This is a genomic window from Pseudoalteromonas sp. APC 3893 (assembly GCF_030408095.1).
GTDB lineage: Bacteria > Pseudomonadota > Gammaproteobacteria > Enterobacterales > Alteromonadaceae > Pseudoalteromonas.
On record NZ_JASDCD010000006.1, the window covers coordinates 57,672 to 173,014 of the forward strand.

Here is a 115,343-nt window from a genome sequence, read left to right on the forward strand (position 1 = left end):
TTTGTTGATCATATTGAACTGCTACGCAGTGCAACGGGTTGCATCAATGCAAGTAAGCGAGCTGAAGATGCTTGGCTTGCACAAAGTAAAGCATTAGCTTGCACCAATAAAGCTGCGGCAAAATCGACATTTTATGCCGCTGTAGCAGGTGCTTTACCATGCCTAGGGATACTGATTTATATGTTGGCAGCAGGCGTTTACTCAGGGGAATATGTTTTTGTAGTCACGTTATTGGCATTACGTGCAACCTTTCCAATGGAGGCGCTAGCTTTAGCCGCTTTAAGTGTAAATGAGCATACCTCAGCAATAAAAAGTTACTTTAATGTGCTAGAAGCTCCCCAATTGCAAGAGCCAATAAATAAGCAGCCTAAACAACTCCATAATTACAATATGAGAATTGACAAACTAACTTATCAACCTGCACTTAGTTGTTTTTCAGCGGAAATTGAATCAGGTACAAGGGTATTGATCCGCGGAGAGAGCGGTGTAGGTAAAAGCACCTTACTTCATCTTTTAATGGGCTTTGATGTACCTCAAAGTGGTAGTGTTCAAATCGGTAGCACATCATTATCATCAATCACCAGCACTCAGCGTGAAACATTGTTTGCTTATGTGCCGCAGTCGCCAGTTATATTTAATGGCACTATTGCGAGCAATATTCGTATGAGTAACCCATCCGCAAGCGATGAAGAAGTAGAAGATATCGCTCAAAAAATGATGTTAACAAACGTAATATCTCAGTCTCCACTGGGTATTAATCAGCCTGTGGTCGATGGTGGCGGGCAGTTATCAGGGGGTGAGAAACAACGAATAGGCCTAGCACAAGCAATATTAAAAAAAGCGCCTATTCTCATCTTAGACGAAGCAACCGCAGCGTTAGACACCAAAACAGAAGCTATTATTGCCAAGGAACTAATGCAATTAGACTGCACAATAATTGTTGTTTCTCATCGTAACCCAGCGATATGGCAAGCGCACAAAACCATAACGCTGGCTAATTGAAAGTATACAAACAGCAATTTAATCGCTCGGCAGCGTTATTCACCGAGCGATTAAAAAGCGTAAAGCACTTCCAAATGGCAACTGCAACTCTGTAAGTATATTTAAAAACGGTAAGTTGCAGTAATACTCCCGTTAGTTGGCGCAGCATAAAAGCCAACATATCGTAAGCCTGTCATATACTTTTCATCCGTGATGTTGTCAATATTCGCTTGAATGGAAAGGTTATTTGATACATCCCAACGAGCAAATGCACTAACGAGCATATAAGCGTCTTGCTTTACTACACCTGTTGAATCTGCGGTTTTTGATTGCCATCTACCGCCCAAACCTACAATAAGCTCAGGTACGGCAGGTAATGTATAATCTAACGAGAATTTAACTGCATTTTTTGGCTCCCATGCGCTTGCATTGTCGCCAGCATCATCTTCTATATCCATATATGTATAGGCAAAAGTTGCGTTAACGTTTTCCGTCAGTTGACCAAGAACTTCTAACTCAAAGCCACTTGACTTCATAGAAGTACCTTCATAATAAGTTTTACCGTCGTCATTTGTCCCGGCTCTTACGGCAATATTACTTTGCTCTGCACTAAAAAGAGCAACACTAGTCAACAAGGTATCATCTAACCATTGAGTCTTTAGGCCAATTTCATAGTTAACCCCTTTACTAGGGTCTAAATATTGGTAATCTTTGTCATATCTGTCTTGTGGTTCATAGATATCAGAATAACTAACATATACATTGGTATCTTCAGTTATTGAATAAGTTGTCGCAAGGTAAGGGCTGATCTCATTTTCTTCATTGAGAACATAACCACCCGAATTGTAACCTTCTCGGGTGTAGTCGATAGCATTGAACCCTGCAATAACGAATAAATCATCATTAAGGTTTAATTTAGTTGAACCAAAAATACGAGTTAAGGTTATGTCTAAGCTTGCTGTTTCAATTTGCTCTTCCCATATTGGCTCAGGCGTTAAATCGAGCGGATAAGGAAAAACAGGCTTAATACCATAAGCAGGTGTGGTGGCTGTATCGTAAGGGTTTTTAAAACTAACATCGGTACTTTTTGATATGCTTGTGCCAAACATTAACTCATGCGTTTGGTTAAATAGTTGGTATTGACCTTTAGCGGTTAAATCAAATAAATCAGCAGTAAAGTCACCCGCATATTTACCCAAAGAAGTTCTTGTTACTTGGTTCGTTTCTCTATTTTCTAAGCCTGCGGCAAGAAATAACTTACTTTGATCGTTTGATTCTTGTCTGTTGTAGGTTGTTTTTATTTCCCAATCATTATCGAAGATATAAGAATATTCAACAAACGCGCTTATATTTTCGGTATCCCACATAGTCCAATCTTGAGTTGGGCTTACACTAACATCAAAATCAGCTTGAGTACCATCGGTATAAGCTAAAGGTAAACCGCCCCACATATTACCATCCGTATTTGCATCTTGGTATGAAGCGCCAAAGGTTACAGTTGAATTATCTGTAACCTGGCCATCAACAATTACAGACAAATACGCATGATCATCCTCTAAACCATCAAGGTATGATTCAGCATCCTCCATTACAGCAACAACACGTGCAGCCCAACTGCCACTTTCAGTAAGTAGTACAGAATAATCAGCTTGTAAGCGTTTCTGATCATAAGACCCAAGTGTCAGAGCGACTTCTCCTTCATTTTCATTGGTAGGTCGTTTACGAACATAGTTAATAGTCCCCCCAGCATTACCTATACCGGTAAGTTGACCATTTGCACCACGAATAATTTCGACTTCTTCATACCCGTAGCTTTCCATTACTCCAACAACAATACCCCAACTATTAGGTAAACCAATACCGTCAAGTTGAGTGCTTTTAATATCAAAACCACGAGAGGTGTAACGCGTTCGGTTAGTTTCATTTTGCTGAACTGTTATACCTGTTGCCATTTGCATAACATCGTTAATGCTATTAGCGGCAAAGTTCTTAATTTGCTCAGAATCGATAACACTTATTGATTGTGGCGTTTCGTTCAGCTCCATTGTTAGTCCAGTTGCCCCTTTACTAACACGGTCTTGACGTACCCCTACAATTGAAATGATTTCTATTTGATCATTATTTTTTTCAATGCTTGTAACTTGTGATGATTCTTGCCCATAAGCAGGAAACCCCATTGCTAATACTAACGACGAAAGTGCAAAACAGCGCTTAAGTTTCATGATTACCCTTAATGAATATTTTTACGAATTAAAATAATTTGCGAGATTATACAGGTGGAAAGCACTAGTGCAAACGATAATCATTATCCGTTATGGTTTGTGTGCTTCTTATTACTTTAGGGGGTAACCAACCGGAGAAATTCCATGCGTTTAATTAAATTAAAAGAAGTAATCGAAAAAACATCACTTGGTCGTTCAAGTATTTATAAGTTTATTTCTGAAGGCACATTTCCAAAGCAAGTATCATTAGGTGCCAAATCGGTAGCTTGGCTTGAATCAGAGGTGGATGATTGGATAATGGAGAGAGTTGGGGAAAGGGAAGTGTAAAGACAATAAAACTATTTATAAAGTGAAGCAGCAGATTGATTATATAGAATTTGTGGTAGTATTATTTGGATGAAAAGTAAGTCAGATAAAGCTCGTATTGGCTTTATCTGACTTACTAAAATATGCGGTTTAATATTAAATAACGTACTTTACGGGAATAAAGAAATGACAAGTAACCAACAACGTGCTGAGCTTCAACGACAAATATGGGCTATTGCTAACGATGTGCGAGGTTCAGTAGATGGTTGGGACTTCAAGCAGTACGTTTTGGGTACGTTGTTCTATCGCTTTATCAGTGAGAACTTTGTTGATTACATCACAGGCGGTGATGAAAGTGTTAATTATGCTGCCATGGACGATGATGATGAAAACATTCTAGCTGCAAAAGATGATGCAGTCCGTACGAAAGGTTACTTTATCCTTCCAAGCCAGTTGTTTAGCAATGTGGCGGCTAATGCACATAAGAACGAAAATTTAAATACGGATTTGGCGGCTATTTTTGTTGCAATCGAAAACTCAGCCAATGGCTATGATTCAGAAAAAGACATCAAGGGCTTGTTTGCTGATTTTGATACCACCAGTAATCGTCTGGGTAATACGGTAGAGGCAAAAAACAAACGCCTTGCTGCGGTATTAAAAGGCGTAGCTGGACTTAACATCACTCAATTTGAAGATAACGAAAACGACCTGTTTGGTGATGCTTACGAGTTCCTTATTTCAAACTATGCCGCCAATGCGGGTAAATCGGGTGGCGAATTTTTCACCCCCCAACACGTTTCAAAATTGATCGCGCAACTCGCCATGCATGGCCAAACCAGTGTGAATAAAATCTATGATCCTGCGGTGGGTTCGGGCTCGTTGCTGCTACAAGCCAAAAAGCATTTTGATGCACATATCATTGAAGATGGTTTCTTTGGTCAAGAGCTCAACCACACTACCTACAACTTGGCGCGTATGAATATGTTTTTGCACAACATTAACTACGACAAGTTCAATATTCAGTTGGGTGATACATTAACCGAGCCGCACTTTTTAGATGACAAGCCGTTTGATGCGATTGTCTCTAACCCACCTTATTCGGTAAAATGGATTGGTAGCGACGACCCAACCTTAATCAACGATGACCGCTTTGCGCCCGCTGGCGTATTAGCGCCTAAATCAAAAGCCGACTTTGCCTTTGTGCTGCATGCACTAAGTTACCTATCAAGCAAAGGTCGTGCAGCCATTGTATGCTTCCCCGGTATTTTTTACCGTGGTGGCGCAGAACAAAAAATTCGTAAGTTTTTGGTTGATAACAACTATATTGAAACCGTGATTTCACTAGCACCTAACCTGTTCTTTGGCACCACCATTGCGGTAAATATTTTAGTGCTGTCTAAGCACAAAACAGACACCACCACCCAGTTTATCGATGCTAGCGGTGAGGCTTATTTTAAAAAAGAAACCAATACCAACGTCCTGACGGACAACGACGACGAAAAAAATCCGGGTCATATTCAGCAAATCATGAAGGTGTTTGCCAGCAAAGAGGACGTGGATCACTTTGCCAAATCCGTTGATTTGGATGTTATCGCAGGCAACAGCTACAACCTTTCGGTAAGCAGTTATGTCGAGGCCAAAGACAACCGCGAGCTAGTGAATATTACAGAGCTTAATGCCGAACTTAAAACTACCGTCGCTAAAATTGATGCGCTTCGCAGTGATATTGACACCATTGTGGCGGAAATTGAAGGTGAGGAGCTTGACGCATGAGCCATTTGAGCTACATGGAGAGGCTGTTGGATGGGGTTCAAGTTGAGTGGAAAGCTCTAGAAAAAGTCGCTGATATTTACGACTCTCTTCATAAAACACCGCAGTATACTGAAACTGGGTTAAATATGATCAGAGTTACAGATATTAAAGGTGGGTATGTTAATTTAGAGCAAACTTTAAAAGTTAATGACGAAGTATTTGCTGATTTCACGAAAAAGTACTTACCTGTTAAGGATGATTTAGTAATGTCTAGAGTAGGTTCTTATGGAAACGTAGGAATTATTCCCGCTGATAACATAGCCTGTATGGGGCAAAATACGGTAGTTATTCACCCTTTAGTAAACAGTAAATTTATATTCTATATCTTAGGCTCTAATATTGGGCAAAACTTTATCGAGCGCAATGTTGGAGGAGGAAATCAAAAGACTCTTAGTTTAAAGTCAATTAAAGCAATTCCTATCCCCATTCCAAGCCCTGATAACCCAGAAAAATCGCTGGCAATACAAGCTGAAATAGTGCGTATTTTGGACGCATTTACCGCCATGACCGCCGAGTTGACCGCCGAGCTGACCGCCGAACTTAACATGCGCAAGAAACAATACAACTACTACCGCGATCAGTTATTAAGTTTTGAAGATGGCGAAGTTGAGTGGAGGGCTTTGAGTGCAATGGCCGAGTATTCAAAGGCTCGTATTAGTTACACAGAACTAGATGACAGCAATTACGTTGGTGTTGAAAGCTTACTTCAGAATCGAGCTGGTAAAATAGACTCTACTCGAACCCCAGATAGTGGAAATCTTACACAATACACTCCTGATGATATCTTAATAGGGAATATACGTCCTTATTTGAAGAAGATATGGCATGCAGATCGAGTTGGCGGCACGAATGGTGATGTTCTTGTGGTTCACCCTACTGATATAGCTATAAATCCACGATATTTGTATCAAGTTTTAGCTGAGGACAAGTTTTTTGAATACAACATGCGACATGCAAAAGGCGCAAAAATGCCACGAGGAAATAAGCCAAAAATCATGGAGTATTTGGTTCCTATTCCATTTGCTAGCAATAGAGAGAAATCTCTTTCGGAACAAGAACGCATCGTTACTATTCTCGACAAATTTGACACTCTAACGAGCTCCATCACCGAAGGTCTTCCTCGTGAAATCGAGTTACGCAAAAAGCAATACGAGTATTATCGTGACCTATTGTTGAGCTTCCCTAAAGCTAATTCAGATGAGGCGGCTAAATGAGTAAAACGCTAACGGAAATAGCAGAGTTGTTGCAAGCGTCAGATAAAAAGGTGCAGTTAATCTATGCCTTTAATGGCACAGGTAAAACGCGTTTATCGCGTGAATTTAAAGAGATCATCGCGCCTAAAGAAGATGGGCAAGATGAGCTTGCTGAGGCAGAGCAAGCGGCACTTTCACGCCACAAGATTTTATATTACAACGCGTTTACCGAAGACTTGTTTTTCTGGGATAACGATTTAGATGCTGATGCGGAGCCGAGGCTAAAAATCCAACCTAATTCGTTTACCAATTGGATTTTAAAAGAGGTTAAGGAGCAAGGGCAAGACCAAAATATTATTGATAATTTTCAGCGCTATACCAACGATAAGCTCACACCTCAATTTAACCAAGAATATGCTCGCACCAATATCGATGGCACAGCTGTTGTGGTTCAGGCATTTTCCGAGATCACTTTTTCTTTAAAACGCGGAGATGATGATAATTCGCCGAACCTAAAAATCTCCAAAGGCGAAGAAAGTAATTTTATTTGGAGTATCTTTTATACCTTACTCGACCAAGTTATCGATGTGCTTTCTGTGCCTGAGCTAGATAATCGCGATACCGACCAATTTAACCAATTAGAATATATCTATATTGACGACCCTGTAAGTTCATTAGATGAAAATCATTTGATTGAGCTTGCTGTCGATTTAGCACAATTAATTAAACGTACACCAGAACATACGGTAAAATTTATTATTTCAACTCACAATCCATTGTTCTTTAATGTTTTATACAATGAGCTCAATGCCAACTCGTGCTATTTACTAGAGAAATTTGAAGATGGCAGCTTTGACCTTAAAGCTAAAAAAGGCGGTGCTAACTCGAGTTTTTCCTATCACTTATATTTAAAACAATTAATCGAGCAAGCGATAGCAAATAACGAAGTTCAACGTTTTCATTTTAATTTGTTACGTAATTTATATGAGAAAGCGGCGTCTTTTTTGGGCTATCAAAATTGGACGGATTTATTACCCGAAGATAAAGCCTTATACGCAAAACGTGTCATGCATTTTTATAGTCACCGCTCTTTATCAAGCGAAGAAGTTGCTGAGCCAACTGGACCCGAGAAGCAAATTGTTGAGTTTTTACTTAAACATCTATTAAACAACTACGGTTTCAAACTGCAAGGAGCACAAAATGAGTAAATCGAACAAAACACACCCTGCCACCATTCGCTCCTCTGCTGCTGAGTATCTTACCTTTATTGCAGCCACTGGCGAAGGCGGTGTTGAGGCGGTTTATGCCGATGAAGATATCTGGCTAAGCCAGAAAATGATGGGTGTATTATACGACGTAGAAACCCATACCATTAACTATCACCTTAAAAAAATATTTGCCGACAGTGAGTTAGATGAAAGTTCAGTTGTTCGAGATTTTCGAATCACTGCTAACGATGGTAAAAACTACAACACTAAGCATTATAAACTGGCGGCAATCATTGCAGTGGGCTACAAAGTAAATTCTGAGCGTGCTGTGCAATTTCGTAAATGGGCAACAGGTATTATTAACGAATACACCATCAAAGGCTTTGCCATGGACGATGAACGCCTAAAAAATGATGGTACGATATTAGGCAAAAAATATTTCGAAGAGCAGCTAGAACGCATTCGAGAAATTCGTCTTAGCGAGCGTAAATTTTATCAAAAAATCACTGATATTTACGCGACTGCGGTTGATTATGATGTGACAGGGCAAGTAACAAAACGTTTCTTTGCAACGGTACAAAATAAGTTGCATTGGGCGATTCACGGTCAAACCGCGGCTGAAATCGTTTATAGCCGTGCTGATGCTGAAAAAGATAATATGGGGCTAACTTCGTGGAAAGCCGCACCTCAAGGTAAAATTCAAAAATTTGATGTCAGTATTGCCAAGAACTACTTAACTGATAATGAGATGGCACAGCTACAACGACTGGTAAGTGCCTATCTTGATTTAGCTGAAGATATGGCATTAAGACAAATCCCAATGACAATGGCGGATTGGGAGCTAAGACTTAATCGCTTCATCGAAGCAACCGATCGTGAAGTGTTACAAGATGCAGGAAAAGTCACAGCGACTATTGCAAAAGCACGCGCTGAAAGCGAATTTGAAAAATACCGTATTATACAAGACAAATTGTACGAATCAGACTTTGATCGAGAAGTAAAAAAACTGCTTAGTAAGGGTAGCAAGAAGAAGGATGTAGAATAATGATCACTGATAAAAGCGTCGCGGAATTAAATAATTTTATCGTACTTGATAGATACATTAAGCAAGACCAAATTGCAGAAGGTTATCAGAGCGAAAGCGATTTAGAGCGAGAGCTTATTCAGGACTTGCTAAATCAGGGATACGAATACTTACCAGCTGTTACTCAAGCAGGCACTATGTTAGATAATGCTCGCTTACAGCTACAAGTGCTTAATAAAGTTGTATTTACCGATACTGAGTGGCAGCGCTTCCAAGAGCAGTACCTAAATACGGCTAGTGATAACAGTATTGATAAAACCCGTAAGGTGCACAGCGATTACATTTACGACTTTGTATTTGATGATGGACACATAGAAAATATTTACCTGTTTGACAAAAAAACCATTGCTCGTAACAAAGTACAAGTCATTAAACAGTTTGAACAAACGGGCAGTCATGCTAACCGATACGATGTAACTATTTTGGTCAATGGTTTGCCGTTAGTGCAAATAGAGCTTAAAAAACGCGGTGTGGCTATTCGTGAAGCATTTAACCAAATCCACCGTTATAGTAAAGAGAGTTTTAACGCAGAAAGTTCGTTGTATAAGTTTTTACAGCTATTTGTAATATCCAATGGTACTGACACTCGATATTTTGCTAACACCACTAAGCGGGATAAAAACAGTTTTGACTTTACGATGCATTGGGCTAAGTCTGATAATTCGCTGATCAAAGATTTAAAAGATTTTACCGCGACTTTTTTAAATGCAGAAACACTCCTGAAAGTGATTTTGCGTTACTCGGTATTTGATGTAAGCGATACCTTATTGGTGATGCGTCCTTATCAAATTGCAGCAACAGAACGCATTTTATGGAAGATTAACAGTGCCTTTAATAGTAAAAGCTGGAGTAACACCGAAAGCGGTGGTTATATTTGGCATACTACAGGCTCGGGCAAAACACTGACTAGCTTTAAAGCAGCTCGGTTAGCAACTGATTTAGATTTTGTTGATAAGGTATTTTTTGTAGTCGATAGAAAAGATCTCGACTATCAAACTATGAAAGAATATCAGCGTTTTTCACCAGATAGCGTAAATGGCTCAGACAGTACAGCAGGCCTTAAAAACAACCTTGATAAAGATGATAACAAGATCGTTGTAACAACTATTCAAAAGCTGAATAACTTGATTAAAAATGAAAGCGACTTGCCAATATATAACAAGCAAGTGGTATTTATCTTTGATGAGTGTCATCGTAGTCAATTTGGTGAAGCACAGAAAAACTTAAAGAAGAAGTTTAAAAAGTATTATCAATTTGGCTTTACGGGCACGCCTATTTTTCCTGAAAATGCACTGGGTGCAGAAACAACGGGCAGTGTATTTGGCCAACAACTTCATACTTATGTGATTACCGATGCTATTCGCGATGAAAAAGTACTTAAATTTAAAGTAGATTATAACGATGTACGCCCGCAATTTAAGAGTATTGAAACTGAGCAAGATGAGCAAAAGTTAAGTGCGGCTGAGAACAACAAAGCCTTTTTGCACCCAGCACGCATAAGTGAAATTTCACAGTATGTCTTGAATCATTACAACCAGAAAACCCATAGGGCTTATTCTGGCGCTAAAGGCTTTAATGCAATGTTTGCAGTAAGTAGTGTTGACGCCGCAAAAGCCTACTATGAAACATTTAAAGCGCTACAAAGTGAACATGCTAGCTCAACAAGCAAGTCACTTAGAATTGCGACTATTTTTTCGTTTGCGGCTAATGAAGAGCAAGATGCGATTGGTGATATTAAAGATGAAAGCTTTGAAGTAACGGCAATGAATAGCAGTGCTAAAGAGTTTTTGAATGATGCTATTACCGATTATAACGCCATGTTTAAATCGAATTACGGTGTAGATAGTAACGGTTTTCAAAACTATTACCGTGACCTAGCTCAGCGAGTAAAAAATCAAGAGATAGACTTACTTATTGTCGTTGGCATGTTTTTAACGGGCTTTGATGCACCTTCGCTAAATACTCTGTTTGTAGATAAAAGCTTGCGCTATCACGGTTTAATGCAGGCATTTTCTCGTACTAACCGCATTTATGATGCAACCAAAACCTTCGGTAATATTGTTACTTTCCGTGATTTAGAAAAGTCGACCATTGATGCCATTACTTTGTTTGGGGATAAAAATACTAAAAATGTAGTGCTCGAAAAAAGCTACAAAGAGTATATGGAAGGCTTTAAAGACCTCATAACTGAACAGGAAAGGCGTGGCTTTATTGGTATTGTTAAAGAATTAAAAGACCGTTTTCCCGATCCGCAAAATATTGACACAGAGCAAGATAAAAAAGCGTTTGCTAAGCTATTTGGTGAGTACCTAAGAGCTGAAAATATTTTACAAAACTATGATGAATTTGCGGGGTTAAAAGCATTACAAAGCGTAGATACCAGTGACGAACAAGCTGTTAATGAGTTTAAAGCAAAGTACTACCTAAGCGATGACGACATAGCAAAAATGCAAGCGATTGATATGCCAAGTGAACGTTTAGTTCAGGATTATCGTTCAACTTATAATGATACCCGTGATTGGTTAAGGCGTGAAAAAAAGAGTAACGACAAGGGCAAATCAGCTCTCGATTGGGACGATATAGTCTTTGAAGTTGATTTGCTAAAGTCGCAAGAAATTAATCTGGACTATATTCTTGAGCTGCTTTTTGAACACAATAAAAAGAACAAAAACAAAGCAGGGTTAATCGAAGAGGTTCGTCGGTTGATTCGAGGCAGCCTAGGTAACCGCGCTAAAGAAAGCCTAGTTGTTGATTTTATTAATCAAACTAACCTTGATGAAATAAGCGATAAAGCCAGCATTATTGATGCATTTTATAAATTTGCCCAAGAACAGTTAAAGCATGAAGCCAATGCTATTATTGCATCTGAAAAGCTAAATGAGGATGCAGCTAAGCGCTACATAGCTTCATCATTAAAGCGTGAGTACGCATCTGAAAATGGTACAGCCCTTAGTGAAGCGTTACCTAAATTAAGCCCACTCAACCCGCTTTACCGCACACAAAAGCAAACAGTATTTCAGCGAATCGCAGCATTTGTTGAGAAGTTTAAAGGTGTAGGGGGACAGGTTTAGGGGGCGTAAGTATTTACAAACTGAGCAGCATAAACCTGAGGTCGTAGGTAAGCCGTAAATCAGTTGCCTTACCAGCACTGGGAAACGGCTTAGGGGAGTTAGATTAGCATGCTGTAGATTCACTTATACAGGACTCTTTAAATGAACTACCATTATGGCCCTTATGCTGTGGTGTTAGTTTATGGTACATGCCGTACAAAAAGGTTACGTAAGCTTATCAATAAGCTTTATAGCAATAGAGCCTAACTCTTGAACATTATCAGCCAGCTTTTTCACTTTAATATTATCGTTCTCTGCGCTCTTAATTATTGTCATCAACTTAGAGAGCTTTTTGACATCCGCCTCATCTGGCAGCATCTCAGAAATTTCTTCATCTGTGAGCCTAGTCACTGATGATATCTTTGAATATAATTTTTTATTTGTGCTATCAGTGCCGGCTTGTATTGCCACGTCAATATTTTTTTCGAGTTCTTCCCAGTTAATACTCATGCATGCCTCCTTAATTCAGCTTATCTTTAAGCTCACTGAGCTTCTGTTTGTACTTAGTAAGTTCTGATGAATAATCATCGGCCTTCTCAAGATTAGATAGTGCTCCTGAAACAATGGCGTCAGCCCTTTGTATGGTAGAAGCAATTGCTTCTTCATCTATGCCAGTCATAGCTAAATACCTATTCTGCGACTCTACAACTTCCGCGGCCGATGTGAGAAAACTAGTTAGGCTGTTGTTAATTGCCTTTGCCTGAGTGTATTCCCTCCTGATTTTTGTTTCCATGGCGGCTTCCAACTCATTTAATGGCTCCTGCATATCGGATCTCGCTTTATCCATTTTCTTTAATAGTTTTGGCCCCAGCATTATCACAAATCTGAGTTGGTCTGCTTTATCTCCCCCATTTATAATCTGATTCCAAGCATTTTGAAAGTTAGGTTCGGAAAAGACTTCTTTAGCAAACATGGGTAACCAATCAGTCTCTATAAAGCGATTTACTTCTTGGCGTTTTAAATCGAAAAACTTATTCAATAACGCAATATTTGCTTTCTCGAGTCTGCCTAAGTGCTTTCCTAGTTCAACTGATAACTCAGGTGCTTCAGCTGGAATAGAAACGCAGGCGCTAACGTTTATAGTAAGCGTAGCAGCCAATAGCGCTTGCAATACCTTCTTTTTAATCATCTTGCTATTCCTTTAAATCCCACTTTGCTACAGCTGCAAGGTAATCATCCATGGAATGATCCTCAATAGAATCAAGGCCTTTCTCTTTTACTGCAGAAACAGCGCCATCAAAATAGTCTATGAATTTAAACCAGAAACCAGGTTCTTGATGGATCTCTACTTCTTGACTGATATAAAAATATTGCCCAACATGGCTGTAACCCATAACTCTAGCAGGAACTCTAGTTACAATATCGTTATTGTTATGAAATCTGAAAAAACGCTCTTTGCATTCTACGTTGAATAATCTTGCAGTGCTTTTGTCCATAGCTCTGGGTTGACCGAAAGTATCGCAACTGGTGAAAGGTATATCTCTGTGGTTCAGTATGGCGGCTGCAATAGTCGCCATTGCACCACCCAAACTGTGCCCTGTTAAAAATAGCGGCTTATGGTTACCAACTTCTCTTGATTTGAGTTGATATTGGCCAAAAAGTATTTCCCATATATCTTGAACAGAATTCCAGAACCCTCTATGAAATTCGCCAAACAATTGCTTTACAGCAATAGCATTTATATTATCTACCCAATCAGCTGACTCATCTGTCCCCCTAAAACAGAGACAGAAATAGTCTCTATGTTCTACCATCATACCTTGAGCGCTATCTTTACTGGCTACCACTACGTTAAGAAAGTTGCTGTCTTCACTTTGTAGCTCTTCAAGTATAGCTTCCTTATTAGGTAGTCTCGCTGCTGTTTGATCATGCGTGTATACAATTTTTGCTAATCTAGCCATCCAATATGCATTACCTTGGTCTAGCTTCGTTTTGTAAGGGTTCACTTTATTTTCCATTGTGCTCATCTCTTTCTTGTTTCTTTTTTATTGGGAAGTTACTTGACTTAATTAAGCAAGTATCAATGTTTTTGTTGTGTCCGCCTTCAGTATCTATACCTGTTGACATGCAGGGGATGAGATTTCGGATGTCAATATTGTTGCTATTATTGGTTTTTGTAGTGCCTAAAGCGTTAACAAAGGCGGTTGAAGGTTGGAATGCTGGTATTGTTACAGTTTTATACTCGTTTATATGGATAGCAGCAGTTGTGACCATGAGCGCGCCGATCAGCATGACACCGACTCCCAATGAGCCACTTTTTATATCAATACTTGTTGCGTCAGGAAGGCTACCTGACACGGATATAGATCCTTGATTAATGCCTAGTATGATAAATAACACCCCAAAGCTGAGTACTGCAAAACCTATATGAATTGCTACAGTTTTCATAATTTGTTTGGTTTTGGTTGGCAGCTGATGCAAACATATATGATGCTAAGGCATACTGATTTTGCTCTTCAATTTCTGCTTTAATTCGAATGTAGGCATTAACTAAATCTTGATGATCCTGTTTGGAGTTAATGCTGTTCTCTAACTGCGATAGGTTTGTCATAACATTGAAAGTTATGATGCCTGGAATAATCAGCCCAAATAGGATGGCAGAAAATATTTTTGTTGTTCTGAGTGCCCAGTGTGATTGGGGTAATATATGGGTTTCCGAAGTGCCATCATATTGTTCATCAAATCCATCTGGCATGACTTTCATCCGTGAATGTTACATTGTCTAAAGCATAGTAGACTTTTTTAGTTTTTCCTTTTTTCAAGTTGAAATTTTCAAGACTAAAATTATTAACAATGAAAATTCAACAAAGATATAGTAAAAAAATTGTTCTTTTTTACTACAAAAGCATGAGGAGGATTGCTTATGTAATTATTAAAACTAGCATATTACCTATACGCGGATCTGCACCTCTTTAGGACGTAACTTAGTTGCTTATACCCCGAAATGAAAAATTTAAGAAGTGAGGCTAGAAAACGTTACTGACCCTATAATCTTAAGATTATTGAAAGCTTGCCGAATAATTGCCACTTGATACTATGATTCATCATTTTAAACTGCTACCAAATAAGTTGTTTTTTTAACTCTTTAGTCTATTTATAAAGCTGGGTTTATTGATTCACAAATAAACATAGTTTCTAAAATTGCTGTGTGGCAACGTTTTCAAGCTTATTAATAGGTATGTATTTTTAATAGTGTGATCTTTTCTTTTTTCTGGCAGGTTTTTTTAGACCTAGGTAGCTGAAAAAGTTGGGTTAGTAGCTCACCTTCTTCCATATCTATTAATATATTGGCATCACTAATTAGTAGCTGCTGCATTAAGCACCTCTAACTTTCGTTCTTTGTGAAAGCTTGAAAGTGATACCCCTAATAGCTCAGCTGCTTTAGATATACCAATGTAGTCTTCACTTAGGGCACGATATACTAGCTGCTTATAGAGGTAAGTAACTTCATGTGGATAAGGTTTTCCAGGTTCCTGAGTGCGCCATCCTTGCTTGCCAAACCAAATGAACATATTCTTTTGGGTTTGATATGAAATTACACCAGACTGTGAAGCACGAAACAAAGAGGCAAGCATGCTTATGCCGTACTCATGTTTAAGCATGTATAGTTCCTGTGCTTCTAATTGAGTTCGGCTTTTACCTAAGTGTTGTATTAAGCTAGTACTTGGTAATAAAAAAGCTCCTGCAAAGTGATTACATGCCTTTTCTTCATCTAGCTCTTCAGACAGTCGGCTGTGCAATACTAAGTGACCCAATTCATGAGCGAGTGTAAACCGTTGACGATCACCACTTTGTGCCGTAGAGATAACAACAACAGGTAGCCCATTAATGTTACCCGCGAGACCATCAAACTTTTTACTGGTTTCTACATCAGTGCAAATTATCATTACACCTTTCGATTCCAGCGTATCAATCATGTCATGAATAGGATTTAAGCCTAAACCCCATTCATTGCGCATTGTGGTGGCTACACCTTCTAGCTGCTCATATGAATCAATCACATCAGGTAATGTACTTGGTAGTGAAAATGGCGTGATAGGTTTAATAGAATCTGGATAAAAGTTTAAAAGCTCTTGCCAGCGCTCAGCCTGATCTAACACATCACCATTTATACGATCTAAAATCTTCTGTGGCGTGCTTGCACGCTTACGATATTCCACACCTTCTAATTTTATTTTTATAGGTCGGAAAAAGTATTCAGAGCGCACTTCAAGTGCGCTTGCAAGCTTTAATAAATTAGAAGAAGACGGCATAGCAGTACCATGCTCATATTTTTTTATAGCATTGGCGGATACACCAACTGCGGTAGCTAGTGCTTGCATTGATAGGCCGGAGGCTTTTCGGGCACGAGTAAATCGTTCAGCAAACATGTAATATATACCTCGTGGTTTATAAAATTAATCTATTTGTCGCAAATATAAACCATTGGTGTATTTTTGTCCATAAACATAAATTGTACTTATGTAGCTGAGATATACGACTGGTTTTATTTATACGAGAAGTTTAAAGGGATTATGTAGTAAACTAGGAGTCATTAGTTGAGGTGATAAATCGAAATTATTCACCCAGTACCCCGCATAGCACTTAATTAAGTAAAGCATGGTGTTATGGGTTGAAATAAAAGGTTTATAAATCAAATGAGTAGAGCAGGAATTCAGTGGTTCCCTGGGCATATGAACAAAGCCCGTAATGAAATTAAAGAAATAATGCCACAAATGGATGTGATCATTGAAGTGCTTGATGCGCGCATTCCTTACAGTAGTGAAAACCCGATGGTGACGAGTTTGCGTGAAGGTAAGCCGGTGATCAAAATTTTGAATAAGGCCGATTTAGCCGATCCTAAAATGACCCAAGCGTGGAAAGATTGCTTTGAGCAAGAAAGTGCTGTTAAAGCCATTGCGTTTGGTAATGATAAAGCGGGGCAGGTTCATAGTATTAACGAACTATGTAGAAAGCTGGTACCGCATAAGGTTGGCGCTGATAAGCAAATTAAAGCCATGATCATGGGCATCCCGAATGTGGGCAAGTCTACGCTGATTAATACCTTAGCAGGTCGTATAGTCGCAAAAACGGGTAACGAGCCTGCGGTAACGAAAGCGCAGCAACGTATTAAACTTGAAGATGGCATTATGCTTTACGATACGCCAGGTATGTTATGGCCAAAAGTTGAAAACGAAAACTCAGGTTATCGCCTTGGTGCTACCGGGGCTATTCGTGATACGGCGCTCGATTATGAAGAAGTGGCCAGTTACACCGCTGAATACTTATTACACGCCTATCCTGAGCTTTTAAAGGCGCGTTATAAAATTGATGAGTTACCGCAAAGCGACTGGGAATTTGTTGAGATGGCGGGCAAAAAGCGCGGCTGTATTCGCGGTGGCAATCAAATAGATACTTATAAAATGTCAGAAATTCTCATCAATGAATTACGCGATGGCATAATTGGTCGAATTACCATGGAAACGCCAGCCATGCGTGAAGAAGAAGAGCTGATGGTAGCTGAGCTGCGTGCGGCTGCAGAAGCTAAAAAAGCAGCTAAAGAAGAAGAGAAAAAACAACGCAGAGCGCGAGCGCGTAAAAATCGTCGTTAATTTTTGCAGTTATGTGAATATACTCACTAAATTACAAACATAAAAAAAGCCCGTAAGGGCTTTTTTAGTTTCATATCAACCGTCACCGATATGAGCAATGTAGCAAGTAAAATAGTAGGGCGGTTACCCGTTATCAACACAAGGGGCGTTGCAATTAATAAACAGGTAACCATAGCTTTAACGTGGGCTACACGTCGTTTCAGGGTCGAGAAACAAATTCAGTTTTTCCGTACAAGTCGTAATGCTTTATCGTCTTGTTGATATTGATTATCAGTTAGATCTGCTAGAGTGTCAACACCTATTTGAAAATAATTCTCATTAAGTTTTATTTGTTGTTTTTCTTTATTTTATTTAGGCATTTATAGAGAAAGCAAATGTCTAACACGAATTTTAGGCATAAAAAAAGCCCGTAAGGGCTTTTTAGTTTCATATCTACCGTCACCAATATGAGCAATGTAGCAAGTAAAATAGTAGGGCGGTTACCCGTTATCAATATCAAGGGGCGTTGCGATTAATAACAGGTAACCATAGCTTTAACGTGGGCTACACGTTGTTTCAGGACCTTGAAACAAATTCAGTTTATTCCGTACAAGTCGTAATGCTTTATCGTCTTGTTGATATTGATTATCAGTTAGATTAGTTGGGGTGTCAACATCTATTTGAAAATAATTCTCATTAAGTTTTATTCGTTGTTTTTCTTTATTTTATTTAGTCAGTTACGGAAAAATAAATGTTTAACATGAATTTTAGGCATAAAAAAAGCCCGTAAGGGCTTTTTAGTTTCATATCTACCGTCACCGATATGAGCAATGTAGCAAGTAGGGTGGTTACCTGTTATCAACATCAAGGGGCGTTGCGATTAATAACAGGTAACCTTAGCGGTTTACGTGCGCCACACGTGTTTCAGGGTCGAGAAACAAATTTAATTCTGTTCTGACAAGCCGTTATGTTTATCGTCTTGTTGATAGTGATTATCAGTTAGATTTGATGAGGTGTCAACACCTATTTGAAAATAGTTCTCATTTATTCTTTAGCTCAAATAAAGCTGTTTTCACAACAGTTACTTAGAACTAAAGTTAGTGCTGATTTTTGTTATGAAAACACCTATGCTGATTAAATAATAATTAAAAAGTCTGTGATTATGTTTTCTATATGGTCAATAAGCTTGCTTGCTGTGGTGTACTTGGGAATTTTATTTGCTGTTGCTGGCTGGGCTGATAGACGAAAAGTATTACCCTTTAAAGGCTTAACTTATGGCTTATCGTTAGGTGTTTATTGTACCTCGTGGGCATTTTTTGGTACCACAGCGCAAGCGGCAAACAATGGCTGGTGGTTAGCGCCAACCTATGCCGGTACTATTTTATTGTTTCTTTTTGGCTGGCAAATTTATTGCCGTATTGCGCATATCTGTCGTCAGCAGAAATTGACCTCAATGGCTGATTTTATTGCTACCCGCTATGGTCAATCGTCTAGCTTATCTGGCTTGATCTCACTGATTTCAGTTATTGCGATTGTGCCTTATATTTCCTTGCAACTTAGTGCGACCGCGCAAAGCATTAACTTACTAACGGCACAGGCTGCATCACAAAGCCATCAAGTTTGGGCTGATAGTACTTTTTATATCACCTTGTTATTAGCACTATTTGCTATTTTATTTGGCGCTAGGCGATTAAGGCCAAGTGAGCATAATCCTGGGCTTATCGCCAGTATTGCATTTGAGTCTGTGGTTAAATTAATTGCCTTTATTGTGGTTGGTTTATACGTGTGCTTTGTGCTTTTTGATAGCCCGAGTGTATTGTTTGCAAAAGCTGCTGAACTTAATATAGATAAACAAGTAGCAGCAACCCAAAGCCCAACCTATGTGTATGTTGCGCATACAATATTGGGTATTTTGGCTACCCTCTGCTTGCCGCGACAATTTCATATGAGTTTTATTGAAAATAATAATGACAAAGAGCTGGCGACGGCACGTTGGTTATTTCCACTTTATTTATTACTTATTAATCTATTTATTTTGCCGATTGCTTATGCTGGCTTGATTTACTTTCAACATAGTGATGTTGGTTACGATACTTTTGTACTAGCCCTTCCTATGGCTTCAGAGAGCCCGCTTGTTGCTTTGCTTGCTTTTTTAGGCGGTTTTTCTGCTGCAACCAGTATGGTGATTGTTTCGGCAATTGTACTCTCAGTGATGATCACCAATGATTTTATTAATCAATTTATTCTCCGTCGTTCACAGCTGACTTCTGGTAGCCGCGGGTTAGATAAAAACAATTTACTCCATGCCCGAAAAGTGGTTATTGTGCTAATTTTGCTGCTTAGTTATTTTACTCATCGGGTGTTAGGTGAAACGAATACACTGGCAAATGTAGGCTTAATGTCGTTTACGCTGGTGGCACAGTTTGCTCCTGCAATGATCATCGGGTTATGGTGGCGACAAGCCTCATGTAAAGGTGCACAGCTGGGGATTTTGAGTGGCTTTGTTATTTGGGGCTATACCTTATTGTTACCTAATCTAGCCAGTGGTTTAGGCGGTGATAACAACTGGCTAGTACAGGGTCCTTGGCAGGTTGCTTGGTTGGCACCAACGGATCTATTTTCGCTTGGACTTGAGAGTATTAGCCAAGCGTTAATTTTGTCATTAGGTGCCAATTGCTTAGTTTATTTTTTAGTGCCGTTGTTTAGCCAAGCCACTTTAGCTGAACGTTTACAAAGTAATAAATTTATTACTCAAGTTACTGACTCACGAGTAAATACAGCGCTGCAACCACTTAGCTACCACGACTTAGGCGCGTTACTGCAACGTTTTGCTGAGAAAGATGCCAGTCAAACCTTAGTGAGTGACTATTTTCCTGCGGATAAAAGTAAGTGGAAGCACCCAGCCAATGTTGAACTTGAGCTATTAATTGAGCGAGAGATGTCGGCAGTGATAGGTGGCGCATCTGCGCGGCTAATTTTAGACGTGGCTAAGAATGAGCAGCGTCAACCGCTTGAGCAAGTGGCTGAGTTTGTTGATGAAGCAACACAAGTATTAAAGTTTAATCGTGATTTATTACAGTCGACCATAGAAAACATACAGCAAGGTATTAGTGTGGTCGACAGTGAGTTGCGCTTGGTGGCGTGGAACCAAGGCTATAAACAGATGTTTGCCTACCCTGATGACGCGCTTTATATTGGTCGGCCAGTGGCTGATATTATTCGCTTTAATGCTGAGCGAGGCTTATTTAGTAGTGACAACATTAATAATGAAGTGGAGAAGCGGCTAGCATATTTAAAACAAGGGAGCGCTTATAAATACCAGCGTTCTCATAATGATGGTCGAGTGTTTGAAATGCAAGGGAACCCTTTGCCGGGTGGAGGCTTTGCAACCACGTATACAGATATTACTGAGTTTGTTAAGCAGCAAAAAGCACTCACCGAGGCCAATGTTAGCCTTGAAGAAAAAGTAGCAGCACGGACCACTGCGTTAACGCAAGCAAATCATGAACTATCACAAGCCAAGCAAGTCGCAGAGCAAGCGACTGTGAGTAAAACACGCTTTTTTGCCGCTGCGAGTCACGATTTATTGCAACCATTCAATGCTGCTAGTTTATTTTGCTCACTTATGAATGAAAAAGCACATAATACTGAGCTCAAAGAATTGGCTCTTAATATTAAAAATTCACTGGGAAGTGCCGAGGAGCTGCTATCGAGTATTTTAGAATTAACCAAGTTAGATTCAGGTGCATTTAAAGTGCAAACGAGTGAGTTTTTGGCAAGCAGCCTCGTTGAGCCACTACGTAATGACTATGCAGCTCTTGCTAAAGATAAAGGGTTGAGCTTTATTATTGAAACCTGTGACGTTCGTTTAACAACAGATAAAGCTTTGCTACGTCGAGTGCTTCGTAATCTACTGAGTAATGCAATTCGTTATACTGACCAAGGTGAAGTACGGTTGAAAATGCAACATCATGATGAGCATGTTTCTTTCATTGTTGAAGATACGGGTATTGGCATTGCAACGGCTGATCAGCAAACTATTTATCAAGAGTTTAAACAACTAGGCGCTAAGCATAACGCTGAAGGGTTAGGTTTGGGTTTAGCCATTACTAAGCGTATTTGTGATTTACTTAATATCCCCTTAGTTATGGGTTCAGAGCTGGGCAAAGGCACGCAATTTACGCTAACGCTGCCTTGTAAAAAAAATCATACTCATAATGGTGTTCATCATATCGAACAAAGCCAAGAAACAGAGTTAGGTCGGTTACGAATTTGGTTAGTTGATAACGACAGCAATGTCCTTGAAGCACTTAAACAATTACTTGAAAATTGGGGCTGTGAAATAGCCACTGCAACTAACTTAGTAGAGCTTGAGCAATTAAAATCAGCTCACGCTTTACCACAATTACTGATCGTTGATTATCAACTAGACGACGGTGTGACTGGGCTTGACGTTATTGATCAGGCAGGCCTTGATACTCTGCCTGCCATAGTTAACACTGCCAATCATGATGAAGGTATTCGTGAGCGGGTGCTTGATGCAGGCTACCCGCTTTTATATAAACCACTCAAAGCGCCTGCATTAAAACGAATGATAAAACGGTTAACGTGATTGCAAGGACACGAATACTTGGGTTCCCAATTTATTTGCGCGTGCGTTAACACTTAGCTCACCGCCTTGGTTGCGTATTAATTCGCGGCTGATCACCAAACCAATGCCTGCGCCTTGTGCTTTGGTTGAGTAAAATGGCACAAAGAGGTTATCGGAGTTGGCAATGCCCGTGCCGCTGTCAGTCAGTTCGATCACAACGCCATCATTTTCCTGTTGCCAGTTAAGTGTGGGGGGCGTGTTACCGCCCGCTTCAAAGGCATTTTTTATCAGGTTGATAAGTGCTTGTTCAAGCTGACCTAAATCGGCGGTAAAATTAACTGGCTGAGATGAGTGAATTACGAGCTCAGGGAATATTGCCTGTAGCCGTAAGTTCACTTGCTCGCTATTGATTTGCTGTTTATTTGGCCTAGGGAGTTTTGCAAACGCACTGTAGCTATTTACAAAATCTAATAAATGTTGGGCGCGCTTTTCAATCACTTGCAGCATATCCTGAGCAAGGTCTGGGCTTGGGGTTATTTGCCCTTGCTGTTTCATGGTTTGTAAAGATTGGCTCATGGAGTAAATGGGCGTTAAGGAGTTACGTACTTCATGGTTGAGCACGCGAATTAAGCGCTGCCAAATGTCTTGTTCGTTTGCGCGTAGCTGCTGCTCAATAGAAAATAGCGTAAGCAGCTCGTAATTTCGTCCTGTGCGCCAAAATGTTTGTGCTGATACGATAAAGCGGCGTTTAAAACGAGACTCTTTCTCTATTTGCCAACTACCGTCGTTATAAATTAACCCTAAATCGGCGCTACTTAATCCTTCAACATTGGATGTTGTTAAGCTGTTTAAAAATACTTTATTGGTAAAGTAAACTTGCCCGTGAGGGTCTAAAATAACAATGGGTAAATCAAGCATGCTGGCAAACTCAAACACGAACTCTTCGGTTTGCATATAGTGGCGTTTACTTTGCGCTATCTTGTCACTGAGCTTGGTAAAGTCATTTTTAAGGTTGGCGACTCGCCCGCTTTGGTACTGCGCTAAATGCCAACTATTACTCTCGTTGTTAGCCAGTGCATCAAGCTGTGAGCCAAAGCGTTCGATAACATCAAGGGTCAGCTTGTAGCTTTTGACTACTGCAAACAGGCTGACTGCAGCGACGGGGAGTATTATACTAATGCTTGCAAACCAATCGAGCTCCCACGTTATTACAAGCAAAATACACAGCATTAATACAATAAACATCACTAAGGCGGCATAACGCATTAGGCGCTGTTCGAGCGAGTGAGTGCGGGCCATTAAAAGTCTGCTTCTTTTAAATCAAGCTGGTGTTTATCGATTCGTCTGTAAATTGCTGACTTACTCAAGCCTAAAAACTCACCTGCGGCCACAACATTACCATTAAATTGCGCCAATGCTTTTTGAATCATCTGTTTTTCAAGTTCTTCTAGAGGCAGCAGGGGTAATGATTCACTCGTTGCGGTGTTGCTTGCATCACTACTGGGTTGTTCAAGAATTAAATCACTGGCGTCAATATTGTCGTTATCGCTCATGATTACGGCACGTTCAATACAATGGCTAAGTTCTCGGACATTGCCCGGCCACGTGTAGTTCGTGAGAGCCTTGGTCGCAGAGGCTGACAGTGACATGCCTTCACGCTGGTATTTTTTACTGTGTGTTGCAAGCAAGTGATGGGCTAATTCTATAATGTCTTCAGGGCGCTCACGTAGTGGCGGAATATGCAGTTCAATGGTGTTGAGCCTGAACAGTAAATCGCGGCGGAATTCCCCCGCTTCAATGGCTTTAGCAAGCTCTGCGTTAGTGGCAGCAATAATCCGTACGTCCGCTGTTTGGGTCTGGCTTGAGCCTAATACTTCAAACTCTTGGCTCTCTAGTACGCGCAGCATTTTACTTTGTAGCTCAAGGGGGAGTGTGGCTATTTCATCTAAAAATAAGGTGCCGCCATTGGCTATTTCAAAGCGGCCGAGACGGTCTTCTTTGGCGTCGGTAAAGGCGCCTTTTTTGTGACCAAATAATTCGCTTTCAAATAAAGAGGGCGCAATAGCACCAATATTTACGCTCACATAGCGCTGCTCGCAGCGATTAGAGTGTTGGTGAATATAGTTTGCTAGCAGGCTCTTACCGGTGCCATTTTCTCCGGTAATTAAAATACTGGCATCGGTTTTTGCGGCGCGCTTAGCGCGTGTCAGTAATTGTTGCATCACGTCTGAATTAGCAATGTAATCAGTACTTTTTGGTAAGTTTAGCGCCTTTAAACAGGCATTATCATGATTGCTTTTTTTCAGCGTTAGTTGCTGTTGTACAACGCTAGTTAAACGCAGGTTATTCCAAGGTTTTTCAACAAAGTCAACAGCGCCTAATTGCATGGCTTTGACCGCGACATCGACACTTGCCCATGCGGTCATTACGATAACAGGAATGGTTGAACTAATAGACTGCAGTTGCTTTAAAAATCGCAGCCCTTCATCACCGGAAGTGGTATCGAGCTTAAAGTTCATATCGAGCAAAATAAGGCTAATTGTATTGCTGTTTATAATATCAATAGCTTGCTCAGGGCCTTGTGCTTCAATACATTGCAAGCCAAGTTGGTTTAAAGCGACGATGGCGGCCATGCGAACATCGGCTTGGTCGTCGATTACTAAAATTGGGTCCATTTTATATGTATGATCCTGTCGTGGTGGCCCTGTTTGGGCCACCCTTATCATTATTATTCGTTACGAAGTGCAGCCATCGGTTTGGCTTTAATTAATAGCAATAGTGGCCTAAAGCAGGCGAACATTGCAATAATCAAAGTGATAAACCATGCCATTAATTGCAAGCGCACGTCTAAAATTAACCAAGATACAAGCTGTTCTTGCAGGCTATGGTAGCCGGCTATCATTACACTCAGCGCTAAAATAAAACCGATTAACACAGGGAGTACGGCTTCTTTGCTCATAAGTTTAAATAAGCGTGCTTTTTTAGCCCCTAGCGCCATACGAATACCAAATTCATACCGACGTAGGCCTAAGTTGTAGCTAAGTACTCCAAATATACCTATTGCAGCGAGTAATAGAGTAAAAAGCGCCAACGTACAACACAATACTAATGTAAGGTGGCTCATATACAGCAAACCATCGTACTCTTGCTGTAAGTCTCTAAATTGCCATAAGGTTAGGTGACTATTGGCTTTTCTTAATAAATTCAAAACTTGCTTGCTAGTAAGCTCAACACTGGGTTCTGTTTCAATAACAAACATATAACTCCAAGGTTGTGCTGGCCACCACATGTGCCGACCAAATGATTCATCATAATATTTAGGGTGGTTAAAATCTTCAGTTATGCCGACAATCTCAAACATTTTATCTTCAAGGCCTTTGTAGCTTTTACCGATAATGTCTGTGTATTCTTGATCAGGTAATAACCATTTAGCCACACTAATAGATACCAAAAGTTCATTTGTTTCCCCTCGCATAGCTTGTTCGCTAAAAGTACGCCCTGCGAGTATTTTTGTGTGCACTAAATCAAAGTAATCAGGCCCGACCCATTGGCTGGGGAAGAAGATGGAGCTTTTACCTTCAACGTCGGTCAGGGTGTTGGCATTTTGCCTTGCGGATACTGGGCTTTGCCCAAGTGCGACATCTTTAATGCCTTCACTGTTTTGCAATACTTTTTGATACTGCTTAATTTGCTCGTAGCGCTCGGCTAGTGTTGCGTCGTTATTAACTTGAAATAACTGTGCAAAATACAGGTTTTCAGTATCGCTGCCTAAAGGGCGGTTGATGGTCTCTAAGGATTTACTCACTACCATGACCGAGAAGCTAACCAGTAAAGCGGCTACAAACATTTGCACGCCAATTAATAAACGAACAGTACGCCCTGATACTTGCGAAACACCGCCTTTACCGCTGTTCTGCATTTGCTGGTTGAGGGTTTTATAATTAATTAAATACGCTGTGATGATTGAGAAAATGTACGCTAAAGCAATACACATCACTATGGCGATAAGTACCAAGTTGATATCTACAGCTAGGCTATTCACTAATGGTAAGCGGCCTTCAGCAAGCACTTTAAATAGCCTAATTCCCCAGACTGACAAAAACAGCGCAATACTGACCGAAATACTCATCAATATAAGCGACTGTAGTAAAATGCTGTTAAATAATTTTTTACGTTTTGCGCCCAGCACAGCTTGTAAAGCTAAGGTTTTATGTTGCGCTAACGCTCGAGAAAAGAATAAGGTACTGACGTTTAGTACAGCAATGACGAGTAGCCCTAACGCACCAGCGAGCATCATTAAGCTTAAATCATCGTTGTTACCTAGTTCTACTTCACGGTAAGGCGTGACAACGGGGTTCACATCTGTAATACCACCATTGTTCAGCCACTCAGATTTTATGGTATCAATTTGGGCTTTTAAGTCGGTTTTTACTTGCGAAGTAGTGACTCCAGGCTTTAATACTGCTATTAACTTGAGATTTCTAAAGGTGTTAGTCCATGGGCTTTGCCAGTCATCGTTATGAAAAAATCGACGATCGGCACTGCTTGGATACCAAACATCAACAGAGCCCGCTTTAATCATGTAGGGTGGGCTGAAATTAGCCGCTACGACACCGGTTATAATATGCCCATCACCTTCAATTTCACTGGCTGTTTTTAAGGGTTTACCAATTACATTCGGGTCACTATTAAAATGCTCTTTCCAGAACTTCTCTGAAATGACTACACTATTATCAACTTCCTCTAAGGTTTCGCCCTTTTTAAAGCCACGTCCAAGTAAAAAAGGAGTATGAAGGAGTTCAAAGTATTCACCACCTACATACAGCACATCTTTTTTTGGTTGACCGTCTAAGTTTAAAAAAATATTTTCAGCGGCATTCATCATAAATGCCTGCTCAAAACTTTGATTGTTCTTAATCCAGTGCACCATGGATTGATAACTTTGAAAGCCAACCGCATCATAATCATCATAAGTGAGGCTTTGCTCAACCACCACCATGCGGTTCTCATCAAATACATCGAGCGGTTTTAAAAAGTAACTATTCACTAAACTCAATACAACAAATAATGCCGCTAAAGTCAGTGCGAGTGTTGAAACAACGGCGGTGACAAATCCTGGTGCATTCATCAGTGATGCCCATGCTAAGCGCAGTTGGCTACGTGTTTTAGTTAAACGGCTCATATTAAACGACCTCAGCACCGTCTGTTGTTAAGTTGGCTGTTGGTGCCGCTTGGTTTTTGCTCGCGTGCGAGTAAGAGACAATTTCGCCATCGAGTAGTTTTAGCTGAGTTTTTGCCCGCCCGGCATAACGTAAATCATGGGTTACCATGCAAATGGTGGTGCCTTTTTGATTAAGTGCATCGAGTAGGTCCATCACTGCATCGCCGTTTTTAGAGTCAAGGTTACCCGTTGGCTCATCGACCAATAAAATGCTGGGGTTTCCGGCAAGTGCACGAGCAATAGCAATACGCTGTTGTTGGCCACCAGAGAGCTGGTTGGGCTTATGTTGTACGCGGTGGCCCATTTCAACTTCATCAAGGGCATGTTTTACTGCACTGTTAATATCTGCTTGGCTCATCGCAGGCTCGCGATAAGTAAGCGGCAGGGCGACGTTATCAAATACTGATAGCTCATCGATTAAATTAAATGACTGAAAAATAAAGCCAATGTGTAAATTACGTAGCTCGGCTTGTTGGTCCATATCAAGGGTTTTGGTATCGACATTTTTAATGGCATATTGACCACCTGTTGGGCTATCAAGTAAACCTAATAGCGACAGCAAGGTCGATTTTCCGCAGCCCGATGGGCCGCTAATACAAATATAATCACCTTCATTAATAGTCAGGTCGATATTTTTTAAGGCATAGGTTTCAACATTTTGGCTGCGATAAACCTTGGCGATATTTTTTAATGAGATAAGTGTATTGGTGTTCATAAACTTTCCTGTTCTATTTTTATAGTTGCCAAATGCTGCCATTTAGAAAGGTCTGAAATGATCAGCTGTTCGCCCACCTTAGCGCCATCTAGAAGTTGAATTTTATTATCACTGAGTGTACCAAATTCAATATTTATCGGGGCAGCTAAATGAGTGTTGGGGTTAAGTTTAAAAAGCATCGCTTTTGAATGAGCTTTTGCTTTTTGCGGTAATTTAATGGTCAGTGCATTCGCTATTACATTGCTTATAACATGGCCTTCAATGCTTAGGTCGGGGCGTGCATTGGCAGGTAATTCACCAATAAGGTCGAGCTCAATCATTACCCGACCATCACTCACGATGGGATCAATTCGGGTCACTTTAGCTGTCACTTCGCCCCGCTTTGAGTTGCTAAAGGTATTTACGCGGGCTGGCATATTGAGTGCGATTTTTTCAGCGTCACTTTGTTTAATACTGAGCTCTGCTTTGAGTGCGCAATCAGAACCCACCACAGCTAAACGAGTGCCTGGTGTGAGGTTTTGACCTAGTTCTACGTTGAGCTCTTGCAGCATGCCATCAATGCCCGCTGTAATTTGTAGGTCGTCAAAAGCTTGTTGTTGTACTTTGTAGTTTAATTCAAATTGGCGTAACAGCTCTTGTTGCACCTTACTACGCTGTAGGTGCATTTGCGCTAATTGCGCAAGGCGTTTTTGTTCAATCTCAACGCGCTGCTTAAGTTGTTTTACGCTCAGTAAGCTGCGTTTGTAATCAAGACTTGAAACAATGCCTTGTTCGATTAATTGACTCTCGGCTTCGCTTCTTAGCTGGGCGCTTTCAAGCTCACTCTGTAAAAGAGTTAGGTTAGCTTCGCGCTCCAATAACTGACTCTTTTGGTTAATTTTTTGTTCGCTAAAGCTGGCTTGTTGCCGTGCAAGCTCCAGTCTTGCGACCGATAAACGCTGGGCTTGCAGTGGATTAACAAGGCTTAAAATAACCGTGTCTTTGCTAACACGTGTACCTGGATACACATGAATAGCCTCGACCATAGCGACATCGGTATTGGTTAAGTAGCGCTGATATTTTGATTTTAATCGACCAAAGCCTTTAACTTTTACAACAAAATCAGCTTGTGTCACGCTGGCAATCTGTAATTGGCTGGCAGAAATTGTTGTAGGGGCAAGCCAAGATTGCACCAGCCATATAAAAATTATGATGCTAACAATTAAGGCTGCAGCAATGAGCTTTTTACGCTGATTTGGTTTTTTACTCGTCTTTAAAGTGCTATCTAAATCCATTGGCTGTGTTTCATTATATTTTAATTAATAAACACGGTAGCGAGGAATATGCCAAAGTTTAAACGGCTGATTTTATTTTATTTTTGTTTTTTTTCTGAAGAGGGTTTTCCCGTAAATGGGATTGTTAAGTTGAAACTGGGATAGCTGTTTGCTGGTTTGCTAGCCTTCTACTGCTTTGCCTATTTGAGATAGCTGGTTAAATAAAATGCCAGCTTGGGTGCGGTTATACACGTTGAGTTTGCGCAAAATAGCGGATACATGTTGTTTGATAGTGGTTTCTTGAATCGACATTTCAAATGCGATTTGTTTATTCAACAGGCCATCAGCAATCATGGCTAAAACACGGTATTGTTGCGGGGTGAGTTTTTCAAGGTTGCGGGCAAAACTGCTTTGTTCATCATTGACGACTACATCGGTTAAATCAATGTCGAGTGGCAGCCAGGTATCACCGTTAAGAACATGGCTAATGGCTTCGCTTATGACATCCAAGGATGATGATTTTGGGATATATCCCGCGGCACCTAAGCTCATGGCTTGTTTGATTATAGTGGGGGTTTCGTTGGCTGATACCATAATAACAACTATATCAGGGTGGCGGTTTCGCAGTTGCGACAGTGCTTGTAAGCCATTGGCACCGGGAATGGTTAAATCTAAAAAAATGAGTTCAGTTTCCGGGTGATTTTTGAGTAAAGTGAATAAACCATCGATATCGCTGGTTTCTTTTATATGTTCTTCAGGCACACAGGTTGCAGCCGCTTGGCGCAATGCGCTTCTAAATAGTGGGTGATCATCGGCAATTATTGTGTTCACAGCGAAAGACATTCCTAATACTCCAACACGTTATGTTATAAGTGATTTTTTATATTGAAACAAGGTTTACCTGCTAGGGAAATATCAGGCAAACCTTTAAACACCAGCTTAGAAACGATAGCCCACAGTGAGTGACACTGTGCGAGGGTCGCCGTAATAGCTGATTAAGGTGTTATCACCACCAAGGCCTGGCGTATATTTACTGGTATCGCTAGGATCACTTGGATCAGGGGCAACAAATTGATAGCCGCCGATCATATACTCCTCATCAGTGAGGTTTTTACCGTATAATCCGGCACTCCAATGGCCGTCAGTGCTGTACCATGTGATACCTATATTCAGTAACCCATAGGCATCTTGCGTGAGCAGGCTATCTTCTTCAAAGAGTGCGTAATCACCTCGGTAATAGTAGTTACCGTTCATAACAAAGTCGCCCATGTCGGTATACATACGGTACGTTGCCCCTAAATTAAAGGTGAGATCTGGCGTGTTGGATACACTAAAACGATCTGATTTATCGAAGGTTTCGCCAGTTTCAGGGTTTGTATCAATGACGTTATCAAAACTACTGTCGATATAACCAATTGATGCATCGAAGCTCAGTGCTTCTGTAGCAACATAGCTTAGCTCTATCTCTATTCCATCTGAGGTCGATTCACCAATGTTACCTAAGCGCTGATTTAAATCGGCGGCGTTGTCACCTGGTAGTACAGAGATGTATTGGCGGTCTTGGTGATCAAGTGTGAAAAGCGTCACATTGGCGCGTAGGTTATTGTTCCATTCGCTTTTCATACCCAGTTCAAATGAGTCTACTATTTCAGGTTTTGCAGCAGGTTCAGCGGTGGTTGCACGCGGGTTGAAGGTGCCTGATTTAAAACCTTGTGCGTAACTTGCAAAGAACATAATGTCCTTGCTGTATTGATACTCAACCCCAGCGCGTGGTGTAAAACGTGACCAGTCTTCGCTGTCATCCAGTACTGTGGGTACTAATTGACCTTCAGGGCGAACATAGCCCGGTACCCAACCTGATTCAGGGTAAACGGTATCAAATATAAGGCCGTTATTGACTTGGGCTTCTTTACTGTCTTGGGTATAGCGCGCACCTAAAGTCATCGACCACTTATCATCAAAATCATAACTCCCTTGAATGTAGGCTGCTTTACTAGTGGAGTTGCTGCACCCACTTACTTCGCGGGTAAGACCTGGTGCTGCTAAGCTTTTACCGAGTTCTTCTAAGATAGCTTCAAACTGACCACACGATTCACCATCGTAATAATACAACCCTGATACGAACTTATAGTTATCCCCTTGATGGTTAAGCTGTAATTCGTGTGTAGTTTGCTCATCATCATAAATAGCGGGTACGTCAAAAATACGGATAGAGGTATTATCAAAATCAATATTTGTTGGCGAGTAGCTTTCACGGCTTGAACCAATGTACTTTAAGCTGGTGTTGTTACTCATATCCCAGCGCGCGGTTAAGCTATAGCCTTCAAGCTCGACTTTGTTCCATGTTGGCAAGCTGGTATAAGAGTCGTATACGCTATCAGGGACGGGGGCATCGGTTAGTAAGCTGGGTAATAAGCGATAACCGCCTTTGGCGTTTGACTCATCTTCAGTTTTGTCCCACGCGAGTTTAAAAAATAAATCGTCAGTGGGTGTATATTCTAACGTTACGCGTGCGGCGGTAACGTTTTTGTTGTAGTTTTCACGGTCTTGATTATCAAGTGCAGACGTTAAAAACTCACCAAAACCGTCACGGTTTAAGGTAGCAAAACCAAAGCCAACATAGAGTTTTTCATCTATCAGTGGCAGTTGCCCGGTTATTTTTAAGTCTTTTTGGTTGTAGCTTCCTACAGTGCCTTGCACATTGAGTGTAGCATCACCACTCATCTCTTTGGTCACGTACTTAATTGCCCCACCAATGGTATTTTTACCATATAGCGTGCCTTGTGGCCCGCGCAGTACTTCAATTTGTTGTACGTCCAGTAAATCCAGTACCGCACCTTGCGGGCGCGCTAAATAAACGTCATCGATATAAATACCAACGCCAGGCTCGTAACCCCAAAGCGGGTCTTGTTGACCGACCCCTCGAATGAATGCCGTAATGGTTGAATTGGTACCGCGGCTTGCTTGCAACGTGGTATTTGGTGAAAACTGTTGTACCTCAGTCATAACGCTAATGCCGTTTTCGGCCAACTCTTGTGCCCCGATAGAGGTCACTGCCACAGGGACTTCTTGTAAGTTCTCTACGGTTTTACGCGCGGTTACTTCAATACGTTCTAATTCACCTTTGGCTTGAGTGGTTTGCTCGGCGGCAATGTTGTTGCCACTAAATAGCGCCAGTGAAACGGCGAGGGTAACCGGTGTGATTTTTTGATTGAGCTTAATCATGGTGTGTTCCTGTTTTTGTTGTCTTTGTTGATTGTTTCATTGCTCATGTCACCTGCATCTAATGTAGAAGATAGTTACAAAAAAGGAATTAGTACCATAGTGCTATACGCTCTCAATGCCTTGACTTAACTGGCTTTTAAGCCAAATTTAAATGGTGTAGTACCTTAGTGCTATGTCATTTTTACTGTTTTAACGTAAGACTAAATTCAATTACTGCGATGTCACCTCATCTGTGTAATAACAATAATTATAGGAATGTTTATGCTGAGCATGATAGGGCTGTTAGGCGGTTTAATACTGCTGATTATATTAACGTTGCGTGGCGTTAACTTGTTTATTGCTGCGCCAATTTGCGCACTGCTAGTGGCATTAAGTAGTGGGATGGCTATATTTCCAGTCTCGGCAGAGAGTAATTTTATCTCTGCTTATATGGACGGTTTTGCTGGGTTTTTAAGTGCATGGTTTTTTATGTTCTTACTCGGATCGCTATTCGGTAAATTTATGGAAGACACCGGTGCGGCAGATAGCGTAGCAAGCTATATTGTTGGCAAGCTAGGCATGAAACATGCGGTGCTCGCAGTGGTCATTGCCTGTGCCGTACTGACTTACGGTGGCGTTAGCGTGTTTATTGTGGCGTTTTCGGTTTATCCGATGGCGCTTAGTTTATTTAAAGATGCCGATTTACCTCGGCGTTTTATTCCTGCGACCTTGGCATTTGGCTCGGTGACATTCACTATGACTTCGGCGGGCTCACCTGAGATTCAGAACTGGATACCGGTTAAGCATCTAGGGACATCACCTTATGCAGCATGGGAAGTCAGCCTAGTAGTGGCTATTTTTATGGCGATTGTGGGTTACGTTTGGCTTAACAAAATGATTAAAAAGGCCGTTTCAAATGGGGAGCGATTTGCTGCCCGTGATGATGATCCGGTGATCTTAGAACGTGAACGACCGCATCCTATTACGGGGGTTATCCCGCTTATAGTGGTGTTACTTTTATCATTTATGTTGCACGATATTTTACAGCAAACGGCTTTGATAGTGGCGCTACTCGGTGGGGTATTAAGCATTGTAATCATCAACTTTAAATACTTTCATAACATGTCTAATGCCATCAATGTGGGCACCACCGGCGCTTTGGTCGCCATTGGCAATACAGCCGCCGTGGTGGGGTTTGGTGCAGTGGCTAAAGTGTCGCCGGCGTTTATTGCGGCTGTTGATCTAATGACTCAGGTACCAGGTAATGAATTAGTCGGCGCAGCGGTGGCGGTGAGCGTTATTGCAGGCTTAACGGGCTCTGCATCGGGTGGCCAAGCCATTGCGCTACCGCTTGTTGCCCCAGGTTATTTGGATATGGGTGTCAACCCTGAACAATTGCACCGTGTCGTGGCGATTAGCTCCGGCGCACTGGATAGTTTACCCCACAATGGATATGTCGTTACCACCATACGGGCTATCTGTAATGAAACGCACCAACGGGCTTATTGGCCACTGGCAGCATTAACTGTGGTTATCCCGCTTATTGGTGTCGCGTTGGCATTAGGTCTATTTATAACTTTTTAAGGAAGGGCAATGAAAACAACATTCATAATCATCGGATTGCTTTTATTTTATAGTAGCGCCGTATTTAGTGCAGACAAAGCTGCGTCCATGCTGGTGGAGAAACAACATTTTACCAGCAAAGATTTTACCACTGTGTCTGGTAAGACTTTACCGCAGGTTGATATTGGTTGGGAAAGCTACGGCACGCTGAATAAAGCCAAAGATAATGTGATTTTAATCACTCATTATTTTTCTGGCACGTCTCATGCGGCGGGTAAATACAACGCTGATGACGCTTTGCCTGGGTATTGGGATGCAATTATAGGCCCTGGCAAAGCCATTGATACTAATAAATACTTTGTGATTAGCTCTGACACTTTAGTAAATGCAAACTGGCATGATCCGAACGTAATTACAACGGGCCCTGCTTCAATCAATCCTGCTACTAAAAAACCTTACGGGCTCGACTTTCCTGTAGTGACAATTACTGACTTTGTAAATGTGCAAAAACGGTTGCTCGATAGCTTAGGCATCAAAAAGTTACACGCAGTGATGGGCGCATCAATGGGGTCATTCCAGGCGCTTGAGTGGGCGGTGCGTTACCCCGATCAGGTTGAGCGACTTATTCATGTGATCGGTGCTGCAACTATGGATGCGTGGACGGTAGCGGCCCTTGAAAAATGGGCATTACCCATTCGGTTAGATAAAAATTGGCAGCAAGGTAATTATTACAACAAAGAGCGCCCGCTAGATGGTTTGGCGGCAACCATGCTGAACATTACGCAAGATGCCATGCATCCGATTATTTATAACGCCAGCTTCCCGAACTTTAATGTGCTTGATCAAGGAGCGTTGAATGATATTCGCACCTTGCCTCAGCTTAGCCAAACATTAGCAACACGGGCTATGGCACGCGCGAAAACCCAAGATGCTAATCACGTGTTGTATTTAGTGCGTGCATCACAGCTTTTTACCGCGGGTATGCAAGGTGACTTAACCAATGCACTGAAAAACGTGAAAGCAAAAACCTTATTGCTGCCTGCAACAAACGATTTATTACTTCGTCCTGAAAACATGCGCACAGTATATAGCGCGATGAAAACAGCTGGAAAAGAGGTTGAAATTTCAGAGATTGAAGGCGGTTGGGGACATTTAGATGGTATTTTTTCTATCTCACCAAAGGCTGAGCTTATCAGTGACTTTTTAAAGGAGCAACCGCATGAGTAAAACGGTATTAATTACTGGGGCTGCCAGTGGTATTGGTTTTTATATTGCTGAGCAACTAGCCAAGGCTGGTCATTACATTATCGTCACTGATTTACATCAACACAGCGCCGAACAAGCTGCAGCTAAAATCATTGAGCAAGATGGGAATGCACAAGGCTTTGCACTGAATGTGGCTGATAGTGATGCAATTGAAATATTTTTTAATGAGTTTAAACGGCCGATTGATGTATTGATTAATAATGCCGGTATTCAGCATGTAGCCAAGCTTGAGGATTTCCCGGCTGATAAATGGCAGCTTTTACAACAAGTGATGTTAGTTGGGCCAGCGATGATGACCAAAGCGGTGTTACCGCGTATGCGAGAGCAAAATTTTGGCCGTATTATTAATATTGGCTCTATCCATGCGATGGTCGCGTCTAAATATAAGTCAGCTTATATTGCTGCCAAGCATGGCTTAATTGGCTTTGCTAAAACCATGGCGCTGGAAACAGGGGATGCCAATATTACCATTAATACGGTATGCCCTGCGTACGTAAAAACGCCGTTAGTTGAACAACAAATTGCATCACAAGCTAAAGAGCATGGCCTATCAGAGCAGCAAGTCATCGATACTATTATGCTTGCACCCATGCCTAAAAAAGCCTTTATTGGTTTGGATGAAATACATCATACCGTCGCGTTTTTAATGGCAGATGCGGCACGTAATATTACCGCACAAGCAATAGCGATAGATGGCGGTTGGACAGCACAATAGGGGGTATTATGGCAGGTTTTGATAAAGTAGTAGCTAGTTACGATGAGGCCATGGCGGGTCTTACAGATGGCATGACGGTGATTGCTGGTGGCTTTGGTTTATGTGGGATTCCTGAAGGGCTTATTGCACAAATTAAGCGCCAGTGCACGCGAGATTTAACCGTCGTATCAAATAACTGTGGGGTTGATGGCTTTGGCCTCGGAGTACTGCTAGAAGATAAACAAATTAGCAAAATGGTCGCCTCTTATGTGGGTGAAAACGCGTTATTTGAGCAGCAATTATTAAGTGGTGAGCTCGAAGTAGAGCTAACTCCACAAGGCACCTTAGCCGAAAAAATGCGTGCCGGTGGGGCGGGTATACCTGCCTTTTATACCGCAACTGGAGTGGGTACCCCTGTGGCTAATGGCAAAGAAACCCGAAACATTAATGGCCGTGATTATTTACTAGAGCCGAGTATTACTGGAGATTTTGCCATTGTTAAAGCGTGGAAGGCTGACCGCTACGGTAATTGCATTTACCGCCATACGGCGATGAACTTTAACCCCATGGCCGCCACCGCAGGGAAAATTACCGTACTGGAAGTTGAAGAAATCGTAGAATCTGGAGAGCTTGAACCCAGTCAAATCCATACCCCAGGTATCTATATCGATAGAGTAATAAAAGGTGAGTTTGAAAAGCGCATCGAAAAAGTCACTACGCAAGCGGCAAAGCTTTAAGGAGTAAATAATGGCGTTAACACGAGAGCAAATAGCAAAACGCGTAGCGATGGAGTTACAAGATGGCTACTACGTTAATTTAGGAATTGGAATACCTACACTAGTGGCGAATTATGTCTCTGAGGACATTGAGGTAATGCTGCAATCGGAAAATGGCTTGCTAGGTATGGGGCCATATCCAAGTGAAGCGCAAGTCGATGCAGATATGATCAACGCCGGAAAAGAAACCGTCACAGCGGCTAAAGGTGCTGCCATTTTTAACTCTGCAGAGAGTTTTGCCATGATCCGCGGTGGTCATGTGGACTTAACTGTATTAGGTGCGTTTGAAGTCGATCAAAACGGCAATATTGCCAGCTGGATGATCCCTAATAAGCTAGTCAAAGGCATGGGCGGTGCAATGGATTTAGTCGCAGGGGCTAAAAATATTATTTGCACCATGACCCATGCAAACAAACATGGAGAATCTAAATTGCTGCGAGAATGCAGCCTACCACTGACTGGTGTAGCGTGTATTAATAAAGTGATCACCGATTTGGCTCTGCTAGAAATTAGAGATGGTGCATTTCACCTTTTAGAGTGCGCACCGGGTGTGTCAATTGAAGAAATAAAAGCTAAAACGGCAGGTAAGCTTGTTGTTAGCGAGCGTGTAAAAATCATGAATGTTGATTAATAATATAGGGCACTTACCGAAATTACCTTCTATGTAAAAAGTACTGCTGCATGTTTTATATATGTATAAAACATGCTCCTTTATCGCTTTGAACCCACTTGTATAACCAAATAACAAATCAACCACTTACCATTAAACTCTGCGCGTTAATTTATTGTGCTCATAAAGCTCATGCACTTTATGATTTTAATCGTTTTTAGATCGATCAATGCAGCTTAACTTCTAAACATTTCGTTAATTTCACGTTAACACTATGCTCGAAGACAGATGGCAGTGTGCAGTCGCTCATCTAACGACAACAAAATCATACACAGGTGTGGAGAAAATAATGAAAGCAAGTAACACACAACTGGCTTTGGCCATTGCAGCCGCTTTAGCAAGTACTTCAGCATTAGCCGCCAACGATACTGAAAAATTACAACAGCAACTGGATGAGCTACAAAAAGAAGTTGATTCAATGAAAGGTAATAAAGCTTTTAACCTTGAATTTGGTGGCCGCTTACAAGTGGACTATAACCATTTTGACGGTGCCTATAATGCAGGTCCTAACCGCTCAGGTGAGGCGGCAAGTGATTTATTTGTACGCCGTGCTCGCTTGTATGTTGAAAGTGAGCATAGTGACTGGGATAACAAGTTACTACTCGATTTTGCCGAAAATACGGGTGAAATTGTGATGGCACGTTTACGCTACAGTGGTTTTGGCAATGGTTTAAAAGTACAGATGGGTAAGCTGCGTGAAGACATTTCTTTAAACGCATTAACCAGCTCTAAGCATATTGCCACGATTGAGCGTAGCTCGCTTGCAGATAACGTATCGCCTTACTTTCAGTGGGGTACATCGGTATACCAATATTTTAAAGACACAGGCTTTCGTTATGCCGTTGGTGTTTATAAAAATGAAGCGTTTGGAGCCAATGGCCATAATGACGATGATGGTTCGCTCGCTCTATCACTGACAGGGCGTTTAACATGGCAACAAGATTTAGATGACGGTGTATTGCATCTAGGTAGTTGGTACTCAAAACGTGATATGGGTGGCCGGGTTTTAACCGGTGCACTTGCGCGTGGTGAAGTACGTAGTACGAACACGCGATTACTTAATTATGCTGCAGGCGGAGAGTTAGTTCGTTTAAATAGCTTTGAACAAGTAGGCCTTGAAGCGGCATATCAAAACAAAGGCTTCAGTGTCGAAGCTGAGTATGCAACCCGAGAAATCGACACGTTAGAAAATAGTTCTGCATTAAATGGGGAACGTTTTGATGCCTATGCCGTAACTGCAAGCTACTTTTTAGATGGTTCACAAAAGAAATACTCAAAAGGCAGCGCGGTGTTTTCTCAACCTAAAGGGGTGAAAAATGCCTGGGAGCTGGTTGCTCGCTTTAGTGGCGCAGATGCAACGTCTGAATCACAAGGTACTGAAGTAACTACCTATACTGCGGGTGCTAACTATTACTACTCTTCACAAATTAAGTTTATGGCTAATCTTGTTTACTCTGAAGTTGAAGGCCCTGGTGCTGATGACTTAGTAGGTAATGAAGATGATGGCTTAGGCTTAGCTGCGCGTATTCAGTACTTATTTTAAGGGGCATAAAACATGAAGTTACTTACAAAAACGTTTAAATCATTTAAAACTACAGTGCTGGCAGCTTCGCTGGTACTAAGCAGCCCATTTGCGATGGCAGATATTCACTTTTTAGTGCCAGGTGGCCCTGGGGGCGGTTGGGACACGACGGCACGTGGTGTTGGCGAAGGCTTGGTCAAAGCTGGCATTGAAGATAATGCGTCTTTTCAAAATATGTCAGGTGGCGGCGGTGGTCGTGCGATAGCTTATTTGATTGAGTCAGGCACTAAAAAAGGCGATATCCTTATGGTTAACTCAACACCCATCGTGTTGCGCGCATTATCAGGGAAAATTCCTTACAGTTATCGAGATTTAACACCAGTTGCCAGCATGATCGCCGATTATGGTGCGTTTGTTGTGCGAAACGACTCACCTTACAAAACGTGGCAGGATGTGATTGCTGCAATGAAAAAAGACCCAGGCTCGGTAAAAGTTGCGGGTGGTTCGGCTCGTGGCAGTATGGATCATTTAGTTGCAGCTCAAGCGGTTAAGTCAGCAGGCCTTGACGGGCGACGTTTACGCTATATTCCTTACGATGCAGGTGGCAAAGCCAAAGCGGGGCTATTATCAGGCGAAGTTAACTTGCTCTCTACAGGCTTGAGTGAGGCACTAGAAGTGGCTAATGGTGGTCAAGCTCGTATTTTGGCAGTGACTTCAGGGAAAACGCTCCCTGATTATCCACAAATCCCAACACTTAAGTCATTGGGCTACGACATGGAATTTGTTAACTGGCGTGGCTTTTTTGCAGCCCCTAATTTACCCGCAGAGAAACTAGCGCAGTACACCGAAAAATTACGCAAGCTACAAACTACCCCTGAATGGGAAGCCGTACGAGCTCGTAATGGGTGGTTAAACCTGTTTCAAGAGAAAGATCAATTTATAAAGTCACTTGAGCAGCAAGAAGCACAGCTTAAAGTCGTTATGGAAGAACTCGGCTTTATTCGTACATTACGTTAATCGGGGCTAATGATGTTAAACCGTGAATTACTAGGGCCAAGTTTATTCTTGGCGCTATTTACCTTATACGCCATTGTTGCATGGCAAATTCCACTTCTTCCTTTTGAAGAATATGAGACGGTGACCTCGGCAACGTTGCCCAAGGTTTACGCTGCTTTTGGCATTGTCGTCTGCCTGCTATCGATTGGGGCGACTTTATTAAAACCTAAAGAGCAAACCGCTGAGTTAGCACAGCGCTTAGAGAAGGATGATGTGCTTCGCACTTTCGCCTTGCTAGTGCTGATGGTTTTATATAGTGCGGCATTAGAGCCAATTGGTTTCTTAATTTCTACGAGTGCTTTTTTATTAGTTGGTTTTTTTGTGATGGGTGAACGACGTAAAAAGATTTTATTGTTTGCATCTATTCCTGTTGCCGTGGTTTTTTGGTTTTTAATGACCCAAGTGCTCGGTATTTATTTGGTTCCTGGTGATCTGTGGAGTTAAGTTATGTTTGATGGAATTATGCTAGGTTTGTCGACCGTGCTCGACTGGAATAATTTGTTGTACGTTATTGTCGGTTGCTTTGTTGGTACCTTTATCGGCATGCTACCAGGCCTTGGTCCTATTACTGCTATCGCGTTAATGATCCCAATTACTTATAGTATCGGCGCCGACTCAGGCATGATCTTAATGGCTGGGGTTTACTACGGTGCTATTTTTGGTGGCTCAACATCATCAATATTAATCAATGCACCAGGTGTTGCAGGCACGGTAGCCTCCTCTTTTGATGGCTACCCATTAGCTAAGCAAGGGCATGCTGGTAAAGCATTGGCTATCGCTGCTTATTCTTCCTTTATAGGTGGCACAATAGGCGCAATTTTACTCATGGTTGCAGCGCCGCTGTTAGCAAAAGTATCGTTAAGCTTTCAGTCACCGGATTACGTTGTATTGATGTTTTTAGGTTTGACTGCGATTGCTGCATTTTCTAATAAAGGGCAATTTTTAAAAGCCATGATGATGACTGTATTTGGTTTAATGCTTGCAACAGTGGGTATTGATCCATCGTCTGGCACAGAGCGTTTTACCTTTGGTCAAGCAGATTTACTCGATGGTATTAGCTTTTTATTAGTCGCAATGGCAACGTTTGCACTCGCTGAGGCATTGATTAATGTTGTTCGCCCTGAGAAAAAAGAAGTGAAAAGTATTAATGACTCTGACACTCCGCAAATTGGTTCAACCAAATTAAGTAAAGAAGAAATTAAAGAGATGGCACCAACTGTTGGCCGATCTTCTCTCCTTGGTTTTATTGTTGGTGTACTCCCTGGCGCTGGGGCGACAATTGCGAGCTTTATGGCGTATGCAACCGAGCGAAACTTAGCCCCAAAAGCATTAAAAGATAAATTTGGCAAAGGTTCATTGCGTGGTTTAGCTGCGCCAGAGTCAGCTAACAATGCAGCTTGCACAGGCTCTTTTGTGCCATTATTAACATTAGGTATTCCAGGTTCTGGTACTACTGCTATTATGTTGGGTGCATTAATTGCTTATGGCATTCAGCCTGGCCCAATGTTGATGGAAGAAAACCCAAGCGTATTTTGGGCTGTGATTGTTAGTATGTATTTTGGTAACATTGTGCTGCTTATCTTGAACTTGCCACTGATCCCTTACTTTGCAAAAGTATTGGCGATGCCTAAATCAGTGCTTACTATCATGATCTTATTCTTTAGTTTAATTGGGGTTTATTTAGTCTCATTTAATACGTTTGATTTATTTATGATGGTTGGTTTTGCGCTGGTGGCTTTGGTGTTAAGGATTCTCGCTTTCCCAATGGCTCCTTTACTACTAGGCTTTATTTTAGGTGATATGATTGAACGCAACTTCCGTCGTTCGATGATGCTATCAGATGGTTCGCTAAGCTTTTTATGGGAGCGCCCACTGACATTGAGTATTTTTGTTATCTCAATCTTAGTATTATTATTCCCGTTAAAAGACTTTATAACGCAGCGCCGTGCTGATAAAGCTGAGCTTAAAGCGAAAATGCCTAATAATTAAGGTTAAGTATGAAGTACACCAAAAAGCAAAATCCATTGCAAAGCATGGTTAAGACACCTAAGCGCTTAGAAACGCGATTAATAATTTGGGTGACAGGATTATGCGTACTACAAGCAATATTATTTGGCGGTTTGGTGTATCAAATTACAGCGCAAAGCTTGCACAATCACATTGGCGATAAAGCATTAGCTGTTGCTACTAGTATTGCATCCAGTAAAGATGTGGCTCTGGCTTTACAAGAACCTAGCAATTTAGTAGCAATCAATCAAAAAATAGAAAATCTGCGTCAGCTTACTGACGCAGATTTTATTGTTATTGGTGATAAAAATGCCCATCGAATTGCGCACCCAGATCGTAATAAACTCGGCCAACCTATGGTCGGTGGTGATAGCCAAGCTGCGTTGCGCGGAGAGCGCTATATATCTTTAGCGCAGGGTAGTTTGGGAGAGTCGATTCGAGGAAAAGTACCTGTATACGATGAACAACAAAATATTATTGGTTTAGTCTCGGTTGGCTTTTTAGTTCAGTCAGTGGAGCCTTTGATTCAGGCGCGTATTGTTGAAATAGTCGCTTGGGGCCTGCTATTAGTTGTACTGAGTATTTTAGCCGCCGTGTTTATTGGCCAACGTGTTCGTAATGCTATTTTTGGTTTGCAGCCTGATGAAATCGCAAGGCTATTTTCAGAGCAAGACGCAATTTTAAACACTATGCGCAGTGGTGTTATAGCTCTTGATCCTGATGGCCGAGTGCGTAAATTAACGCAGCGCGCGTGCGAAATTTTAGATAAACCGACAGCTTACACTGAGCAAGATTTATTGCTCAGTGATTTACTGCCAGAACATGCTGACTTTTTATTACGTAATCAACGCCGTAAAATGGTTGGCTTTGAGCTGTTTGCGGCTGATAAACGGCTTGTTTTATCTCGTTTTTCATTGCAAGTACAAGGTCAAAATAATGGTATTTTATTGACTTTGCGCCCTGCTGATGAGCTTGAATATATGAGCCAACAGCTCACTAAAGTTCAAGCGTTTGCTGAATTATTACGCGTGCAAACTCATGATTATTCAAATAAACTTAATTTAATTGGTGCTTTGATCCAAATGGGTGAAACCGATAAAGCAATTGAATTAATAGGTCAAGAAAGCCAAGGCTCACAAGCGCAAATACATCATTTGCTGGAGCGTATTCAAGATCCTGTACTAGCAGGACTATTGGTTGGCAAATATCATAAAGCGCGAGAACTAAATGTAATTCTTGAGCTGAACCCAGATAGCTTACTGAGTGAAATTACCCATAAAGACATGATTGAACGAGTAGTGTCAATTTTAGGTAACTTGATTGATAATGCGATTGATGCGGCAATTAGGGCTGCAGAGCTACGTAAACCCCATGTGCGCGTTACGGTTGATGAAACAAGTAAAACGTTATTATTTGATGTTGAAGACAGCGGTATGGGTTTAGGTAGTGATCATGAAGTGATATTTACTCCGCAATATAGCTCAAAATCCGGGGCTGAACATGGCGTAGGTTTGTACTTAGTTAAAACCAATTTAGATTCATGCGGTGGTAGTTTAGAAATTGGTGAATCAGACCTAAAAGGCGCTCGACTAAGCGTTTATATTCCAAAATGAAAAATATAAGAGTGATAGTAAAATGACATATTCAGTGATCATTATTGAAGATGAAATCGAAGTTGCGCAATTATTGGCACAATACTTACTGTTACCTAATGGTGGAGCGGGAAACCAAGTGGCGAGGCAGGGGTTACGTCAAGGGCAGTATCAAGTTGTTGGTATTGCAGCGAACCTTGCTACTGCGGATGCACTGTTAAAGGCGATAGAGCCTGATTTAATATTATTAGATATTCACTTACCGGATGGTAATGGTTTAGATTTATTAACAGAATTACGTGCACGGGCAATTAAAAGTGATGTGATGTTACTGACCGCTGCAAAAGAAGTCGAAACTCTTGAAAAGGCAATTCAACTAGGTGCATGTGATTTTTTAGTGAAACCGTTAATGTTAAATCGCTTGGATCAAGCTCTAGCGCGCTTCGAAGCACGTCATCAATGTTTGTCAGATGCTAACGAGGTAACGCAGTCTATGGTCGATACGTTATTTGGCTCAAACGAGCAAAGTAAAGCACCCGCTCGGTTACCCAAAGGGGTTGATCAACTCACATTACGAAAAATTATAGATGCTTTCAATGCGAACAAAAAAACACCTTTCACAGCTCAGCAAATGGGTGATCTAGTGGGAGTGAGTCGTTCTACAGCAAGGCGTTATCTGGAATATTTACTTGAAGCTGAACAAGTGAGTGCCGACCAAAGCTATGGTAGCATTGGCCGACCAGAGCGCTGTTATAAAATGGATTAGTGTTTTGGCAGTGCACTCAAATCAATATCAGGTTCAGCGGTTGTCATGCGCTCAAACTGGCTTTGCAATTTGGTAGGACCAGTGAAGAATCCAGTATTACGTAAGTAAAATTGCCCATTGTGAGTGCCGCCTTGGTAATCCATTCTAGATTGTTTAGCGGCAGTTGCATCATAGGTAAAACGTGCTTTAGTAAGTGCATGCCATTTTCCTTCAGTATCTCTGAGCCACTGATTACCGTATAACGCTTTACGCTCGAATTGCCCCGCATCTGGGATAAAATTTTCTAAAAAACTATGTGGCCTTGCTATATATGTATTGGTATTAGGGCGCCTGAAAGCAGCGATGAAGAGCCACTTTTCAGTGATAGGATCATAAAAATATGCGCTATAGTCGGTTTTATTATTAAGGCTTTCAGTTGGGTTCACTTTCAATAAAAAGCGATACGTTTGGTCAGCTTGCCATGGAAAGATCAAATAACTTTGTCCACCCGAGCCTTCATTACCAAATTTACCAGTGTAAACATTTTTACCCTTTGCTAGCAGTTGAATACGCATATTATTTGGTATCGCAGTTGGATCATCCGTTTGAAATGGACTCCAAACTGAAAACAAAACTCTGCGCTCGGTTTCAGAGTTAACCTGTATACCAAAGTAACCCTCAGCAAAACCATTGGCCATAAAATAGGCTCCTTGAGGATCATACCCTTGTGGTACCGTGAGTTCTGAGTAAAACCATTGATAGCTTTTTGAAGTATCGTTTATTGGGTAGTTTAAATGTACAGATGGACCGCGACGTCCCCAATAAATATCATCCTTTACATATAAAGGTGCTGGCGACTCTTTATCTAGCGTGATAATTAGCCCTTGAATATCAGCAAAGGTGTCTGCTGTTTTAGCTATACCCCTAAGTTGCAATTGTTGGTATCCGATTTGTTCTGGCATAAACTCACCAAGGTCGATATCTTTAAAATGTTGATTAGTTAGCGTAATTAACTGACTCTGTTGATTGAAATCGACTTTCAGCTGGCTTTGTTCACCTGTAACTTTTACGCGCAACTTTAAATTAAAGGTGGCTTTTGTTGACAGGTAAAAGTAGTGATTGACGGGTATTGTTGAGTCTTGCCAGTGCGTGATCCCCGCATCACTAATCAGTTTTTTATTTACTGAGATACTATGGCTAGTAGCACTATTACCGTAACTAGGAATAAAGTAATCTGTGGTTTGGTTTGCCACTGCAAATGAAGTCCATAATAATGAACCAATAAATAGTAATACTCTCATAGCGAGCTCCATAAAAAGCGCCGACAAACGGCGCTAATATAAGTGGGTATAAGCTTAAAATGATGCTGAAAAACCAAGGCTTACTGAGCGTCCATAACGTGCTAAACGACGGATCTGTTCTTCGTTTTTCACATATGACCATTGTCTTTCATTAGTTAAATTAGTGACGCTTAAATCTAAACGTATTTTTTCGCTAATATTGTAGCTGGCACTAAAATCATATTGACCATAGTCAGCTGCCCATTCAGGGCCACCCCAAGCATCAGGGTAAACTAAATAATCGTCGCGCCAGTTATAAGCAATACGTGTTTGAAATGCTTCTTTTTCATAGTAAACAACAGCATTATATGAGTGCTCAGACATACCAACAAACGGTAGATCGTTTAGTTCTTCATCATCATAACTACTGTCTGTGAATGTGTAGTTTATTTGTACTCCTAAACCATCAAATGGTGCAGGTAAAATGTCGTCAAATGATTGTTGATAGGCGGTTTCAAAGCCTAAAATAGTCGCGCCTTTTTCTGATGTCGGTGATATTTTAGTAAAAACAGGACCATCTACTTCAACACCATCTTTAAAGTAATTACCTACCTGCGCAGTGCCTATACGGCCGCGAGCGATTACTGATTCTATGTCTTTATAATACGCTGCAAATGTTAGTGCGCCATAATCAGAGAAATACCATTCAATGGTGCTGTCTATTTGGTTGGCTCTCAGTGGCTTTATACCTGGATTTGAGGCATGGTATTCAGCATTATTAAAATCTAAGTAACTATAAGGTGAGAGATAGTCTAAATTTGGTCGCGTGATCACTTTTGCGGCACTAAAGCGATAAAGTAAATCATCACGTAAATTCAATTTAAAATTTAAACTTGGTAGCACATCGGTGTAGCTTTCTTCTGTGGTAGAGCGAGTGTAGTAATCTTCAATTTCGCCATCAACACGATAGCTCAATGCGCCATCTTTTTCAGTTACATTGTAGCGAACGTTCTCAACATCAAAAGTATAGCCATCTGAAGAAACATCAGTTTGTATAACCCTTACGCCCATGTTAAGTGCAAATGGTAATTTGCCTAAGTCACCTTGCAGATTTGTTTCGATAAAAGCTGCTAAAGTTTGCTCTGTTAAGGCAAACGAATCATTTGGGCTACTCTTAGCGGTGATTTTATCTTGTGCAGCTTGTGGATTAATTGATTCATAAAAAGCATAAAGTTTGTCGTAATCAAAACTTGCCCATGGATCAGGGTGTTTACCAGGTTCACCATCTAAAAAGTTATCAAAGTTTGCAGGCACTAATACATCGGCAGGTAAGCGAAATAAATCCAAGCCACCCAGTTCCTCAACGCTAGAGTCATCAAAACTAGGGTATTCTGAGTTTTTAAAATACGCACCACCGTTACTAAACATTGAAGCATTTTTAGACTTATAAACACTGCGCTCTTTTGTTTGTTTGCCATAATGCACACCAAATTGTATATCTTTGACTAATTCAAAAGTTGGGATATACGTTGCTGCAAGTCGAACTTCTTCAATCTTATCTTTTACATCAGTGCCATAATTATAGCTGTAATGTGCCCCAAAGGGCTGCTCGGCGCTTAAAGCTGGTGTCATGGTGACATCTGGCAGCATGTTGTTACCTGTTTGGTCAATCGTGATTCCATCGACAAAGCCGCGAGCTACAATAAAGCGGTTATTACCATTGCTTACATTCTTAGCTTGTGACTGTGAGATATCTAGATCAACTGTTAAGTTATCAGTGGCATACCAAACTGTATTGAAGCCCCACTGCCATGTATCGGTATTACGCGGTACGGAAACATTTAGTAGCTCCGCCATAGCGCCATCGACTAACTCGACATAATTTGCATTGCCGTCTTCATTGAACTTCACTTCCCCAATTGCTGGGATCCCAGGTGTATGTGATTCATCAAAAGTTACGAATGAAATTTGGTATTGCTCGCCATTGGTCTCGTACTGTGAATACATGCTATCAAAGTTGACGTCTACACTGTCTGAAGGGCGCCATTGCAAGGCTAAGCTTGCACCAAGTCGTTCGCGAGTATCTTGCCAGTTTGAATAGCGGACGTAGCCAGGAATAACCGATGGGTGCGATTGCTCGTTATCTTCAAGTTTGCCGTTACCATTACTATCAATGGGAATACGTACATCCACATTCTCGTCAGGATCATAGAAACCTTCACCTTCATACGAATCGGCACGCTGTGTTCGTTCAGAATAAACGGCAGTAAATAGCGCGCCAAAAGTGTCATCAAAAAATGTGTCGCTAATTAAAAAAGATGCTTGCGGGTTGGTGTCCCCAGTACGTTCTTCGTAAATTCCTTTTGCGCTGCCAGATAAGGTAAAGCCATCTAAATCTAGGGGCTTACGGGTTTTAATATTGATAACTGAACCAATCCCGCCTTCTTGCGTTTTACTTTGTGGAGATTTATATACTTCAAGTGATTGCACTATTTCTGGGGCAATCAAATCAAAGTTAAAGTTACGACTAGAGTGCTCAGAAGCCATGCGCCGGCCATTGACTGTGGTTACATTGTAGTCTCCGCCTAAACCCCGAACCGTAACGTTTTGCCCTTCGCCACCGTTACGCGTAATGGCAATGCCGGTCATTCGTTGCAGTGCTTCTGCAATATTTTGATCGGGAAACTTACCAATATCTTCTGCAACGATAGCATCCATAACCCCAACAGCTTGTTGTTTTAAATACAGGGATTCCTTAATACTCGAGCGAACACCTCTAACTTCAATTACTTCTACTTGCTCGGTTTCGGCTTCTTTTTCCTTTTCTTTATCTTCTTCAACAGCCAATGTTGAACCACTGAAAATGGCACTCATGGATAAAAAAAGGGTGGGCAGTTTTAGTTGTGTTTTCATAATAGTTACCTGTATTTTACTTGTTGATGGTTGTTTTTATTAATTTATTTAGAGCTAAGGGCATTAGCTTGGTTACCCACTAATACCCTTGAGGGTTAATTACGAAATAATGCCAAGTGGTTTGGCTTGTTGCCAAAGTCCACGAGTGAAGTCAGGAAAGTCTTTACTGTTACTGCGATCTGCAACTGATTCAACCGAAAGCGGAAATACAGCTGACCATGCTGCAGCGTCATACACATCTTGATCAAGAGGCTCACCGTTGCGAAGGCAAAAAATAATGCGCCAAAACATTAGAAAATCCATGCCACCATGGCCACCGTTACGCTCAGCTTCTGCGCCCATTTTTTGCCAAAGTGGATGATCATATTTGTTATACCAATCAGCCATATCGTAGTCCCATTCGTGGTAGCTTTTACTGCCCCCTTGCTCAAGGGCAATACGGTTAGGGAAACCTGCAAATACACCATTAGTACCTTGAATTAAGTTATGACGAGAGTAAGGGCGTGGCGTGGTTGTATCGTGTTGGACCATAATGCTACGGCCTTTAACCGTTTTAATGATGCTGGTATTCATATCGCCGGCAATGTAATTTAGTTTGTTACGGCCATGCTCAGCTGGGAATTCCTTTTTAGCGTATGCTGCACGTCCTAGTGATGGTGAGCTCATTGATGTAATGTAGTCAAACCGATCGCCACGATTGATATTCATATACTGTGAAACTGGACCTAAACCATGAGTTGGGTATAAATTACCGTCAACAGCTGCATGCCAAGGAGTACGCCATGAACCTGTTTTATGATCAATTTCTTTCATTTGCCAGCGTAACTCGTGGATATATGCCGCTTCACCATGCAATAGTTCACCAAAAACACCTTGGCGAACCATATTTAGTACCATGAGTTCATCACGGCCATAACAAACATTTTCCAACATCATGCAATTCATCTGGGTGCGCTCAGATGTATTAACCAGTTGCCATGCTTCTTCAACAGTCACCGCTGCAGGCACTTCAACAAAAGCATGTTTGCCACTTTCCATAGTTGCTACTGCCATAGGAGTATGCCATTTCCATGGGGTTGAAATTATCACAATATCAATATCTTGGCGCTCTAACATACGAAGGTAATCATGATCGTTTTTGCCGTAGGTATCTGGCTTTTTAAAGCCCTTATCGACAACTATTTTTACTGCTCGGTCTACAACGGCCTGATGGGTGTCGCAAATTGCTTTGATTTCAACACCGTCTAAATGGCAAAAATGTTTAACGGCACCAACACCCCGCTCACCAACACCAATAAAGCCGACTCTTACTACATCCATTTTAGATACTGTTAAGCCAAGTGTTGAACGCCCTTGTGTTGCTGTCTTTAGCATTGAGTTGGCATTGGTTGTGGAGGCACAACCTAACGCTGCGCTGGTTGCTGCAATTGCGGCCATTGATTGAAGAAATCGTCTGCGGTTTAGATCGCCCATGATAGTGCCCTTATATGTTTATTATTTGTAAATTTGTTTTCACAGGGTTTTATTTGTACACGTAAGGAAATTCTAATGCAAGGTAAAAATCTTTCGTTTGCTTTCACTTCTGGGTTTGTTAAATTATTTTTATATTTTAAATCCTTGTGTTTCAATTGCTTGGTGTCTTTTATTGTGAATTGAGAAGGAATGTAAAAAAATTGAATTGAAAGTAAACGAAAGCTGCGTACAATGAATGAAAGTTAATTATGAAAGAGAGCGAGCATGCTTAACACTATCGAAAGACGACATGAAATTGTGCAATTGGTTTTCAAGCAAGAGCGTGTACAGGTTCCTGAGCTTGCTCAGTTGTTTGGTGTATCAACGGTGACGATTCGCAATGATCTTAATGAGCTTGACGAAAAGGGCTTGCTAGTACGTTCCCGTGGTGGAGCGGTAGCGAGTAATCGTTTAACTCAAGAGTTGTCATTAAAAGAAAAACATGACGCAAATCGTGGCATTAAAGAGCGACTAGGTAAGTTTGCTGCCAGCCTAATTAAAGATGGTGAATCGATCATTTTAGATTCTGGCACCACGACCGAAGAAGTCGCTAAAAACTTAACCAATCATCATAGTGTTGTTGTGATGACAAATGGTTTAAACGTCGCACACTCTTTACTTAATGCACCTTCTGTCGAAGTGCTGATGACAGGTGGAACTTTGCGTAAAAAATCACTGTCTTTTTATGGTCGTCAAGCCGAACAGCACTTGCAACAATATCATTTTGATAAGTTGATTTTAGGTGTTGACGGTTTTGAGAAAGATATTGGTATTACCACGCATTTTGAACTTGAAGCCTTGTTAAATCGAGTCATGTGCGAAGTGTCACGAGAGATCATTGTTGTTACCGACTCAAGTAAATTCAATCGAAAAGGAGTGCACAAAATAATTTCTGCCAGTGAAGTAAATACAGTGGTGACAGACAGCGATATTCCAGCCGATATTCAAGCGGCTCTCGAAAGTGTTGGTGTCGAGCTGCACATAATCGACCTTTAATTTTCCATAGTAATAATACAACGACTAATCAATATAGAGGCTTGCAATGACGATATTACAGAAATTAATCGCGGCGAATAAATGTGGTGATAAACGGGGGATTTATGCCGTTTGTTCGGCGCATCCATTGGTACTCGAAGCCGCTATATTGCAAGCCAAGCAAGACAATAGCTATTTGTTAATTGAAGCTACTGCGAATCAGGTCAATCAGTTTGGTGGTTATACCACGATGATGCCAGCAGACTTTATGGCATTTGTCCAAAGGCTTGCAACAGAGCAAGCCTTTGCAGTTGATAAGCTAATCCTCGGAGGTGATCATTTAGGCCCAGTGTGTTGGTGTGATGAGGACGCTGAAGCAGCGATGCAAAAGGCTGAACAGCTAATAGCTGCTTATGTGGCGGCAGGGTTCAAAAAAATTCATTTAGATACCAGTATGCGTTGTGCTGATGACGATGTAATTTTAGCGGATGAAACGGTGGCAATACGCGCGGCGCAGTTGTGTGCAGTGGCTGAAAAAACAGCCGTCAATACATTTGGCCACAGTGATTTAGTGTACGTGATAGGAACTGAAGTACCCCCACCAGGTGGAGCTGATGAGCATATCGATACGCTTGCGGTGACAGAAACAGACCATGTAGCGAGTACATTAGCGCTACACCATGATGCATTTTTAAAGCTTGGTTTATCAGCTGCTTGGCAACGTGTAGTTGGCCTAGTTGTTCAACCGGGTGTTGAATTTGATAATACTCAAGTATTTGATTACGACAGTAGTAAAGCTCAGCAGTTAAAACAATATATACAAACAGTGGATAGAATTGCTTTTGAAGCACATTCAACTGATTACCAAACCCCAGTTGCCTATAAGCAATTAATAAATGACCATTTTGCGATTTTAAAAGTGGGCCCTGAGCTTACTTTTGCTTTGCGTGAGGCGTTATTTGCATTAAGTCATATTGAAGATGCGTTGGTTGATACTGAGCAATGCTCACATTTACGTACCGTTATTGACGCTGATATGCAGCAATTCCCAAAGAATTGGCAACGTTTTTATCAAGTTGATAGTTCATTGCAGAAGCTATATCGACGCTTTAGTTTTAGCGATCGAATCCGTTATTACTGGGGACAGCAAGGAAATCAAAATGCGGTTGAAACGTTATTCAGTAATCTGCAAACACAGCCGATCCCGTTACCGCTACTAAGTCAATATATGCCATTACAGTACTTAGCTATACGTAATGGTAGTTTAGAAAACAACCCTAAATCTTTGGTGCTTCATCACATAATGCAAGTAACCAGCCGCTACGCAGATGCGTGCTTTAAACAACAGTAGACGTAGGTGAGGTAGTTATGTCGAATTATTTAGCAATTGATGACTCTCTTTTAGAAGCTAATAATAGCTTGTGGACCGCAAAAGAAATTATGCAGCAGCCTGATTGTTGGCGAGAAACGCTCAAGATAGTCAAAGCGGCTCGTACGCAACTTGATAGCTGGTTGGCAACGGTGTTAGAGCATGCAAATACACAAATAATTTTTACAGGCGCTGGTACGTCTGCCTATGTCGGTGAGGCGGTAGTTGGCTATTTAAATCAGCAGCTGGATATTAGTTGCCGTAGCGTTAGCAGTACGGAGCTCGTTGCCTGCCCACAACAGTATTTACAACAAAATAAGGCCACTTTACTGGTGTCGTTTGCGCGCTCAGGTAATAGCCCTGAAAGTGTTGCTGCTGTTGAGGTGGTAAATAACTATGTGAAGCAATGTGCTCATCTATTTATTACCTGTAATCCCGATGGTGCGCTGAATCAGCAAGCGGCAGAGCATGAGAATTGTTTTTCGTTACTGATGCCACCGCAAACGCTTGATCAAAGCTTTGCAATGACCAGTAGTTTTACTTCGATGCTGATAGCAAGTATCGCGGTGTTTAGTGAAGCGGATAATGCAGTGTCTATAATAGCTAACTGTGTTGAAAAAAATATTCCTCAGCAATTGTCTCAGTTAAAAGCACTCGCTGAATTGCCTATGCAGCGTTTGGTGTATTTAGGGGCTGGGTCATTAAAAGGTTATGCGCAAGAGGCTGCTTTAAAACTGTTAGAGCTTAGTTCAGGTAAAGTGATGGGTTATTTTGAATCGCCGTTGGGTTTTCGACATGGTCCGAAGTCACTGGTTGATGAAAAAACCTTCATTGTTTTATTTAGCTCAAATAATAGCTATACCAAGCAGTATGATACAGATTTATTACATGAGTTAAGCAGTGATAACCAAGCGCTTGGTGTAGATGCATTAGCCGTGCCGCAGGAAATGCAAGCACAGCAGTTAGATGATGTTTTTTATGGCTTATATTATATGGTATGCGCGCAGATCATTTCTTTTTATAAAGCATGGCAACTGGGTATTACTGTTGATAATCCGTGCCCAACAGGGGAGGTTAACCGTGTAGTGCAAGGTGTGACTATTTACCCGTTCACACAAGGAGATATTAATGACTAAGCAGTATATTTACGGCATTGATATTGGTGGTAGTAAAATTGAACTGGCTGTATTTGACGCGTCATTAAAGCAACTTGAATCATCACGAATTGTGACTCCACAAAGTAGCTATCAAGATTTCTTAAATGCGTTAGTGGTTATGATTCTAAGCGCTGATAAAAAGTATCAATGCCAAGGCGCAGTAGGCATTGGTATGCCAGGAATTATTAACGCAAACCAAGAAGTGCTATCAGCGAATGTACCTCATGCAACCGGACATAATACTGCGCAAGATTTAGCGAAGCTCATTAATCGCCCTGTAGCTATTGAAAATGATTGCCGCTGTTTTGCATTATCAGAGGCACAAAGTTACGTAGGCATACAACATACACGAGTGTTCGGTGCAATTATAGGAACAGGTGCTGGTGGAGGGTTATGCATTGACGGTAAGCTTTACAGAAGTGCTCAAGGTATTGCTGGCGAGTATGGTCATTATGCGCTATCCGCCGTGTTGCAACAAAAGTATCAATTGCCTATTTTAAAGTGCGGCTGTGGTTTAATGGGTTGTGTTGAAAGTTACATTGCAGGGCCTGGTTTAGCAAAAATTTATCAACATTTTGCCGGTGAAGTGCTGACTACTTTTGAAATCGTTGAAGGGCTAAGAAAAGGCGATGTGCTATGTCAGCAAAGCTTTGCCTGTTATGTTGATTTGATAGGTAGCACGTTTGCAGCAATTATTATGGCTTATGATCCTGAAGTGATCGTAGTTGGTGGTGGTATGTCGCTGGTAAGCGAGTTAATGGATAAACTGGAGCAAGCAATCACACCTTACATTTTTACTGGTATTCGGGTGCCAAAAATTGTACTTGCTGAATTTGGCGATGCAAGTGGTGCGCGTGGCGCTGCTATTTTAGCAAAAGCACAAGTTGGGGTGTTGTCATGAGTGAATCAGTATATTATGTCAAAGCTGCAGCTATTTATTGCCAAGATCGTGTGCTTAAGGAGCACTTTATGTTGGTAGAAAATGACCGTATCAGCGCTTTTACTCAAACACCGCAATTGGAATTGCCTATACATGACTATGGCGATGCTGCGATTATTCCTGGTTTAATTGATTTGCATATTCATGGCCGTGAAGGTTGTGATGTAATTGATTGTAAAATGAGCAGTGTTGAAACTATCTCATGTTCATTAGCACAGCATGGAGTAACGGGTTTTTTAGCTACAACAGTAACGACAGATTGGCAGCAAACCTTAGATGCAATGGCTATTATTGGTCAAGCATATGTACAGCAGCCCAGTGGTGCACAAGTACTTGGTGGTTATAGTGAAGGGTTGTTTTTTAGTGAAGTTTATAAAGGTGCACATAACCAAGATTACTTTTTGGAGCTATCACAACCTCATTTAGAGGCCATGATTAAGGCAGCAGCTGGGAGTCTGAAAGTTGTTGCTCTAGCACCAGAAAGACCCGGTGCTAATACGTTAATTGAGTACCTTACTGAGCAAGGTATCAGAGTTATGCTTGGTCATTGCGATTCTAATTTTGAGCAAACAGAACAAGCTCTTGAGCACGGTGCGTGCGGTGGGGTGCATGTTTTTAATGGCATGCGTGGTATACACCATCGAGATCCTGGCTGTGCGGGGGCTGTATTAATGAACGATGCCGCTTTAGTTGAAGTTATCGCCGATGGCATACATCTTCACCCTACTATTTTACAATTAATTTATAAGCTAAAAGGCCCGCAAAAAATTGCGCTGATCAGTGATTGTATTAATGCTGGTGGCCTAAATGATGGACAATACAAACTGGGAAAAATGGATGTGTTTGTTGATAATGGAGTTGCGAAAACAGCATCAGGCTCCTTAGCGGGCAGTACATTAACTTTAGAGTTGGCTGTGAAAAATATGCATCTGCTAGGTAGCGTTACTCTGCTAGAGGCCATAAACATGGCTAGTATTGTACCAGCTCGGTTTCTAAACATTGCAGATCAAGTTGGCTCTTTAGCAGCAACTAAGCAAGCAAATTTTGCTATCTTAGATAACAATTTTACGATTCAAGCGACCTACATAAAAGGCCAAAGGTGTTTTTTAAGAAGCGCTGATAATGCTTAAAGTGTTTTGTCATCAGCGTTAAATAGCATGGAAAGTAAAATATTATAAAATTGATTGCATTTTAAGCGACTTCTATGGTGATGTTCGCTTTAACTAATGCTATACTCCCGCCGAATAATTTTTCGACTTTATTAAGAGTAAAATAATGGCAGATTTATCGAAGTACAGAAACATTGGTATTTTCGCGCACGTTGATGCGGGTAAAACTACCACCACTGAGCGTATCCTTAAGCTAACGGGTACTATTCATAAAAGTGGTGAGACGCATGATGGTGAGTCAACAACTGACTTCATGGAACAAGAAGCTGAGCGCGGTATTACTATCCAGTCTGCGGCTGTAAGCTGTTTCTGGAAAGATCACCGTTTCAACGTTATCGATACTCCAGGACACGTTGACTTCACAGTAGAAGTTTATCGTTCACTTAAAGTATTAGATGGCGGTGTTGGTGTATTCTGTGGTTCTGGTGGTGTTGAACCACAATCAGAAACTAACTGGCGTTACGCTAACGAATCAGAAGTTGCACGTATTATCTTTGTAAACAAATTAGACCGTATGGGTGCTGATTTTTACCGTGTAACTGAGCAAGTACGTAAAGTACTTGGTGCTGTACCACTAATCATGACTTTACCAATCGGTATCGAAGATGAGTTTGTTGGTGTTGTAGACGTTTTAAACAAACAAGCATATGTTTGGGATGAAACTGGTCTTCCAGAAAACTACGAAATCACAGACGTTCCTGCAGACATGGTAGAAAAAACTGAAGAATACCATGAGATGCTTATCGAAACTGCTGTAGAGCAAGACGATGACCTAATGGAAGCGTATATGGAAGGTGAAGTTCCTTCTATTGAAGATATCAAGCGCTGTATCCGTAAAGGTACACGTGATCTTGCTTTCTTCCCTACTTACTGTGGTTCTGCGTTCAAGAACAAAGGTATGCAATTAATTCTTGATGCTGTTGTTGATTACTTACCAGCTCCTACAGAAGTTGATCCTCAACCTCTTATGGATGAAGACGGTAACGAAAACGGCGAGCATGCAATTGTATCTGCTGACGAACCATTCAAAGCGCTAGCATTCAAAATCATGGATGACCGTTTTGGTGCATTAACTTTCGTACGTATCTACTCTGGTAAACTTAATAAGGGTGACACTATCCTTAATGCGTTTACTGGTAAAACAGAGCGTGTTGGCCGTATGGTTGAGATGCAAGCTGATGATCGTAAAGAGCTTACTTCAGCACAAGCTGGTGATATCATCGCTATTGTTGGTATGAAGAACGTGCAAACTGGTCACACTCTATGTGATCCTAAGCACCCAGTAACTCTTGAGCCAATGGTATTCCCAACGCCTGTAATCTCGATTGCTGTACAGCCTAAAGATAAAGGCGGTAATGAGAAAATGGGTGTTGCTATCGGTAAAATGGTTGCAGAAGATCCATCTTTCCAAGTTGAGACTGATGAAGATTCAGGCGAAACTATTCTTAAAGGTATGGGTGAGCTTCACTTAGATATCAAAGTGGATATCCTTAAGCGTACTTACGGCGTAGACCTTATCGTTGGTCAACCACAGGTTGCTTATCGTGAAACTATCACTCGTGAAATCGAAGATAGCTACACGCATAAGAAACAATCTGGTGGTTCTGGTCAGTTCGGTAAAATCGACTACCGCATCAAGCCAGGCGAAGTGGGTTCAGGCTTCACGTTCTCTTCATCAGTTGTTGGTGGTAACGTACCTAAAGAATTCTGGCCTGCAGTTGAGAAAGGCTTCAAGTCAATGATGGGTGAAGGTGTTCTAGCTGGCTTCCCAGTACTTGACGTTGAAGTTGAACTTTTCGACGGTGGCTTCCACGCCGTGGATTCATCTGCAATCGCATTCGAAATCGCTGCTAAAGGCGCTTTCCGTCAATCGATCCCTAAAGCAGGCGCACAACTTCTTGAGCCAATCATGAAAGTTGACGTGTTCACGCCAGAAGATCACGTTGGTGATGTAATCGGTGACCTTAACCGTCGTCGTGGTATGTTAAGCGACCAAGAAGCTGGTTTAACAGGCGTTCGTATTAAAGCAGACGTTCCGTTATCTGAAATGTTCGGTTACATCGGTTCACTACGTACAATGACATCTGGTCGTGGTCAGTTCTCTATGGAGTTCTCACACTATGCACCATGTCCACAAAACGTAGCTGATACTGTAATCGCTGCAGAAAAAGAGAAAAAAGCGGCTAAGTAATTAGCCACTTAAACTCTTAAAAAACCCGCACTTGTTGCGGGTTTTTTGTTTTTATAATTGTTATTAATTTGAGCGAATAATAGGTCACCAACTTTTGTAACTAGTATCATTAATAGAACCTAATTATAATTGCCTGCCTCAATGTTTATCACTAAAAGATTCAGAGAAATAAGATTTTTGAGATAATGTTGATATATTAAGTAGTTATGATAAATACTTTTGTGCTAGTTAAAAAGTAGTGCAAATACTCTTGTTAACTCTTTTATTGTGTGTAAAATTATGTTCCTAAAACATTGGTTTTAGATTGTAAATGGAAAGCCTTCCTTGAAGACGAAGGTCATAATAAAGGAACTTCATTCAATGAATATAGTAAAATTATCGCCAAATTGGACTTTGCAAATAGTAAAAGTCATTTTCGCATTACTTGTTGCCTATATTCTAAGTGCAATAACTGCTTTAGGCTTTGAATCAGCAAGCGTCATTATTATTCCTCTCGTTTTAGTTATTAGCCTCTTTAATATTATGCAATTAAGGTTTCTACATTGTTATAAAGCAGGGGTAAACTATTCTCGTGGTCTGGGTAAGCGATATATTAATGCAGATGAAATAAAAAGTATTAGTTTTAAACGGTATGGAATAATCACAGAGTTTAAAATTGTAACGTTAGCAGAGCAATCTCATCGTTTTATAAATTGGCATATAACAGCAGACCAAAAAACAGGAATTAAAAACTTATATGCAGCAAAGTATGTGGGTTGTGATAACAGTAATACGCAAAGTTGTAATGCTTAATTAGTAGGTTGTTTAGCTTTAATCTTACTAATTTGGGTGTAAACTAAATCAATGCCACTTTAAATTAAAGTGGCATTTTTATTACTTATAATTCATTTATTTTTTAGCTTTTCTTCTTGCTAAAAATGGTAATGCTAATAAGCTTAACCACGCTAATGAGCCCGAATCCTCTTCATCATCGTCTGTTTCATCATTGCTTATATTTATAAATACTAATTGTGCAGCGGACAAATTGCCTACGCTATCCTGTGCCTGCACCATTAATGTAATTTTACGTTCAAACTCATAATCAAGCGCCGCAGCGACAATTAGCTGACCTTGTTCATTTATAGTGATTGCTGAGTGACCAGACACAATAAATTTAGTGACAGGCGTGTAGTCACTATCTGCATCTGTAAATTCTAAAGTGCCAATAACAGTACCAATATCTGCGCTTTCAATGATATTAAAGTTTTGCTCAGCGGTTAACACTGGAGCTTGTGGCTCTGGTGTTGGCTTAGGTTCAGCAACTGATTTAATATCAACAATGACAGGGTCATGGTCTGATGCACGATATGCGCTTTGTGAGTAAAGGCTAGCGACTTGGTTATCTGACTTAAATTCAACGTTATAATCCAGGCTGATCGGTTCATCAGCATTGATATGCCAATCAGTTGCGGCGACAACTTTATCCAGCAGGCTTTGTGTTGCTACAGCATGATCTAGGCTGCCCAAGCGGCCTGAAAAGCTATATGAATAACCCAGTGTGTTACCATCAAGCTCAGCAATCACATTTTTATAGCCCTTATCAGCAAATGCACGAATTGGATCTTCCATTGCATATGCGTTCATATCACCAACTAGAATGATGTCTTCGTCTTCAACACCTGTTGGTTTGCTGTCTAGCCAATCGGCAAAGGCATTCGCACCTGTTACACGAATTTCATTCCAGCAAGATTGTCCATCACCTAAATCAGCATTATTACCGTCAGCGCTGCTGCAGCTCCCTTTTGATTTTAAGTGAGCTACAGCGACAGTGAATATTTCACCTGAATTTATTGCTTTAAAGCTCTGAGCAATTGGCGCACGGTTACTGTAGTCAAATGGGTATTCAGTGGTTATTGCAGGAGTACCCACTTCACTGACCATATTTGCACGATAAATTAGGGCAGTAGTAATGGCATCAGTACCAATTTGGTCAACGTTAAAGTCTACAAACGCGTATTCGTTATTACTGTCAGCGTCGTTCAATGCAGACACTAAACTTGCAACAGCACTGTATTCATCAAAGCCATCATTTTCAATTTCCATCAAACCAATAACATCAGCCTCTAGTGCGGTGATAGCACTTACCAATTTAGCTTCTTGACGAATTAACTCCTGCTCAGAATCGGCGCCACGGCTGGTCGGGAAGCCACCGCCTTGGCCGTCACCATTAAAGTAGTTTAGTACATTAAAGCTCGCTATCCGTAAATTTGCATCAGAGTGTAATTCAGGAGCATCAGTACGTGGGTTTGTAGTCGTAAACTCAGGTTGTACCGCTGGGTGAATACGGTAACGATCAAAGCTGTAACCCAAAACGCCAGTAATAACGCTGACGGAGTCGCCCAAGCGTAATGTATTGAAGGCACCTAACCCTGTTTCAGGATAAGATACCGGGTCAAGGTTTTGTTTTGTTGAGCCATCATCCAATAGAATTTGTTTCTTCTCATTTTCAACTTCTACTGCATTTGCAGCATCACCCGGTAAAGCTACTTGTGTGCCTTGGTATAAGCGTTCTGTGGCAAGGCCAACCTCACCATAGCGACCAAGGCCATAATTGTTGGTGACAACGAGTGTTTGCTCTAAGGTCACCAGCATACCTTCATAAGCTTCTAGGTCGCTTACACTTGCAACTGGCAAGGCAATTTTTGTAGCCGTTGCTGTTAAGCCTGAAGCACATATTTCGATTTGGCTTACATCGCCAATTTGTGTCGCACTGTAATATTCAGCAACTGTACCTTTGACGCGAATATGATCACCGACAGCTACATCGGTATCTGAAAAATATACAAATACGCCTTCCGATGTTAATGGGTTGGTATCAATATCTGCTTCAAGAGAAGTAATAAAGAAGCCATTTAATTGCTCGCTTCCTTGGAAATCAGCAGTAACGATACCTTCAAGCTCAATTTCTTGATTTAGTAATGGGCTATCGCCTCCTTCGGCTTGGACTGCATTAATGAGCGTTTTAGCTGCGCCACACTCTAACGGCGTTACCGGTTCTGGATCTGGTTCAGGTGTTGGCTCAGTACTTTCTCCGTGAAAGCCTAGTCCGCTAAAGTCATCTTTATCAAATTGCAGCCATTGCTCACTCGGATCAAACTCGGTGCTAGCATCTGTACGGCCAGACGCTATATCAGACTTGCGGCGTAGTGTTTTATCTTTAGTTGTTACACCACCATTGCTCCAAACCCCATCAGCTCCTATTTGACCAAAGCTATCAACTACACTGGCACCCAAGGTAAGGGTTAAAGCATCATCACCATTAAAGTTTACTGCGCTACTGAATAGATCTGCTTTATTCTTTAATTCATCTACAGCTCTACTATCAGAAGTAACAATTACATATGTGCTGTTTGCGGCTATAGAACCTGTTAGATTCTCGCTTGATGTCGCTGATACATTTTTATTTGAAAATAAATTAAGTGTATAACCGTCTAAAGATATAGCATCAGATGATGTGTTATAAATTTCAATCGCTTTATTATAACCACCCCCTTCAACATATTCTGAAATGATTAGGTTTGCTGATGCTGGAGCACTAAGGCTTGCAATAACAAGCGCCAGTGGCGTTATTTTTGTAGTAAACATTATTATTTTTTCCCGTGTATTGTGTCCCAAATGGGACAAACAGTTTAAGGAAAATTTATGACAAAGAAAATACAGGATGTTAATATTATGAAAATAAAAAGGGCGAACAATCGCCCTTTATTGAATGATCTATCTAGAACAGTATCTATTTAACCTACCATTCAAGTTACTTATTAAGCCATTGCGCAGCTTGTTTTGCAAAGTAAGTTAAGATCCCATCAGCTCCAGCACGTTTAAACGCGAGTAGAGACTCCATAATTGTCGCTTCTTCGGCTAACCAACCGTTATCAATGGCAGCTTTATGCATCGCATATTCCCCGCTGACTTGATAAGCAAAGGTTGGCACGCCAAATTCTTCTTTAACACGATGTACAATATCTAAATATGGCATGCCGGGTTTGACCATTACCATGTCTGCACCTTCTTGTAAGTCTAAAGCAACTTCGCGAAGTGCTTCGTCAGAGTTTGCAGGGTCCATTTGATAGGTTTTTTTGTCGGCGCCTTTTAAATTACCAGCAGAGCCTACCGCGTCACGAAAAGGTCCATAGTAACTAGATGCATACTTTGCAGAGTAAGCCATAATACGAGTGTGAATGTGACCATCAGTTTCAAGCGCTTCACGAATAGCACCAATACGACCATCCATCATATCGGAAGGAGCAACAACGTCAGCGCCAGCCTCAGCATGTGAGAGTGCCTGCTTAACTAAAATTTCGGTTGTAACGTCGTTAATTACATAGCCTTCATCATCAATAATGCCGTCTTGGCCATGAACTGTAAACGGATCAAGTGCGACATCAGTAATCACACCTAGCTCAGGAAATGCGGTTTTTAATGCACGTACGGTGCGTTGTGCAAGACCATCGTCACTATAGGCTTCTTCAGCCAAAAGCGATTTTTTATCCGCAGGTGTAACAGGAAAAATAGCAACTGCTGGAACACCTAGCTCCACTAATTCTTTTGCTTCTGTGAGCAATAAATCGATAGATAAACGCTCGATGCCTGGCATCGATTCTATGCTTTCACGGCGATTTTTTCCTTCAAGTACAAATACTGGATAGATTAAATCATTAACACTTAGTTGATTTTCAGCCATAAGGCGGCGTGAAAAATCATTACGACGCATTCTACGCATACGTGTATATGGGAAAAGATCCAGACCTGATTGGGCCATTATTTGCTCCTAGTCTAATATTGGAAAGCTGATTACGCGGTTACGACCATTTTGCTTGGCGTGATAAAGTGCTTTATCCGCGCAGTCAGTGAATAATCCAGGGTTATTAATATCTTCTGCGACAGCGCAATAGACACCTGCGCTAATTGTAAATTTTATATCTGAGTTGGCAACAGTGATTGTGGTTTCCATTATTAATAGCCTGATGGATTCAGCTATTTCTAGCGCACCTGCCATTGGGGTATTGGGAAGTAACACAACAAACTCTTCACCACCGTATCGAGCCACCTCATCAAGTGGGCGTTTTAAGTGACTTTTTATTATATCAGCCACAGCACGAATTGTTTGGTCACCGATTAAATGGCCATAACTATCATTGATCACTTTAAAGTGATCAATATCGAGCATGATAATACTTAAGGGAGTTTGTTCTCGACGAGAGCGGCGTAAATCCATGACTAACTTTTTGTCGAAATAACGTCGGTTTTTAATTTTTGTTAACGGGTCTTCCATATTGAGCTGCTCTAACTCGCGATTTTTTTCTTCAAGCTCACGTAAGGTAACTTGTAGCTCAAAAGTTCGCTCTTCAATATTGCTTTCTAAGTCTTGTCGAGCTTGTTCTTGCAACTCTAAACGCTCTTGTAATAACTTATCTTGAGCCTCATTTTGCGCTATTTTTGCTTGTTGTAAGGCTATTTGTGCATCGCGCTCAATGATGAAATGCCTAATAGTGGCAAAGCTTAAACTTAAGGCGCAGATTAAAAAGCTAATAAACATAAAAGGAAGACTTCGAGAGTTAAAGTCGAAGATGTTAAATACAACGATGTTTAGATAAATTAAAGAGGCGCAAAAAGTTATAGCCCCTGTTAACAAAGCATTCAGCGGTTGGCTGGGTTTATGCTTAATGTTTATAGTTATAACAATGCTGTGTATGAGCATCATCAATAGACTTGCAAGTAAACTATAGCTTACAAATAGTTGAGTTGGCAGCCACCAAGTAATAAGTAAACTGGTGAGCAAAAGATAATTACTCCAAGTATGTATCTTATCGAACTGAAGCCAAATAATCTCAGCTTTTAATTGCTCAAATAAGGGCTTGAATAAGTAAGTGGTAATTAACAACATGCAGGGAATAGCAAGCTGTTGCAAGCTTGGTAAAGAAGGGTGGAAATAACGATAACCAAAGCCATAAAGGTAGATGAGTAATAACCATAGAGTAACAAGTATGCCTGATGAGAGCGCAAAGTAACGTTTTCTTGAAAAAACAAATAACACAAAGCAAGTTAGAGCGAGAGATAAAATAAAACCTACAAGTAAGCCATAGAGTAGGTTAAATTTACTTTTATATTTTAAATACTCATCGTTTTGCCAAATACTTAGGGGCACTCTTAAACCGGCTTGATTTTCAACTCGTAATAACAAGGTGGATGTACTTTGTGCAGGCAGGGCTAATTTTACTAATAAGGATTCATTTTTTATTTGTCGGTTTTTAAGGGGTAATGCATCACCAATCTCTTTAAAAAGTAAAGTTTCATTACGGTGATAATGATAAATAGACACTTTATCTAATAGCGGATTATCAATAGATAATAAGATAGCGAGATTGGTTTGTTCAGTATTATTTAGTTGAACGCGTATCCACGCGACTTGTTCACTGAGACCTAGATTTAAGTTATGTTTGCGAGTAGTGCGCCAGTTTGTTGTCGTTTTAGCTTGTTCGATCGTCAGGGGCTCAGCTGTATATTCAAAAGGAATATCTTGTAAGTGACTGAGCTGTTTATCAAGCGAAATACTGGTTGCAAAAGTTGCAGAGGAACTAAATATAAGGAAGCTAAGCAGCAACCACCAAGCACACCGCATAATCAAGCCTTAGTGATAAATAGCTGTTGAAAGTTAAGTGTAGTTTGTTTCGCTACTGTTGCAAAGTCTAAGCCTTTTAATGTTGCAATAGTCTGGCATACATAGGGTAAATAGCATGGCTCGTTACGGCGTGATTTTGGCTTAGGTTTAATTGTTCTGGGTATTAAAAAGGGCGCATCTGTTTCTAGTAATAATCGTTCTAATGGAATGCTAGGTATAAGTTGTTGTAATTCTTGACCACGACGCTCATCACATACCCATCCAGTAATGCCTATATATAAACCTAGTTCTAGGTATTGTTCTAAAGCGTGTTTATTGCCAGTAAAGCAGTGTAAAACACCCCGAACACGATACTGTTTTAAAATTTTCAGCATATCTTCACTCGCATCACGTTCATGCAAATACACGGGAAAATTTAACTGTTCAGCTAATATGAGCTGACGCGTAAATACACTTCGTTGAATGTCTCGAGGTGAAAAATCACGATTATAATCTAGGCCACATTCACCAATAGCGACCACTTGTTTTTGTTGAGCAAGCAAAGTTAGTTGTTGCTCTAATTGCTGATCCACGGTTTTAGCATCATGGGGATGGACACCTGCGGTAGCTAATAGCTGGTGTTTTTCTGCAAGGCTTTGTGCTTGCTGGCTGCTTTGTACATCACAGCCAATAAGTAGCATTTGGTTAATTTTTTCTGCTTTAGCGCGCGCAATAACAGCTTCATGCTGGCCATCAAATTGATGATTTGTAAGGTTTACACCTGCATCTATTAGCATTGAGGTCATTAATCAGTACGTTTCACACGAATAGTACGATTTTTCCCTTGTTTCTTCAGCAAAAAGGAATTGAACATACCACGTTCGATAATGACTGTGTCACCAGAGTCTAAACGTAATCGGTCTGAACCTATTTGACGCCATTGCTGGCCGTTATCAAGTGTAATGATCAGCTCGCCATATGGTGCTTCTTTAACATTAGTAACGTTTGCTGTAATTTCGTCATCATTTTCTTTTGCGACTTCTTTATGTTCTAAACCAAAATCTTCATTTTTGGTTTTTACTATTTTATCAGTAGCTACCACCGCACCGGCTGTTGCATCAGATGTGACCGTCTCAGTAGAGGTTAACTGTTTTGTCGTTGTTGGTTTGCTTAATGATTTTCCTGCCATTGTGTTGTCGTAGCATAAGAGGCGATTAAAATCATTTTCAACGAAGGTGCAGGCCTGTAATGCTTGTAAGTTCACTTCATCGGCATAAACTGTTGATGCACTTAAAATTGCTATTATTGGTAATATTTGTTTTTTCATTTATTCCTCTGATTCATCTTGCTGAGGCTTAACACTGTAAAAAGCCGCTAAAATTAATCCCAATTCAAATAACAGTAGCATCGGAAATGCTAATAATGTTTGTGAGAGTACGTCTGGTGGGGTTAAAAACATAGCCACCACGAAAACACCTACCACAATATAAGGGCGCTTTTCTTTTAAGCTTTGAGTGGTCGTAGCGCCACTCCAGCATAGCAACATGATTGCTACAGGTATTTCAAATGCGACACCAAAGGCAAAAAATAGCTTTAGAGCAAAGCTTAAATAGCTGCTTATATCCGGAGCTAATGTCATCATTTGTGGACCAACACTGGTAAAAAAGCCCAGTATGATCGGTAATACCACAAAATAACAAAACGCAATACCGCTATAAAACAATAGAATACTCGATGCTAATATTGGCATTAACATGCGTTTTTCGTGTTTGTATAATCCTGGTGCAATAAACCCCCAAATTTGGTGTAAAATAACCGGGATTGCAGCAAATAAAGCGACAAATAAGGTTAACTTAAACGGTGCAAAAAAGGGTGCTGTGACATCTGTGGCGATCATAGTAGCGGTACTAGGTAAGTGCGCGACTAAAGGTGCTGCAACAAAGCTGTAAATATCATTTGCAAAATAAACGAAGGCAATAAAAAACAATAAAATAGCTAGTAGTGCCTTCATTAACCTATTACGTAATTCAATTAAATGACCAACAAAGCCAGATTGAGTTTGTTCAGTCATAATTTAATCATTACCTATGAATAGACCACGGACAGCAAAAATAATTTCATTTTTGTTCATCAATATTCACTTTATCGGTTGGCTCAGACGTTTTTTTATAGCTGTGGGTAACTGAGTCAGCTGCTTTTTGAAGTTCATCAACAGAGTCTTTTAAAGCGGGGCTTAAGTCTTGCATACTTTGTTGCTCAGCTTTTTTAAGGTTTTGATGTAACTCATGCACCCGAAGTTCTTCGTTTACTTCTGCTTTGACTGAGTTTGCCATCGTTTTTATTGTTTTTATCCAGCGGCTTACAGTTCTAATTGCAACAGGTAATCGCTCAGGACCAAGTACAATAAGGCCCACAATCAAAACCACAATAAGTTCCCACATGCCCATTTTAATTAAGCCTTATGGTCTTCTTTGCTTTTATCAGCCGTTTCTTTGCTGTGCACTGAATTAGTCGATTGCTCTATATTGTCAGTGCTTTTTGCTTGTTCTTCTTCAGATACAGCTTTTTTAAAGCCTTTTACAGCGTTACCTAAATCACCGCCGATACCGCGTAGTTTTTTAGTGCCGAAAAGTAGCACTATAATTGCTAACACTATTAATAATTGCCAAATACTGATACCGCCAAAGCCCATGATCTACTCCAAATTTTATTGTATGTTTACGCTGATTATACTCAGCAAAATGTAAATAGCACTTAGTTTATGCGTTTCGCCACGCTAAAATAAAGCCAATTAATGAACAGCTAGCTGCAACAGTGCTGGCTATTATGTCGCTTTGTAAGTAACACAAGCCTGAGACTATCATTGCGGCGCCAGCAAACACTCCCATGATAAGTGGTTTATGTGACGCTGGTGCTGCTAGTGGTTCACTTGTTTTGCATTGCTGCTTCAAGTTGTAATAAATTAGATCTGGTAATTCGGGCATTTTTTCAGCCCAGAATGGCAAGTTAGCATACATTTGCTTAAGCACCGCGAGTGGCCCTACTTGCTGCTTGACCCAGTCTTCTAAAAAAGGCTTCGCTGTTTGCCACAAATCAAGTTGTGGGTACAATTGCCGTCCGAGTCCTTCAACATACAGTAAGGTCTTTTGTAATAGCACTAATTGTGGTTGAACTTGCATATTAAAGCGACGAGCGGTATTAAATAGGTTGACTAACACATGACCAAACGAGATCTCAGCTAGCGGCTTGTTAAAAATCGGTTCGCACACTGTGCGAATCGCAAACTCAAACTCTTCTACACTGGTATCTTTAGGCACCCAGCCTGAATCAACATGTAGCTGCGCAACTTGGCGATAATCACGGTTAAAAAAGGCGATGAAGTTTTCTGCTAAATAACGCTTATCTTCTTTATTAAGTGTGCCAACAATACCGCAGTCTATACCAATAAACTTAGGGTTTTCTGGCGTATCATAAGAGACAAATATATTACCCGGATGCATGTCAGCATGAAAAAAACTGTCGCGGAAAACTTGTGTGAAGAATACTTCAACACCACGTTCTGCAAGTAGTTTCATGTTAGTGTTTTGCGCCATTAGGGACTCTGTGTCAGATACCGCAATACCGTAAATACGCTCCATCACTAAAATATTCGATCGGCTGTAATCACTGTAAACATAAGGTATATATAGCGAGTCAGAGTCTTCAAAGTTGCGCCTTAGCTGGATTGCGTTGGCACCTTCGCGCATTAAATCGAGCTCATCAAGCAATGTTTTTTTATACTCTTTTACTACTTCGACGGGGCGCAAGCGTTTTGCTTCATTAACCAGTTTTGCTATTACTTTTGCAAATTGCTCCATTAACGCTAAATCAGCATCAATCTGTACTTTGATATCAGGGCGAATCACTTTTATTACCACATCTTGTGGTTGATTGTGTTCGTCAATTAAGGTGGCGGTATGTACTTGTGCAATAGATGCTGACGCTAATGGTGTTTGTTCAAAGTCACTAAAGCATTCACTAATGTCATTAATCTCTAACGCATTTTCAATTAATTGTTGCGCAAGCTCGCCTTCGAAAGGTAGTACTTTATCCTGTAATAAGGCCAGCTCTGTAGCTATATCATGTGGCAGCAAATCTCGTCGTGTTGACAGCATTTGACCAAACTTAATCCATACCGGGCCTAGTTGTTGTAACGCTAGGCGCAAGCGTAACCCTGCTGGTTTTTCTTTATGTTTATTTTTAAGCCAAAATAAACTAGCACGGCCAACTTTGCCATACCAAGGAATTTTTTTGCTTGGAATTAACTCATCTAAACCGTAATTAAGCAGGGTTTTGGTAATGTAATAAAGCCGAGCTGCTGACACAAATAATCCTTACTGATTTAGTGGATCTGAAGTAATTGGTTGATACGTTGCTCAAGTTGAGCGACTTGACCTTTGAGCTGACGTGTTTGCTGTTTGAACTGGTCAAGCTCAAGTGGGTGAATGGTCACTTTGAGTTCGTCTTGACATAATTGGGTTAAGGTCGCTGTTACTTTGTTGTCTGTAACTAATCCTTGGTGTTTAGCACTCTGCATTATTTGCCATAACTGTTGTGCGGGAGCATCACCTAAGTAGCGAGACAAATGTTCCGGCCAATCTATATCCATAGCTGAAAATGCATTACTAAAGCCTTGAGCTATGTTTAAATCACCTTGTAAGTCTAACTTATCTTGGCGAATTAACTGGGTCAACATAGCAGGGTTTTTAAGTGCTAGGAGGGTTTCTATATCACCACTAATCATACAGTCGAATTGTTGTTCGTTAGTTCTGTGTAAGTGAATACTTTGCTTGGTAAAGACTAGTACAAATTGTTGTTGCCAGTCTCGGATGTCAATAAGTAATCGTTTATGTGACACAGGCTCAAGTTTATCGATTAAGGAGGTATCAAGTTTTAAGCTGGTATTTAAAATACGTTCAACCAGCGCAACAATAAAGTTAGTCAACATAACAACACCTTAATTCGGTTTTGGTAAGAATTATATTTTAATATTTAAAACCACGATGTAGGGCAACAATACCACCGGTTAAATTTTGATAAGTCGTTTGTTCGAAGCCTGCGTCTTCCATCATACTTTTAAGGGTATCTTGATCTGGGTGCATACGAATCGATTCAGCTAAGTATTTGTATGAATCGCCATCATTAGCAACGAGCTTACCCATAGTCGGTAATAAATTAAAAGAGTAAAAGTCATAGGCTTTACTTAATACTTCATGCTCAGGCTTTGAAAACTCTAATACCAATAAACGTCCGCCTGGCTTTAAAATACGGTACATAGAACGCAGTGCTTTATCTTTATCCGTGACATTACGTAGACCAAAAGCAATGGTGATTAAATCAAAACTGTTATCTGGGAATGGCAATGCCTCAGCATTCATCTGCACATAGTCAATATTACCAACAAGGCCTAGGTTGTGAAGTTTTTCACGACCTACTTTTAGCATCGATGAATTAATATCACCTAAAACTACTTGCCCAGTATCACCGACAAGTTGGCTGAATTTAGCGGTTAAGTCGCCAGTACCACCTGCTAAGTCGAGAACGTGATGCCCTTTACGAACGCCCGAGCTGGCAATGGTTTGGCGTTTCCACAAACGATGAATACCAAAAGACATGAGATCATTCATTACGTCATATTTTGCTGCAACGGAATGAAACACGTCAGCAACCATAGAAGCTTTGTCTGTTTCGGCAACGGTTTTATAGCCAAAATGCGTAGTCTTTTCTTGATTCTCGTTCATGATAAATCTCTATCGTGGTAATAGAGACTAGTGTACTTGATAGTACCCCTGAGGTGCAATTTGATTATAGAAAAAATGCTTTTGGATCAAGCATGAGGTTATTGTCCAGTGATAAAGCTGCTTTGTCCTAGTGATTTTGCTTTATAGGCCGCATTTGATGCTTTACGAGCGAGTTTATTAAAGTCTTTTTCATCTTGGTACTTTGCAATGCCTAGGGATAGGTCAATAGTGGGTAGTTTTAGACCGCTCTTAGAGCTAACAAAACGTAGTTTTTCAACACCATTACGGACTTTTTCAGCAATAACATTGGCAGTTTCAGGATCTATATCAGCTAATAAAATGGTAAAAGCATCTTTGCCCGTGCGACCAGGTAGTCCACTTTCAAACACGTACTTTTGTATTTGCTTGGCTACTTTATTTAAAATAACTTCGCCAATCATGTCGCCATAATTATCAATAAAGTGATCTAAATTATCAATTTGAATAGCAATTGCACAAACAGACTTGTTTTGATTTAACCAAAGTTGAGTTTGTTGGTTTAAATAATGGCGCTTATATAAGCCTGTTTGTTGGTCTGTAATATGTTGTTTACGCAGCTGCACTAATTGTTGCTGAGTTTTTTCTTGCAGTCTTTTTGCTTTGATAAGCTCTTGTTTAAATTGTTGATGTTGAGTAAGTAATTGCGCTGTATGCTTGCTTAAGGTATCAAGTGCTAATCGGCTTTTTTGAGCGTTATTTTCATCGAGCGAATGTACGCAATCACTCACTTGGCTAGCAAAACGAACAATATCATGCTCTGTTGATTTAGCACTGCGTGAGAGTGAATTAATAATCCCATCGACATTACGCACCATTGATGTTTCAGTCTGGTGGGCTTGGTCCATATAATCAAAGTACAGTTGTTCGATGTAAACACAGTCTATTTCTTGGCCAAGCGCAACTGCGCGGTCTAATGTGGCGTTTAGCTCTGCATTTGCTTGGCTAATATAGGTATAAACAACATTATAATTGAGTGGGGAGGGTGGTAGTGCATGACGTTCTAAAAAGATACATACTTTTGTCATTTTTTCTTGAGCAATAGCCATGGAGTCATGGAACATCATTTATTTATACCAATTAAATACGCATAACAGCTAAACTAAATAACTCACTCCTTAAGACATCAGCGCAATCCCAGCATTTGATACTTACCTACATTAATCTGTATCGCGCGTATTTAAAAGTAAAAAAGTACTTTTTACCATGGATATTTACTTTTTTGCCGATCGATAGCTTGTTTTATAAACGATAACAAAGTGCTGTTTAAGTACTAGGCAAACCTTGAAGTAAATTTAACCTGATCAAAGCAACTCTTGGTCGCATTTATTTTGGTAAAACTGATCGAATAAGGTAGTTTAAAATCAACTAAAGTTCGCAGAGCCTTTCAAGATGAAAATAAAGTTCAAAAATAAGACACCAGCTGTTTTTCGCCATTCTGTATTAAGCATCGCGTTTGTATGCTCATTAAGTGCCTGTCAAATGACGAGTGTTGATAGTGATCAACAATTCACTGCAGTGGCGCAATCAATCGTTGATTATCGCAAAAGCATCAGTCCATATAGCAGTCCTGAGGGAGTTGATGGCTATTTATTAAATAACTTATCAGCTGAGTTTTTAGAACAAAAATATCAAAAAAATACCGATCTTTTGGCGCAGCTTGATGCCATTGATAAAGACACACTAAGTGAAGAAAACCGTATTAACTTAACCATCATACGTGCCCAAGTGCAGAACAGCATCGATGAGTATGTATTTAACAGCCATTATATGCCGCTGACATCTGAATATGGTTTTCACTCGAGCTTGTCTTTTATGGTATCGCAATCTGACTTTAAAACCTCAGCAGACTATCAGCTATATTTAGAACGTTTGCAGCAAATTCCTCGATTTTTCGCGCAAAATATAGGATGGATGCGTAAAGGTTTAGAGGTCGGGCTAACTCAACCTAAAGCGGTATTGGTAGGTTATCAAGACTCAATTACAGCCTATATTGTTGATGATGTAACGCAATCAGAGTTTTATAAGCCATTTTTAACTAACACCGCGGGCTTACCTAATGGCGAGTTTAGTACACTGCAGCAGCAAGCGAAAAAAGTAATTAAAGAGCAAGTGATTGGTGCTTATAAAGATTATCTGACCTTCTTTAATGAAGAATACCAACCGGGTGCGCGCAGTGAAGTTGGCATTTCAACCACGCCAAATGGCGAAGCATTTTATGCAAACAGGGCAAAGTACTACACAACAACAGACATGACACCAAAAGAAATACATGAGCTGGGTTTAAAGGAAGTTGCTCGTATTCGTAGTGAAATGGACGAGGTAATTAAAGAGGTGGGCTTTGAAGGCTCGTTTGCCGAGTTTGTGCATTTTTTACGAACTGATCCGCAATTTTATGCCACAACACCGGAAGAGTTATTAAAAGAAGCCTCATATATTGCGAAGAAAATGGATGCGCAGTTACCAAAGTTGTTTCATACCTTGCCTCGTATGCCATACGGTGTAGCTCCAGTGCCAGCTAGTATCGCGCCAAAATATACAACTGGTCGCTACTCAGGTTCGCGTCGCGATGATCAAGCTGGATATTATTGGGTAAATACGTATGCACTTGATAAGCGCCCACTTTACGTTTTAGAAGCGTTAACTCTGCATGAAGCAGTACCTGGTCATCACTTACAAATTTCGTTAAATGCAGAGCTTGAATATTTACCTAGTTATCGCCGTGATGCGTATTTATCCGCGTTTGGTGAAGGGTGGGGATTATACTCAGAATACCTAGGCCTAGAAGCCGGTTTTTATCAAGACCCTTATAGCAACTTTGGCCGTTTAACTTATGAAATGTGGCGTGCAGCGCGGTTAGTGGTTGATACTGGCATGCACATGTACGGCTGGAGTCGCGATCGTGCGATGAAATTTATGAGCGAAAACACTGCGCTTTCATTACATAACGTCAAAACAGAAACTGATCGTTATATTTCGTGGCCCGCACAGGCGTTGTCATACAAAATAGGTGAGTTAACGATTAAGCGTTTACGTAAAGAGACTGAACAAGCGCTTGGCCAAGATTTTGATATTCGTGAGTTCCATAATCAAATTTTACGTCACGGCTCTGTGCCGATGTCAGTGTTAGAAGATCAAATCTATCAATACATTCAAACTGAGCTAGAAAAACGCGGCTAAATTTCTATCCTTACTGTATCTCGGTGCGTGCTTGCTCGGCACGTAACCGAGTTTTCCTTTTAAAGCATTTGCTTGAAACTTGTTCTACTTATATGCTCAAAGCTAGAAAAATAACCAGCAAGGGGCGTTGCGTGAGTAATTTTATTATATTTAGTATTGATGTATTTGCCAGTTTATTCATTGTAGTGTTTGGGTGCTTAGTTTTATTAGTAATTTATTTTTACATTAGTGACGTTACTCAATCCAAGCATGCGATTCGTAAAAACTATCCAGTTATTGGTCGATTTAGATATTTTTTTGAGCGTCAAGGAGAGTTCTTTAGACAGTACTTCTTCGCGATGGATCGTGAGGAAATGCCATTTAATCGCGCTGATCGTAGTTGGGTATATCGTGCGGCGAAAAATGTTGACCGCACTGCGGCGTTTGGCTCAACTCAGAGTTTAGAGATTACGGGCACCGTGATGTTCATGAACTGTGCTTTTCCTACCTTAGATGAAGATGCGCTTGAACCCAGCGCTGTTACCTTAGGACCTTATTGTCCAAATCCATATATTACTAAATCACTGTTTAACGTTTCGGGAATGAGTTTTGGCGCTTTATCAAAACCTGCGGTGCGTGCGTTATCAAAAGGTGCAAAAATGGCTGACTGCTGGATGAACACTGGTGAAGGTGGATTAAGCCCATATCATTTGGAAGGCGGGGCTGATCTGGTATTTCAAATTGGTACAGCTAAATATGGGGTTAGGGACGAGCACGGTAACTTAAGCGATGAAAAGCTCAAAGAGATTGCGGCTCATGAGCAAGTTAAAATGTTCGAAATTAAAATGAGCCAAGGTGCAAAGCCAGGTAAGGGCGGTATGTTACCAGGCAAAAAGGTCACCGCAGAAATTGCCGCTATTCGTGGCATACCCCAAGGACATGATTCGATTAGTCCAAATGGGCACTTAGAAGTAAAAACACCTGCAGATATATTAGATATGGTTGCTAAAGTGCGTGCAGTCACAGGCAAACCGACTGGTTTTAAAGCGGTGATCGGTGCTTATGCTTGGTTAGAAACCTTATTTGCTGAGATCAATCACCGTGGTATTGAGTCTGCACCTGACTTTATTACAATCGATAGTGCTGATGGCGGCACGGGGGCTGCGCCCCAACCGCTTATGGACTCAGTTGGGTTACCGCTTCGAGAAAGTTTACCCTTAGTCGTTAATATGCTGGAAAAGCATGGCTTACGTGAACGAATCAAAGTTATAGCATCTGGTAAGCTCATTGTGCCGTCAAAGGTAGCTTGGGCATTAGCATTGGGCGCTGACTTTGTTGTCTCTGCACGTGGTCATATGTTTGCTTTGGGGTGTATTCAAGCGCTGCAGTGCAATAAAGACACTTGCCCAACGGGGATTACAACGCATAACGAGCGTTTACAAAAAGGCTTAGATGTAGCCGATAAAGCGCAGCGTGTCGCCAACTACAATAAGTATATTCATTACGGTGCAGGTTTAATTGCCCACTCATGTGGGGTATTTAGTGCCCGAGAACTCGGCCGCCAGCATGTTCGCGTTGTGCAAGAAAATGGCCTGTCAGAGCCACTTGATAAAATGTATGAAAATTACCAATAATGTAAAGCTAGGTAATAGGTCTGCTCAAAATAGATTGATAAAGGCACTTAATAAAGTGCCTTTGCTATTTTATAAACTTAATTTAGTTGGCTAATTAATAAGGAGAAAAATGCTTCTTTATTATTGCAGGTATGAGCGTTAAGCATTAATTGCTCGCCCAGCGCTAAGGTATGGCGTTGCACCTCTAAACGCGCTTGTTCGTCTTCAATGCCATCAATGTCAGCAACATGGGCTAAGCCAATGGTACGACGTATCAGCTCGGTTCCACAGTAACCAATCGCATCTTGCAATACTTGTTGCATAAAATACTCGCCATAACCGGCGGCTTTTAAATTATTATCTGTTGTATGCTTTGCAATTAATGTCAGCCAGTGCTGCTCAAATAAAGAGTAACTTTCTTGCAGGCAAGTTAATAGATGTGTCTGGTAGTTACGGCGAATAATAAATTCATTAATGCGGGCGTTTTGCGCGCAATAGTTTAATAGTAAATTACCGATAAATGAGCCGATATCAAAGCCAACTGGACCAAAAAAGCCAAATTCAGGGTCGATCATCTTAGTGGTATTTTGATCCACAAAAATACTACCGCTATGCATATCGCCATGCAGTAATGTTTGCGGGCATGATAAAAACCTCGCTTTAAGTTTTGCGATCGCTAAGTGCAGTGCGGCATTATTTTGCAATTTATTAACAGTGCTTTGCAGTTTGCTTGGGTAGTTATTGCGCTCATGTTCACGCAGAATATCGTTAAAAAATAAGTCTTCAGTAATTTGGCACAATTCAGGATTAGTAAACTGACTGACTTTGGCTTTTTTATCTTGTGCGGCTAAGTAAAAATCTGAGTTATAAAAACCGGTATGGCTGAGGTAATGTGCAACATGCTGGCCGAGTAGCGGAAATTGCTCTGCGTTTATTTGTGCGCTGCGCAAAATTTGTAAGTGGCCGAGATCTTCTAAAATAGTCAGCGCTTGCTCTGGATTGTGGTGTAAAACTTTTGCCGTGTAGTCAGGACTTAATACACCGTGATTGAGTAAAACCTCAGCTTCAATGCGTGCTCGATCAAGCGTTAATGGCCATGATTCACCCACACAACGGGCATAAGGCAAGGCTTGCTTTAAAATAACGCTATTGTTTTGCTTGTCGCTTATTCTAAATACTAGATTTAAATTACCATCGCCAAACTCATAGGCTGTCAATTCAGTCTCTTTTTTAAAACAATTTAGGCCGTCATTTTTAATAAGGTGTTTAATATAATCAACAGCGTGTTGGGCATTGAAAGCAAAGTACTCAGCCATAAAGAGAATCTCATAAAATAAGCAGTTGTAGCATTCTATACTCTCAACCGTTTAGATGTCTATACTTCTTAGTTGTGTGATTTAAAAACTACTGTAGAATAAATAACAGCGAAAACATTGTCAGGATTAATGATGCAAGATCTCATAGCGAGCAGCTTAAAATATCAAAATAATACATTAAGTGTATTAGATCAGTACCTATTGCCACATCAGCAAACGTGGCATGTATGCGATGATGTAGCCACTATGCGAGATTTAATCTTAAGCCTAAAAATACGTGGAGCACCACTTATTGGTTTAGGTGCAAGTTTACTTGTTGCGCATTTAGCTGAGCAGGGCGCTACAAAAGGCACATTGGCAGCAGCGATTGATGAGCTAGAAGCTACTCGGCCAACAGCGGTTAACCTTATGCACTGTATGGCAAAGTTACGTACTGCCTTACAACAAGATGATTTTGTTACAGCCATTGTAAGCAGTGCGATCAACTTATTTAATGAAGATATCGCCTTATGCGAAAGCATGGCAAATCATGGTGCAGCACTGGTTAACAGTGGTGATAATATTCTTACCCATTGCAATACCGGCGCACTTGCGACAGCAGGAGTTGGTACCGCTTTAGGTGTTATTTATAAAGCCCAGCAGCAATATGGCGATATTCATGTTTGGGTTGATGAAACTCGGCCATTACTACAAGGCGGGCGTTTAACAGCGTTTGAGCTCGAGCGCTGGCAAGTACCTTACACCTTGATTTGCGATAATATGGCAGCAAGTTTAATGGCTGCAGGTCAGGTGGATAAAATTTTTGTTGGCGCTGATCGTATTGCTGCCAACGGTGATTTTGCTAATAAAGTGGGCACTTATAATTTAGCGGTGTTGGCGCATTTTCATAACATCCCATTTTATGTCGTTGCCCCACTTACCACGCTCGATGTAAACACAGCATGCGGCGCAGAGATTGAAATAGAGCAGCGTAATAGCGCTGAAGTGCGTGGCGTAAGCGGAAGTTTTGGTGAAGCGCTATGGGCACCTATCAATGCTAACGTCTACAACCCTGCGTTTGATGTGACTCCAGCCTCGCTTATTACTGGTTGGGTGCTCGATACAGGCGTTTATAACCAACGGGAAGTAGAAGCAGGAAAACTAAAAGAGTTAAGTTAATAAAATACGGCTAAATTCAGAAAGAAACTCTGAGGTGTCATTTAGGTAGTTGGGATATGCCTTTTCAATCGATTTTAAGTCACTACCAGCAACTAAAAGTACGTTATTTTGAGTTTGCTTTTCGTGTTCTGCATAATGAGTGAGTGCCTGTTGCTTTTCGTGTTCTGCATAATGAGTGAGTGCCTGTTGCTTTTTGTTTGGGGCATAAAGAAATGCTCGGCCTTCTTGGGTTTCAGTATTATGAACTAGCAAAGCAAATCCGGTATTTTTGGATTTATTTTTAATTTCGTCTAATTGAAAAGCACGATTAAATGCATCAAGCTTATGAAAAGCAGCAAGTTTTTTGTTTAATGTAGCAAGTTCATCAGTATATACTAGAATTTGCTGCTGAGTTAATTGATGAGCACCATCTTTTACAGCTAAAAATTCGCCCATAATAAAGAACAGACGCTTCCAGTCTGTATCAGCCATCTTTGGATTTGTCTTTAGCGTCTCTTTTTCAATAATATCGATAATTTCAACTGTAGTTGCCCATAAATGCTGTAGCCGGGTACGTAACTGAACTTCAATCTGAAAGCCTTTGTAATCGTGCGATTCTAAATTGTTGTAACTTTTATAAACCCTATGAATGCCTCTATAGCCAGTCGCTTTCGGATGCTTTATATAGTCATATGATTTTACGCTATGGACAGTTCTGCTTGAATCTAAGCTGTTATTGAGTTCATATAGGTGATCTAAACTATCTAAAATGACTCTGCAACCACCTATATCGTGCATACGTTTGAGGCTGATGGCATTTTCACTTTTACCGTCTAATGTTTCACGTTGTAGTTTGTCAATAATAGTGGGTAGACGCTTTAATCGCCTTACTATCGTAGCGGATTCAAGTAGGTGTAACTTTTTAACATGCTTCCATACAAGGTTTTTGATGATAGTGAGTGGGTATAAGTGTGCCGCGCGATAATTTTGAATGACTTCGGTAGCAAATTCAACATCGCCTTCTTTTTTACGAAAAATACGCCCAGCCTTTTCAACTTGCTTACGTGAAAAAGCAAGTTGCTGTTTAGACTTTTGATATTGTTCGTTAACCATTAGAAGAATCCAAGAGCGATAAAAGATATACTAAAAATATAGTACAGAGTTAAGCTTCTCAAGTCACCTTACTTTAAAAATCTCAATCTTTTGCTACATACACCCAGGCACTGCTTCCAGTACTAAATAGTTCTTCCACACGGATATAGTCATCCACTTCATAGTTATCGGCATTGTCGAGTTCTTGCTCGGTGATGATAAAAATAGTGCCGGTTACGGTATCTGTTGCAAGGCCAGTTTTAATTAATGCAGGATGAAACCGCTGGCCGCTGCTTTTAAGCACGGCGGCATCGGTGATTTCAACTTCGCCTACTACGTAACCTTGTAGTGTATCGGTTTGGCCCTCAAGCAAGCGGCCAAAGGTATCAAGTTGGACTTGCTCGAGTTGTAAGGTGCCGTACGAAAATAATTTTTCCATTTTTATTCCTATAGATTAATCTAAAAGCGGAAACTGTTTAGCTATCTCGGAATCCGTGCTTTGCGCCACCCAACCTTCAACATTATTGAATAAACGAATGGCAGTAAATTCAGGATTGCTGCCCATATCAAACCAATGCGGGGTCAGCTCAGGGACTGAAATTAAATCACCCTGTTGGCAAAGCACTTGGTATACCTTGTCATTAATATGTAGGCAAAATAGCCCTTGGCCTTTTACAAACAAGCGCACTTCATCTTCGCTATGGGTATGCTCAAATAAAAATTTCGCACGAAGCTCCGTGGCATTTGGATTACCTTTTGCCAGCGAAATAACGTCTACAGTTTGATAGCCGCCTTGTTGCTTTAAACGTTTAATATCGTTGCTGTAGGCATTAATTATATCTTCATGGCTGGTATCTGCGTTAATAACTGCGTTTGCTTGCCACTGTTCAAATCTTACATTTACTTTATTCAGCTCAGCGGCAATTTGTTTTGTATCTTGGGTATCTAATAATGTATTGCTGGCGTTACAATCAGCAAAAATAGTCAGTTTGCTCATGCTAAATACTCCGCAGTAAATTGGCTGAAATCGCTAATATAATTATGTGCAGGAGAGCTTGCTTGACCATCGCGAATCAAGTGTAGGGTTTTTAAACCTGCGGCCTTAGCAGCATCGAGCTCTGCGGCTACATCACTTAAAAATAACACTTCGTTAGCGGCAAAAGGTAACTGGGCAATAATGTTCTCATAAGCGCTGGCTTCTTGCTTGGCACCCACGTTGGTATCAAAGTAATCGGTAAATAAGGAGCGAATATCGCCAAAGTCAGAATAGTTAAAAATTAAATGTTGAGCTTTCACTGAACCTGATGAATACACGTAAAGCTGCTGGCCGGCTTGTTGCTGCGCAACTAAGAACTGGTAGGCATCTGGGTATAAATGGCCGGTAAAATCGCCATTTTCATAGCCAGTTTGCCAAATCAGGCCTTGCAACTGTTTTAATGGGGTGATTTTTTTATCGTCCCGGATCCACTCAAGTAAAGTGTTAATTACCACATCGATGCTGGCATTCGGTTGTTCAATAATCGCCTTTACGGCAGTAATTTGCTCTGCTACCGCGCTTTGCGTTTGCTGAGCTTTTACAAATTCAGGAAGTTGTTCGGCGGCATATGGAAACAGCACCTCTTTAACAAACGAAATACGGGTGATTGTGCCTTCAATATCGGTTAGTAGCGCTTTGATCATGATTCTAATCCAACTAATTTTAAGCGTTCTAGTTCACATGACAATAAGAACTCGAGGCCTTCTAATTGACGGCGAACTTCAGCTATTGTGCGACCCACAACATACAGACCATGACCACGAATAAGCACGCCATGTTCAATAGGGATATGTAGATGATGATCACTGACTAATAAGCTGAGGCGGTCAATATCTTGGTCGTTATCAAAAATAGGAATGCTTAAGGTGTCTAAATGCGAGGTTATGTTGGTTAATGATTTTTGCATTTCGTAGCCGTGTAAATCTAGGCTGTGGCCTTTAATAACTCGAGACAATACAGTCGCGGCGACAGAGTGTGTGTGCAGTACATAATTAGCTGAAGGAATTAATCTATACATGCTTAAATGCAATTCAGTCTCGGCCGATGGTTTGGCTGCACTAGCACTGCGATTACCTGCGTGATCTAGCTCAATAAAGGTATGCGACCCTAATTGGCCTTTGTCAAAACCGCTGGCAGTCACTACAAAGCCTGTATTAGTTCGTGCTGAAAAATTACCACCTGTGGCAGGTACCCAACCACGTTGACTGATCCATTTTCCTGCTTCTATAAGTTCTGAAATAGCGGTATTGTTATGCATACATTCCCCATACTGTTTTAGACGGCTATACTTCTGTTAAAAGCAATGATAGCATCGCTTTGGGCGCAAAACCATCATTAAGGGTAACCAGTGTTTGAAAGTAAATTGCCAAATTTAGGCACCAGTATTTTTAGTCAAATGACCGCTTTAGCAAATCAATTTAAAGCAATTAATTTATCGCAGGGTTTTCCTGAGTTTGATGCGCCAGAGTTACTTAAAAAACAACTTAATCATTATGTGCTTGAAGGCGTTAACCAATATTCACCTTCATCAGGTGTACCGCGCTTGCAGCAACAAATCGCTCAATTGGTTAAGCGTAAATATGCAGCTCAAGTAGACGCAGCAGAGCAAGTAACAGTTACATCAGGGGCGACTGAGGCACTGTTTGTTGCCATTCAAGCGTTAGTGCGCAAAGGTGATGAGGTTATCGTATTTGACCCTGCGTATGATTCTTATCAACCTGCGATTGAACTGGCTGGTGGCAAGTCAATTAATATTGCGTTGCAGGCCCCAAGCTATGCAATTGACTGGCAAACGGTAGCTGCGGCTATTAACAGTAAAACGCGGGCTATAATTATTAATACCCCACACAACCCAAGCGGTAAAACGTTAAAGCAACACGATATAAACGCCCTGAAAGCCTTGGTCTGCAAGCATGATTTGTATGTAATAAGTGATGAAGTATACGAGCACATTACTTTTGATAACCAGCCACACTTAAGTGTGCTACGTGATGAAGAATTGTTTGCCAAGAGCTTTGTGATCTCAAGCTTTGGTAAAACCTTTCACAGCACCGGCTGGAAAATGGGCTACTGTATTGCCCCGGCAGCACTTACGGTGGAGTTTCGTAAAATTCACCAATATGTGACCTTTTCAAGTTTTACGCCTGCGCAACATGCACTCGCCGATATGCTAGAGCAACAAGGTGAGCATGTAGATGAACTCAGTGAGTTTTACCAACAAAAGCGCGATGTGTTGAGCAATGCTCTCAAAGATAGCCGCTTTACTATTTTGCCTAGTGAAGGCACTTACTTTTTACTACTTGATTACAGTGATGTATCAGATCTCAATGATGTAGAGTTTTGCCACTGGCTAGTAGAGCAAGCTGGGGTTGCAACCATTCCACTGAGCGTGTTTTATCAGCAACCAAGTAACGATAAAGTGATTCGCCTTTGTTTTGCTAAAAATGAGGCCACACTATTACAAACGGCGGAGATTTTATGTCAACTTTAACCATAGCACTGATACAAACATCGCTTAATTGGTTAGATAAAGATGCTAACTTGACGCATTTTAGCAATAAAGTAGCCAATATAGATAAATCAGTAGAACTTATATTATTACCAGAAACATTCGCCACAGGGTTCGCTATTAACCTTGATTGCGCAGAGCCTGAAAATGGTACCGTGCTTAATTGGATGATTACGACGGCTAACTCAGCCAATGCGGTGATAGCAGGCTCAGTATTGGTGCAACAAGGCGATAAGAAAGCCAATCGTTTTTATTGGGTTTGGCCCAATGGCAAAGTGAAATATTACGACAAACGTCATTTATTTTGTTTGGGCAAAGAAGGCGACTTTGTGAAAGCCGGTGAGCGGCGTGAAGTGTTTACCCTCAATGGTTTTAGAATTTTACCGCAAGTATGCTATGACTTACGTTTTGGGGTATTTCAGCGCAGCCGTAATGATTATGATGTGATGGTCAATGTAGCTAATTGGCCAGCAGCAAGACGCAAAGTGTGGGACACCTTATTAATGGCCCGTGCAATGGAAAATCAGTGTTATGTAATTGGCGTTAACCGCGTCGGTGATGATGGCAATGGCGTTGCCCATAATGGCGGCACGGCTGTGTATGATTTTAAAGGGGATACATTGGCTCAAGCGAAGGACAATGAAAGCTCTGTGTTGATCACGACACTTGATAAAGAGCCGCTTGAGCGATTTAAACAAAGCTTTCCTGCGCATCTCGATGCGGACGGGTTTAGCTTGCAGGGTTAAACCACGTTAACAATCATAGAGGCTATTTAGCCTCTATTCTTCTAATCACTTTACATGGATTTCCCACCGCCACAGAGTTGGCGGGAATATCCTTTGTTACTACACTACCTGCGCCAATAACACAATTATTACCAATATTAACTCCAGGCAATACCGACACATTGCCACCAAGCCAAACATCGTTGCCAATGGTAATAGGCTGTCCAAACTCAGTACTGCGACGCTCAATAGGGTCAACAGGGTGGGTGGCGGTTGAGATCATCACATGAGGCCCAAACATGACATTACTGCCAATGGTTACCTTGCAGACATCTAAAATAGTCAAGTTGTGGTTTGCATAAAAATTATCGCCTAACTCAATATTAAAGCCATAATCACAATAAAAAATAGGCTCAAGGTACGCCTCACCTTTAAACTTGAGTAACTCGCCAATAATTTTAACGCGCTCATGTGGTGTTGTTGGATCTGCTAAATTAAATTGATGGCAGAGTAACTTTGCGTTTGTACGTGCTTTTGCGAGTTCTGGATCTGAGGCTATATAAGGAAAACCTGCCAGCATCTTTTCAAGTTCGGTCATAGTTATCAGTGTATAAGTTGAGTTGTATTGGCACATTAGCAAAAATAAGTAGTAGGGCATAGTATTCGTTATAAATGAAGTATATACAGAAGCACGGTAGACATTACTTGTAGGCGAGTGGCTTGCCACCGCGAATGTCATAAAGCTTGGAGGATTTATACTGAGATGCGAGTCAAACAGGATGGGCTTGCTTACGTCCATGTAATCAATCGCGGGAGGCGCTTGCAGCGGGCTAAAATGTTCCTGACATTTTATCGAACCCTTGTCGAGGATTCTCACCCTCCTTTATCGGTGTAAAGGTTACGAACATAAAACGATAGGCTTTTTAGACTGATATTTGTGTCAAACGTGGGGATGGGCTTGCTTACGTCCATGTAATCAACCGCTTCGCGGCGCTTGCAGCGGCCCAAAATGTTCCAGACATTTTGTCGAACCCTAGTCGAGGATTCTCACCCTCCTTCAACGGTGTAAAGGTTACGGACATAAAAAAACCGCAATTAAGCGGTTTAATTTAATAAATGGCGGAGAAGGAGGGATTCGAACCCTCGATAGAGCTACAAACCCTATACTCCCTTAGCAGGGGAGCGCCTTCGGCCACTCGGCCACCTCTCCAGCGCATAAACTGTCATTTTGATGATCGAGTGAACCACCAAAATCTAATAATGGTGGAGAGATAGGGATTTGAACCCTAGAGGGGCTATAAACCCCTGCCGGTTTTCAAGACCGGTGCATTCGACCACTCTGCCATCTCTCCGTTGGGAAAGAATAATACGCAGGTGATTGAGGTGTGTAAATAGGAAAAAAGATCGTTTGCTGGTTTTTTGTTCTAAAAAGGGAGTTTTTTTCTAAAAGGGGAGAGTTTTAATAGTTTTAAGAAGAGGTTGCAGCAAACGAGGGAGCTAAAGAAGTATCTTCGTTTAGTGGTTGGGTGTTTGCTGCACCGCTAAAATAATCATGGTTGGGTGATTATTTGTATTGAATTACACCGCCTAATGCGAGTGCTTTGCTGTATCGGTTGAGTCTAGCAAGCATTTTAGCTTTGCGATTGCTTGATTTTACGGCAACATGGGTTGCTGCATTTTCATTTAATGTGTTTACTGGTTTCATTACTTTTGCTCCGGGCTATGTCTGTTTTGAGAACGGGGCTATTTTGACGCTAAATTGCACAAAAATAAAACGATAAAAAGTAAGGTGAACAGATAAGAAAAACTAATGGGTTGGCTTGTTATTAACGTGCGGTTAAGTTTAGTTTTTAACTAGGGGTGCATAGTTATGTGTTTTTACTTGTTGCTAAGACGCTTTTATATGGGGTTTTTATGGTTTTTATATTTTTAATATGCATCTCACGCTGAATAAAGTGACTATTTATTCAGATTAATTTATTTTTTGTTTATATGTGTTTTTACATGGTGGTATAGGTTTGCCTATCAATGCTAATAATAATTAAGCCGAGTACGAAAAAAAATCATAAAAAAATGTGCATGTGGTTGTATAAAGAGTGCGAAAAAAGACAAATTCGATTTAATGTCTTTATCACCACAGGCAATTTTGCAGTAGATTGTGCGGCCATTGCAAAATTAGCAAAGCCGCATAAGCGCGTGGTTGTGATTGGGGGAGATGGCACATTGCATTTGACGGTCAATGCGTTAATTAATACTGAGTGCTCGCTGGCGTTATTACCGCAAGGCACAGGCAATGATTTCGCTCGGGGCTTTTCTTGTAATATAAGCGATTGGCAAGAAAGTGTTTTTTCACAAAGTGATGATCTTATCGATATTGGGCAGATAAATAACCGTTACTTTATAAATATTGCAGGGATAGGGTTTGATGCTTATGTAGTTAAAGCCTTACAAGATAAGCCTGCAATGTCTTCATTTGGCTATAGCTTTGCAGGGTTTAAACATTTACTCAGCTATAAACCGCGTAGGTTAGTGGGTAACTTTGCAGGACAGGCTGTATCTCAGATTAATTTAATTACTGTGTTTGCTAACCACCGTTACTTTGGCGGTGGGTTAGCCATTGCTCCCAAGGCGCAATTAAACAATGGCCTGCTTGATTGCTATGCTATGAATGCGCGAGGGTCATTCGCAAACTTATACCGCTTTTTGCGTTTACTATTGCGTAATCACCACAGTATGAAGGGGCTTATCTATCAGCAAGTAAATAGCGCTGTGATTACAAGTGAAGGGTTATCAATAGAAGCAGATGGAGAGCTGATCGGCGAAACGCCGGCTACTATTAAAGTCCACCCGCAGGCACTACGGTTTTGTATCCCCGTTAAGGGCAATAAAAAAAGCGCCTAACAAGTAGGCGCTTTGGCGTTAGTTGCGCTATTGCGCATTCTAACTGGGGATGGAGCTTTTTTGTTGCAATGCTCTTGCTGCAAAAAAAGCGTTAATACGTTTTGTTGGAGTGAGTACTATGGCATTACCAAGTAGTACTAAACTAAATCCTAAAAAGGTGTTAGCTTGCCAAATAAAACCTTCGAACAATGTACTCAATGTTACTGCTACAAGTGGAAATAAAACGATAACGTAGCTTGCTCGTTCTGGGCCAATATTTTTAAGTAGTGCAAAATAGCAAGCAAAGGCAACAACAGTGCCAAAAATGGCTAAATACAGTAGTGAATACCAATAGCTTGCGGGCGCTGAAAAACTCAAACTAGCGTCACTTAATAGTAAGTAGGCTAACAAACCAATAGCGCTGTATAGCATCCCCCAAGCGTTGCCTTGCATTACGCCAATATGTTGTTTTGAGTTACGTACGCTTACCATATTTCCTAATGAAGCCACAAAGGTGCCTGTAAGGGCAAGTAGTAACCCGACCAACACCTCATTATTCAAGTCGAATTGCTGTAATTGTGGCCAGAACAAGCAACCAATACCTATCACACCGAGTAGTGCACCAAAGTAAATGCGTTTAGCTATGGGTTTGCCAAAAAATAATCGGGTATTCACAATGTTCATCAAAAGTAATAATGAAAATGCAATTGACGCCATGGCTGATGTTAAATGGTTTTGTGCCCAATAAAGCATTAGGTAATTTAACCCGAAATTACATAATGCTAATAAAGCGAAGAAGCCATGATCTCGCTTGCTGTAATACATAGGCAGCTTCTTAACGCTTACCCATAACCACATTAAAATAGCGGCTAAGCCAAAGCGATAAAATAATGAGGTTTCAACTGCTATATCACCTAATTGAAATTCAATTGCGAGCCAGGTTGAGCCCCAGATTAAAACGGTGACAATGTAAAGTGCGATACTTTTCATGGCTTTTTATCCAGTGTGTTGACTAAGTGTGTATTCTAGTGCGGATGTGTATACTTAACATATACAGAAAACCATAAATGTAACCTATACAGATTTAGGTTCGTGAGGCCGTGCTATGTCATTAGTGATCAATAAGAGTAAGCAAGAATTTTTATACCAACAGGTGATGCAGTTAGTTCGCGAATTGTGCGATCAAGGTACCTTGCTGCCGGGTGAAAAGTTACCTTCTCTGAGAAAAATGGCTGACAAATTAAATGTCAGTATTCCAACTGTTAAATTGGCTTATCAATCTTTGGAGTCGCAGGGGTTAGTTGAGGCACGCGAAAAGTCAGGTTATTTTTTAAAGTCTGTTGCTATGCAGTCAGCCAGACCTAAGCGGGTTAAATTAAGTCGTGAGCCTGTGTCGGTTAATATGCAGGTATTAATTGAGCAGGTCTACGATGCCATTCATCAGGCTGATGTGGTGCCTTTTGGTATTGCAAACCCTGTGGCCGCTGCGCCGACCGATAAAATGCTTGCTCGGACTATGCGCCGAGTGATGTCGATGGCAGGTAGCAGAGCAATTAATTATGGGGCGATTGATGGCTATTCGCCATTAAAGCAGCAATTGGTTAGACGTTATTTAGATTTTGGTATTGGCGTTGATAGCCAAGAGTTGGTGATCACTAATGGTGCCCAAGAAGCATTAACCATAGCGTTAAAGTGTGTAGCAAAAGCTGGGGATATTATAGCGATCGAGTCGCCATGCTATTTCGGCATAATTGAACTGATCGAAAGTTTAGGACTAAAAGCATTGGAGATCCCTTTGTGTCCAGATGATGGGATCTGGCTTGATGATCTAAATCAGGCTTTACAAGATCATGATATAAAAGCCTGTGTGTTTTCAACGGCGATCAATAATCCGGTGGGGAGCTTTATGCCGGATCATAAACGTAAAAAGCTGGTTGAGTTGTTAGAATCACAGAATGTGGTATTAATTGAAGATGATGTATACGGTGATTTGCATTTTGGCGCTGCGCGGGGCACACCCGCTCAAGCCTATTCCAAAAAAGGCTTAGTGTTAACATGTGCGTCGTTCTCCAAAACAGCGGCACCGAGTTATCGAGTAGGCTGGTTGATCGCCGGTAAATTTGCTGCACAAGCACGTCGTTTTAAGCGAGCATTTAGCTGCTCAACATCGCTGATCAATCAATGGACGTTATATGAGTTTGTTGCCAGTGGGGAGTACGAACGCAATTTAAAATTACTCAGACAAACGCTGCGCAGTAATAAAGAGCGAATGATCTGGTGTTTACAACAGGCCTTTCCTAGCTCTGTAAGAGTAAGCGATCCGCAAGGTGGTTGTGTAGTGTGGATTGATCTAGGCAAATGTTATGACAGCGTCAAATTGTTTCATTTGGCATTAGATGAAGGGATCAGTATTACCCCAGGCTATATTTTTTCAGCGACTAATAAATACCGTAACTGTATTCGTTTAAGTTATGGCCTACCGTGGAGTGATCGCTTGGAGCAAGCAATTAGTAAATTAGGTGAGCTGTTACATTTGGCTAAAAAGTAAAAAAGCAGCAGGGGCTGTTAAGACCAATGCTGCTAAAGGGATATAAAATTTTATATATTGATTTAATTATTTTGCTTATAGCTAAATAGTTGGTAACTTTTAAGTTCTGGAACCAGTTGTACGAGTTGCTGCTCTTGTTCTGCAATGGTTGAAAAGTTACCACATAATGCATCGGCACGCTTTTCAAGTTGATTAGCTTGTAACTCTACTTTTTGTTCTATTTGCGCACCCATGTTTTCCATGCGTTGCTCAAGCGCTTGCATATCGCCGCCAGAACCCATTAATTCAGAGCCTAGTGCCATTAATATACTGCCCATTGATTGCATCATAGCCGACTCTACAGCGCTTTCGATTTGCTCATCAAAGTGGCTTTCAAAGTTTTCACCAAACTCATTGAAGCTTTGCTGACCCATTACAAAGGCGCCTTGCTGATAGAATGTATTCTCTACTTCAACTTCAATGTCGGCCATTAATTCATTTATACTATCAAAGCCTTGAATGTTAAACGCGCTAGCGACTTCTTCAATGGCGACACCCGCTATTTTTACGCCCTCAAGCGCAATATTTGCAACTTCAGGAAGTTGGCTACGTAAGCTGTCTGAGTAATCACTGATTGCTTGGCGTTGCTCGCTATCAAGCGCTAGTGTTTGGCCATCAATTAGCAGCTCACCATTATCACTAAAAACCATACTGTGATTATCAGCGGTAAAAATTTCTAACTCACTTGGTTTGATACGCACATCATTTTGAAATTCGACTTCACATGAATCACCACTAAATGAGATATTTGTATCGTGATCGTCATGAGCAATTGCACCTGTAGCAATAAATAAAGAGCCGACTAATAGTAATTTTTTCATTTTTGTAATCCTGCTAAGTGTTGAATTTAACTTTTGTTGATAAAGAGATATCAAGTTTGATGCCAATAATATAAATCGATTAAAAACAATGCTTTAATTGTTTTTAATGCAATTTGATATAATTTAAAAATTTAGAGAAACACTATAAATTAGTCATTTTGACTAAAATATTTAAATGCATAAAAGATGTTTATCGTTTCGATAAAAAACTCTCACTTTCCAGAATTCAAATTAAGCGCTATTTATTCACATTACTGACATACCTTCTTTATAAGATAGAAGGGTGGCTGTATTTGATGCTTTTTCATACAAGGAAATGGCACTAAACTTTTTAACTTTATCAATGCTTATATCAAATTAGCATTGGTCTCAAACACTTTATGGAGTGGGTTGTGGGTAAGACATTTAGTTATGATGCGCTAGATGATGATTTTGTTGAAGACGAGTATGAAATGGTTGGGCGCAATCAACACGACAAGAAGAAGCAAAAGGTGAAAAAAAAGTTGGAAGACTACCTAGAGCAAAAGCGTTTGCGTAAAAACTTAGGTGATGATGACTTTGATGAGTATTTAAATCACTAAGGGGATTTAAATAGGCTGTTAGTTAATACAAACAGCCTTTTACTATCTGAGCTAGCTTTTGTTCTGTAAAGCTTTCGCTATGGTGCTTTCTATTTGCTGTGGTTTAGTAAACGGGGCAAAACGTTTTATTGCGTTACCTTCTTTACCTATTAAAAACTTGGTAAAGTTCCACTTTATTTTACGGGTTAAAAAACCAGGTAATACAGACTTTAAATGCCTGAACACAGGGTGTGCGTGTTTGCCGTTGACATCTACCTTGCTCATTATTTGAAAATCGACACCATAATTAATTAAACAACCTTGTTTAATTTGCGTTGCATCACCGGGTTCTTGCTTACCAAATTGATTGCAAGGAAAGCCAATGATCACTAAGCCTTGCTGATGATATTTTTCATGTAATGCTTGTAAGCCAGCATATTGCGGGGTAAAGCCACATTGGCTAGCAGTGTTAACCACAAGCACAACTTTTCCTTCAAAGTTATTAAATTCAATAGATTGCCCTTGCAGGCTGGTGGCGCTAAGCTGATAAAAGTCATTCATGTTGAAGATTTTTTTATTTTTGTTTGTTAAAGTTTATCCTGTGTAGCGACAGACTTAAAGCCTAATTTTTAGTCATCCTTAAAACTAGCTAATAAGTATTCAATGAGTAATCGAACGCGGTACGGCATTAAATCCTTGCGCGGATACACCAGCCATGATGCATTATCTGTCACTTGGTATTCATCAAGTAAAGTGACTAGCTGACCTTGTTGTACGTAGGGCTGTACAATATCACTGGCTAAGTGCGCAATTCCTAAACCAGCTAAAGTAGCGCTGAGTAACGCTCTTGGGTGGTTACTGCGCCAATTCCCATTTATTTTTACTTCTTTTATGTCACCAGCAAAACTAAACCGCCAGCGCTTACCCATGGCAACTAAGCAATTGTGATCTATCAGCTGTAATGGTGTGGTGGGAGATGTGTGATGCTCTAAGTATTCAGGGCTTGCAACTAAGGTCATAACACGTGGGCACAGTGGCCGAGCTATTAAGTTTGAGTCTTGCATGCGACCAAAGCGAATTGCTAAGTCAAAACCTTCTTCGACTAAATCAACATTACGATTGTTAAAGTCCATATCTACCTCGACTTCTGGGTAACGCTTTACAAACTCAACAATTTTAGGTGCTACATTCGTTGCAACAAATTCACCAGCTCCCGTAATGCGAATAAGGCCTTTTGGCTTACGTTGCTCACCTTGTAATTGAGTATTGGCATCAATTAACTCTTGTTTAATTGCTTTGAGCTTGATGGCGTACTCACGTCCAGCGTCGGTGAGGCTTATTTTACGAGTAGTGCGTTGAAATAATACAGAGCCTAACCGGTTTTCTAATTGCTGAACCTGACGGCTAATATGGGATGTTGAAACTTCCATCGCCTTTGCGGCGTGAGTAAAGCTGCCATGCTCAACAACATGTAAAAATTCATCTAGGCCTTGCCACATTATTTTATCTCATAAGGTAAGTAATATTCGTATATTGCATTAATTATTGCAGCTGTGCAAAAGTGATTGTCTGATTTTAGTCTTTAATTTAGCGTTTAAACACTTACAATTACTTGGTCACCGAAAATACACATTATTCAAGCATTGGAGCAAGCATGTTAAATTTTAGTTTTGTAAACCCAACCAAAATCCATTTTGGCGAACAACAAATCGCGAAAATTAAAAGTGAAATCCCAGTTGATGCCAAAGTACTAGTTACTTATGGTGGCGGGAGTATTAAAAGTAATGGTGTTTACGATCAGGTTGTTGAAGCCCTTAATGAGCATACTTGGTTTGAATTTGCAGGCATAGAGCCAAATCCAAGCTACCAAACATGTATGAAAGCAGTTAGCGTAGTAAAGGAAAAGCAAATTGACTTCATCCTTGCTGTGGGTGGTGGTTCAGTTATTGATGGCAGTAAATTTATAGCTGCAGCAGCAAATTATGATGGTGAACCGTGGGATATTCTTGCTAAGGGCGGCGAAATTAAATCAGCTATTGCTCTGGGGGCGGTATTAACGTTACCGGCGACCGGTTCAGAATCAAACGGCAATAGCGTTGTTTCGAATCTTGAAAGTCACGACAAACTACCATTTTCGAGCCCTTTAGTGCTGCCAAAATTTGCAGTACTTGATCCTGCAGTTACTTACTCGTTGCCAAAGCGCCAAGTAGCTAATGGGATTGTTGATGCATTTGTGCATACGATGGAGCAATACCTAACCTATGATGTGGGCGGCAAGTTACAGGATAGATTTGCTGAAAGTATTTTAATGACCTTAATGGAAGAAGGCCCTAAAGCATTTAGTGAGCCTGACAACTATCAAGTACGCGCTAATATTATGTGGTCAGCGACGATGGCATTAAACGGCCTAATTGGCGCAGGTGTACCGCAAGATTGGGCGACTCACATGCTTGGGCATGAAATGACTGCAATCTATGGACTTGACCATGCACAAACGTTAGCGATTGTATTGCCGCGTATGATGGCTGAGCAAAAAGAAGCGAAGCGCGGTAAAATTTTACAGTATGCTCAGCGTGTTTTAGGGCTTGATACCAACGATGAAGATGCGGCTATTGAGCAAGCTATTGCTGCTACAGAAGCGTTTTTCCACAGTGTTAATATGCCAACACGTTTAAGTGATTATGAGTTGGGCGAAGAAGTGGCAGACAAGATTGTAGAGCAACTAGAGCGCCATGGTATGACTGCCCTAGGTGAGCGCGAACAAGTGACGTTAGATAAAAGTCGAGCAATTTTACTCGCCAGCGTTTAACACTCGCTTAGTTTAATATCAAAAATAAACCCATACCGACCAGTGTTGTGTAGTAAATGTTGTGTGTTTTATACGCGACAATTATTGCAGCAATAGCAGCACTCAGGTATGGGTTTTGCCAATCAAGATTAATACCCTCCTCATTGACGAATACAATAGGTACCCATATTGCGGTAAGCACCGCAGGTGCACTAAAACTCAAAAATTGCTGCATTTTAGGGCCGACTCTAAAAGGTAGCGTGTGGTGTAAAAATAAGTAACGCGTGAAAAAAGTGATACAGGCCATGAGTAAAATTATGCTCATCATAGTTTATGCTCCTGTGTTACTTGTAAGCGACTAATCATGTAACCAACAGACATAGCAATGAGTGCCGCTGTCACAAGCCATAGCTCAAACCCGTGGCTTTTTAAAATGGTTGCTGTAACCCCTGCGGTGATCACTGTAGCCAAGGTGGCAAGATTTTTAATGCCGGGGATAACCAAGGCAATAAACGTTGCTGCTATCGCAAAGTCTAAACCTAAGTTTGTTAAATCGGGTAATAAGCTACCGGCGAGGATGCCAATCAAAGTCCATAGGTTCCATGCTATATAAAAGCTAAACCCAGCGCTTAATGCATAGATCAATCGTGTTTTTGTACGATACGCCTTACGGTGATGAGAAAATGCAAATAGCTCGTCGGTCAATACAAAGCTAACTGGTAAGCGCCAACGCAAAGGTTGGTTGATTACTTTGTGGCGAACGGCTAAGCCGTATAGAAAATGCCGAGAACTGATTATAAAAGTTGTAAATAAAATTGTCAGCAAAGGAGTATTACCCGCGATTAATTCAATGGCAACGAGTTGCGCCGATCCTGCGAAGACCAGTAAAGACATGGCTTGGGTTTCAACTGCAGTAAAGCCATTTTGTATAGCTAAAGAACCACACAATATGCCCCATGGGATCACTGCCAAACACAGTGGTAGCATATCTAAAAAGCCTTTCAATAAAGCGCGCTTTGTAGTTAGTTTCATTATTTTTATTTATTATGAAATTTATATCGGTAGTCTGCCATAGATCAATTAACTATGAACAGTAAAGATGCTAACTTAGTGAAAGTTTGGGATAATAATATTTTTACTTAAAGGGGTTAATAATGGGTAAGCTTAAGGTGTGGGATGGTTTTATCCGAAGTTTTCACTGGTTATTAGTTATTGCAATTGCCACTTTGTATTTTAGCGCTGAAGAGGGCATGCTCGAACTACACTTTGTTGCAGGTTTTTTTACTTTAGCATTACTACTCACCCGTTTTATTTGGGGGGTAATTGGTAGTAAAACCGCAAAACTCACTGGACTCATTCATTCTCCACTGGCTGCTATAAAGTCATTTAAGCTTGGTGATACTAAGCCTGGACATGGGGCAGCTGGTAGCTATATGGTTATCACATTTTTTATTTTGATTTTCACACAACTGATCAGCGGCCTGATGACCACTGACGATATTTTAACTGATGGGCCGCTAGTACAATATGTATCGAGTAATATTGTTGAGTGGGCAGGTTGGGTGCACCATAGAAATTTTGATTTACTTTTCTACGCCATCATTTTGCACATTAGTGCGATAGTTATTTATCGCTTAAAAGGCAAAAAGCTCGTCAAAGCGATGATCACAGGCAAAGCTGACGCTGAGCAAGAAAATGATCACACCCCGGTAACTAAAGCACCTTGGACTGCATTTGTCATCTTTGTAGTGCTATTACTCGTGTTAATGACGACATGGGGTGCAGAGCCGTTAAGCTATTTATTTAGTTAAACTTGCTTTGAAAAATAAAAACGGCGCTAAGAAGCGCCGTTTTTATTATTCAAATTGTTTATTAGTCTTTAAAAGACTTATGGCAATCTTTACAGCCTTTAGCCCAAGGGCCAAATGCTTTAGCGATGACTTTTTTGTCGCCACTTTGTGCTGCAACGGCTAATTCATCAGCGTACTGCTGAAAAGCGACCGCTTTTTTCTTAAAGGTTTCGTTGTCACTCCAGATAGCGGGTAACGCAGAAGTGTCGCCTTTATCTGAGCCCTCAACAAATGCTTCCCATGGCATTTTTGACAATGCAGCTGCATTATTTGCGCGGTGCTTAAAGCGCTCAGCGTCAAATTCTACTTTGCCTTTTAGCATGTCGCCCATGTCACCGATTTGTACTCGGATCATCGAAAACGCTGCTTGGCGATATTCGATTGCGTCTTTAGGTTCTTCAAATGCTGAGTTAGCTGATGCGCCAAGTGTAAGAGTTGATAGGATAGTTCCTAAAAATACCTGTTTAAATTTCATTCCTTTTGCCCCTTGATAGATAATATTAGCTTTACAACGTCTGTTGTATCTTAGCATTAATAAGAATACAAGTTTATTGAGGTTAAACTGAACTGTTATTGAATTCAATGATTAAGGTTTAGATTAGTCATTTATATCAATATCAGCAAATATCATTCCTCTGCGCATACTGCGTGTGGCTAGGAATACTTCGCCAAGTAGCGACATGAATGCACAAATTAATAACGCCATTGCACCTACAAAGCAACTACCTATAGTCACCCCTAAGTTAATAGATTGAATGTGCGACAAAAATAGTAGCATGACCACTGCACACACTAATACCGCACTTAATACACTTAAACTAAATGCGATGTGAATACAGCGAGAACGTTTTAACAGGGCTCTAAGTTCGGTGGTAAGTGATAGGTTAAAATCTTCATCAATGCTTACTTTAAGTTTGCGTTCAAGCTGGCGAGCGCGATCGGTGATACGTGCTAAGCGATTTGACAAAACTCCTAACGTAGCAGCAATACCGGTGATTAAAAAAACCGGCGCAACGGCCGTTTGAATTACTTTGGCCATTGTTAATATGTTAATAACTTCGCTATCCATTTGTTTCCTTTTACTAAGTATATGCTCTAATGTTTACAAAGCTTTACAATTGGTGGCTCGCATTAAAATGCATAAATTACAATGATTTACAATTTGTTTTTGATGCTTTTTGTGATTTTATGTAATTAATATGTAACTGCGTTGTTGTCAAGCTTTGCTGTGTAGCTTTATATTAGGTCACGAAATGTAATTTTTAACCTACGTTAGACACAATAATACATAACTCATCCAGGGGAAACCATGTCTAGAAATCTAATAAAAAAAACAGCTGTTGCAACTGCCGTAACCAGCGTATTAATCGCAGGTGCTGCTAGTGCAAATACATTAAATCAAAGTGCACTTAAACACACCAGCTATACATCAATTTCGCAAGCAGATGTAGCTGATAAAAAAGAGCCAACATCATTCTTAGTGGTATTAAAAGCAACCACTGCAGCAGATATGATGGAGCAAGGCACGTATAGCGTATCGAGTGCTCGTACAAGCTATGACAATGTATCTTCACTGCAAAACCAAGTTAAAGACAAGCTCTTCTCTCTTGATAGCAACGTAAAAGTCCTTGGGGAAACCAAAATATTGGCTCCGACTCTTATTGTTCAAGCAAGCCCAGGTGCACTTGAAAAAATAAAGAATGACCCACGTGTAGAGCGCGTACTTCCAATGTTTGACTACGATCTTCATGTAGCAGCAACGGCTGATTATATTAAGGCTTCTCCTTTAGTAACTAACGGCACTGTCACTGGTTCTACTCAAACGGTTGCTGTGTTAGATACCGGTATTGATTATACCCATTCTATCTTTGGTGGTGAAGGTACTGTTGAAGCATATGAAGCTGCACAAGCTGATCCAACATCTGTTACTTGGCCACAAGGGCAAGTAATGGGCGGCTACGACTTTATGCGTGATGATGCTGACCCTATTGAAAATGACCCAGAAACACCAACAGAAGAAGATGCACCAACAAGCCATGGTACGTCAGTTTCTCACTCAGTTACCGGTATAGCGCCAGAAGTTGAGCTTTATGTTTACTCTGTGTGTGGTGGTGGTTGCCCAAGCGCTGCGCAAGTATCAGCTCTTGAAGCGGCGATGGATCCAAATGGTGATGGCGATACCGCTGACCGTGTTGATGTTATTAATATGTCACTAGGCGGAGAGTTTGGTGATACTTATATTGGCGGTGGTACACAATTTTTAATCCAACAAGCTGTTGACGCGGGTGTAAATGTTGTTATTTCTGCTGGTAATGATGGTGATAACCCGTTCCGTATTGGTGGTCCATCAACTACACCTAATGCATTGTCTGTTGGTGCAATGACTCACCCTGCTAATGATGTGGGTGTGGCATCAGGCACAGTAGCTGGTGAAGAAACAATTATTCAGCCTTCAGGCTTTGGCCCACAAACGGCTTTTGTAATGACAGAAGCGGATGCCGAAGTAGTATACCCAGAAGAAAATCAAGATGGCTGTGTTGAATTTTCAGAAGAAACAGATTTTACAGGTAAAGCGGTAATCATAGATCGCGGTGCATGTAACTTTACTCAAAAAGTATTAAGTGCACAAAACCGTGGAGCGGCATTTGTATTTATCGCGAATAATGTCGACGATGGCACACCTGCACCAATGGGTGGTTTTGATGCTGCTGTTACTATTCCTAATGTAGGTATTAATTTTGCAGCTGGTGCAGCGATGAAAGCAGCATTAGAAGCAGGTGAAGTTGCAACTTATGATATTACCGTTGAGCGTAAAGTAACAGCAGGTGCTGTTGCATCGTTCTCATCGCGTGGTCCATCAATGGACGGCTTGTTAAAACCTGAAATTACAGCTCCTGGTACTGACATCATGGTTGCAGCAACAGGTACTCAAGATGGCCTTGCTCCAGCAACAGGTACTTCGTTCTCTGGCCCTATCACAGCAGGTGCAGTTGCACTTGTGCGTGAGGCTCACCCAGATCGTACTGCGCTTGAAATCAAAGCGACTATCATGAATGCGGCAGACTTAAACGTTACCGTTGACCCAGTTTCGATTAACCCTGATTCGCCACTTGCACCAATTAGCTCTATTGGAGCTGGTTTAGTTGATGTTGATAAAGCTGTGAGCTTACCTGTTGCAGCATGGGTCCAAAATGATGAGTATCAAACAGCACAAGCTGCATTATCGTTTGGTTTAGAGCGCATGACTGAAGCGACTAGCTTCATGAAAACTGTAACGCTTAAAAACTTCTCTGATGAAGATAAAACATACGACCTTCGAATTGAAGAGCGTTACATGAATGATGCCGACAGCGGCGCTGTGAGCTTCGACATCCCACGCAGTGTAACGGTTACAGCTAATTCAGAAACTACATTCGATGTAACGATGACTGTTGATCCAACTAAACTACATGAGTGGACTCTAGAAAATCCATTTGATACAGATGATTTAGCTGCTCGTAGCCCTTCACTTACAATGGCAGAGTTCGATGGTGCTCTCGTATTTGATGATACTGCAGATGCTGATTCAGACCACGCTTTACACCTTGTTTATCATGCATTACCTAAGGCGGGTGCTGAGCTTGAATTCTCATATGAAGAAGTAAATGGTGTTGGCGAGTTAGTTGTAACCAACGTAGGTGCTGCAACGGCTTATCCAGTTGCTGAATCTGTAATTGCAACAAGTGAAGTAAACGCAGATGCAGATTTTGATATCTTAAGTACAACGTTTGCTGCTTATCTATCTGAGACCTGTGATTCAGGCGTGTTTATTACATCTTCTATCCAGCTCCGTGATGAGATCACTCACATGCGCCAAGTTGGTGTTCGCATGAACTTAGATACTGACAATGATGGTGTTTATGATCACTTTATGATGAACCTAAATGATGTAGGTCGTGATGCTGAAATACCAGGTCGTAGCCGTACGTTAATTGGCACAATTGATGCTGATGGTGTTGACGGTTGGCAGTGGGGAACTCCGATGTTCCATGCAGCTGGTGAAGACACAGTTACTTTCTCTGGTTGTAGTGAACTAATGGGCTTAGATGCAAATATGTTAGGTGGTACTGTTAACATTGCGGCTTCTGTAGGTTACCCAAGCTATCAAAATGGCGTTTACTCTGAAACTGACAGTGTAGTCGGCTCGACAGTATTTGGTGCAAACCCTGTAGTAGATTTAACATCGACTGAAGATGCGGATACTAAAGTATTAGAGTTAGCTCCAGGACAAAAAGCGGTTGTAACAGCAGAAGGTGACTTTGCTCTTGCTTCTTACACTGGAACGGATGTTTACACTAACTCTATGACGGACATGCCTGAAATGCCGGCCGTTCCTGACATTGTTGCTGCTGAACTTTCAATCAACGAAATGGCGCTTGATGGTATTACTATTGGACGTGTTGAATTTGTTGAAGAGCCTGCTTTACGTATTACAAACTTCACTGTAGTTGATATGTCAGCACCTGGTTTAATGGTTGATGCTGAAACTGGTGATATTATCGTAGAAGACAGCAGCTTATTAGATTTTGAATCAGATGTGAAAGAAATTACATTGACAGTGAAAGCGACTGATTTACTTGGTACTGAATCAGAAGCAGCGATGATTAAGGTTATGATCACTAATGATGCCGATGAATTACCTGTTGTTGCATCGGGGCAAAGTTTTAGTGTGATTGAAACGGCTGCTGAAGGTACGGTAATTGGCATGCTTGATTACACATTATTTGAGAGCTCAGCCACTACAGTGACTGGTGGTAAAGTTACTAATAGTAACGCTGTAAGTGTGAATGATAAAGGCGAGCTAGTTGTATCAGGTAGCATGAGTTACTACGATACGCCTACAATTGCATTAGATGTAACAGTAATGGATGACAGCGGTCTTGAATCTGAGGTTATGCAAGTTATGCTTAACGTAACTGCCGACCCTAAAGCTCATGCACCGGTTATTGAAGGTGGTCAGAAGTTCCGCACGGATGAAAATGTGCCGCTTGGTACAGTGCTAGGTCAACTAGCATTCTCAGACCCGGATGCAGAGACTTCACCTATTACTCGTTTCATTGTATCGGGAACAACATTAGTTAAGGTTGAGCTTGATGGTTCAATTGTCACTATGGGTGAAATAGACTATGAATTTGATAACGAAATTGTATTCAGCGTTCAAGCTGAAGATAGTAAAGGGTATGTATCTAAAGCTGTAAGTGTTGAAATTGATGTAAATAATCTTCGCTCTAATGACGACGATGATAATGACGCATCAGGTTCACTAGCTTGGTTATCATTACTTGTTGCACCATTTGCGTTTATGCGTCGTCGTAAACAAAAATAATGGTTAACTAGTAAATATTGATAGTTAATAAAGGGAGCTTCGGCTCCCTTTTTACATTGTGTTACAAAGCGCTATTGGTAACCTACAAGTACATATATATTATGGAACATAGAAAAATAATAATTTTAGGGAATACTATGAAAACTCTCCATTCTTTTGCGCTTGCAGCGCTATCTGTCGCTGTTTTATCGGCATGCGATAAAGCCTCAGAACAAAAAGCACAATCAACAATGAATAACACTCAAAGTGTGGCTGAGCAAACTCAAATGATTGCGCCAGTGGCAAAAAAAGTGCCTCATGAAATGACCATACATGAGGATACTCGCATCGATAATTATTACTGGATGCGTGATGATGAACGCAAAGATCCTGCTGTTATTGCACACCTTAATGCTGAAAATGCTTACACCGACCAACAGCTCGCGCATACAAAAAATCTTCAGGCGACTTTATTTGAAGAGCTAAAAGGGCGTATTCAAAAAGATGATGATTCAGTGCCGACCAAAAGTGGAGAGTATTTTTATTCATCACAAACGCGTGGTGATAATGAATATCCAACGTATGTACGTAGCACCGATGCTAAAGGCGCTGATCAAACGGTTATTTTAGATGTAAATAAATTGGCTGAAGGCCATGATTATTATTCAGCGACGGGTCTGTCTGTCAGCCCTAACGGTAATCTCCTTGCATATGGAGAAGACACTGTTAGTCGTCGTATTTATACTGTTTTAGTAAAAGACTTAACCACGGGCGAGCTGTTAAAAGATAAGCTTGAGGGCACTAGTGGCGATATTGTTTGGGCCAATGACAATAAAACCTTTTACTACATCAAAAAAGACTTACAAACATTATTAGGTTATCAAGTATATCGTCATACGCTTGGGTCGGCCCAATCAGAAGATGAGCTAGTATATGAAGAAACCAATACCAGTTATTACACCGGCCTAGGTAAAAGTAAAGATAAGCAAGAAATTTATATTTGGCATGGTAGCACCAGCGCGTCAGGCGTATCGGTTATCGATGCTAACAATATTAAAGCACAAGCCAAGCGCCTAATTGAGCGTGAAGAAAACCTTGAATACGATATATCTAAGCATGGTGATTGGTACTACATTGTAACGAATTTAGATGCAGTTAACTTTCAGCTAATGAAGGTACATAAAAACAAAGCGCACGATAAAACGAATTGGCAAACGGTGATTGCACCGCGCGACGATATTAAACTCGAAGGAGTTGATTTATTTGCCAATCACCTTGTTTATAAAGAGCGTGAAATGGGTCAATCTCGTTTAACTGTGCGCAACTTAACATCGGGCGATGAGCAAACATTGAGCTTCAATGATAGTAGTTATATGGTTCATGCTTATGGCAATAACGAGTTAGATAACCCAAGTTTACGTGTTTATTATGCCAGTATGACAACCCCAGGTACCTCATACGATATTGATTTAGATAGCGCTGAAAAAACCTTACTCAAACAGTTAAAAGTTGTCGGTGATTTTAATGCTGATAATTACGCATCGGAGCGCTTATTTATTAATGCTCGTGATGGCGTGAAAGTACCGGTGAGCTTGGTTTATCGCAAAGATAAATTTAAACAAGATGGCACCAATCCATTATTGCAATATGCGTATGGTTCATACGGTGCGACAATGGATCCTAGCTTCTCAAGCTCTCGCTTAAGCTTACTCGATCGGGGCTTTGTATTTGCCATTGCTCATATTCGTGGTTCGCAAATGCTGGGGCGCCCTTGGTATGAAGATGGCAAACTACTTAATAAGAAGAATACGTTTAACGATTTCGTTGATGTCACTAAGGGCTTAGTAAAACAGCAATATGGCGATGAAAATCAGATATTTGCTATGGGTGGTAGCGCTGGTGGATTATTAATGGGCGCGGTGGCTAATCAGGCTCCTGAGCTTTATCAGGGAATGGTAGCAGCAGTGCCGTTTGTTGATGTGGTGACTACGATGCTTGATGCAAGCCTTCCGCTGACAACGAATGAGTATGGAGAATGGGGTAACCCGAATGACAAAGTGTATTATGACTACATGTTGTCGTATTCTCCTTATGATCAAGTAAGCAAACAAGCTTATCCAAATATGCTGGTGACAACAGGTCTACATGATTCACAAGTACAATACTTTGAACCCGCTAAATGGGTTGCTAAGCTGCGTGATTATAAAACAGACGATAATAAACTACTGTTTAAAATAGATATGGAAGCTGGGCATGGCGGCGCATCTGGTCGCTTTAAAAGCCTTGAAGATACTGCTTTAAATTATGCGTTTATACTTGATTTAGCTGGTATTAAAAACTAACGACAATAAAAATTAATTAATGTTCTAAAGGTATAGCCAACGGCTATGCCTTTATTTTTTGTGGCAAGTTAAAGCTAAACATTGTCCCTTTACCTATTTCACTTTGAACCTTTATTTCACTGTCCATAAGTTTTAGTAAGCCTTTACAAATAGCTAGTCCTAAGCCACCTTGTTGGCGCCCTTCTTTATTAGAGTTGCTTGCTTGGTAATGAGCATTAAAGATAGCGTTCAGTTCATCATGTTTAATACCCACACCGGTATCAGAAACCTGCACAAATAATTGCTTTTGATCAATACGCTTAACGTGTACAGCTATACTGCCGCCTCCAGCTGTGTGCCTTATTGCGTTATCGATTAAATTACTCAACACACGCTCAAGTTTTGCAATATCGGCAACGACAGGAAAATCGCAAATTGCAGGCTCTACGGTTAAATTAAGTCCTTTTTTCTCGGCGGTTAGTGAAAACTTGGCAATGCAATCGTAAATAAGTTCACCTAAATTAAAGGTTTCTTTGAGGATGTTTATTTCACCGCTTTCTAAATGGGCGAGCTCAAAAATCTGCTCAATAAGCTGCTTAAGCTGAGCGCAGTTATTAAGTGAAACATGCAAATACTCATGTTGTTCTTTAACGCTTAATTGTGAGCCCGATTGATTAAGCACTTCTAAAAACCCCTGCAAAGAGGCAAGTGGCGTTCGTAAGTCGTGAGATAAATGGGTAAGAAGCTCTTTGCGCTGTTTATCGCTTTGCTCAAGAGCTTTAAATTGCTCGTCAATACGAGTAACCATAGCTTGAATGTTACGGCCTAAACTGTGCACTTCGTTGTTCTTTTGTGTTGAATAATTACTGAGTTTTGTATCGGTGATATTGTAATTAGCCGCTTCAATGTTGCTTACATCATGAGCTAATCGTTGAATAGGATTGGTAAAAAAGCGAAGTAAAATAAGCATCGAAATTAGTAAAAATACAAACGCAGAACCCAACCATAAAGCAGCTAGCCATAACTTATCATTATTTTTGATTGTGTTTAAAGATGTGTCGTAAGCTTCGCCCCCAATAATTATATATAAGTATCCTTGCAACTTATCGTTATTAAATACGGGCGCTACGGAGAATATTTTTTGCTGCGCTTTATTTCTTGGGTTATCTCCATAAATTGGTGCTGCACCTGGGTTGTTAATCAGCTTTTTTAAGGGTGCTAAATTAATATGAGTGCGTTTAACTTTACCAGGCTCTGCTGAGTAAGTGAGGATTTTTCCGTTTTCATCTACAAAATAAAACTCAAATGCGGGGCCTAATAACATTAAGGTATGAAATAGGTTTTCTAGGGCTGCGTAGTCGTATACACCTTCTTTTATTAATGGGTTATCTTGTACTAAATGCTCAGCAAGGGCTAAGTGCAGGTTTTGCTCGCCATGATGCTTTGAGGTGAGCTCCAGTTGTTTACTCCAGCCATAAACTAGTGCGCAAATAAAGCAAAATATAACAACCAACGACACCGCTAATTTTTGATACAAAGATAGGTTCATAATAAGGCTCTTAAGTAAGTTGGCTTGGATTTAGTTTGTAGCCAACGCCCCAAACGGTTTCGATAATAGGCGCTTGATGGTGTAGCTCAAGCTTAGCGCGTAACCTATTTATGTGTGAGTTAACGGTATGCTCGTACCCGCTGTGTTGATACCCCCATACTTTGTCGAGCAATTGCTGGCGACTAAAAACATGGTTTGGATGGCGAGCAAAATAAACCAGTAAATCAAATTCAGTGGCGGTGAGGTTAAGTGCTTGTTCGTCTAAATAAACTTGATGTGAGCTAAATTCAATGTTGAGTGAGCCTATATTTAGCGTTTGTTCGTTGCATGGGCTGTCATTTTCGTTATTTTGAATAGCTAGAAGCTGTGAGCGGTGGCGTAATTGTGTTTTAACGCGGGCTTGTAATTCGCGAGCAAAAAAGGGTTTGCAAATATAGTCATCAGCGCCCATTTCAAGTCCAATTACGCGATCCATATCGCTACTGAGCGCGGTAAGTAAAATAACGGAGATGGTAGGGTAGTGCTCTTTAATTTTACGGCATAGGCTCAAGCCATCCATTTGTGGCAGGTTTATATCCAGTAAAATAAGCCCGTATGATTGTTTTGCTATTTTTTTAAGTGCGAGCTCAGCGCTTACAACATGATCAACATGCAGATTTAACGAAGCAAGTTGAGTTGTTATTAATTGTCCTATTTCTCTGTCGTCTTCTACTACCAGTATTTTTTCGTGCCGCATAGTTAACCTCGTAAAAAAGGGACATCCGTGTCGCCTCACTTCCCCATTACAAGCTGTTTTACTGTGTACGAGTGATCACGATTTTCGATACTGGGTTATCAAACTTTTGTTCGGCAGCTAGTGCAGAGGTTGATAAGCCATCTTGATTAGACACAATACCTGGGTGCATTGTGATTATATCTGCAATATCGTCGCGTATTTCGTTAAACCCTTCGCCGCTAGCAGTGGGACCCGGCACAGTGTCAGCTGTTTCTGTATTCGCTTCCGTACCTGCATCGTAAGCTGGCGTTGTTCTTGATATTGAACTGCCTACTTCCAGTGTTGATACATCTACAGAACTAAGACCGGTAAAAGCGTCATTTGTATTCCCAAGCATTGCAGCAAAAGATAAATTAAGAACATCTTGTGCATCAACTAAGAGAGTTACAGAGGTTGTTTCGCCAGGACCTATACCACCTTCAGCCGAGACTGAAGCAAGTGCATTTTCGTCACTAAGGTACTCTTCATTAGCGCCGCTTTCAGCAATCATTTCTAAACCGACAGAAGCCGTCTCACCAAATTTCCATGGTGGGGTTTCATCAAATGCAATCACTGACAGGGGGGATAGCGGTTGGCCAGCCGTTAAGTTACTAAAAGTGATAGTAAACTCATAAACGACAGGTTCTGGTTCAACAACAACTACAGGTTCTTGATCTTCAATCGGGTCGCTATTGTCGTTGTCGCCACATGCGGCTAGTGAGCTGGCTAACATTAAAATAAGGGCACTTTTTTTAAAATTAGAAAGAGATGACATAATTAACTCTCCTATTTAACCGTCACAGTTAATTTTGCAACAGGGTTTAACCATCTGTGTACAGTGTTATTTAAATCACTATTACCACTTTCAAGGTCGTTATCGCCTAGGGCCCCCGGATGAATGTGCACCATAGTATTTATGTCGCCAGTTGTAATACCAGTACCGTTAGTGCCTGCTTGGCCGCCCGGCGCTGCAGGGATACCTAATACACCTGGTGCACCTGAGCCGTCTACTACAAGCTCGTTATTTGCTTCTGTGCCTGCATCATAGCCATTTAGGTAAACAGTATAAGTGCCTGCTTCTGTTGGGACTTTCCAGCTATCAAGACCTACAAACCCATCATTTGTTGGAAGTAGCATAGCGGTTACAGATAGGTATTCGTTGCCATCGGTAGTTGTTAACTCTGCTGTTGCAGACGCCGCTGGTGCCAATAAACCAGCTGCTGGATTTTCTGCAATATCGCTGCTCGACGCTGATGCTTGAGTAACAAGTGCTGAAATATCGCCGCCTTCTGCCATTGCTTGCAATGCAGAAGAGGCTTCGGTTGCTACTTCAAATAATTTGTCTTCGCTATCGTGGGCTGTTATTAGCACCGGAGTGAAATAAAGGCCTTTGGTAAGGTTAGTAATTTCTACTTCTAGCTCTGCTGCCATAGTTGATTGGCTAGCTACTGCTAAAAGAGTTGCGACTGTAAATGCTGAAGCTTTCATTATTATTTCCTGTAAGTGATGATTCAGGCTAAGTATTGAATAACCACCTCAAGAAACTTTCACAAAGTTATCACTTTTTTATCACAGCGCTACCAAAGCACATTTTGTAATATAAATTGTTGCAGTTGTTTGATTATTCGTTGTGAGTCTGAGCTAACAAGTAGCAAAAAGAATTGCTAGCTCTTTACTATTAATGACTTTTACCGTTCTTGTTTTCGATAGTTGTAAATGCATTCTGTTTAAAGTTTCGTAACCTGAGTATTCGTCAATGTTTTAATTAAATTTTTATTGTTGGTTGTTTTATAGACATCAAGCCTTAAAACCGTCAATATAGATAAAAAAGGAGGTTGTAATGGAAGAAAATCAACAGGTTGAACCAGTTGAAGTAGATAAAGAGCAGCGTACATGGGCAATGCTATGTCATTTAAGCGCATTGGCAGGGTTTATTGTGCCAATGGGCAGTATTATTGGCCCATTAATCGTTTGGTTAATCAAAAAAGATGAAATGCCGATTGTGAATGAGCATGGTAAAAAATCGTTAAACTTTCAAATCACTATGCTGATAGCTTACATTATCTGTTTTATTTTAATGTTTGTTGTGATTGGCGTTATTTTACTTCCTATCGTAGCTGTATTTTCATTCGTTATGGTGGTGATTGGAGCTATAAAAGCTAATGATGGTAAAGAGTTTAACTACCCAATTACGTTAAATTTGATAAAATAATTTATCAAATTAATTATAAAAACCCAGCAACATTGCTGGGTTTTTATTTGCTTAACCAATAGAGAAATATGGCGTATTTAAGCTTATTTTTAACGGCATTCATCTCGGCAACCTTATTACCCAGCTCTTCAGAGGTTGTGTTAATGGCCATGATAACGCAGGGAGACTACCTGCTTTGGCTATTGTGGTTGGCAGCCACTGTGGGTAATGTTTTAGGCAGTTGTATTAATTACTGGCTGGGTACACAAGTAATGCGGTTTAAAGATCGTAAATGGTTTCCGGTTTCGCAAACAAATATAGACAAAGCCCAAGTGCGTTTTGAAAAATACGGTGTCTATAGTTTATTGTTTGCGTGGCTACCCATAGTAGGTGATCCGCTCACTGTTGTTGGGGGGATTTTTAAGGTGCACTGGTGGACATTTATATGCTTGGTCGCACTTGGCAAAGGGACACGCTATTTGATGGTGCTGGCCTTTGCCGTAGGCTTAGATAAAGTGATTTAAGGCTTCACCCAATCAAGTGTGAGGGATACTGAATCAGCGAAGCGTAACGCATGTGGTTTATCTACACGTGCTTTTGCATAATGTACACTGTTGTGACTATGGCAAGCAGCTAAAATCTCTGCTACGAGTTTTTCTAAAAGCAAAAAATGCCCGTTTTCTACTATGTTTATCACCTTTTTGGTGATCACTTTGTAGTTTAAAGCTTGATCAACCTCATCGGTTTCACACGCTTGTTCAGCAGGGTAATGGATTTCTAGATTAATCACTACATCTTGCTTTTTTTCACGTTCTTCAGGGTTAAAGCCGATAAAGGTGCGCAGCCGCAAGTTAGTAACATTAATTATCGCATTGGCCATAGGTTAACCTTTTATCAATTGTAAAAACTCATTGCGGGTTTTAGGATCAGCCCTAAAGTTACCTAGCATAACCGATGTACGCATGCTTGAGTTTTGCTTTTCAACACCGCGCATCATCATACACATGTGTTTTGCTTCCACTATAACGCCAACACCTTTCGCGCCCGTTACTTCTTCAACGGCTTTGGCTATTTGATGGGTTAATTGTTCTTGAATTTGAAAACGTCGTGCGTACATATCTACAATACGTGCAAACTTAGATAAGCCTAATACTTTACCATTTGGAATGTAGGCAATGTGGCAACGTCCAACAAAAGGCAATAGGTGGTGCTCACACATTGAATAAAGCTCAATATCTTGTATTAATACCATATCATCGGCATCTGATGTGAATACTGCATTATTGGTAATTTCATCGAGTGTTTCGCGATAGCCTTTAGTTAAATACTCCATCGCTTTAGCTGCGCGCTTAGGTGTATCAAGCAAGCCTTCACGTTGTGGATCTTCACCCACAGCACTGATTATTTCTTGGTAGCTATTCTTTAATTCATTGTGCATAAAGTTCTCAATTTTTAAATACGTTATTTTAAATGTCTACCACCATCCACTGGAATTGAACGCCCAGTGATGTAATGGCTATTTAGTAATAGTTCGACGCTGTTAATAATTTCTTGGCAACCAGGCTCAATACCCATCAGGGATTTTTTTAGCGTTTTTTTGCGATAAGCTTCGTCGTCGTCCTGATTAAATATAATCAACGAGGGAGCAACAGAGTTCACTTTAATTTGCGATGCAAACTTAGCTGAAAAAGATCGTGTTAGGTTATCTAGTGCAGCTTTACTTGCTGCATAGGCGAGATGTTTTGGGCTACCTGTTTCAACAACATAGTCAGTTAGATGAATAATATCAGCTGGGGTATGTTCATTGTTTTGATGCGCTATTAAAAGATCAGCACAATTTAAATTAATTAAATAAGGTGCTTTGGCATGGATGCGCATCATATTATCAAATAAGTCAGCACTGTCTGGATTATTGGCTTCGCAATCCCAGCTTGAGGCATTGTGAATAATAGCTTTTAGTGACTGAGTGTGGCTTTTTAATGTTGCGATGAAATCAAATATTGTTTCATTACTTTTAAAATCAGCGGGCAAACATGTAATTCCCAATGATTCTAATTCATCGATTGAGCTGTGGCGTGTGCGGTAAGTAATAATTACTTTTTGCCCTGCGCTGCGCAGGTGTTTTGCGAGCGCTAAACCTATACGTTGGCCTGCGCCAGTTATCAAAATTGGCGATGTCATAAATGTGGCAGCTCTCTACTAAACGCGATGTTTTAATTCTAGTCACTATAAACTAAATTACAGTAGCATTTCACCTATAGTCTCATTGGCTTATTAAACTTTTTACGAATTAACGAGTTTATTCGATCAATGTGTTGAGTATTATCACTATAACCATACTTTATTAGCTGGCGTTTATTATGCTCGATATTTATGTGCCAAAATGAAAAGTGGGCAATTAATTGCATTTTTGTTGCTATTAATTGCCCTTGAGGTGGTGTTTACTTTGTACGAATTAACTCACAACTACTCTTCGTCATAAACAGTTGGAATAGCTTGGCGTTTGTGCTGAGTACGTAGGTATATAGCAATAAGCTTATCACTTACTTCATCGGTCACTGGCTTGCCTTCTAAAAAATCATCTATTTGCTCATAGCTAAGACCTAGCGCTTCTTCATCAGTTAAGCCTGGGCGGTCGCATTCTAAGTCAGCAGTTGGCGCTTTAGTTACCAGTAGCTCTGGAGCACCTAGCTCCTTCGCTAGCGCTCTAACTTGACGTTTTGATAAACCAAATAGTGGCGCCAAATCGCATGCTCCATCACCAAACTTGGTATAAAAACCCGTAATGTTTTCAGCGCTGTGATCAGTGCCAACCACTAAGCCTTGAGTAAAACCGGCGATCTCATATTGCGCTATCATACGCTGGCGCGCTTTAACATTACCTTTAATAAAGTCGACTTGGGCTTGTTCTGGCACGGTTTCACCACAGCCTACAATCGCCGCGAGAGCCTGTTCATGCATTCCATCCGCCGCGGGTTTGATATTGACGGTTAAGCGCTTACTCGGTTGAATAAAATCAACGGCTAGTTGGGCTTCGTCTTCATCTGCTTGTATTCCATAAGGTAAGCGTACAGCGATAAATTGGTATTTATCAGTATTTTGCTCTTCATTTAACTGGTTAACAGCAAGTTGGCACAAACGGCCACAGGTTGACGAGTCAACGCCGCCGCTAATCCCTAATACCAATGAGCGAGAATATGCCGCAACAAGGCGATTTTTGATAAAACTAACACGGCGGTTAATTTCATTACTTATATCTATATTTGGCTGAACTTTCATTTCCGCCACTATGTCGGCACGCATTAATAGCTCCTGATTATTTAAGGGGGTTGAGTATATTATGTTATTCATAGCGCTTAATTTAAAGCCCTAAATGTTGCTTAATTTTTTGTAATTCAGTTTTCAACGCATCTATTTCAGCAAGTAATTCGTCCATTTCTTGCGTTTTTAATTGTGTTGGCTCTGGCTCGTCTGACACCGCATACTCAACGTTTGGTGAATCAGTGAATAAATGACTGTAACGGCTTTCTCTTTTACCTGCTTCGCACGGGTGTTTGATTACATATTCTTGCGAGATAAGTGCATTAAGAGCAGCTTCAACTTCAGCTACATTAGAAAAATCGGCAAGGCGATTACTCCGGGTTCTCAATTCTCCCGGTGTTTGTGCTCCACGTAGTAACATTAAGCATATAATTGCACGCTCATGCTCAGTAAACTTGAGGCTACCAAATTCAGTATTACAAAACCTGTGTGCATATTTAGTCACACGGCCTGATAAGCCCTCATCTTTGGTAACGAGACGTCGCGTTTCAAGTTCGTCTAAGGTGTTCTGCACTTGGTTTTGTGTTAAACAAAGCACAGGTTCTCTGCTAGATTTTTGGTTGCACGCATTTACAAGGCTGTTTAAAGACAGCGGGTAGTGTTCAGGGGTTGTACTTTGTTTTTCTAATAGGCAGCCGATTACACGCTGCTGAGTGGCTGTTAATTCCATTATCTTTCCTTATTGTTTTTATTGGCTAAGCCAATGCTCTAACTTGGGGTTTAAAGCATTAAAGTCGAGCGGCTTTGTAAGGTAGTCACTCATGCCTGCTGCTATGCATTTTTCTCTATCCCCCTGCATAGCGTTTGCAGTAAGCGCTATTATGGTAACATTTCTGTATTCTTCACCGGCTTCACCCATGCGTATGGCTTGAGTTGCTTGGTAGCCATCCATTTCGGGCATTTGGCAATCCATTAATAACAATTTATAGGGCGATGTAGTGTTATTTTTTAATGTCTCAATTGCTTCTAAACCATTTTCAGCGATATCAAAATTGATACCTGCTTGCTTTAAAAGTGCAGAGGCAACCACTTGGTTAACCTTGTTATCTTCAACTAGTAGAATTTTTATTTCACTTGAAGAACTAGGGCTTGGTGAATTGATTGCTGCTAGCGGGAGAATATTATTTTGTTGTTGTTCTACAAACTTATCATTCGCCAGTGAATCGAATAAATCAGAAGGGGTCAAAGGTTTGAAAATAATGCAGTCAGCTTCTATTGGTAAGTTCGCATTTTCTTGAGAAAAGCTCATCGGTGCCATTAATATTAGTTTTACTTTGTGGATTTTTAAGTAATTCTTAAGTTGATTTAAGTCGTCGTTACCGACGCTTGATAGGTAGCTATAGTCAACTATCATCGCGTCTATCACACCTGAAACTGTGCCTAGGTGCTGGCTTAGTGCGTTATAATCACTAATTACAGTCGGCTGCGCTCCCCATACAGTGAGTTGTTTATATGCAATCGAACTGTTTAGTGGGCAGCTATCTATAATTAATATATGTTTGTCATTAATCAGATGGCTAGGCAAACTATTTTCTTGGTTTAGAAGTGACTTCACTTTGATTGAGAAAGTAAACGTGCTGCCTTGTTCTGGCACACTAGTGACGTTGACCTCACCATTCATTAAATGACATAGCTGTTTAACAATCGCTAAGCCTAGTCCTGTGCCACCATATTGACGCGTAGTTGAGGTATCTGCTTGAGTAAATGAGTCAAATAAATGAGCTTGTTTATCTGCGTTAATGCCAATCCCCGTATCAACGATTGAACAATGTAAGAAGGTGCCATCAGTGGTGTCTTTTAAGTCAGCAATAACAATTATTTCGCCATTTTCAGTAAATTTTACGGCATTACCTAGTAAGTTATTGATAATCTGACGTAACCTATTTGGATCACTGATAATTTCACTTACGTTGATTCTAGTTGCATCTAAAATGAGCTTTGTATTGTTTTGCTCAACCTTAAGCGCAAAAGATTCCACAACTTCCCCTAATAATTTAGGTAAATTAAAAGCAACATATTCAATATCTAGTTTGCCAGCTTCAATTTTGGAGAAGTCTAAAATATCGTTAATGATATTTAGTAATGAGTGACCAGAGGATTGCGCTAGTTGAATATGGTGTAATTGTTGTGGATCGAGTTGTGTTTGTTGCACAATATTAAGCATGCCTAATACACCGTTCATTGGTGTGCGAATCTCATGGCTCATACTCGCTAAAAACTCACCTTTTGCAGCTACTGCATACTCAGCGGCTTCTTTTGCTGCAACCAACTGTTGCTCGGTTTCAATGCGCTGTTCACTTGAGTGTAAGCTGCCAATGAGGGCTGCAACGGCAATTAAAAAGCTTTCTTCATTACGAGACCAATCTCGAGAGTTGTAACATTGCTCAGCACACACAATACCTATGGCTCCACTTCCTCCTACTATAGTAACAATTAACATGGATTCAATTTCTAATAAAGAAAGATAAGAGTCGCAAAGTGGGGCCGTCAGTTCATTTGAGCATGCATTCGACACTCTGATCACAGCCTGATTATCAATCGCAGTAAAGAAGGTGCTAATTTTATCCTTTTTCCACGCCTTAAAAGTTATTCCATCTGGTAAAGAATTGCCGTAATTAGCATATGGCTGCAAGATATCTCGATCGTCATTAAATAGCCAAATACTTGCTCGCTCAACCTTTAAAGCTTGGCATATAGCTTGAGTAATTACGTCTTTGGATTGCTTTAGATAACCTGTTAAAATTGCTTTATGTGATGTTAACGAAGCTAATGTCTCGTTGTGTAGAGCAATTTTATTATTCTCAAGCTCACTGCATTTACGAGAGTGTATATTTTGTAAAGAACCAAAAATACGTACGCAGTGACCATTACGCATTTCTGCTTCACCATGTACTAAAGCCCATATTGCCTGGCCATCCGAGTCGACTATTTCAATTTCAGCTTCATAATTTTCGCCAAATTTAATTGCTCGTTCTACCAGCTCTTTGATTGTGTCTCGGCTTTCTCCCTCTTTAAAATAATTTAAATTAGTTGGCCAATCAGGCTGCTGTTCAAGAGGGTATTTAAATATCTTTTTAGTTGTGTCTGACCAATAGACTTGTTTGCTATCAAGGCTAAAAGACCAAGCGCCAATTTTGGCTAAGCTACTCATGGTGGTAAGCATTTTTTCACTTTGCTGCTGACGGCTGAGCATTTTTAAAAAGAATAAAAATGCCCAAATCAGTAGTCCAAGAATAGTAATAATCGCAAACCTAAGGGGCCAAATAGTTGATGCTGGAGGTGCCCAACCAGCTTTGGGGGCCACATATATTTCCCACTCACCGCCTTGAAACGTTAAATTTAACTGTAGTGGTGAACGTGTCAGGATATCAGCATTACCAAAGAAGAAGTCGCCATTACTTCCCAATCCATTTTGTCCTTGAATAGCTACATCAAAATCGTTTTTTAATTGGTTAAAGCCTGAGTTTTCGTAAATTTTCTCTATATCTAGCACAACTGATAGGAGCCCCCAAAATGAGTTGTCTTTGGTAAGATAAACGGGCACTCTGGCGATAAGAGCTTCTTCCCCTTGAATTAGTTTGAGAGGTCCTGCCATGACTATTTCATTACTATCTCGCGCACGAATTGCGTCAGCACGCTGGTTGTCATTTTCTAAAAAATTCAGACCAATAGCCTTTTCATTACCTTTTAATGGATATGTCATACGAATAACCATGTTGGGTGCTGCACCAATGTTACGTAATTCAGAAGATGTAGCGAATAAAGGTTTTGCAATTTGCGTAAAACGTTGTTGGTCTAAGTTTGGCTCTGCAGCTACTGCTACACTAAGGCCACGAACAAGTTGAATATTTGATACCAAGGTTGACTCAAGCTGCGCTCTATAATTACTCACTTCAGACAAAATAAGTAAGCGATGAGCTTCTTTAGCCCGATTATAGTTAATTCTATCGAGTACTACGCAGGTGATTAATATAAATAAAAGAGATAACCAAAACGCCAGCTTAAATTTTGATATTTGCATGTGGTCTTTAGTTGGTGACAATGGCATTGGCGTACGTACTTTTAAGATAAGGCACTTCAACTATAGCTAATTATTAGCGGAAATAAAAATCTCTACTAGAAATACCAACATCAATATCATCGGATTTTATTAGTGTTTTCAATAATATTGAAAATACGAATAAACATTTTTGGTTATATGGAAAGATTCATTCAAAATAACATTAATTTTTCATAAATCTGTGAGTATTATGGAGAAACTAAATAATTAAGGAATTTAGTTATGCTAAGGCTCATCAAGTGGTTGGTTTTAATTGTACTCATTTTAGGTTTGGCGGCAACAGCTATTGTTTATGGTATCTTGTCACTGAGCTTACCAGCTATTGATGGTAAAGGGCGCAGCCAAGCAATAACCAACGAGGTACGGCTTGGGCGAGATAACCTAGGGCAAGCTGTTATAAATGCAAGTAATCGTAACGATGCTGCTTATGGACTAGGCTTTGCTCATGGCCAAGATCGTTTTTTCCAAATGGATTTATTACGTCGTAATGCTGCGGGTGAGCTGAGTGAATTATTCGGGGAGGCAGCGTTAGAGCTTGATAAAAAAATGCGTTTTCATCAACTACGTAAGCGCAGTGCGTCGATTGTTGAGCAATTACCATTAAAAGATCAAGCCTTATTGCAAAGTTATGCCGCTGGAGTAAATGAGGGCTTAGCACAAGTTGGGTTTGTAAGCTTTGAATACTTATTAACAGGGGCAAAGCAAAAGCCTTGGCGTAGCGAAGATAGCTTATTAGTTATATACAGTATGTACTTGGACTTACAAACGGCTACCTTTGAGCGAGATCAAGCGCTCATTCAAATTGCTGATATTTATGGTATTGATATGGTGAAGTTTATAACACAACCCAGCCCATATCAGGCTCCACTGGATGGCAGTCAACTACCAGCGTATGAGCAGGGTATACCAGAACTACCTACTCAACATAGTTATGTTTATCATCGTATTGAGGCCAACCAAGAGCGAGGAAGTAATAACTGGGCAGTCACTAATCAGTTAACCGCTAATAATGCTGCATTACTATCAGATGATATGCACTTGTCGATGGGAGTACCCGTTATTTGGTATCGTGCGCAGCTTAATTATCAGTATGCCGATCATGCTTATCAGGTAACCGGGGTATCTCTTCCTGGCGCGCCAGCCATAGTTGTTGGAACTAATAATAATATTGCTTGGGGGTTCACTAATGGTTACTTAGATACCGCTGATTGGGTTGCTTTAACTAGCAGCAGTGAAACGTGGCAAGTAACTGAGCAAATAGCCCTACCTGATGGGCGCTTTGAGCCATATTTACTGACCATGAGTGAATATGGCCCTGTGCGGGACATAAATGGTAAGCAGTTTGCTCTTAGCTGGGTTGCTCATATGCCTTATGCAGTGGATATGAACTTGCTGCAATTAGAGCAAGCT

At 40.7% G+C, this 115,343-nt stretch carries 97 protein-coding genes and 2 tRNA genes (2 of these 99 cut by a window edge); 42 read left to right on the plus strand and 57 right to left on the minus strand.

What is annotated here, in order from left to right:
* Nucleotides 1-1,002, plus strand: the 3' portion of a protein-coding gene (locus tag QMA12_RS09785; protein ID WP_290209923.1) for an ABC transporter ATP-binding protein. 564 nt of this gene lie to the left of the window's left edge; the window shows 1,002 of its 1,566 coding nt (coding positions 565-1,566); the start codon falls outside the window, past its left edge; the stop codon is at nt 1,000-1,002.
* A 101-nt stretch (nt 1,003-1,103) separates the two neighbouring features.
* On the opposite strand, the gene QMA12_RS09790 is transcribed toward QMA12_RS09785, so the two are convergent.
* Nucleotides 1,104-3,203, minus strand: coding sequence for a TonB-dependent siderophore receptor (locus QMA12_RS09790; protein ID WP_290209925.1), 2,100 nt, complete (start codon nt 3,201-3,203; stop codon nt 1,104-1,106).
* A gap of 144 nt (nt 3,204-3,347) precedes the next feature.
* On the opposite strand from QMA12_RS09790, the gene QMA12_RS09795 reads away from it, so the two are divergent.
* From QMA12_RS09795 to QMA12_RS09820, 6 genes are all read left to right on the plus strand, one after another.
* The gene (locus QMA12_RS09795; protein WP_290209928.1) at nt 3,348-3,530 is read left to right on the plus strand and encodes an AlpA family transcriptional regulator; all 183 of its coding nucleotides are present in this window, start codon (nt 3,348-3,350) and stop codon (nt 3,528-3,530) included.
* A 165-nt stretch (nt 3,531-3,695) separates the two neighbouring features.
* Complete coding sequence (locus tag QMA12_RS09800) at nt 3,696-5,282, plus strand: type I restriction-modification system subunit M (RefSeq protein WP_290209929.1); 1,587 nt, start codon at nt 3,696-3,698, stop codon at nt 5,280-5,282.
* Nucleotides 5,279-6,535: a restriction endonuclease subunit S gene (locus QMA12_RS09805; RefSeq protein WP_290209930.1), complete on the plus strand. Its 1,257-nt coding sequence runs from the start codon at nt 5,279-5,281 to the stop codon at nt 6,533-6,535. Before QMA12_RS09800 ends, QMA12_RS09805 begins: the two co-directional genes overlap by 4 nt.
* Nucleotides 6,532-7,722: an AAA family ATPase gene (locus QMA12_RS09810; RefSeq protein ID WP_290209932.1), complete on the plus strand. Its 1,191-nt coding sequence runs from the start codon at nt 6,532-6,534 to the stop codon at nt 7,720-7,722. The genes QMA12_RS09805 and QMA12_RS09810 overlap by 4 nt, the downstream gene beginning before the upstream one ends.
* Entirely contained in the window at nt 7,715-8,767 is a 1,053-nt protein-coding gene (locus tag QMA12_RS09815; RefSeq protein ID WP_290209934.1) for a virulence RhuM family protein, read from the plus strand. The genes QMA12_RS09810 and QMA12_RS09815 overlap by 8 nt, the downstream gene beginning before the upstream one ends.
* A complete protein-coding gene (locus QMA12_RS09820; protein WP_290209936.1) occupies nt 8,767-11,877 on the plus strand; it encodes a type I restriction endonuclease subunit R in 3,111 nt (1,036 codons plus the stop codon). The genes QMA12_RS09815 and QMA12_RS09820 overlap by 1 nt, the downstream gene beginning before the upstream one ends.
* A gap of 204 nt (nt 11,878-12,081) precedes the next feature.
* Here QMA12_RS09820 and QMA12_RS09825 read toward each other — a convergent pair whose 3' ends face one another.
* From QMA12_RS09825 to QMA12_RS09850, 6 genes are all read right to left on the minus strand, one after another.
* A complete protein-coding gene (locus QMA12_RS09825; RefSeq protein WP_290209938.1) occupies nt 12,082-12,366 on the minus strand; it encodes a hypothetical protein in 285 nt (94 codons plus the stop codon).
* Between the two features lie 10 nt (nt 12,367-12,376).
* On the minus strand, nt 12,377-13,045 hold the full coding sequence (locus tag QMA12_RS09830) for a hypothetical protein (RefSeq protein WP_290209939.1): 669 nt from the start codon (nt 13,043-13,045) through the stop codon (nt 12,377-12,379).
* 4 nt (nt 13,046-13,049) lie between these two features.
* Entirely contained in the window at nt 13,050-13,874 is an 825-nt protein-coding gene (locus QMA12_RS09835; RefSeq protein WP_290209940.1) for a lipase family protein, read from the minus strand.
* Nucleotides 13,864-14,214, minus strand: a complete 351-nt coding sequence (locus QMA12_RS09840; protein ID WP_290209941.1) for a hypothetical protein — start codon at nt 14,212-14,214, stop codon at nt 13,864-13,866. Before QMA12_RS09840 ends, QMA12_RS09835 begins: the two co-directional genes overlap by 11 nt.
* Before the next feature lie 16 nt (nt 14,215-14,230).
* Nucleotides 14,231-14,611 carry a hypothetical protein gene (locus QMA12_RS09845; protein WP_290209943.1) on the minus strand — a complete coding sequence of 127 codons (381 nt, stop codon included), beginning with the start codon at nt 14,609-14,611 and terminating at the stop codon, nt 14,231-14,233.
* Between the two features lie 601 nt (nt 14,612-15,212).
* On the minus strand, nt 15,213-16,286 hold the full coding sequence (locus tag QMA12_RS09850; protein WP_290209944.1) for an XRE family transcriptional regulator: 1,074 nt from the start codon (nt 16,284-16,286) through the stop codon (nt 15,213-15,215).
* A 267-nt stretch (nt 16,287-16,553) separates the two neighbouring features.
* Here QMA12_RS09850 and ylqF point away from each other — a divergent pair, with 267 nt between their 5' ends.
* Entirely contained in the window at nt 16,554-17,507 is a 954-nt protein-coding gene (gene ylqF, locus QMA12_RS09855) for a ribosome biogenesis GTPase YlqF (RefSeq protein WP_290209946.1), read from the plus strand.
* A 1,141-nt stretch (nt 17,508-18,648) separates the two neighbouring features.
* Nucleotides 18,649-22,098, plus strand: coding sequence for a PAS-domain containing protein (locus tag QMA12_RS09860; protein ID WP_290209948.1), 3,450 nt, complete (start codon nt 18,649-18,651; stop codon nt 22,096-22,098).
* Here QMA12_RS09860 and QMA12_RS09865 read toward each other — a convergent pair.
* The 7 genes from QMA12_RS09865 to QMA12_RS09895 all read right to left on the minus strand — a co-directional run bounded on the left by QMA12_RS09865 (nt 22,090) and on the right by QMA12_RS09895 (nt 32,491).
* Nucleotides 22,090-23,376, minus strand: coding sequence for a HAMP domain-containing sensor histidine kinase (locus QMA12_RS09865; protein ID WP_290209950.1), 1,287 nt, complete (start codon nt 23,374-23,376; stop codon nt 22,090-22,092). The genes QMA12_RS09860 and QMA12_RS09865 overlap by 9 nt on opposite strands.
* Nucleotides 23,376-24,752: a sigma-54 dependent transcriptional regulator gene (locus QMA12_RS09870; RefSeq protein WP_290209951.1), complete on the minus strand. Its 1,377-nt coding sequence runs from the start codon at nt 24,750-24,752 to the stop codon at nt 23,376-23,378. The genes QMA12_RS09865 and QMA12_RS09870 overlap by 1 nt, the downstream gene beginning before the upstream one ends.
* Nucleotides 24,753-24,805: 53 nt before the next feature.
* Nucleotides 24,806-27,259, minus strand: a complete 2,454-nt coding sequence (locus QMA12_RS09875; RefSeq protein WP_290209952.1) for an ABC transporter permease — start codon at nt 27,257-27,259, stop codon at nt 24,806-24,808.
* Nucleotide 27,260: 1 nt separating this feature from the next.
* Nucleotides 27,261-28,013, minus strand: a complete 753-nt coding sequence (locus QMA12_RS09880; RefSeq protein WP_290209954.1) for an ABC transporter ATP-binding protein — start codon at nt 28,011-28,013, stop codon at nt 27,261-27,263.
* On the minus strand, nt 28,010-29,287 hold the full coding sequence (locus QMA12_RS09885) for an HlyD family efflux transporter periplasmic adaptor subunit (RefSeq protein ID WP_290209957.1): 1,278 nt from the start codon (nt 29,285-29,287) through the stop codon (nt 28,010-28,012). The genes QMA12_RS09880 and QMA12_RS09885 overlap by 4 nt, the downstream gene beginning before the upstream one ends.
* Nucleotides 29,288-29,446: 159 nt before the next feature.
* A complete protein-coding gene (locus tag QMA12_RS09890; protein ID WP_087531315.1) occupies nt 29,447-30,109 on the minus strand; it encodes a response regulator transcription factor in 663 nt (220 codons plus the stop codon).
* Nucleotides 30,110-30,205: 96 nt separating this feature from the next.
* Nucleotides 30,206-32,491, minus strand: coding sequence for a TonB-dependent receptor (locus QMA12_RS09895; protein ID WP_290209958.1), 2,286 nt, complete (start codon nt 32,489-32,491; stop codon nt 30,206-30,208).
* A 261-nt stretch (nt 32,492-32,752) separates the two neighbouring features.
* Here QMA12_RS09895 and QMA12_RS09900 point away from each other — a divergent pair, with 261 nt between their 5' ends.
* From QMA12_RS09900 to QMA12_RS09950, 11 genes are all read left to right on the plus strand, one after another.
* Nucleotides 32,753-34,054: an SLC13 family permease gene (locus QMA12_RS09900; protein WP_290209959.1), complete on the plus strand. Its 1,302-nt coding sequence runs from the start codon at nt 32,753-32,755 to the stop codon at nt 34,052-34,054.
* Nucleotides 34,055-34,063: 9 nt separating this feature from the next.
* Entirely contained in the window at nt 34,064-35,260 is a 1,197-nt protein-coding gene (locus QMA12_RS09905; protein ID WP_087531312.1) for a homoserine O-acetyltransferase, read from the plus strand.
* Nucleotides 35,253-36,014 (plus strand): 3-hydroxybutyrate dehydrogenase, encoded by a 762-nt coding sequence (locus tag QMA12_RS09910; protein WP_087531311.1) that lies wholly within the window; start codon nt 35,253-35,255, stop codon nt 36,012-36,014. Before QMA12_RS09905 ends, QMA12_RS09910 begins: the two co-directional genes overlap by 8 nt.
* A gap of 8 nt (nt 36,015-36,022) precedes the next feature.
* Nucleotides 36,023-36,730, plus strand: a complete 708-nt coding sequence (locus tag QMA12_RS09915; RefSeq protein ID WP_290209962.1) for a CoA transferase subunit A — start codon at nt 36,023-36,025, stop codon at nt 36,728-36,730.
* 10 nt (nt 36,731-36,740) lie between these two features.
* On the plus strand, nt 36,741-37,400 hold the full coding sequence (locus QMA12_RS09920) for a CoA transferase subunit B (RefSeq protein ID WP_290209964.1): 660 nt from the start codon (nt 36,741-36,743) through the stop codon (nt 37,398-37,400).
* A gap of 328 nt (nt 37,401-37,728) precedes the next feature.
* Complete coding sequence (locus tag QMA12_RS09925) at nt 37,729-38,982, plus strand: porin (RefSeq protein WP_290209965.1); 1,254 nt, start codon at nt 37,729-37,731, stop codon at nt 38,980-38,982.
* Between the two features lie 93 nt (nt 38,983-39,075).
* Nucleotides 39,076-39,978: a tripartite tricarboxylate transporter substrate-binding protein gene (locus tag QMA12_RS09930; protein WP_254911136.1), complete on the plus strand. Its 903-nt coding sequence runs from the start codon at nt 39,076-39,078 to the stop codon at nt 39,976-39,978.
* A gap of 12 nt (nt 39,979-39,990) precedes the next feature.
* On the plus strand, nt 39,991-40,461 hold the full coding sequence (locus tag QMA12_RS09935) for a tripartite tricarboxylate transporter TctB family protein (RefSeq protein ID WP_087531307.1): 471 nt from the start codon (nt 39,991-39,993) through the stop codon (nt 40,459-40,461).
* A gap of 3 nt (nt 40,462-40,464) precedes the next feature.
* A complete protein-coding gene (locus QMA12_RS09940) occupies nt 40,465-42,006 on the plus strand; it encodes a tripartite tricarboxylate transporter permease (RefSeq protein WP_290209968.1) in 1,542 nt (513 codons plus the stop codon).
* An 8-nt stretch (nt 42,007-42,014) separates the two neighbouring features.
* Nucleotides 42,015-43,637 carry a sensor histidine kinase gene (locus QMA12_RS09945; protein ID WP_290209970.1) on the plus strand — a complete coding sequence of 541 codons (1,623 nt, stop codon included), beginning with the start codon at nt 42,015-42,017 and terminating at the stop codon, nt 43,635-43,637.
* Between the two features lie 22 nt (nt 43,638-43,659).
* Nucleotides 43,660-44,382, plus strand: coding sequence for a response regulator (locus QMA12_RS09950; RefSeq protein ID WP_087531304.1), 723 nt, complete (start codon nt 43,660-43,662; stop codon nt 44,380-44,382).
* Here the strand turns inward: QMA12_RS09950 and QMA12_RS09955 are convergent.
* The 3 genes from QMA12_RS09955 to QMA12_RS09965 all read right to left on the minus strand — a co-directional run bounded on the left by QMA12_RS09955 (nt 44,379) and on the right by QMA12_RS09965 (nt 50,027).
* A complete protein-coding gene (locus QMA12_RS09955; protein WP_087531404.1) occupies nt 44,379-45,662 on the minus strand; it encodes a DUF3472 domain-containing protein in 1,284 nt (427 codons plus the stop codon). The genes QMA12_RS09950 and QMA12_RS09955 overlap by 4 nt on opposite strands.
* A 54-nt stretch (nt 45,663-45,716) precedes the next feature.
* Nucleotides 45,717-48,554, minus strand: a complete 2,838-nt coding sequence (locus QMA12_RS09960; protein WP_087531303.1) for a TonB-dependent receptor — start codon at nt 48,552-48,554, stop codon at nt 45,717-45,719.
* A 99-nt stretch (nt 48,555-48,653) separates the two neighbouring features.
* Nucleotides 48,654-50,027 (minus strand): Gfo/Idh/MocA family oxidoreductase, encoded by a 1,374-nt coding sequence (locus QMA12_RS09965; RefSeq protein WP_087531302.1) that lies wholly within the window; start codon nt 50,025-50,027, stop codon nt 48,654-48,656.
* Nucleotides 50,028-50,291: 264 nt separating this feature from the next.
* On the opposite strand from QMA12_RS09965, the gene agaR reads away from it, so the two are divergent.
* From agaR to QMA12_RS10000, 7 genes are all read left to right on the plus strand, one after another.
* Nucleotides 50,292-51,062 (plus strand): transcriptional repressor AgaR, encoded by a 771-nt coding sequence (agaR, locus tag QMA12_RS09970; RefSeq protein ID WP_087531301.1) that lies wholly within the window; start codon nt 50,292-50,294, stop codon nt 51,060-51,062.
* A gap of 46 nt (nt 51,063-51,108) precedes the next feature.
* Entirely contained in the window at nt 51,109-52,392 is a 1,284-nt protein-coding gene (locus tag QMA12_RS09975; protein WP_087531300.1) for a D-tagatose-bisphosphate aldolase, class II, non-catalytic subunit, read from the plus strand.
* Nucleotides 52,393-52,409: 17 nt separating this feature from the next.
* Nucleotides 52,410-53,546: an SIS domain-containing protein gene (locus QMA12_RS09980; RefSeq protein ID WP_087531299.1), complete on the plus strand. Its 1,137-nt coding sequence runs from the start codon at nt 52,410-52,412 to the stop codon at nt 53,544-53,546.
* Nucleotides 53,539-54,468, plus strand: coding sequence for an ROK family protein (locus tag QMA12_RS09985; RefSeq protein WP_290209973.1), 930 nt, complete (start codon nt 53,539-53,541; stop codon nt 54,466-54,468). The genes QMA12_RS09980 and QMA12_RS09985 overlap by 8 nt, the downstream gene beginning before the upstream one ends.
* Nucleotides 54,465-55,637 (plus strand): N-acetylglucosamine-6-phosphate deacetylase, encoded by a 1,173-nt coding sequence (gene nagA / locus QMA12_RS09990; RefSeq protein WP_087531297.1) that lies wholly within the window; start codon nt 54,465-54,467, stop codon nt 55,635-55,637. The genes QMA12_RS09985 and nagA overlap by 4 nt, the downstream gene beginning before the upstream one ends.
* A 145-nt stretch (nt 55,638-55,782) precedes the next feature.
* Nucleotides 55,783-57,867, plus strand: coding sequence for an elongation factor G (fusA, locus tag QMA12_RS09995; protein ID WP_087531296.1), 2,085 nt, complete (start codon nt 55,783-55,785; stop codon nt 57,865-57,867).
* A gap of 360 nt (nt 57,868-58,227) precedes the next feature.
* Nucleotides 58,228-58,659 (plus strand): hypothetical protein, encoded by a 432-nt coding sequence (locus QMA12_RS10000; RefSeq protein ID WP_087531295.1) that lies wholly within the window; start codon nt 58,228-58,230, stop codon nt 58,657-58,659.
* Nucleotides 58,660-58,755: 96 nt separating this feature from the next.
* Here QMA12_RS10000 and QMA12_RS10005 read toward each other — a convergent pair whose 3' ends face one another.
* The 12 genes from QMA12_RS10005 to QMA12_RS10060 form a co-directional block, all read right to left on the minus strand.
* Complete coding sequence (locus tag QMA12_RS10005; protein WP_290209976.1) at nt 58,756-61,491, minus strand: ExeM/NucH family extracellular endonuclease; 2,736 nt, start codon at nt 61,489-61,491, stop codon at nt 58,756-58,758.
* Between the two features lie 166 nt (nt 61,492-61,657).
* Nucleotides 61,658-62,665 (minus strand): porphobilinogen synthase, encoded by a 1,008-nt coding sequence (gene hemB / locus QMA12_RS10010; protein ID WP_087531293.1) that lies wholly within the window; start codon nt 62,663-62,665, stop codon nt 61,658-61,660.
* Nucleotides 62,666-62,674: 9 nt separating this feature from the next.
* Nucleotides 62,675-64,525 carry a diguanylate cyclase gene (locus QMA12_RS10015; protein WP_290209977.1) on the minus strand — a complete coding sequence of 617 codons (1,851 nt, stop codon included), beginning with the start codon at nt 64,523-64,525 and terminating at the stop codon, nt 62,675-62,677.
* A gap of 2 nt (nt 64,526-64,527) precedes the next feature.
* Nucleotides 64,528-65,310, minus strand: coding sequence for a TatD family hydrolase (locus QMA12_RS10020; RefSeq protein WP_087531291.1), 783 nt, complete (start codon nt 65,308-65,310; stop codon nt 64,528-64,530).
* On the minus strand, nt 65,310-65,831 hold the full coding sequence (locus QMA12_RS10025; protein ID WP_290209978.1) for a hypothetical protein: 522 nt from the start codon (nt 65,829-65,831) through the stop codon (nt 65,310-65,312). The genes QMA12_RS10020 and QMA12_RS10025 overlap by 1 nt, the downstream gene beginning before the upstream one ends.
* On the minus strand, nt 65,832-66,575 hold the full coding sequence (tatC, locus tag QMA12_RS10030; RefSeq protein ID WP_087531289.1) for a twin-arginine translocase subunit TatC: 744 nt from the start codon (nt 66,573-66,575) through the stop codon (nt 65,832-65,834).
* A gap of 46 nt (nt 66,576-66,621) precedes the next feature.
* Nucleotides 66,622-66,951, minus strand: coding sequence for a Sec-independent protein translocase protein TatB (gene tatB / locus QMA12_RS10035; protein WP_290209980.1), 330 nt, complete (start codon nt 66,949-66,951; stop codon nt 66,622-66,624).
* Between the two features lie 5 nt (nt 66,952-66,956).
* Nucleotides 66,957-67,196, minus strand: a complete 240-nt coding sequence (gene tatA, locus QMA12_RS10040) for a Sec-independent protein translocase subunit TatA (protein ID WP_290209981.1) — start codon at nt 67,194-67,196, stop codon at nt 66,957-66,959.
* A 67-nt stretch (nt 67,197-67,263) separates the two neighbouring features.
* The gene (gene ubiB, locus QMA12_RS10045) at nt 67,264-68,868 is read right to left on the minus strand and encodes a ubiquinone biosynthesis regulatory protein kinase UbiB (protein WP_290209982.1); all 1,605 of its coding nucleotides are present in this window, start codon (nt 68,866-68,868) and stop codon (nt 67,264-67,266) included.
* 17 nt (nt 68,869-68,885) lie between these two features.
* Nucleotides 68,886-69,491 (minus strand): SCP2 sterol-binding domain-containing protein, encoded by a 606-nt coding sequence (locus QMA12_RS10050; RefSeq protein ID WP_290209983.1) that lies wholly within the window; start codon nt 69,489-69,491, stop codon nt 68,886-68,888.
* Between the two features lie 37 nt (nt 69,492-69,528).
* Nucleotides 69,529-70,284 (minus strand): bifunctional demethylmenaquinone methyltransferase/2-methoxy-6-polyprenyl-1,4-benzoquinol methylase UbiE, encoded by a 756-nt coding sequence (gene ubiE, locus QMA12_RS10055; protein WP_087531284.1) that lies wholly within the window; start codon nt 70,282-70,284, stop codon nt 69,529-69,531.
* A gap of 98 nt (nt 70,285-70,382) precedes the next feature.
* Complete coding sequence (locus QMA12_RS10060) at nt 70,383-71,369, minus strand: GGDEF domain-containing protein (protein WP_290210042.1); 987 nt, start codon at nt 71,367-71,369, stop codon at nt 70,383-70,385.
* A 343-nt stretch (nt 71,370-71,712) separates the two neighbouring features.
* On the opposite strand from QMA12_RS10060, the gene QMA12_RS10065 reads away from it, so the two are divergent.
* Nucleotides 71,713-73,500 (plus strand): DUF885 domain-containing protein, encoded by a 1,788-nt coding sequence (locus QMA12_RS10065; protein ID WP_290209984.1) that lies wholly within the window; start codon nt 71,713-71,715, stop codon nt 73,498-73,500.
* Nucleotides 73,501-73,631: 131 nt separating this feature from the next.
* Complete coding sequence (locus QMA12_RS10070; protein ID WP_290209986.1) at nt 73,632-75,113, plus strand: FMN-binding glutamate synthase family protein; 1,482 nt, start codon at nt 73,632-73,634, stop codon at nt 75,111-75,113.
* Between the two features lie 77 nt (nt 75,114-75,190).
* Here the strand turns inward: QMA12_RS10070 and mtnK are convergent, their stop codons facing one another.
* On the minus strand, nt 75,191-76,408 hold the full coding sequence (gene mtnK, locus QMA12_RS10075) for an S-methyl-5-thioribose kinase (RefSeq protein ID WP_290209987.1): 1,218 nt from the start codon (nt 76,406-76,408) through the stop codon (nt 75,191-75,193).
* A gap of 132 nt (nt 76,409-76,540) precedes the next feature.
* Between mtnK and mtnA the strand changes: the two genes are divergently transcribed.
* Nucleotides 76,541-77,566 (plus strand): S-methyl-5-thioribose-1-phosphate isomerase, encoded by a 1,026-nt coding sequence (mtnA, locus tag QMA12_RS10080; protein ID WP_290210043.1) that lies wholly within the window; start codon nt 76,541-76,543, stop codon nt 77,564-77,566.
* On the opposite strand, the gene QMA12_RS10085 is transcribed toward mtnA, so the two are convergent.
* From QMA12_RS10085 to QMA12_RS10105, 5 genes are all read right to left on the minus strand, one after another.
* Nucleotides 77,558-78,658, minus strand: a complete 1,101-nt coding sequence (locus QMA12_RS10085; protein WP_290209988.1) for a RelA/SpoT domain-containing protein — start codon at nt 78,656-78,658, stop codon at nt 77,558-77,560. The two genes, mtnA and QMA12_RS10085, sit on opposite strands and share 9 nt — an antisense overlap.
* An 82-nt stretch (nt 78,659-78,740) precedes the next feature.
* The gene (locus QMA12_RS10090) at nt 78,741-79,076 is read right to left on the minus strand and encodes a gamma-glutamylcyclotransferase family protein (protein ID WP_087531263.1); all 336 of its coding nucleotides are present in this window, start codon (nt 79,074-79,076) and stop codon (nt 78,741-78,743) included.
* A 15-nt stretch (nt 79,077-79,091) separates the two neighbouring features.
* On the minus strand, nt 79,092-79,634 hold the full coding sequence (locus tag QMA12_RS10095) for an acireductone dioxygenase (RefSeq protein ID WP_290209991.1): 543 nt from the start codon (nt 79,632-79,634) through the stop codon (nt 79,092-79,094).
* Nucleotides 79,631-80,317, minus strand: a complete 687-nt coding sequence (gene mtnC / locus QMA12_RS10100) for an acireductone synthase (protein WP_087531261.1) — start codon at nt 80,315-80,317, stop codon at nt 79,631-79,633. Before mtnC ends, QMA12_RS10095 begins: the two co-directional genes overlap by 4 nt.
* Nucleotides 80,314-80,931 (minus strand): methylthioribulose 1-phosphate dehydratase, encoded by a 618-nt coding sequence (locus QMA12_RS10105; protein ID WP_087531260.1) that lies wholly within the window; start codon nt 80,929-80,931, stop codon nt 80,314-80,316. Before QMA12_RS10105 ends, mtnC begins: the two co-directional genes overlap by 4 nt.
* Before the next feature lie 90 nt (nt 80,932-81,021).
* On the opposite strand from QMA12_RS10105, the gene QMA12_RS10110 reads away from it, so the two are divergent.
* Both QMA12_RS10110 and QMA12_RS10115 read left to right on the plus strand, forming a co-directional pair.
* The gene (locus QMA12_RS10110; protein ID WP_087531259.1) at nt 81,022-82,164 is read left to right on the plus strand and encodes a methionine aminotransferase; all 1,143 of its coding nucleotides are present in this window, start codon (nt 81,022-81,024) and stop codon (nt 82,162-82,164) included.
* Nucleotides 82,152-82,928, plus strand: coding sequence for an amidohydrolase (locus QMA12_RS10115; RefSeq protein WP_087531258.1), 777 nt, complete (start codon nt 82,152-82,154; stop codon nt 82,926-82,928). Before QMA12_RS10110 ends, QMA12_RS10115 begins: the two co-directional genes overlap by 13 nt.
* Nucleotides 82,929-82,950: 22 nt before the next feature.
* On the opposite strand, the gene QMA12_RS10120 is transcribed toward QMA12_RS10115, so the two are convergent.
* The 4 genes from QMA12_RS10120 to QMA12_RS10135 all read right to left on the minus strand — a co-directional run bounded on the left by QMA12_RS10120 (nt 82,951) and on the right by QMA12_RS10135 (nt 84,612).
* The gene (locus QMA12_RS10120) at nt 82,951-83,505 is read right to left on the minus strand and encodes a sugar O-acetyltransferase (RefSeq protein WP_087531257.1); all 555 of its coding nucleotides are present in this window, start codon (nt 83,503-83,505) and stop codon (nt 82,951-82,953) included.
* 519 nt (nt 83,506-84,024) lie between these two features.
* A tRNA-Ser gene (locus QMA12_RS10125) sits at nt 84,025-84,117 on the minus strand.
* A gap of 51 nt (nt 84,118-84,168) precedes the next feature.
* A tRNA-Ser gene (locus tag QMA12_RS10130) sits at nt 84,169-84,259 on the minus strand.
* A gap of 212 nt (nt 84,260-84,471) precedes the next feature.
* Nucleotides 84,472-84,612 (minus strand): hypothetical protein, encoded by a 141-nt coding sequence (locus tag QMA12_RS10135; protein ID WP_176372489.1) that lies wholly within the window; start codon nt 84,610-84,612, stop codon nt 84,472-84,474.
* A gap of 323 nt (nt 84,613-84,935) precedes the next feature.
* On the opposite strand from QMA12_RS10135, the gene QMA12_RS10140 reads away from it, so the two are divergent.
* Complete coding sequence (locus QMA12_RS10140) at nt 84,936-85,808, plus strand: YegS/Rv2252/BmrU family lipid kinase (RefSeq protein WP_087531256.1); 873 nt, start codon at nt 84,936-84,938, stop codon at nt 85,806-85,808.
* 39 nt (nt 85,809-85,847) lie between these two features.
* Here the strand turns inward: QMA12_RS10140 and QMA12_RS10145 are convergent, their stop codons facing one another.
* Nucleotides 85,848-86,777, minus strand: coding sequence for a DMT family transporter (locus QMA12_RS10145; protein WP_087531255.1), 930 nt, complete (start codon nt 86,775-86,777; stop codon nt 85,848-85,850).
* Nucleotides 86,778-86,892: 115 nt separating this feature from the next.
* Between QMA12_RS10145 and QMA12_RS10150 the strand changes: the two genes are divergently transcribed.
* The gene (locus QMA12_RS10150; protein ID WP_290209995.1) at nt 86,893-88,335 is read left to right on the plus strand and encodes a PLP-dependent aminotransferase family protein; all 1,443 of its coding nucleotides are present in this window, start codon (nt 86,893-86,895) and stop codon (nt 88,333-88,335) included.
* Nucleotides 88,336-88,397: 62 nt separating this feature from the next.
* Here the strand turns inward: QMA12_RS10150 and QMA12_RS10155 are convergent, their stop codons facing one another.
* Nucleotides 88,398-89,195: a YggN family protein gene (locus QMA12_RS10155; protein ID WP_290209997.1), complete on the minus strand. Its 798-nt coding sequence runs from the start codon at nt 89,193-89,195 to the stop codon at nt 88,398-88,400.
* 392 nt (nt 89,196-89,587) lie between these two features.
* Between QMA12_RS10155 and QMA12_RS10160 the strand changes: the two genes are divergently transcribed.
* Nucleotides 89,588-89,776 carry a PA3496 family putative envelope integrity protein gene (locus tag QMA12_RS10160; RefSeq protein ID WP_087531252.1) on the plus strand — a complete coding sequence of 63 codons (189 nt, stop codon included), beginning with the start codon at nt 89,588-89,590 and terminating at the stop codon, nt 89,774-89,776.
* A gap of 51 nt (nt 89,777-89,827) precedes the next feature.
* Here QMA12_RS10160 and QMA12_RS10165 read toward each other — a convergent pair whose 3' ends face one another.
* Nucleotides 89,828-90,316, minus strand: a complete 489-nt coding sequence (locus tag QMA12_RS10165) for a glutathione peroxidase (RefSeq protein ID WP_290209998.1) — start codon at nt 90,314-90,316, stop codon at nt 89,828-89,830.
* Between the two features lie 68 nt (nt 90,317-90,384).
* Nucleotides 90,385-91,254: a LysR family transcriptional regulator gene (locus QMA12_RS10170; protein WP_290209999.1), complete on the minus strand. Its 870-nt coding sequence runs from the start codon at nt 91,252-91,254 to the stop codon at nt 90,385-90,387.
* 155 nt (nt 91,255-91,409) lie between these two features.
* On the opposite strand from QMA12_RS10170, the gene QMA12_RS10175 reads away from it, so the two are divergent.
* Nucleotides 91,410-92,564, plus strand: coding sequence for an iron-containing alcohol dehydrogenase (locus QMA12_RS10175; protein ID WP_290210000.1), 1,155 nt, complete (start codon nt 91,410-91,412; stop codon nt 92,562-92,564).
* A gap of 7 nt (nt 92,565-92,571) precedes the next feature.
* Here the strand turns inward: QMA12_RS10175 and QMA12_RS10180 are convergent, their stop codons facing one another.
* Together QMA12_RS10180 and QMA12_RS10185 are read right to left on the minus strand one after the other, a co-directional pair.
* Nucleotides 92,572-92,871 (minus strand): AzlD domain-containing protein, encoded by a 300-nt coding sequence (locus QMA12_RS10180; protein WP_290210002.1) that lies wholly within the window; start codon nt 92,869-92,871, stop codon nt 92,572-92,574.
* Nucleotides 92,868-93,575 carry an AzlC family ABC transporter permease gene (locus QMA12_RS10185; RefSeq protein ID WP_290210003.1) on the minus strand — a complete coding sequence of 236 codons (708 nt, stop codon included), beginning with the start codon at nt 93,573-93,575 and terminating at the stop codon, nt 92,868-92,870. The genes QMA12_RS10180 and QMA12_RS10185 overlap by 4 nt, the downstream gene beginning before the upstream one ends.
* A gap of 122 nt (nt 93,576-93,697) precedes the next feature.
* Between QMA12_RS10185 and QMA12_RS10190 the strand changes: the two genes are divergently transcribed.
* Nucleotides 93,698-94,354 (plus strand): cytochrome b/b6 domain-containing protein, encoded by a 657-nt coding sequence (locus tag QMA12_RS10190; RefSeq protein WP_290210005.1) that lies wholly within the window; start codon nt 93,698-93,700, stop codon nt 94,352-94,354.
* A 61-nt stretch (nt 94,355-94,415) separates the two neighbouring features.
* On the opposite strand, the gene QMA12_RS10195 is transcribed toward QMA12_RS10190, so the two are convergent.
* Both QMA12_RS10195 and QMA12_RS10200 read right to left on the minus strand, forming a co-directional pair.
* Nucleotides 94,416-94,868: a cytochrome c gene (locus QMA12_RS10195; protein WP_087531246.1), complete on the minus strand. Its 453-nt coding sequence runs from the start codon at nt 94,866-94,868 to the stop codon at nt 94,416-94,418.
* Between the two features lie 123 nt (nt 94,869-94,991).
* Complete coding sequence (locus QMA12_RS10200; protein WP_087531245.1) at nt 94,992-95,462, minus strand: DUF2721 domain-containing protein; 471 nt, start codon at nt 95,460-95,462, stop codon at nt 94,992-94,994.
* A 240-nt stretch (nt 95,463-95,702) separates the two neighbouring features.
* On the opposite strand from QMA12_RS10200, the gene QMA12_RS10205 reads away from it, so the two are divergent.
* Entirely contained in the window at nt 95,703-99,758 is a 4,056-nt protein-coding gene (locus QMA12_RS10205; protein WP_290210011.1) for a S8 family serine peptidase, read from the plus strand.
* Between the two features lie 137 nt (nt 99,759-99,895).
* Nucleotides 99,896-102,079 carry a S9 family peptidase gene (locus tag QMA12_RS10210; RefSeq protein ID WP_290210012.1) on the plus strand — a complete coding sequence of 728 codons (2,184 nt, stop codon included), beginning with the start codon at nt 99,896-99,898 and terminating at the stop codon, nt 102,077-102,079.
* 43 nt (nt 102,080-102,122) lie between these two features.
* Here QMA12_RS10210 and QMA12_RS10215 read toward each other — a convergent pair whose 3' ends face one another.
* Genes QMA12_RS10215 through QMA12_RS10230 form a run of 4 tightly spaced genes read right to left on the minus strand, consistent with a single transcriptional unit; the run spans nt 102,123 to nt 105,849 of the window.
* Entirely contained in the window at nt 102,123-103,607 is a 1,485-nt protein-coding gene (locus QMA12_RS10215; protein ID WP_290210013.1) for an ATP-binding protein, read from the minus strand.
* Between the two features lie 10 nt (nt 103,608-103,617).
* Complete coding sequence (locus tag QMA12_RS10220) at nt 103,618-104,343, minus strand: response regulator transcription factor (protein ID WP_290210014.1); 726 nt, start codon at nt 104,341-104,343, stop codon at nt 103,618-103,620.
* A 58-nt stretch (nt 104,344-104,401) separates the two neighbouring features.
* Entirely contained in the window at nt 104,402-105,136 is a 735-nt protein-coding gene (locus QMA12_RS10225; protein WP_290210015.1) for a spondin domain-containing protein, read from the minus strand.
* A gap of 11 nt (nt 105,137-105,147) precedes the next feature.
* Nucleotides 105,148-105,849 carry a spondin domain-containing protein gene (locus QMA12_RS10230; RefSeq protein ID WP_290210016.1) on the minus strand — a complete coding sequence of 234 codons (702 nt, stop codon included), beginning with the start codon at nt 105,847-105,849 and terminating at the stop codon, nt 105,148-105,150.
* 352 nt (nt 105,850-106,201) lie between these two features.
* Here QMA12_RS10230 and QMA12_RS10235 point away from each other — a divergent pair, with 352 nt between their 5' ends.
* Nucleotides 106,202-106,573: a DUF4870 domain-containing protein gene (locus tag QMA12_RS10235; RefSeq protein ID WP_087531238.1), complete on the plus strand. Its 372-nt coding sequence runs from the start codon at nt 106,202-106,204 to the stop codon at nt 106,571-106,573.
* A gap of 68 nt (nt 106,574-106,641) precedes the next feature.
* Entirely contained in the window at nt 106,642-107,076 is a 435-nt protein-coding gene (locus tag QMA12_RS10240) for a YqaA family protein (RefSeq protein WP_087531237.1), read from the plus strand.
* Here the strand turns inward: QMA12_RS10240 and folX are convergent.
* The 6 genes from folX to QMA12_RS10270 form a co-directional block, all read right to left on the minus strand.
* Nucleotides 107,073-107,432, minus strand: a complete 360-nt coding sequence (gene folX / locus QMA12_RS10245) for a dihydroneopterin triphosphate 2'-epimerase (RefSeq protein ID WP_087531236.1) — start codon at nt 107,430-107,432, stop codon at nt 107,073-107,075. The two genes, QMA12_RS10240 and folX, sit on opposite strands and share 4 nt — an antisense overlap.
* Nucleotides 107,433-107,435: 3 nt before the next feature.
* Nucleotides 107,436-107,990, minus strand: a complete 555-nt coding sequence (gene folE, locus QMA12_RS10250; protein ID WP_087531235.1) for a GTP cyclohydrolase I FolE — start codon at nt 107,988-107,990, stop codon at nt 107,436-107,438.
* Nucleotides 107,991-108,013: 23 nt separating this feature from the next.
* Entirely contained in the window at nt 108,014-108,733 is a 720-nt protein-coding gene (folM, locus tag QMA12_RS10255) for a dihydromonapterin reductase (RefSeq protein WP_290210017.1), read from the minus strand.
* A 285-nt stretch (nt 108,734-109,018) separates the two neighbouring features.
* The gene (nadE, locus tag QMA12_RS10260) at nt 109,019-109,855 is read right to left on the minus strand and encodes an ammonia-dependent NAD(+) synthetase (RefSeq protein WP_087531233.1); all 837 of its coding nucleotides are present in this window, start codon (nt 109,853-109,855) and stop codon (nt 109,019-109,021) included.
* A gap of 58 nt (nt 109,856-109,913) precedes the next feature.
* Nucleotides 109,914-110,543, minus strand: a complete 630-nt coding sequence (locus QMA12_RS10265; RefSeq protein ID WP_290210018.1) for a DUF480 domain-containing protein — start codon at nt 110,541-110,543, stop codon at nt 109,914-109,916.
* 18 nt (nt 110,544-110,561) lie between these two features.
* A complete protein-coding gene (locus tag QMA12_RS10270; protein ID WP_290210019.1) occupies nt 110,562-113,894 on the minus strand; it encodes an ATP-binding protein in 3,333 nt (1,110 codons plus the stop codon).
* A gap of 261 nt (nt 113,895-114,155) precedes the next feature.
* Here QMA12_RS10270 and QMA12_RS10275 point away from each other — a divergent pair, with 261 nt between their 5' ends.
* Nucleotides 114,156-115,343, plus strand: the 5' portion of a protein-coding gene (locus QMA12_RS10275; protein WP_087531230.1) for a penicillin acylase family protein. 1,107 nt of this gene lie beyond the right edge of the window; only the first 1,188 of its 2,295 coding nucleotides appear in the window; the start codon lies at nt 114,156-114,158; its stop codon lies beyond the right edge, outside the window.

Coding starts and splice junctions, on each gene's coding strand:
- QMA12_RS09790 (WP_290209925.1), bottom strand. CDS start 3,203: ATGAAACTTAAGCGCTGTTTTGCACTTTCGTCGTTAGTATTAGCAATG.
- QMA12_RS09795 (WP_290209928.1), top strand. CDS start 3,348: ATGCGTTTAATTAAATTAAAAGAAGTAATCGAAAAAACATCACTTGGT.
- QMA12_RS09800 (WP_290209929.1), top strand. CDS start 3,696: ATGACAAGTAACCAACAACGTGCTGAGCTTCAACGACAAATATGGGCT.
- QMA12_RS09805 (WP_290209930.1), top strand. CDS start 5,279: ATGAGCCATTTGAGCTACATGGAGAGGCTGTTGGATGGGGTTCAAGTT.
- QMA12_RS09810 (WP_290209932.1), top strand. CDS start 6,532: ATGAGTAAAACGCTAACGGAAATAGCAGAGTTGTTGCAAGCGTCAGAT.
- QMA12_RS09815 (WP_290209934.1), top strand. CDS start 7,715: ATGAGTAAATCGAACAAAACACACCCTGCCACCATTCGCTCCTCTGCT.
- QMA12_RS09820 (WP_290209936.1), top strand. CDS start 8,767: ATGATCACTGATAAAAGCGTCGCGGAATTAAATAATTTTATCGTACTT.
- QMA12_RS09825 (WP_290209938.1), bottom strand. CDS start 12,366: ATGAGTATTAACTGGGAAGAACTCGAAAAAAATATTGACGTGGCAATA.
- QMA12_RS09830 (WP_290209939.1), bottom strand. CDS start 13,045: ATGATTAAAAAGAAGGTATTGCAAGCGCTATTGGCTGCTACGCTTACT.
- QMA12_RS09835 (WP_290209940.1), bottom strand. CDS start 13,874: ATGGAAAATAAAGTGAACCCTTACAAAACGAAGCTAGACCAAGGTAAT.
- QMA12_RS09845 (WP_290209943.1), bottom strand. CDS start 14,611: ATGCCAGATGGATTTGATGAACAATATGATGGCACTTCGGAAACCCAT.
- QMA12_RS09850 (WP_290209944.1), bottom strand. CDS start 16,286: ATGTTTGCTGAACGATTTACTCGTGCCCGAAAAGCCTCCGGCCTATCA.
- ylqF (WP_290209946.1), top strand. CDS start 16,554: ATGAGTAGAGCAGGAATTCAGTGGTTCCCTGGGCATATGAACAAAGCC.
- QMA12_RS09860 (WP_290209948.1), top strand. CDS start 18,649: ATGTTTTCTATATGGTCAATAAGCTTGCTTGCTGTGGTGTACTTGGGA.
- QMA12_RS09865 (WP_290209950.1), bottom strand. CDS start 23,376: ATGGCCCGCACTCACTCGCTCGAACAGCGCCTAATGCGTTATGCCGCC.
- QMA12_RS09870 (WP_290209951.1), bottom strand. CDS start 24,752: ATGGACCCAATTTTAGTAATCGACGACCAAGCCGATGTTCGCATGGCC.
- QMA12_RS09875 (WP_290209952.1), bottom strand. CDS start 27,259: ATGAGCCGTTTAACTAAAACACGTAGCCAACTGCGCTTAGCATGGGCA.
- QMA12_RS09880 (WP_290209954.1), bottom strand. CDS start 28,013: ATGAACACCAATACACTTATCTCATTAAAAAATATCGCCAAGGTTTAT.
- QMA12_RS09885 (WP_290209957.1), bottom strand. CDS start 29,287: ATGGATTTAGATAGCACTTTAAAGACGAGTAAAAAACCAAATCAGCGT.
- QMA12_RS09890 (WP_087531315.1), bottom strand. CDS start 30,109: ATGTCTTTCGCTGTGAACACAATAATTGCCGATGATCACCCACTATTT.
- QMA12_RS09895 (WP_290209958.1), bottom strand. CDS start 32,491: ATGATTAAGCTCAATCAAAAAATCACACCGGTTACCCTCGCCGTTTCA.
- QMA12_RS09900 (WP_290209959.1), top strand. CDS start 32,753: ATGCTGAGCATGATAGGGCTGTTAGGCGGTTTAATACTGCTGATTATA.
- QMA12_RS09905 (WP_087531312.1), top strand. CDS start 34,064: ATGAAAACAACATTCATAATCATCGGATTGCTTTTATTTTATAGTAGC.
- QMA12_RS09910 (WP_087531311.1), top strand. CDS start 35,253: ATGAGTAAAACGGTATTAATTACTGGGGCTGCCAGTGGTATTGGTTTT.
- QMA12_RS09915 (WP_290209962.1), top strand. CDS start 36,023: ATGGCAGGTTTTGATAAAGTAGTAGCTAGTTACGATGAGGCCATGGCG.
- QMA12_RS09920 (WP_290209964.1), top strand. CDS start 36,741: ATGGCGTTAACACGAGAGCAAATAGCAAAACGCGTAGCGATGGAGTTA.
- QMA12_RS09925 (WP_290209965.1), top strand. CDS start 37,729: ATGAAAGCAAGTAACACACAACTGGCTTTGGCCATTGCAGCCGCTTTA.
- QMA12_RS09930 (WP_254911136.1), top strand. CDS start 39,076: ATGGCAGATATTCACTTTTTAGTGCCAGGTGGCCCTGGGGGCGGTTGG.
- QMA12_RS09935 (WP_087531307.1), top strand. CDS start 39,991: ATGTTAAACCGTGAATTACTAGGGCCAAGTTTATTCTTGGCGCTATTT.
- QMA12_RS09940 (WP_290209968.1), top strand. CDS start 40,465: ATGTTTGATGGAATTATGCTAGGTTTGTCGACCGTGCTCGACTGGAAT.
- QMA12_RS09945 (WP_290209970.1), top strand. CDS start 42,015: ATGAAGTACACCAAAAAGCAAAATCCATTGCAAAGCATGGTTAAGACA.
- QMA12_RS09950 (WP_087531304.1), top strand. CDS start 43,660: ATGACATATTCAGTGATCATTATTGAAGATGAAATCGAAGTTGCGCAA.
- QMA12_RS09955 (WP_087531404.1), bottom strand. CDS start 45,662: ATGAGAGTATTACTATTTATTGGTTCATTATTATGGACTTCATTTGCA.
- QMA12_RS09960 (WP_087531303.1), bottom strand. CDS start 48,554: ATGAAAACACAACTAAAACTGCCCACCCTTTTTTTATCCATGAGTGCC.
- QMA12_RS09965 (WP_087531302.1), bottom strand. CDS start 50,027: ATGGGCGATCTAAACCGCAGACGATTTCTTCAATCAATGGCCGCAATT.
- agaR (WP_087531301.1), top strand. CDS start 50,292: ATGCTTAACACTATCGAAAGACGACATGAAATTGTGCAATTGGTTTTC.
- QMA12_RS09975 (WP_087531300.1), top strand. CDS start 51,109: ATGACGATATTACAGAAATTAATCGCGGCGAATAAATGTGGTGATAAA.
- QMA12_RS09980 (WP_087531299.1), top strand. CDS start 52,410: ATGTCGAATTATTTAGCAATTGATGACTCTCTTTTAGAAGCTAATAAT.
- QMA12_RS09985 (WP_290209973.1), top strand. CDS start 53,539: ATGACTAAGCAGTATATTTACGGCATTGATATTGGTGGTAGTAAAATT.
- nagA (WP_087531297.1), top strand. CDS start 54,465: ATGAGTGAATCAGTATATTATGTCAAAGCTGCAGCTATTTATTGCCAA.
- fusA (WP_087531296.1), top strand. CDS start 55,783: ATGGCAGATTTATCGAAGTACAGAAACATTGGTATTTTCGCGCACGTT.
- QMA12_RS10000 (WP_087531295.1), top strand. CDS start 58,228: ATGAATATAGTAAAATTATCGCCAAATTGGACTTTGCAAATAGTAAAA.
- QMA12_RS10005 (WP_290209976.1), bottom strand. CDS start 61,491: ATGTTTACTACAAAAATAACGCCACTGGCGCTTGTTATTGCAAGCCTT.
- hemB (WP_087531293.1), bottom strand. CDS start 62,665: ATGGCCCAATCAGGTCTGGATCTTTTCCCATATACACGTATGCGTAGA.
- QMA12_RS10015 (WP_290209977.1), bottom strand. CDS start 64,525: ATGCGGTGTGCTTGGTGGTTGCTGCTTAGCTTCCTTATATTTAGTTCC.
- QMA12_RS10020 (WP_087531291.1), bottom strand. CDS start 65,310: ATGACCTCAATGCTAATAGATGCAGGTGTAAACCTTACAAATCATCAA.
- QMA12_RS10025 (WP_290209978.1), bottom strand. CDS start 65,831: ATGAAAAAACAAATATTACCAATAATAGCAATTTTAAGTGCATCAACA.
- tatC (WP_087531289.1), bottom strand. CDS start 66,575: ATGACTGAACAAACTCAATCTGGCTTTGTTGGTCATTTAATTGAATTA.
- tatB (WP_290209980.1), bottom strand. CDS start 66,951: ATGGGCATGTGGGAACTTATTGTGGTTTTGATTGTGGGCCTTATTGTA.
- tatA (WP_290209981.1), bottom strand. CDS start 67,196: ATGGGCTTTGGCGGTATCAGTATTTGGCAATTATTAATAGTGTTAGCA.
- QMA12_RS10050 (WP_290209983.1), bottom strand. CDS start 69,491: ATGTTGACTAACTTTATTGTTGCGCTGGTTGAACGTATTTTAAATACC.
- ubiE (WP_087531284.1), bottom strand. CDS start 70,284: ATGAACGAGAATCAAGAAAAGACTACGCATTTTGGCTATAAAACCGTT.
- QMA12_RS10060 (WP_290210042.1), bottom strand. CDS start 71,369: ATGGCTATTGCTCAAGAAAAAATGACAAAAGTATGTATCTTTTTAGAA.
- QMA12_RS10065 (WP_290209984.1), top strand. CDS start 71,713: ATGAAAATAAAGTTCAAAAATAAGACACCAGCTGTTTTTCGCCATTCT.
- mtnK (WP_290209987.1), bottom strand. CDS start 76,408: ATGGCTGAGTACTTTGCTTTCAATGCCCAACACGCTGTTGATTATATT.
- mtnA (WP_290210043.1), top strand. CDS start 76,541: ATGCAAGATCTCATAGCGAGCAGCTTAAAATATCAAAATAATACATTA.
- QMA12_RS10085 (WP_290209988.1), bottom strand. CDS start 78,658: ATGGTTAACGAACAATATCAAAAGTCTAAACAGCAACTTGCTTTTTCA.
- QMA12_RS10090 (WP_087531263.1), bottom strand. CDS start 79,076: ATGGAAAAATTATTTTCGTACGGCACCTTACAACTCGAGCAAGTCCAA.
- QMA12_RS10095 (WP_290209991.1), bottom strand. CDS start 79,634: ATGAGCAAACTGACTATTTTTGCTGATTGTAACGCCAGCAATACATTA.
- mtnC (WP_087531261.1), bottom strand. CDS start 80,317: ATGATCAAAGCGCTACTAACCGATATTGAAGGCACAATCACCCGTATT.
- QMA12_RS10105 (WP_087531260.1), bottom strand. CDS start 80,931: ATGCATAACAATACCGCTATTTCAGAACTTATAGAAGCAGGAAAATGG.
- QMA12_RS10115 (WP_087531258.1), top strand. CDS start 82,152: ATGTCAACTTTAACCATAGCACTGATACAAACATCGCTTAATTGGTTA.
- QMA12_RS10120 (WP_087531257.1), bottom strand. CDS start 83,505: ATGACCGAACTTGAAAAGATGCTGGCAGGTTTTCCTTATATAGCCTCA.
- QMA12_RS10135 (WP_176372489.1), bottom strand. CDS start 84,612: ATGAAACCAGTAAACACATTAAATGAAAATGCAGCAACCCATGTTGCC.
- QMA12_RS10140 (WP_087531256.1), top strand. CDS start 84,936: ATGCTAATAATAATTAAGCCGAGTACGAAAAAAAATCATAAAAAAATG.
- QMA12_RS10145 (WP_087531255.1), bottom strand. CDS start 86,777: ATGAAAAGTATCGCACTTTACATTGTCACCGTTTTAATCTGGGGCTCA.
- QMA12_RS10150 (WP_290209995.1), top strand. CDS start 86,893: ATGTCATTAGTGATCAATAAGAGTAAGCAAGAATTTTTATACCAACAG.
- QMA12_RS10155 (WP_290209997.1), bottom strand. CDS start 89,195: ATGAAAAAATTACTATTAGTCGGCTCTTTATTTATTGCTACAGGTGCA.
- QMA12_RS10165 (WP_290209998.1), bottom strand. CDS start 90,316: ATGAATGACTTTTATCAGCTTAGCGCCACCAGCCTGCAAGGGCAATCT.
- QMA12_RS10170 (WP_290209999.1), bottom strand. CDS start 91,254: ATGTGGCAAGGCCTAGATGAATTTTTACATGTTGTTGAGCATGGCAGC.
- QMA12_RS10175 (WP_290210000.1), top strand. CDS start 91,410: ATGTTAAATTTTAGTTTTGTAAACCCAACCAAAATCCATTTTGGCGAA.
- QMA12_RS10180 (WP_290210002.1), bottom strand. CDS start 92,871: ATGATGAGCATAATTTTACTCATGGCCTGTATCACTTTTTTCACGCGT.
- QMA12_RS10185 (WP_290210003.1), bottom strand. CDS start 93,575: ATGAAACTAACTACAAAGCGCGCTTTATTGAAAGGCTTTTTAGATATG.
- QMA12_RS10190 (WP_290210005.1), top strand. CDS start 93,698: ATGGGTAAGCTTAAGGTGTGGGATGGTTTTATCCGAAGTTTTCACTGG.
- QMA12_RS10195 (WP_087531246.1), bottom strand. CDS start 94,868: ATGAAATTTAAACAGGTATTTTTAGGAACTATCCTATCAACTCTTACA.
- QMA12_RS10200 (WP_087531245.1), bottom strand. CDS start 95,462: ATGGATAGCGAAGTTATTAACATATTAACAATGGCCAAAGTAATTCAA.
- QMA12_RS10205 (WP_290210011.1), top strand. CDS start 95,703: ATGTCTAGAAATCTAATAAAAAAAACAGCTGTTGCAACTGCCGTAACC.
- QMA12_RS10210 (WP_290210012.1), top strand. CDS start 99,896: ATGAAAACTCTCCATTCTTTTGCGCTTGCAGCGCTATCTGTCGCTGTT.
- QMA12_RS10215 (WP_290210013.1), bottom strand. CDS start 103,607: ATGAACCTATCTTTGTATCAAAAATTAGCGGTGTCGTTGGTTGTTATA.
- QMA12_RS10220 (WP_290210014.1), bottom strand. CDS start 104,343: ATGCGGCACGAAAAAATACTGGTAGTAGAAGACGACAGAGAAATAGGA.
- QMA12_RS10225 (WP_290210015.1), bottom strand. CDS start 105,136: ATGTCATCTCTTTCTAATTTTAAAAAAAGTGCCCTTATTTTAATGTTA.
- QMA12_RS10230 (WP_290210016.1), bottom strand. CDS start 105,849: ATGAAAGCTTCAGCATTTACAGTCGCAACTCTTTTAGCAGTAGCTAGC.
- QMA12_RS10235 (WP_087531238.1), top strand. CDS start 106,202: ATGGAAGAAAATCAACAGGTTGAACCAGTTGAAGTAGATAAAGAGCAG.
- QMA12_RS10240 (WP_087531237.1), top strand. CDS start 106,642: ATGGCGTATTTAAGCTTATTTTTAACGGCATTCATCTCGGCAACCTTA.
- folX (WP_087531236.1), bottom strand. CDS start 107,432: ATGGCCAATGCGATAATTAATGTTACTAACTTGCGGCTGCGCACCTTT.
- folE (WP_087531235.1), bottom strand. CDS start 107,990: ATGCACAATGAATTAAAGAATAGCTACCAAGAAATAATCAGTGCTGTG.
- folM (WP_290210017.1), bottom strand. CDS start 108,733: ATGACATCGCCAATTTTGATAACTGGCGCAGGCCAACGTATAGGTTTA.
- nadE (WP_087531233.1), bottom strand. CDS start 109,855: ATGCGTGCCGACATAGTGGCGGAAATGAAAGTTCAGCCAAATATAGAT.
- QMA12_RS10265 (WP_290210018.1), bottom strand. CDS start 110,543: ATGGAATTAACAGCCACTCAGCAGCGTGTAATCGGCTGCCTATTAGAA.
- QMA12_RS10270 (WP_290210019.1), bottom strand. CDS start 113,894: ATGCAAATATCAAAATTTAAGCTGGCGTTTTGGTTATCTCTTTTATTT.